The organism is Halomonas sp. CKK8 (assembly GCF_029625235.1).
Classification (GTDB): Bacteria; Pseudomonadota; Gammaproteobacteria; order Pseudomonadales; family Halomonadaceae; genus Halomonas; species Halomonas ventosae.
In genome coordinates this window covers 621,078-734,189 of sequence record NZ_CP121193.1, presented here as the reverse complement: position 1 = coordinate 734,189, position 113,112 = coordinate 621,078, and the positions used below count along the sequence as shown (strand labels likewise).

The 113,112-nt window shown below is 68.9% G+C and carries 104 protein-coding genes (1 of these 104 cut by a window edge); 38 read left to right on the top strand and 66 right to left on the bottom strand.

All coding sequences use genetic code 11. The annotated features are described in order from the left end of the window. The first annotated feature begins 94 nt into the window (after positions 1-94). On the top strand, positions 95-595 hold the full coding sequence (locus tag P8934_RS03495) for a hypothetical protein (RefSeq protein WP_278032955.1): 501 nt from the start codon (positions 95-97) through the stop codon (positions 593-595). Between the two features lie 76 nt (positions 596-671). Here P8934_RS03495 and pgi read toward each other — a convergent pair whose 3' ends face one another. The 4 genes from pgi to ptsP are packed head-to-tail and all read right to left on the bottom strand — an operon-like array spanning position 672 to position 8,065. Then, positions 672-2,366: a glucose-6-phosphate isomerase gene (gene pgi / locus P8934_RS03490; protein ID WP_278032954.1), complete on the bottom strand. Its 1,695-nt coding sequence runs from the start codon at positions 2,364-2,366 to the stop codon at positions 672-674. A 46-nt stretch (positions 2,367-2,412) separates the two neighbouring features. Next, positions 2,413-4,185 carry a PTS fructose-like transporter subunit IIB gene (locus P8934_RS03485; protein WP_278032953.1) on the bottom strand — a complete coding sequence of 591 codons (1,773 nt, stop codon included), beginning with the start codon at positions 4,183-4,185 and terminating at the stop codon, positions 2,413-2,415. After that, entirely contained in the window at positions 4,182-5,156 is a 975-nt protein-coding gene (pfkB, locus tag P8934_RS03480; protein ID WP_278032952.1) for a 1-phosphofructokinase, read from the bottom strand. Before pfkB ends, P8934_RS03485 begins: the two co-directional genes overlap by 4 nt. Next, positions 5,156-8,065 (bottom strand): phosphoenolpyruvate--protein phosphotransferase, encoded by a 2,910-nt coding sequence (gene ptsP / locus P8934_RS03475; RefSeq protein WP_278032951.1) that lies wholly within the window; start codon positions 8,063-8,065, stop codon positions 5,156-5,158. Before ptsP ends, pfkB begins: the two co-directional genes overlap by 1 nt. Before the next feature lie 218 nt (positions 8,066-8,283). On the opposite strand from ptsP, the gene cra reads away from it, so the two are divergent. Beyond that, positions 8,284-9,291, top strand: coding sequence for a catabolite repressor/activator (cra, locus tag P8934_RS03470; protein WP_278032950.1), 1,008 nt, complete (start codon positions 8,284-8,286; stop codon positions 9,289-9,291). 1 nt (position 9,292) lies between these two features. Here the strand turns inward: cra and P8934_RS03465 are convergent, their stop codons facing one another. From P8934_RS03465 to P8934_RS03430, 8 genes are all read right to left on the bottom strand, one after another. Continuing rightward, a complete protein-coding gene (locus P8934_RS03465) occupies positions 9,293-11,476 on the bottom strand; it encodes an ATP-binding protein (protein WP_278032949.1) in 2,184 nt (727 codons plus the stop codon). Positions 11,477-11,497: 21 nt separating this feature from the next. Then, positions 11,498-12,016 (bottom strand): molybdopterin-dependent oxidoreductase, encoded by a 519-nt coding sequence (locus tag P8934_RS03460; RefSeq protein ID WP_278032948.1) that lies wholly within the window; start codon positions 12,014-12,016, stop codon positions 11,498-11,500. Positions 12,017-12,153: 137 nt separating this feature from the next. After that, on the bottom strand, positions 12,154-12,897 hold the full coding sequence (locus P8934_RS03455; protein ID WP_243737344.1) for a DUF2189 domain-containing protein: 744 nt from the start codon (positions 12,895-12,897) through the stop codon (positions 12,154-12,156). 386 nt (positions 12,898-13,283) lie between these two features. Next, positions 13,284-13,712: a universal stress protein gene (locus P8934_RS03450; RefSeq protein ID WP_278032947.1), complete on the bottom strand. Its 429-nt coding sequence runs from the start codon at positions 13,710-13,712 to the stop codon at positions 13,284-13,286. A 13-nt stretch (positions 13,713-13,725) separates the two neighbouring features. Further along, a complete protein-coding gene (locus P8934_RS03445; RefSeq protein ID WP_278032946.1) occupies positions 13,726-16,320 on the bottom strand; it encodes a TRAP transporter permease in 2,595 nt (864 codons plus the stop codon). A gap of 135 nt (positions 16,321-16,455) precedes the next feature. Next, on the bottom strand, positions 16,456-17,436 hold the full coding sequence (locus tag P8934_RS03440; RefSeq protein ID WP_278032945.1) for a TAXI family TRAP transporter solute-binding subunit: 981 nt from the start codon (positions 17,434-17,436) through the stop codon (positions 16,456-16,458). Positions 17,437-17,670: 234 nt separating this feature from the next. After that, positions 17,671-19,059 (bottom strand): lysine 2,3-aminomutase, encoded by a 1,389-nt coding sequence (locus P8934_RS03435; RefSeq protein ID WP_278032944.1) that lies wholly within the window; start codon positions 19,057-19,059, stop codon positions 17,671-17,673. A 238-nt stretch (positions 19,060-19,297) separates the two neighbouring features. Then, complete coding sequence (locus P8934_RS03430; protein WP_278032943.1) at positions 19,298-19,540, bottom strand: DUF2798 domain-containing protein; 243 nt, start codon at positions 19,538-19,540, stop codon at positions 19,298-19,300. A 105-nt stretch (positions 19,541-19,645) separates the two neighbouring features. On the opposite strand from P8934_RS03430, the gene P8934_RS03425 reads away from it, so the two are divergent. Together P8934_RS03425 and P8934_RS03420 are read left to right on the top strand one after the other, a co-directional pair. Then, positions 19,646-20,470, top strand: a complete 825-nt coding sequence (locus P8934_RS03425; RefSeq protein ID WP_278032942.1) for a carbon-nitrogen hydrolase family protein — start codon at positions 19,646-19,648, stop codon at positions 20,468-20,470. A 29-nt stretch (positions 20,471-20,499) separates the two neighbouring features. Continuing rightward, complete coding sequence (locus P8934_RS03420; protein ID WP_278032941.1) at positions 20,500-21,024, top strand: macro domain-containing protein; 525 nt, start codon at positions 20,500-20,502, stop codon at positions 21,022-21,024. Between the two features lie 144 nt (positions 21,025-21,168). On the opposite strand, the gene P8934_RS03415 is transcribed toward P8934_RS03420, so the two are convergent. From P8934_RS03415 to P8934_RS03405, 3 genes are all read right to left on the bottom strand, one after another. Further along, complete coding sequence (locus P8934_RS03415; RefSeq protein WP_278032940.1) at positions 21,169-22,476, bottom strand: TRAP transporter large permease; 1,308 nt, start codon at positions 22,474-22,476, stop codon at positions 21,169-21,171. Beyond that, the gene (locus P8934_RS03410; protein WP_278032939.1) at positions 22,466-22,942 is read right to left on the bottom strand and encodes a TRAP transporter small permease; all 477 of its coding nucleotides are present in this window, start codon (positions 22,940-22,942) and stop codon (positions 22,466-22,468) included. The genes P8934_RS03415 and P8934_RS03410 overlap by 11 nt, the downstream gene beginning before the upstream one ends. A 74-nt stretch (positions 22,943-23,016) precedes the next feature. Beyond that, the gene (locus P8934_RS03405; protein WP_278032938.1) at positions 23,017-24,033 is read right to left on the bottom strand and encodes a DctP family TRAP transporter solute-binding subunit; all 1,017 of its coding nucleotides are present in this window, start codon (positions 24,031-24,033) and stop codon (positions 23,017-23,019) included. A 206-nt stretch (positions 24,034-24,239) separates the two neighbouring features. On the opposite strand from P8934_RS03405, the gene P8934_RS03400 reads away from it, so the two are divergent. Beyond that, positions 24,240-25,091, top strand: coding sequence for an EamA family transporter (locus tag P8934_RS03400; protein ID WP_278032937.1), 852 nt, complete (start codon positions 24,240-24,242; stop codon positions 25,089-25,091). Position 25,092: 1 nt separating this feature from the next. Here the strand turns inward: P8934_RS03400 and P8934_RS03395 are convergent, their stop codons facing one another. The 13 genes from P8934_RS03395 to puuE form a co-directional block, all read right to left on the bottom strand. Beyond that, the gene (locus tag P8934_RS03395) at positions 25,093-25,638 is read right to left on the bottom strand and encodes a DUF192 domain-containing protein (RefSeq protein WP_278032936.1); all 546 of its coding nucleotides are present in this window, start codon (positions 25,636-25,638) and stop codon (positions 25,093-25,095) included. Between the two features lie 10 nt (positions 25,639-25,648). Next, on the bottom strand, positions 25,649-26,791 hold the full coding sequence (locus P8934_RS03390) for an ABC transporter ATP-binding protein (RefSeq protein ID WP_278032935.1): 1,143 nt from the start codon (positions 26,789-26,791) through the stop codon (positions 25,649-25,651). Beyond that, on the bottom strand, positions 26,784-27,452 hold the full coding sequence (modB, locus tag P8934_RS03385; protein WP_278032934.1) for a molybdate ABC transporter permease subunit: 669 nt from the start codon (positions 27,450-27,452) through the stop codon (positions 26,784-26,786). The genes P8934_RS03390 and modB overlap by 8 nt, the downstream gene beginning before the upstream one ends. Continuing rightward, positions 27,452-28,252 carry a molybdate ABC transporter substrate-binding protein gene (modA, locus tag P8934_RS03380; protein ID WP_278032933.1) on the bottom strand — a complete coding sequence of 267 codons (801 nt, stop codon included), beginning with the start codon at positions 28,250-28,252 and terminating at the stop codon, positions 27,452-27,454. The genes modB and modA overlap by 1 nt, the downstream gene beginning before the upstream one ends. A 117-nt stretch (positions 28,253-28,369) precedes the next feature. Continuing rightward, on the bottom strand, positions 28,370-29,098 hold the full coding sequence (locus P8934_RS03375) for a GntR family transcriptional regulator (RefSeq protein ID WP_278032932.1): 729 nt from the start codon (positions 29,096-29,098) through the stop codon (positions 28,370-28,372). Positions 29,099-29,189: 91 nt separating this feature from the next. After that, positions 29,190-30,677 (bottom strand): pyruvate kinase, encoded by a 1,488-nt coding sequence (gene pyk / locus P8934_RS03370; RefSeq protein WP_278032931.1) that lies wholly within the window; start codon positions 30,675-30,677, stop codon positions 29,190-29,192. Continuing rightward, positions 30,674-32,014: a glycerate kinase gene (locus P8934_RS03365; RefSeq protein ID WP_278032930.1), complete on the bottom strand. Its 1,341-nt coding sequence runs from the start codon at positions 32,012-32,014 to the stop codon at positions 30,674-30,676. The genes pyk and P8934_RS03365 overlap by 4 nt, the downstream gene beginning before the upstream one ends. 197 nt (positions 32,015-32,211) lie before the next feature. Further along, the gene (locus P8934_RS03360) at positions 32,212-33,099 is read right to left on the bottom strand and encodes a 2-hydroxy-3-oxopropionate reductase (protein ID WP_278032929.1); all 888 of its coding nucleotides are present in this window, start codon (positions 33,097-33,099) and stop codon (positions 32,212-32,214) included. 39 nt (positions 33,100-33,138) lie between these two features. After that, on the bottom strand, positions 33,139-33,915 hold the full coding sequence (gene hyi / locus P8934_RS03355; protein WP_278032928.1) for a hydroxypyruvate isomerase: 777 nt from the start codon (positions 33,913-33,915) through the stop codon (positions 33,139-33,141). Positions 33,916-33,965: 50 nt separating this feature from the next. After that, positions 33,966-35,741, bottom strand: coding sequence for a glyoxylate carboligase (gene gcl / locus P8934_RS03350; protein WP_278032927.1), 1,776 nt, complete (start codon positions 35,739-35,741; stop codon positions 33,966-33,968). A gap of 191 nt (positions 35,742-35,932) precedes the next feature. Next, positions 35,933-36,418, bottom strand: a complete 486-nt coding sequence (locus P8934_RS03345) for an ureidoglycolate lyase (RefSeq protein WP_278032926.1) — start codon at positions 36,416-36,418, stop codon at positions 35,933-35,935. Positions 36,419-36,427: 9 nt separating this feature from the next. Then, entirely contained in the window at positions 36,428-37,261 is an 834-nt protein-coding gene (locus P8934_RS03340; protein WP_278032925.1) for a bifunctional allantoicase/(S)-ureidoglycine aminohydrolase, read from the bottom strand. A 222-nt stretch (positions 37,262-37,483) separates the two neighbouring features. Then, entirely contained in the window at positions 37,484-38,422 is a 939-nt protein-coding gene (gene puuE / locus P8934_RS03335; protein ID WP_278032924.1) for an allantoinase PuuE, read from the bottom strand. A gap of 405 nt (positions 38,423-38,827) precedes the next feature. Between puuE and P8934_RS03330 the strand changes: the two genes are divergently transcribed. The 9 genes from P8934_RS03330 (at position 38,828) to P8934_RS03290 (ending at position 48,000) form a co-directional block, all read left to right on the top strand. After that, a complete protein-coding gene (locus P8934_RS03330) occupies positions 38,828-39,574 on the top strand; it encodes an aspartate/glutamate racemase family protein (RefSeq protein ID WP_278032923.1) in 747 nt (248 codons plus the stop codon). A gap of 143 nt (positions 39,575-39,717) precedes the next feature. After that, on the top strand, positions 39,718-41,097 hold the full coding sequence (locus P8934_RS03325) for an NCS1 family transporter (RefSeq protein ID WP_278032922.1): 1,380 nt from the start codon (positions 39,718-39,720) through the stop codon (positions 41,095-41,097). 65 nt (positions 41,098-41,162) lie between these two features. Further along, positions 41,163-42,620, top strand: a complete 1,458-nt coding sequence (locus P8934_RS03320) for an NCS1 family nucleobase:cation symporter-1 (protein ID WP_278032921.1) — start codon at positions 41,163-41,165, stop codon at positions 42,618-42,620. Between the two features lie 159 nt (positions 42,621-42,779). Further along, positions 42,780-43,529 carry an FCD domain-containing protein gene (locus P8934_RS03315; protein WP_278032920.1) on the top strand — a complete coding sequence of 250 codons (750 nt, stop codon included), beginning with the start codon at positions 42,780-42,782 and terminating at the stop codon, positions 43,527-43,529. Further along, positions 43,526-44,674: a galactonate dehydratase gene (dgoD, locus tag P8934_RS03310; RefSeq protein ID WP_278032919.1), complete on the top strand. Its 1,149-nt coding sequence runs from the start codon at positions 43,526-43,528 to the stop codon at positions 44,672-44,674. Before P8934_RS03315 ends, dgoD begins: the two co-directional genes overlap by 4 nt. 46 nt (positions 44,675-44,720) lie before the next feature. Beyond that, a complete protein-coding gene (locus P8934_RS03305; RefSeq protein ID WP_278032918.1) occupies positions 44,721-45,491 on the top strand; it encodes an SDR family oxidoreductase in 771 nt (256 codons plus the stop codon). Next, entirely contained in the window at positions 45,488-46,507 is a 1,020-nt protein-coding gene (locus tag P8934_RS03300; protein WP_278032917.1) for a 2-dehydro-3-deoxygalactonokinase, read from the top strand. Before P8934_RS03305 ends, P8934_RS03300 begins: the two co-directional genes overlap by 4 nt. Before the next feature lie 3 nt (positions 46,508-46,510). After that, positions 46,511-47,125 carry a 2-dehydro-3-deoxy-6-phosphogalactonate aldolase gene (locus P8934_RS03295; RefSeq protein WP_278032916.1) on the top strand — a complete coding sequence of 205 codons (615 nt, stop codon included), beginning with the start codon at positions 46,511-46,513 and terminating at the stop codon, positions 47,123-47,125. Further along, the gene (locus tag P8934_RS03290; protein WP_278032915.1) at positions 47,122-48,000 is read left to right on the top strand and encodes an SMP-30/gluconolactonase/LRE family protein; all 879 of its coding nucleotides are present in this window, start codon (positions 47,122-47,124) and stop codon (positions 47,998-48,000) included. Before P8934_RS03295 ends, P8934_RS03290 begins: the two co-directional genes overlap by 4 nt. 7 nt (positions 48,001-48,007) lie before the next feature. Here P8934_RS03290 and P8934_RS03285 read toward each other — a convergent pair whose 3' ends face one another. The 3 genes from P8934_RS03285 to uraH all read right to left on the bottom strand — a co-directional run bounded on the left by P8934_RS03285 (position 48,008) and on the right by uraH (position 50,427). After that, the gene (locus P8934_RS03285) at positions 48,008-48,739 is read right to left on the bottom strand and encodes a GntR family transcriptional regulator (protein WP_278032914.1); all 732 of its coding nucleotides are present in this window, start codon (positions 48,737-48,739) and stop codon (positions 48,008-48,010) included. 80 nt (positions 48,740-48,819) lie between these two features. Continuing rightward, positions 48,820-50,022 (bottom strand): urate hydroxylase PuuD, encoded by a 1,203-nt coding sequence (locus tag P8934_RS03280; RefSeq protein WP_278032913.1) that lies wholly within the window; start codon positions 50,020-50,022, stop codon positions 48,820-48,822. 51 nt (positions 50,023-50,073) lie between these two features. Next, positions 50,074-50,427, bottom strand: a complete 354-nt coding sequence (gene uraH / locus P8934_RS03275; RefSeq protein WP_278032912.1) for a hydroxyisourate hydrolase — start codon at positions 50,425-50,427, stop codon at positions 50,074-50,076. 216 nt (positions 50,428-50,643) lie between these two features. Between uraH and uraD the strand changes: the two genes are divergently transcribed. Next, positions 50,644-51,168, top strand: a complete 525-nt coding sequence (gene uraD, locus P8934_RS03270) for a 2-oxo-4-hydroxy-4-carboxy-5-ureidoimidazoline decarboxylase (RefSeq protein ID WP_278032911.1) — start codon at positions 50,644-50,646, stop codon at positions 51,166-51,168. A 157-nt stretch (positions 51,169-51,325) separates the two neighbouring features. Here uraD and P8934_RS03265 read toward each other — a convergent pair whose 3' ends face one another. Continuing rightward, positions 51,326-52,789, bottom strand: coding sequence for a nucleobase:cation symporter-2 family protein (locus P8934_RS03265; RefSeq protein ID WP_278032910.1), 1,464 nt, complete (start codon positions 52,787-52,789; stop codon positions 51,326-51,328). Positions 52,790-52,951: 162 nt separating this feature from the next. Further along, positions 52,952-53,815 carry a hypothetical protein gene (locus tag P8934_RS03260; RefSeq protein ID WP_278032909.1) on the bottom strand — a complete coding sequence of 288 codons (864 nt, stop codon included), beginning with the start codon at positions 53,813-53,815 and terminating at the stop codon, positions 52,952-52,954. A gap of 261 nt (positions 53,816-54,076) precedes the next feature. Here P8934_RS03260 and P8934_RS03255 point away from each other — a divergent pair, with 261 nt between their 5' ends. Beyond that, positions 54,077-54,700, top strand: a complete 624-nt coding sequence (locus P8934_RS03255) for a phosphoribosyltransferase family protein (RefSeq protein ID WP_278032908.1) — start codon at positions 54,077-54,079, stop codon at positions 54,698-54,700. Positions 54,701-54,804: 104 nt separating this feature from the next. Here P8934_RS03255 and P8934_RS03250 read toward each other — a convergent pair whose 3' ends face one another. The 3 genes from P8934_RS03250 to P8934_RS03240 all read right to left on the bottom strand — a co-directional run bounded on the left by P8934_RS03250 (position 54,805) and on the right by P8934_RS03240 (position 56,775). Continuing rightward, complete coding sequence (locus P8934_RS03250; RefSeq protein ID WP_278032907.1) at positions 54,805-55,161, bottom strand: phasin family protein; 357 nt, start codon at positions 55,159-55,161, stop codon at positions 54,805-54,807. Positions 55,162-55,352: 191 nt separating this feature from the next. Next, positions 55,353-56,042, bottom strand: a complete 690-nt coding sequence (locus P8934_RS03245) for a glutathione binding-like protein (protein ID WP_278032906.1) — start codon at positions 56,040-56,042, stop codon at positions 55,353-55,355. A 25-nt stretch (positions 56,043-56,067) separates the two neighbouring features. Then, the gene (locus P8934_RS03240; RefSeq protein ID WP_278032905.1) at positions 56,068-56,775 is read right to left on the bottom strand and encodes a glutathione S-transferase family protein; all 708 of its coding nucleotides are present in this window, start codon (positions 56,773-56,775) and stop codon (positions 56,068-56,070) included. Between the two features lie 345 nt (positions 56,776-57,120). Between P8934_RS03240 and P8934_RS03235 the strand changes: the two genes are divergently transcribed. After that, positions 57,121-58,821 (top strand): L-lactate permease, encoded by a 1,701-nt coding sequence (locus P8934_RS03235; protein ID WP_278032904.1) that lies wholly within the window; start codon positions 57,121-57,123, stop codon positions 58,819-58,821. 84 nt (positions 58,822-58,905) lie between these two features. Here P8934_RS03235 and P8934_RS03230 read toward each other — a convergent pair whose 3' ends face one another. The 10 genes from P8934_RS03230 to P8934_RS03185 all read right to left on the bottom strand — a co-directional run bounded on the left by P8934_RS03230 (position 58,906) and on the right by P8934_RS03185 (position 70,416). Beyond that, complete coding sequence (locus P8934_RS03230) at positions 58,906-59,430, bottom strand: gamma carbonic anhydrase family protein (protein WP_278032903.1); 525 nt, start codon at positions 59,428-59,430, stop codon at positions 58,906-58,908. A gap of 34 nt (positions 59,431-59,464) precedes the next feature. Then, positions 59,465-60,478 (bottom strand): low-specificity L-threonine aldolase, encoded by a 1,014-nt coding sequence (gene ltaE / locus P8934_RS03225; protein WP_278032902.1) that lies wholly within the window; start codon positions 60,476-60,478, stop codon positions 59,465-59,467. Between the two features lie 75 nt (positions 60,479-60,553). Then, the gene (locus tag P8934_RS03220) at positions 60,554-63,559 is read right to left on the bottom strand and encodes an FAD-binding and (Fe-S)-binding domain-containing protein (RefSeq protein WP_278032901.1); all 3,006 of its coding nucleotides are present in this window, start codon (positions 63,557-63,559) and stop codon (positions 60,554-60,556) included. A 36-nt stretch (positions 63,560-63,595) separates the two neighbouring features. Continuing rightward, positions 63,596-64,804 (bottom strand): aminotransferase class V-fold PLP-dependent enzyme, encoded by a 1,209-nt coding sequence (locus P8934_RS03215; protein ID WP_278032900.1) that lies wholly within the window; start codon positions 64,802-64,804, stop codon positions 63,596-63,598. Positions 64,805-64,866: 62 nt separating this feature from the next. After that, positions 64,867-66,054 carry a CoA transferase gene (locus tag P8934_RS03210; RefSeq protein WP_278032899.1) on the bottom strand — a complete coding sequence of 396 codons (1,188 nt, stop codon included), beginning with the start codon at positions 66,052-66,054 and terminating at the stop codon, positions 64,867-64,869. Between the two features lie 31 nt (positions 66,055-66,085). Continuing rightward, entirely contained in the window at positions 66,086-66,871 is a 786-nt protein-coding gene (locus P8934_RS03205) for an enoyl-CoA hydratase/isomerase family protein (RefSeq protein WP_278032898.1), read from the bottom strand. A 29-nt stretch (positions 66,872-66,900) separates the two neighbouring features. After that, the gene (locus tag P8934_RS03200) at positions 66,901-68,181 is read right to left on the bottom strand and encodes a TRAP transporter large permease (protein ID WP_133636092.1); all 1,281 of its coding nucleotides are present in this window, start codon (positions 68,179-68,181) and stop codon (positions 66,901-66,903) included. Next, the gene (locus P8934_RS03195) at positions 68,178-68,696 is read right to left on the bottom strand and encodes a TRAP transporter small permease subunit (protein WP_278032897.1); all 519 of its coding nucleotides are present in this window, start codon (positions 68,694-68,696) and stop codon (positions 68,178-68,180) included. The genes P8934_RS03200 and P8934_RS03195 overlap by 4 nt, the downstream gene beginning before the upstream one ends. A 73-nt stretch (positions 68,697-68,769) precedes the next feature. Then, positions 68,770-69,756 carry a TRAP transporter substrate-binding protein gene (locus P8934_RS03190; RefSeq protein ID WP_278032896.1) on the bottom strand — a complete coding sequence of 329 codons (987 nt, stop codon included), beginning with the start codon at positions 69,754-69,756 and terminating at the stop codon, positions 68,770-68,772. Positions 69,757-69,954: 198 nt separating this feature from the next. After that, the gene (locus tag P8934_RS03185) at positions 69,955-70,416 is read right to left on the bottom strand and encodes a heme-binding protein (protein ID WP_278032895.1); all 462 of its coding nucleotides are present in this window, start codon (positions 70,414-70,416) and stop codon (positions 69,955-69,957) included. 175 nt (positions 70,417-70,591) lie between these two features. Between P8934_RS03185 and P8934_RS03180 the strand changes: the two genes are divergently transcribed. Next, on the top strand, positions 70,592-71,275 hold the full coding sequence (locus P8934_RS03180; RefSeq protein WP_278032894.1) for a GntR family transcriptional regulator: 684 nt from the start codon (positions 70,592-70,594) through the stop codon (positions 71,273-71,275). Between the two features lie 3 nt (positions 71,276-71,278). Here P8934_RS03180 and glcC read toward each other — a convergent pair whose 3' ends face one another. Continuing rightward, positions 71,279-72,058, bottom strand: a complete 780-nt coding sequence (glcC, locus tag P8934_RS03175) for a transcriptional regulator GlcC (protein ID WP_133636088.1) — start codon at positions 72,056-72,058, stop codon at positions 71,279-71,281. A 194-nt stretch (positions 72,059-72,252) separates the two neighbouring features. Here glcC and glcD point away from each other — a divergent pair, with 194 nt between their 5' ends. The 8 genes from glcD (at position 72,253) to P8934_RS03135 (ending at position 80,774) form a co-directional block, all read left to right on the top strand. After that, positions 72,253-73,752: a glycolate oxidase subunit GlcD gene (gene glcD / locus P8934_RS03170; RefSeq protein ID WP_133636087.1), complete on the top strand. Its 1,500-nt coding sequence runs from the start codon at positions 72,253-72,255 to the stop codon at positions 73,750-73,752. 9 nt (positions 73,753-73,761) lie between these two features. Beyond that, entirely contained in the window at positions 73,762-74,865 is a 1,104-nt protein-coding gene (gene glcE, locus P8934_RS03165) for a glycolate oxidase subunit GlcE (protein ID WP_278032893.1), read from the top strand. A 1-nt stretch (position 74,866) separates the two neighbouring features. Beyond that, complete coding sequence (glcF, locus tag P8934_RS03160; protein WP_278032892.1) at positions 74,867-76,111, top strand: glycolate oxidase subunit GlcF; 1,245 nt, start codon at positions 74,867-74,869, stop codon at positions 76,109-76,111. Positions 76,112-76,445: 334 nt separating this feature from the next. Further along, the gene (locus P8934_RS03155; protein ID WP_278032891.1) at positions 76,446-76,847 is read left to right on the top strand and encodes a heme-binding protein; all 402 of its coding nucleotides are present in this window, start codon (positions 76,446-76,448) and stop codon (positions 76,845-76,847) included. 158 nt (positions 76,848-77,005) lie between these two features. Further along, positions 77,006-77,272 (top strand): DksA/TraR family C4-type zinc finger protein, encoded by a 267-nt coding sequence (locus tag P8934_RS03150; RefSeq protein WP_278032890.1) that lies wholly within the window; start codon positions 77,006-77,008, stop codon positions 77,270-77,272. Positions 77,273-77,362: 90 nt separating this feature from the next. Further along, a complete protein-coding gene (locus tag P8934_RS03145) occupies positions 77,363-78,283 on the top strand; it encodes a DMT family transporter (protein WP_278032889.1) in 921 nt (306 codons plus the stop codon). Between the two features lie 51 nt (positions 78,284-78,334). Continuing rightward, positions 78,335-79,906, top strand: coding sequence for a bifunctional GNAT family N-acetyltransferase/carbon-nitrogen hydrolase family protein (locus P8934_RS03140; RefSeq protein ID WP_278032888.1), 1,572 nt, complete (start codon positions 78,335-78,337; stop codon positions 79,904-79,906). A 4-nt stretch (positions 79,907-79,910) separates the two neighbouring features. Further along, positions 79,911-80,774 carry a M90 family metallopeptidase gene (locus tag P8934_RS03135; protein WP_278032887.1) on the top strand — a complete coding sequence of 288 codons (864 nt, stop codon included), beginning with the start codon at positions 79,911-79,913 and terminating at the stop codon, positions 80,772-80,774. On the opposite strand, the gene P8934_RS03130 is transcribed toward P8934_RS03135, so the two are convergent. Beyond that, a complete protein-coding gene (locus tag P8934_RS03130; protein WP_278032886.1) occupies positions 80,711-81,589 on the bottom strand; it encodes a LysR family transcriptional regulator in 879 nt (292 codons plus the stop codon). The genes P8934_RS03135 and P8934_RS03130 overlap by 64 nt on opposite strands. A 117-nt stretch (positions 81,590-81,706) precedes the next feature. On the opposite strand from P8934_RS03130, the gene P8934_RS03125 reads away from it, so the two are divergent. Beyond that, positions 81,707-82,882 (top strand): TauD/TfdA family dioxygenase, encoded by a 1,176-nt coding sequence (locus P8934_RS03125; RefSeq protein WP_278032885.1) that lies wholly within the window; start codon positions 81,707-81,709, stop codon positions 82,880-82,882. 19 nt (positions 82,883-82,901) lie between these two features. Here the strand turns inward: P8934_RS03125 and P8934_RS03120 are convergent, their stop codons facing one another. Genes P8934_RS03120 through P8934_RS03105 form a run of 4 tightly spaced genes read right to left on the bottom strand, consistent with a single transcriptional unit; the run spans position 82,902 to position 87,343 of the window. Continuing rightward, positions 82,902-83,579 carry a nucleotidyltransferase family protein gene (locus P8934_RS03120; RefSeq protein WP_278032884.1) on the bottom strand — a complete coding sequence of 226 codons (678 nt, stop codon included), beginning with the start codon at positions 83,577-83,579 and terminating at the stop codon, positions 82,902-82,904. After that, entirely contained in the window at positions 83,566-84,546 is a 981-nt protein-coding gene (locus P8934_RS03115) for an XdhC family protein (RefSeq protein WP_278032883.1), read from the bottom strand. Before P8934_RS03115 ends, P8934_RS03120 begins: the two co-directional genes overlap by 14 nt. Before the next feature lie 2 nt (positions 84,547-84,548). Next, positions 84,549-86,882, bottom strand: coding sequence for a molybdopterin cofactor-binding domain-containing protein (locus P8934_RS03110; protein ID WP_278032882.1), 2,334 nt, complete (start codon positions 86,880-86,882; stop codon positions 84,549-84,551). Then, a complete protein-coding gene (locus tag P8934_RS03105) occupies positions 86,879-87,343 on the bottom strand; it encodes a (2Fe-2S)-binding protein (protein WP_278032881.1) in 465 nt (154 codons plus the stop codon). The genes P8934_RS03110 and P8934_RS03105 overlap by 4 nt, the downstream gene beginning before the upstream one ends. 335 nt (positions 87,344-87,678) lie before the next feature. On the opposite strand from P8934_RS03105, the gene P8934_RS03100 reads away from it, so the two are divergent. Then, complete coding sequence (locus tag P8934_RS03100) at positions 87,679-88,359, top strand: TVP38/TMEM64 family protein (RefSeq protein WP_278032880.1); 681 nt, start codon at positions 87,679-87,681, stop codon at positions 88,357-88,359. A 5-nt stretch (positions 88,360-88,364) separates the two neighbouring features. Here P8934_RS03100 and P8934_RS03095 read toward each other — a convergent pair whose 3' ends face one another. Together P8934_RS03095 and P8934_RS03090 are read right to left on the bottom strand one after the other, a co-directional pair. Next, complete coding sequence (locus P8934_RS03095; RefSeq protein ID WP_278032879.1) at positions 88,365-89,693, bottom strand: glycosyltransferase; 1,329 nt, start codon at positions 89,691-89,693, stop codon at positions 88,365-88,367. Beyond that, on the bottom strand, positions 89,690-90,640 hold the full coding sequence (locus tag P8934_RS03090) for a LysR family transcriptional regulator (RefSeq protein ID WP_278032878.1): 951 nt from the start codon (positions 90,638-90,640) through the stop codon (positions 89,690-89,692). Before P8934_RS03090 ends, P8934_RS03095 begins: the two co-directional genes overlap by 4 nt. 109 nt (positions 90,641-90,749) lie before the next feature. Here P8934_RS03090 and P8934_RS03085 point away from each other — a divergent pair, with 109 nt between their 5' ends. Continuing rightward, entirely contained in the window at positions 90,750-91,823 is a 1,074-nt protein-coding gene (locus P8934_RS03085) for a tartrate dehydrogenase (protein WP_278032877.1), read from the top strand. A gap of 83 nt (positions 91,824-91,906) precedes the next feature. Here the strand turns inward: P8934_RS03085 and P8934_RS03080 are convergent, their stop codons facing one another. Both P8934_RS03080 and P8934_RS03075 read right to left on the bottom strand, forming a co-directional pair. After that, on the bottom strand, positions 91,907-92,539 hold the full coding sequence (locus tag P8934_RS03080; protein WP_278032876.1) for a cytochrome b/b6 domain-containing protein: 633 nt from the start codon (positions 92,537-92,539) through the stop codon (positions 91,907-91,909). 1 nt (position 92,540) lies between these two features. After that, on the bottom strand, positions 92,541-94,136 hold the full coding sequence (locus P8934_RS03075; protein WP_278032875.1) for a tetrathionate reductase family octaheme c-type cytochrome: 1,596 nt from the start codon (positions 94,134-94,136) through the stop codon (positions 92,541-92,543). Positions 94,137-94,408: 272 nt separating this feature from the next. Here P8934_RS03075 and P8934_RS03070 point away from each other — a divergent pair, with 272 nt between their 5' ends. Together P8934_RS03070 and P8934_RS03065 are read left to right on the top strand one after the other, a co-directional pair. Beyond that, positions 94,409-95,800 (top strand): FAD/NAD(P)-binding oxidoreductase, encoded by a 1,392-nt coding sequence (locus P8934_RS03070; protein ID WP_278032874.1) that lies wholly within the window; start codon positions 94,409-94,411, stop codon positions 95,798-95,800. A gap of 11 nt (positions 95,801-95,811) precedes the next feature. Further along, complete coding sequence (locus P8934_RS03065) at positions 95,812-96,159, top strand: hypothetical protein (protein ID WP_278032873.1); 348 nt, start codon at positions 95,812-95,814, stop codon at positions 96,157-96,159. Positions 96,160-96,246: 87 nt separating this feature from the next. Here P8934_RS03065 and wrbA read toward each other — a convergent pair whose 3' ends face one another. Together wrbA and P8934_RS03055 are read right to left on the bottom strand one after the other, a co-directional pair. Beyond that, complete coding sequence (gene wrbA, locus P8934_RS03060) at positions 96,247-96,843, bottom strand: NAD(P)H:quinone oxidoreductase (RefSeq protein ID WP_278032872.1); 597 nt, start codon at positions 96,841-96,843, stop codon at positions 96,247-96,249. Positions 96,844-96,952: 109 nt separating this feature from the next. Beyond that, the gene (locus P8934_RS03055) at positions 96,953-97,813 is read right to left on the bottom strand and encodes a class I SAM-dependent methyltransferase (RefSeq protein ID WP_278032871.1); all 861 of its coding nucleotides are present in this window, start codon (positions 97,811-97,813) and stop codon (positions 96,953-96,955) included. Positions 97,814-98,063: 250 nt separating this feature from the next. On the opposite strand from P8934_RS03055, the gene P8934_RS03050 reads away from it, so the two are divergent. The 6 genes from P8934_RS03050 (at position 98,064) to P8934_RS03025 (ending at position 103,235) form a co-directional block, all read left to right on the top strand. Beyond that, on the top strand, positions 98,064-98,891 hold the full coding sequence (locus P8934_RS03050) for a DUF1338 domain-containing protein (RefSeq protein WP_278032870.1): 828 nt from the start codon (positions 98,064-98,066) through the stop codon (positions 98,889-98,891). Then, a complete protein-coding gene (locus P8934_RS03045; protein ID WP_278032869.1) occupies positions 98,881-99,867 on the top strand; it encodes a succinylglutamate desuccinylase in 987 nt (328 codons plus the stop codon). The genes P8934_RS03050 and P8934_RS03045 overlap by 11 nt, the downstream gene beginning before the upstream one ends. Positions 99,868-100,087: 220 nt before the next feature. Then, positions 100,088-100,858 carry an ATP-binding cassette domain-containing protein gene (locus tag P8934_RS03040; protein ID WP_278032868.1) on the top strand — a complete coding sequence of 257 codons (771 nt, stop codon included), beginning with the start codon at positions 100,088-100,090 and terminating at the stop codon, positions 100,856-100,858. A gap of 24 nt (positions 100,859-100,882) precedes the next feature. Then, on the top strand, positions 100,883-101,587 hold the full coding sequence (locus P8934_RS03035) for an ABC transporter permease (RefSeq protein ID WP_278032867.1): 705 nt from the start codon (positions 100,883-100,885) through the stop codon (positions 101,585-101,587). Beyond that, positions 101,587-102,318 carry an ABC transporter permease gene (locus P8934_RS03030; protein WP_133636064.1) on the top strand — a complete coding sequence of 244 codons (732 nt, stop codon included), beginning with the start codon at positions 101,587-101,589 and terminating at the stop codon, positions 102,316-102,318. Before P8934_RS03035 ends, P8934_RS03030 begins: the two co-directional genes overlap by 1 nt. A 146-nt stretch (positions 102,319-102,464) precedes the next feature. Continuing rightward, positions 102,465-103,235 (top strand): transporter substrate-binding domain-containing protein, encoded by a 771-nt coding sequence (locus P8934_RS03025; protein ID WP_133636063.1) that lies wholly within the window; start codon positions 102,465-102,467, stop codon positions 103,233-103,235. 70 nt (positions 103,236-103,305) lie between these two features. Here P8934_RS03025 and P8934_RS03020 read toward each other — a convergent pair whose 3' ends face one another. From P8934_RS03020 to P8934_RS02985, 8 genes are all read right to left on the bottom strand, one after another. Further along, positions 103,306-104,046, bottom strand: a complete 741-nt coding sequence (locus tag P8934_RS03020; RefSeq protein WP_278032866.1) for a GMP synthase — start codon at positions 104,044-104,046, stop codon at positions 103,306-103,308. A 64-nt stretch (positions 104,047-104,110) separates the two neighbouring features. Beyond that, positions 104,111-105,292, bottom strand: coding sequence for an iron-containing alcohol dehydrogenase (locus P8934_RS03015; RefSeq protein ID WP_278032865.1), 1,182 nt, complete (start codon positions 105,290-105,292; stop codon positions 104,111-104,113). A gap of 14 nt (positions 105,293-105,306) precedes the next feature. Then, positions 105,307-106,692 carry an aldehyde dehydrogenase family protein gene (locus tag P8934_RS03010; RefSeq protein ID WP_278032864.1) on the bottom strand — a complete coding sequence of 462 codons (1,386 nt, stop codon included), beginning with the start codon at positions 106,690-106,692 and terminating at the stop codon, positions 105,307-105,309. A gap of 191 nt (positions 106,693-106,883) precedes the next feature. Beyond that, positions 106,884-108,263: a glutamine synthetase gene (locus P8934_RS03005; RefSeq protein WP_278032863.1), complete on the bottom strand. Its 1,380-nt coding sequence runs from the start codon at positions 108,261-108,263 to the stop codon at positions 106,884-106,886. A gap of 93 nt (positions 108,264-108,356) precedes the next feature. Then, positions 108,357-109,412 carry a TRAP transporter substrate-binding protein gene (locus tag P8934_RS03000; protein ID WP_278032862.1) on the bottom strand — a complete coding sequence of 352 codons (1,056 nt, stop codon included), beginning with the start codon at positions 109,410-109,412 and terminating at the stop codon, positions 108,357-108,359. Positions 109,413-109,496: 84 nt separating this feature from the next. After that, positions 109,497-110,819, bottom strand: coding sequence for a TRAP transporter large permease subunit (locus P8934_RS02995; protein WP_278032861.1), 1,323 nt, complete (start codon positions 110,817-110,819; stop codon positions 109,497-109,499). After that, positions 110,816-111,328, bottom strand: coding sequence for a TRAP transporter small permease subunit (locus P8934_RS02990; RefSeq protein WP_278032860.1), 513 nt, complete (start codon positions 111,326-111,328; stop codon positions 110,816-110,818). Before P8934_RS02990 ends, P8934_RS02995 begins: the two co-directional genes overlap by 4 nt. Positions 111,329-111,497: 169 nt before the next feature. After that, positions 111,498-112,457: a LysR family transcriptional regulator gene (locus P8934_RS02985; protein WP_278032859.1), complete on the bottom strand. Its 960-nt coding sequence runs from the start codon at positions 112,455-112,457 to the stop codon at positions 111,498-111,500. Between the two features lie 101 nt (positions 112,458-112,558). On the opposite strand from P8934_RS02985, the gene P8934_RS02980 reads away from it, so the two are divergent. Next, positions 112,559-113,112, top strand: partial view of a TraX family protein gene (locus P8934_RS02980; protein WP_278032858.1) — the 5' portion only. The gene runs 271 nt beyond the window's last position; the window shows 554 of its 825 coding nt (coding positions 1-554); the start codon lies at positions 112,559-112,561; its stop codon lies beyond the right edge, outside the window.

Here is a 113,112-nt window from a genome sequence, read left to right as displayed (position 1 = left end):
AATTGATCGACGTCAGCGGTGGCACCGAATTGGGACGACTACCTTAATCTGACGGTGCCCGGAAGAGGCCCGGAAGACCATAAAGGAGAAATCCATGCCTGCCATCACCCTCGGGACACGAGCACGCCCATGCCCCTCGGACGAGCAGTTGCTGCTCGCCCACGAACACGAGTCACGCGAGATGGAGCGCTATCGCGGCCTAGCCCTGAGCTTCCTGCCCTCCCAGCCCCATGTCAGCCGCCTGATGGCAGCGCTGGGCATCGAGTGCGAGCAACGCACTGCTGCCCTGGAGGCGCTGGCCGAGCAGCTGGGCTTGCGTCAGTACCTGCCAACCGCCCCCTCCCGCCACCCGAGGCTAGCGGGAGCAGGCCAACTTCACCTGTTCATCACCGACGACGCCATGGCCTTCCTGACGCTGAGCCATGCCCTGGCTGTCGCCGACTACTCGCGGCGCTTCAGCGAGCTGATGGCCCGCTACAGCCAGCTGCCGGCGCTCGACGCCCTGCTCGCGCAATTCATCGAGCGCAAGCGCACCGCCTGCCACCTGCTCGAGGAGGCCCAGGCAAGCGCCTACGCCGCCCCTGCCCGGGCCTGATCCCCGGCATCCTGCGATGCCGGGGCTCGGGATAGCCCCGACACCTTGCCGCTCCGGCCATCCGCCGCTTAACCCTTCAACGACCGGTCGAGGCCTTGCGCGACCTGCGCCTAGGCCTTCCGGCCTTCTCCTCGCCGCCCGACGGATCGCCGTCCGACGGATCGCCGCCCGACGCGAAGTGCCCGCGCACCAGCGCCAGCAGGCCCTGGGTGGAGGCATCGAAGTCCTGGCTGTGGGCGTCGATGCGCTCGCTGATCTCGCCGGCGATGCGCTTGCCCAGCTGTACCCCCCACTGGTCGAAGGAGTTGATGTTCCAGATCACCCCCTGGACGAACACCTTGTGCTCGTAGAGCGCGATCAGCGCGCCGAGGTTTTTCGGCGTCAACGCGTCGAGCAGCAGCACGCTGGAGGGGCGGTTGCCCGGGCAGCTGTAGGGGTCGGGCCGGCTGCCGCTGCCCTCGCCCCCCTTGAGGCTACCCTCCATGAAGGCGTTGGCCTGGGCCAGCATGTTGGTGAGCAGCGCGAAGTGGTGCTCCTCCATGCCCGGCTCGGGCTTGAGCGAGGCGATGAAGTCGATGGGCACGTAGCGGGTGCCCTGGTGGAGCAGCTGGAAGAAGGCGTGCTGGCCGTTGGAGCCGGTCTGGCCCCAGACGATCGGCCCGGTCTTGTAGTCCACCGGGTGGCCGAAGATGTCCACCGACTTGCCGTTGGACTCCATGTCGAGCTGCTGCAGGAAGGCCGGCAGCTGATGCAGCGCCTGGTCGTAGGGCACGATGGCCTGGGTCTCGGCGCCCTGGAAGTTGATGTGCCAGATACCGATCAGTGCCATCAGCACCGGCATGTTCTCGGCGAAGGGCGCGGCGAGGAAGTGCCGGTCCATCTCGTAGGCCCCCTCGAGCAGCTCCATGAAGCCCTCGAAGCCGATGGAGAGCGCGATGGGCAGGCCGATGGAGGACCACATCGAGTAGCGCCCGCCGACCCAGGCCCAGAACTCGAAGACGTTCTCCTCGCGGATGCCGAAGGCCGTGGCCGCCGCCTTGTTGGTGGAGGCGGCGATGAAGTGCGCCCCCACGTCGGCCTCCGGGCCGGCGTTGTCCAGGAACCAGCGGCGCGCGGTATGGGCGTTGAGCAGGGTCTCCTGGGTGGAGAAGGTCTTGGTGGAGACGATGAACAGGGTGGTGGCCGGGTCGAGGCGGCTGAGCACCTTCTGGATATGGGCGCCGTCGACGTTGGAGACGAAGTGGAAGCCGAGCCCCGGATGGCGGTGCTTGAGCAGCGCCCGGCAGGCCATGTTGGGGCCGAGGTCCGAGCCGCCGATGCCGATGTTGACCACGTCGGTGATGCGCTGGCCATCGAAGCCCGTCCACTCGCCGCTGCGCACCGCCTCGGAGAAGGCGCGGATCTGCTCGCGGGTGCGCTGGATCTCCGGCATCACGTCCTGGCCGTCGACCTTGAGCGGCCCCTCGCCGAGATTGCGCAGGGCGGTATGGAGGACGGGCCGGTCCTCGGTGACGTTGATGATGTCGCCGGAGAACATCTGGGCGCGGCGCTGGACCAGCGCCGAGTGCTCGGCGAGCTCGATCAGCTTGGCCAGTACCTCATCGGAGACCGGCTGCTTGGAGTAGTCGAGGAAGAGCCCGCCGACGCGCAGGCTCATCTTCTCGAAGCGCATCGGGTCGGCGGCGAAGTAGTCGCGGATGCGGTCGTTGGCGGTCTGCTGCTGCAGGCCCTTGAGGGCCTGCCAGGTGACGCTGCGGGTGAGCTGGAACATGGGGAACCTCTGCGTGTTGTCGGGAGGCGCGCTTTCGCGGCGTGGCTCAGGCCCTGGCCTCGACGGCCACTGCCTGGCTGCCCCGCTTGATCGCCGCATAGCCCAGGCCAGTCACCAGCGAGCCGATGACGATGGCGGCGAGATACAGCAGGACCGGATTGATGGCATTGGGGATCAGCAGCACGAAGATGCCGCCATGGGGCGCCATCAGCTTGGCACCGACCAGCATGGAGAGCGCCCCGGTGATCGCCCCGCCCACCATGCACACCGGGATGACCCGCAGCGGGTCCTTGGCGGCGAAGGGAATGGCACCCTCGCTGATGAAGCAGAAGCCCAGCACGAAGGAGGCCTTGCCCGCCTCGCGCTCCGGTTCGGAGAACTTGTGGCGTGCCACGAAGCTGGCGATGCCCATGCCGATGGCCGGCACCATGCCCGCGGCCATGATCGCCGCCATGGGGCCATAGGTCTCGGAGGCCAGCAGCCCCACGCCGAAGGTGTAGGCGGCCTTGTTGACCGGCCCGCCCAGGTCGAAGCACATCATGGCGCCGAGCAGGATGCCGAGCAGCACGGCATTGGCCGAGCCCATGTTCTCGAGGAAGGTGGTGAGCGCGGAGAGGATGGCCGCCACCGGCTCGCCGACGACGTAGATCATGGTCAGGCCGGTGACCAGGCTGGCGATCAGCGGGATGATCAGGATCGGCTTGAGGGACTCGACGCTCGACGGCAGCTTGACGTGGCGGGTCACGGCCAGCGCCACGTAGCCGGCCAGGAAGCCCGCCAGGATGCCGCCGATGAAGCCGGCGCCGATCTCCGAGGCCAGCATGCCGCCGATCATCCCCGGGGCGATGCCCGGGCGGTCAGCAATGGAGTAGGCGATATAGCCGGCCAGTACCGGGACCATCAGCGCGAAGGCGGTGCCGCCGCCGATCTGCATCAGCGCCGCGGCGAGCGTGCCCTCCTCCTGGAAGGCTTCGATGCCGAACACGAAGGAGAGCGCGATCAGCAGGCCCCCGGCCACCACCATGGGCAGCATGAAGGAGACCCCGGTGAGCAGGTGCTGGTAGACGCCCTTCTCCCTGCTGCCCTTCTTCGCCTCGCCCTGGCCCGACGACGCGGCACCGCCCGCCTGTTCCACCTCGGCCTCCTCGAGGGCCGCCTCGATGGTCGGTTTCGGCTTCTTCAGGGCGTTGCCGGTGGAGGTGCGGTAGACGGGCTTGCCGGCGAAGCGGGCCGCATCGACCTCGATGTCACAGGCCAGGATCACCAGGTCGGCCGCGGCGATCTCCTCCTCGGTGAGCTGGTCCTGGGCGCCCACCGATCCCTGGGTCTCCACGCGGATCTCGTGGCCCAGCGACCTGCCCGCCTCGGCCAGCGCCTCGGCGGCCATGAAGGTGTGGGCCACGCCGGTGGGGCAGGCGGTAACCGCGACGATCCTGCGGGCGCCGTCGCGTCGGGCGTCGTCGCGTCGGGCGCCGGCTACCTGCGGGGCGGGCTCCTGCGCCGATGGCTGGAAGTCGCTGGCCTCGCGGCTGGCCCGCTCGAGGAAGGCACGCGGATCGGGCAGGGCCTGGTCGATGGCGGCACGGTACAGCCGCTTGCCGGCGAACCGCTCCGGGGCCGGCACGTGATCGGCGGCGACCACCACCAGGTCGGCCTCGGCGATCTGCTCGACGGTGACCGGCGTGAGCGGCTCGAGCTCGCCGTGCATCTCGACCCGGGCCTGCCAGCCGAGGCGGCTGGCCGCCTGCTCGAGGCGACGGGCGGCGAGGAAGGTGGTGGCCATGCCGCTGGGGCAGGCGGTGATGATGATGGCGTTCATGCGAGAGCTCCCCCTGCATCGACGTCGTTGAGACGGCGGACGCGGGTCTGTTGTTGGAGTTGCGGGAAATCCGGGGCACGGGCGTCGCCCACGCCCACATGACGGACGGATTCGGCGGACAGCGCCGTGGCCAGGCGCAGCACCTGCTCGGGCGGATGCCCCGAGAGCACGCCGTGCAGCATGGCGGCGACCAGGGTATCGCCGGCCCCTACGGTGCTGGCGACGTCGAGGCGCGGCGGCAGGGCCTGCCAGGCGCCGCGCCGGCTGACCCAGAGCACGCCCTCCGGGCCGGCGGAGATCAGCGCCTCCTCGACCCCGTGGGCGTAGAGCCTCAGCGCCGCCCTGAGCCGGGCGTCGGCGCTGGTCAGCGGCATGCCGGCCCAGGCGGCCAGCTCCTGCTCGTTGGGCTTGACCGCCGAGGGGCGTGCCTCGATGGCCGCCGCCAGGGCCTCGCCGCTGGTGTCGACCCACACCGGCAGGTCGGCCGCGCGCAGGCGGGCGACCAGGTCGGCGAGGCCCTCGGGGGACACCCCCGGCGGCAGGCTGCCGGCGATCACCACCGCCTCGGGACGCCGCCGGGGATCGGCGGCACGGGTGTCGAGCCAGGCGAGCAGTCGCTGCCAGGCCTCGCCATCGATGGCCGCCCCGGGCCCGTTGATGTCGGTGACCCGGCCGTCGGCCTCGGCGAGCTTGGCGTTGATGCGGGTCTCGCCCGGCACCCGGATGAAGGCGTCCTCCACCGCCAGGGCCTCGAAGGCGCGCAGGAAGGGGCCGTCGTTGTCGGCACCCAGGAAGCCCGAGACGCTGACCTCGTGGCCGAGCTCGATCAGTACCCGGGCCACGTTGACGCCCTTGCCGGCGGCGGCGAGATGCGTCTCGCGGGTGCGGTTGACCTCGCCCGGCACCAGGCGGGCGAGGCTCACCGAGAGGTCCAGGGCGGGGTTGAGGGTGAGGGTCAGGATTCGGGCCATCAGCGCACCTCCAGGGCGTCGCGGACCGCCTCGCTGGTGGCCTGGGCCAGGGCCAGCCCGGCCTGGCGGCGAGCCTCCTCGAGGTCGACCTCGGCGAGCCGCGCCTTGACCAGGGGCACCTGGCGGGCGCTGACCGACAGCTCGTCGACGCCGAGTCCCACCAGCACCGGCACGGCGACGGCGTCACTGGCGAGCTCCCCGCAGACCCCGACCCACTTACCCTGGGCATGGGCGGCCGAGACGGTCATCTCGATCAGCTTGAGCACCGCCGGGTGCAGGCCATCGGCCTGGGCGGAGAGCTCCGGGTGGCCGCGGTCGATGGCCAGGGTGTACTGGGTCAGGTCGTTGGTCCCCACCGAGAAGAAGTCCACCTCGGCGGCCAGGGTCGGCGCCAGCAGGGCACAGGAGGGCACCTCGATCATCACCCCGAGCTGGACGTCGGTGGTCCGCTCGGCCTCGGGGATCTCCTCGAGCAGGCGGTCGAGGATCGCCTTGGCGGCGCGGAACTCGCTGACGTCCTTGACCATCGGCAGCATGATGCGCAGCGGCCTGTCCCTGCCCGCGGCGCCCGCCGCAGGGTCGCCTGCCGCCGGAACGCCGGCCGCCGCCATCAGCATGGCGCGGAACTGGGTCTCGAGTACCTTGGGCCTGGTGAGTGCCAGGCGGATGCCGCGCAGGCCGAGGAAGGGGTTGTCCTCCTTCGGCACTGGCCAGTAGGGCAGCGGCTTGTCGCCGCCGACGTCCAGGGTGCGCGCCACCAGCGGGCGGCCATTCAGGGCGTCAAGGGCCTCGCGGTACTCGGCGATCTGGGTATCGAGGTCCGGCTCCTGGGCATGGGCCATGAACAGAAACTCGGTGCGCAGCAGGCCGACACCCTCGGCGCCGCGTTCCACGGCATCGGCCGCATGGGCGGTGTTGCCCAGGTTGGCGGCCACCTCGACGCGATGGCCGTCACGGGTGCGCGCCTCCTGGAAGCGCGCCTCCCAGGCCTCGGCCTCCCGGCGCCGACGCTCGGCAAGGCGCCGCTCGGCGGTCTCGCGGCGCTCCGGGGAGGGAGCGGGAATCACGCGGCCGCGCTCGCCATCGAGGATCAGCTCGCTGCCGTCCTCCAGGGTCAGCACCCGACTGCCGGCCCCCACCACGGCGGGAATGCCCAGCGCCCGGGCCAGGATCGCGCTGTGGGAGGTGGCCCCGCCGCGGGCGGTGAGCAGGCCGCGCACCCGGGAGGTGTCGAGGCGCGCCACGTCCGAGGGCCCGACATCTTCGGTGACCAGGATATAGGGGTGGGCCGGCGGCTCGGGGAGCTCGACCCGGCAGAGGACGCCCAGCACCCGCCGGCCCACGTCGCGCAGGTCGGCGGCGCGCTCGGCGAGCAGCCGGTCGGCGAGCATCTCCTGGGCGCGGGCGGCGGTCTCGATGGCCTCCCACCAGGCGGCCTCGGCGGAACTGCCCTCCTGGAGCTGTTCCCGGGCGGCCTCGAGCAGTTCGGGATCTCCCAGCATCTCCTCGTGCATGGAGAGGATCTGTGCCACTTCGCCGCCGCGGGCCTCGCGCACCAGGGCCTCGAGCTGCTCGCTGCCCTCGTGGATCGCCTGCTCCAGGCGACGGGCCTCGGCGGCGGGATCCTCGGCGCGCTGGGGGTAGTCGAAGTGCGGCGTGCGCAGCACGAAGACCGGCGCGATGGCAAGCCCCGGGGAGGCGGCCACGGCCGGGTGGGGGCGGTCGGCCGGCAGCGGCTCCGGGGCCGGCTCGTCCACCACCACCGCCGTCTGCTCGCGGCTCTCGTCGAAGGGCAGCACCTGCTCGCCGAGCCCCTCGGCCACGGCGTTGCAGATCGCCTCCAGGGCGGATTCGGCCCCCTCCCCCTCGGCGGAGAAGACGAGCCGCTGCCCGCGACGCGCGCCCAGATTGATCACCTTGGTCAGGCTGCTGGCCGAGACCGCATCGAAGCCGCCATCGGCCAGGCGCACGCGGATCGCCAGGCCCTGGGCGCGGGCCACCTGCACCAGCTGCTTGGCCGGCCGGGCGTGCAGGCCGTGGGCATTGAGCACCCGGGCCTGACGGGTGCGGGCCGCGGCGGATTCGCCGGCCAGCCGCGCCAGCAGCGTCTCGGCATCGAGGCCGTGCAACTCGCGTGCGCTGCCGGTGTCCAGCAGGGCCAGGATACGCTCCAGCAGCCCGCGATGCGCATCGCCCTGGGCGGCCAGGCAGAAGACGCCGGTGACCGGCTCACCCGCCTCCTCCAGCCGCGTATCGGCGGTGGCCAGCGACAGCGCCGGCACCTCGACGCCGCGCTCGCTGCTGACCAGCCAGAGCCCCTGGCCGAGCCCCAGGGGCGCACGTTCGGCGACGCTGGCCACGAAGTCGCTGCCCACGCAGCCGGCCTGGCGCAGTCGCGCCGCCCCGGCCAGCGCCAGCTCCTGGCGGTCACGGGCGGGAAAGCCCAGGCAGAGGGTATCGGCATCCAGGCGCACCTCGACCACCGCCCGGGAGAGCAGCCCGGCGATCTCGCCGCAGGAGTCGGCGGCGGCCAGGCGCTCGGCGACGCCCTCCCGGTCCAGCACATGAGTCAGCTGGCGCAGGATGTCCAGGTGCTCGTCGCTCTGGGCGGCGATGGTCACCAGCACGTGCACGCGGTTGCCGTCGTGCCACTCGACCCCTGCCGGGAACTGCAGCACGCGCACGCCGGTCCGGCGCACGTGCCGGCGGCTGTCGGGCGTGCCGTGGGGAATGGCGATGGCATTGCCCAGGAAGGTCGAGGACTGCGCCTCGCGGTCGAGCAGGCCGTCGCGGTAGCCGCGCTCGACCAGGCCCGCCTCGTGCAGGGCCTCGGCGGCCTGATCCAGCGCCATGCGCCAGTCGTCGGCCCGGCGATCGAGCAGGATATCGTCCTGGCGTAGGGTCAACATGGGTCTCTCCTGTTCGCTCGGGTGACGGACGGTGGTCGCCTCTCGCTCAGCCGCTCGGAGAATCGCTGTATTCGCTGGCTGAATCGTGTCACCTGTGATGTCATTCATGCTGAATCGATTCATACTGGTTGGCAAGGCCGACACGCTACAACTTTGGCAGGGGGTGCAGGCCGGCACCCGTGACGTAGCATCACCCCCACCGGTTACCGAGGACGCCCATGACACTCGCCGAAATCGCTCACCTGGCTGGGGTCTCCCGCACCACGGCCAGCTATGTCATCAACGGCAAGGCCCGGGAGCGGCGCATCAGCCAGGAGACCGTCGACCGGGTGATGGCCGTGGTGCAGCAGCACGGCTACCGGGTCGACGCCCAGGCCGCCGCGCTGCGACGGGGGGCGAGCCGCCTGCTGGGGCTGATCATCCCCGACCTGGAGAACGTCAGCTATGCGCGCCTGGCCAAGCGACTCGAGCGCGGTGCTCGGGAGGCGGGCTACCGGCTGCTGATCGTCGGCTCCGACGACGACCCCGAGAGCGAGCGCGAGCTGGCCCTGGCGCTGCGCGCCCAGCGCTGCGATGTGCTGATCACCGCCAGTTGCCTGCCCATGGAGGATCCCTTCTATGCCGAGCTGATGGCGGCCGGCCTGCCGGTGGTGGCCGTGGACCGCGGCCTCGACCCGCGCCACTTCGCCAGCGTGGTCAGCAATGACCGGGAGGCCGCCGAGCGGCTGACCCGCTCGGTGCTGGATGACGGGGTGACGCGCATCGCCTGGCTGGATGCGGTCCCGGCCCTGTCGATCAGCCGGGAGCGCCGCGCCGGCTTCCAGCAAGGCCTGGCCGACCATCCGCCGCGGGAAGTGATCACCTGCGGCGCCCGTCGCTACGACCGCGTCGAGGGGGCCCGGCTGATGCGCGAGCTGCTCGACGGCCACGGCATGCCCGACGCCCTGGTCACCGCCTCCTACACCCTGCTCGACGGGGTCTTCGACGTGCTGCTGGAGGATGGCGGCCTGCCACCGGCGCTGCGGCTGGCGACCTTCGGCGACAGCCGGCTGCTGGACTTCCTGCCCCTGCCGGTCAACTCGGCGGTCCAGGACCACGACCGAATCGCCACCCTGACCCTGACATGTGCCCTCGCCGCCTCGCGGGGCGACTACCGGCCGGGCCTGCAGGTGGTCGATCGCCACCTGCGCTGGCGTCTTCCCGGGCGCATCGCCACCCGGGCCTGAGTCAGGCGCCTGGCGTCCAGGCCTCCAGCGCCGTCAGGGTCAGGGCCAGGCAGCGATGCAGGGCTCCCAGAGCGAGGGCCGCCTCGTCCAGGCGCCCTTCCCTGGCCAGGCGCTCCAGCCGCGTGGCCAGCCCGGCGACCTTCACCGCGCCGAGGCTCGAGGCCTCCCCCTTGAGCTGATGGGCGAGGTACTCGACCCGGCGTGGCGTCCCCTCCGCCACGGCCTGCTCCAGGCCGGCGAGGTGCGCTGCCGACTGCTGCCGGAAGAGGGTGATCAGGGCGACCAGTCCCTGCCCGCCCAGGCTCTCGCCCAGTGCCGCGAGGGTGGCAGGCTCCAGCGGCTGGTCGGCGACCCCCTCCCCCGCCGTGGCGGCAGGACGCACGATGCCGAGGGAGGGCCCCGCCTGGTGCAGGTGCCGCTGCAGGGTCGCCATCAGGGCGTCCTGGAACAGCGGCTTGGTGAGATAGCCGTTCATGCCGGCTGCCAGGCAGCGGGCCTGGTCCCCGCCGGGCCCGCCGGCGGTCATGGCTACCACCGGCACCTCGGCCGACCAGCCGCCGCGGGCACGCAGGCGGCGCGTGGCCTCGAGCCCGTCCATGCCCGGCAGCTGCACGTCCATGAAGATCAGGTCGAAACGCTCCCGCCCCGCCAGGCGGAGCGCCGCGTCTGCCGAGTCGGCCACGCTGACCCGACAGCCCAGCCGCTCGAGCATGGCGCGGGCAACCTGCTGGTTGACCGGGTTGTCCTCGACCACCAGCAGCCTGGCATCGGCCACGCGCTGCTCGGGAACCGCCGCCACCGACGCCTGCGCTTCTGCGCCGCTGTCTGCCGCGCTCAGCGGCAGCAGGAACCAGAAGCGGCTGCCGTGGCCCACCTCGCTCTCGAGCCCGATGCGGCCGCCCTGGGCCTCCACCAGTCGCTTGCTGATGGCCAGCCCCAGGCCGGTACCGCCGAAGCGTCGAGCGGTGGAGGGGTCACCCTGCTGGAAGGGCTCGAACAGCTGGGCCTGGCGGCGAGGAGCGATGCCGCCGCCCGTGTCGTGGACCTCGAACAGCACCTGCCCCTCTCCCTCGTCACGTACCCGCAGGCGGACCTCCCCCTGCTCGGTGAACTTGATGGCGTTGGAGAGCAGGTTGAGCAGCACCTGGCGCAACCGACCGGCATCCCCCACGAGGTAGCGCGGCAGCCCGGGATCCAGTTCGCAGGCCAGGCGGATGTCCCGGGCCTCGGCCCGGGGCGCGAACAGCGAGATGGCGCCGTCGACCAGCTCGCCCAGGTCAAAGGGGCGCGCCTCGAGTTCCAGGCGCTGGGCCTCGATCTTGGAGAAGTCCAGGATGTCGTTGATCAGTTCGAGCAGCAGCCGGGCACTGTCATGGATGGTGTCGGCGTAGTGACGCGCCCGGTCGGGAAGCGGCTGGTCCTGCAGCAGGTCACTCATGCCGATGACGCCATTGAGCGGGGTGCGGATCTCGTGGCTGACCGTGGCCAGGAACTCCGACTTGGCCCGGTTGGCCGACTCGGCCTCTCGGGCGGTGCCCTCCAGTTCGCGGCTCAGCGCCTCCAGGTCCCGCCGGGCCGCGGCATTGTCGCGGGCCTCGCGAAACAGGAAGGCGACCACCAGTGACGCCGCCAGGCTCATGGCCAGGATCAGCAGCAGCAGCACGCCATAGAGGGTCTGCAGTCGCTGCCGTTCCCGGGTGGTGGTCTCGGCCAGGTGGCCATTGATGGCGATGATCAGCCGCTCGGTCACGCCGCTCAGGGTCTCGAGCCGCTGGGTCAGGCTGGCCCTGGCGTCATCGTCGAGGCGCTCGAGCCCACGGATCTGTTCATCCAGGGCCTGCAGGTGTCGCTCGATCTGCGGGACCAGCTCCTCGGCCACGCGGATGTTGCCGAGCAGCTGGGTAATGTCGCCATCCTGGAGCAGGGTGAGACGGCTGTAGAGCAGCTCGAAGCGCAGGCGCAGGGCCTGCAGCGACTCGCGGGAAAGGTCGGGCCGAGCGAGGAAGCTGTGCAGCTGCACCGTGTCCCGGTCGAGCTTGTAGGCGTGCCAGGCCGCATCCCCCCCCACGCTCTCGGCCAGGCTGTCCTGGCGCCAGGCCACCAGGCCCACCACCACCAGGGCGGCGGCGAAGAACACCAGGGCGGCGATGGCACCCAGCTTGAGACGCAGGGGATAGCGCAGCAATTCAGCTCTCCGCAGCCAGGCTCAGGGCACGATGATCCGCTCGACGTGCCACACCGAGCGAAAGCGGATCGCCTCGGTGAGCAGTTCGGGATGCTCGTCGAAGGGGTAGAGCACGAACAGCGGGCCGTACTCGCGGATGGTTAGCGGTTCGCCGTCGCGGGTCATGGCCAGGATCACGTCGTGGCGCCGGAAGTCCGCCATCGGCACTTCGGCCTCGTAGTGGTTGAGCGCCCGGATGCGCACCTGCTCGGCATCACCGGCACCGACCGCCTCCAGCAGGGCGCGGACCAGCGGCCCTTCGTAGCGTCCCCTGTCGCGATGCCAGGGCGTATGGGTTTCGATGACCCGCGCCGGCAGGGCTTCGAGCATGGCGCGGTCGAAGTGCGCCTCGTCACCCACGTTGGCGTGGGCGATGTCACCACTGAGGGTCAGCAGTACCCTCCCCGTGGGCGTCGGCAGCGGGGAAGCCAGGGCGATGGAGAACGGCACCAGGGCCAATAGCAGCAACAAGAGTGGACGAAGGGCGATACCGGTCAGCATCGGCAGGCTTCCTGCGAACGGGAAAGGTGCCCCAAGAGTACGCGATTCGGCATCTGAGGTCAGGAGAGAGCCTCACGCAAAAACCTCAGGGGGCGCCGAGCGCCTCCTGAGGTTTCCAGACTACTGAGGGGATCGCGTCAGCTCTTCAGCTCTTCCACCGGCTCGATGCGCACCAGGTCCTCGTAGGCGTGCCAGCTGGCATGGCCCAGTACCGGGAGGATCAGCGCCAGGCCGATGTAGAAGGTCATCACCCCGACCAGCACGCAGCCGGTGAGGATCACCGCCCACAGCAGCATCGGACGGAAGTTCTTCGACACCGAACGGATGCTGGCCTCGATGCCCTCCATGAAGGTCAGATCCTGGTCCATCAGGGTGGGAATGGCCACCACGCTGATGGTGAAGGCGCCGAACGCCAGGACGGCGCCGATCGCAGTGCCCACCGCCAGCATCATCAGGCCGTCGGGAGTGGTCAGCAGCGTGGCATAGAGCGTCTCGGGGCTCGGGGCCTCGAAGCCGAAGAAGAGCGCGAACAACAGGGTAGCCAGGCGAATCCAGGCGAGGAAGAAGATCATCATCATCACGCCCATCATCGCCAGCTGCCCAGCATGGCCCTTCCAGCCGCCGAAGGCATCGCCCAGGTTGGGGGCGCGGCCTGCCTCCAGGGCACGGCTGATGCCGTAGGAGCCCACCGCCACCAGGGGGCCGATGAACATGAACCCGGCGACCAGCGGCAGCAGCCAGTGCCAGAGGCCCAGCGTGAAGGCGCCGGCGGTGACGGCGACGCTCAGCCCCACCCAGAACATGCCGTAGGCCAGGCTGACCGACATGGCCTGGCGAAAATCCTCGAACCCTGCTGCCAGCCAGGCTCGCGGCTTGTCCATGCCCACCGACCGGATGCTGATCCTGACATTGGGCGCAGCACCCTTGCCACGTTCTCTTGTCGCTGCTGCATTCATGGTCACACCCCTGTTTGCCGCCTGTTGAGTCCCGGTGCTGCCGGGCCGGTTCAGGACCGCATCACGGCACCTGGCCATAATGCGTCCTTCATCTCTTAACACCTGATTAATGTAGACGACCACAGCCAATCCCGCAGGGTGTGTTGCATCGCGGCACTCAACGCAGAATGTCCTGGCGACAGGGCGATCTCGTCAGCGTCTTGCCCCGGATCATCCCTCTCGCTCCGCGTGTCGAGCAGCAGGGGCCAGAACCGCGAACGCCTCTCGTGAGGAGAGGCGTTCGCGGGGTTCTACCGTGGAAAGTGAAGCGCTCAGCGCACGATCATCACCGAGATCTTGGTGTGATGCACGACGTGCTCGGCATTGGGCCCAAGCACGTAGTCCGCGAACTTGCGCTTGTTGTGGGAGGCCATCACGATCAGGTCCACCTCGAGCTTCTTCGCCGCCTTGATGATGGCCTCCCAGGGGGAGCCATCGACGATGACACTCTGGGCCGTGATGTCCTCGGGCACGTGGTCACGAATGAACTCGTGCTGGGCCTCGGTGATCGCCTCATGGGCCTTCTTGGCGAAGTCCTTGGGGAAGTAGGAGCCGACCAGCGGCATGCGGTAGTCCGGCAGTACCGTCACCACATGCAGCGACGCGCCGAAGCTGCGGCACAGCGCCACCGCTGTCGGCAGCGCCTTGGTCCAGGAGGCCTCCTCGTTGAGATCCACCGGCAACATGATCTTCTGGTACATGACGCTCTCTCCTTCAGGCTGACGCCGCGGCGGCAGTGCGATCACGCCGCCGGCGCTGCATCACTACAATCAGGCCGAACACCAGGAAGGCCGGGATCCACATCAGCTCCTTGGTCCAGCGGTCCACCGGGGCCAGCACCTCGATGATCTCCTGGTCGAAGTCGAAGCCCAGGTCCGCGGCCTGGCTGCCGTAGGCCACCATGTCGACCACGGCCCGCTCGTCCTCGACGATCAGCTCCAGGCCCAGGTTCTCCAGGCGCTCCTCGCCGGTCTCGCCCTCCGGCACCGGCAGCTGCATGTAGGTGGTCATGGGATCGCCATAGGCATCCAGGCCGCTGACCTGCAGGCGAAGCGTGCTCTCCTCGTCGACGCTGCCCAGCGCCTCGGCGAACTGGGCCGGCGGCACCGACTGGTAGGGGTCGTGGATCCTGTCCATCCAGAAGCCCGGCCGGAACAGGGTGAAGGCCACCAGCAGCAGTACGATGGACTCGTACCAGCGGCTGCGGGTGATCATGAAGCCCTGGGTCGCCGCGGCGAAGATCAGCATGGCGATGGTCGACACCACGAAGATCAGAATACCCTGCAGGAAGGTCACATCAATCAGCAGCAGGTCGGTGTTGAAGATGAACAGGAACGGCAATGCCGCGGTGCGTAGGCTGTAGTAGAAGGCCTGGAAGCCGGTGCGGATCGGGTCACCGCCCGAGACCGCTGCCGCGGCGAAGGAGGCGAGCCCCACCGGTGGGGTGACGTCCGCCATGATCCCGAAGTAGAACACGAACAGGTGCACCGCGATCAGCGGTACCAGCAGGCCGTTCTCCGCCCCCAGGTTGACGATGACCGGCGCCAGCAGCGCCGACACCACGATGTAGTTGGCCGTGGTGGGCAGGCCCATGCCGAGGATCAGGCTGAGCACCGCGGTAAGCAGCAGGATCAGCATCAGGTTGCCCATGGCAAGGGTTTCCACCACCTCGGCGAGTACCAGGCCGACGCCGGTCTGGGAGACCGCGCCGACGATGATGCCGGCGGTGGCGGTGGCGATGCCGATGCCGATCATGTTGCGGGCACCGGTGACCAGGCCGTTCCACAGGTCCAGGGCCCCCTCGCGCAGGTCCGCCGCCATGTCGCTGCGACCGCGGAAGATCGAGGTAATCGGACGCTGGGTGAGGATGATGAAGATCATGAACACCGTCGCCCAGAAGGCCGACAGCCCCGGCGAGAGGCGCTCCACCATCAGGCACCAGACCAGCACGATCACCGGAAGGATGTATTGCAGGCCGACCAGCACCGTGGGCTTGGTCTGGGGCAACTTGTAGATGGGGGTGTCCGGGTCGTCGAGCTCGAGCTCGGGATACCCCGCGGCCAGCTTGAGCAGCGCGACATAGATCACCGTCAGGGCGACCGCGACCACCCAGGGCGTGGCATCGCCTAGCACCGGCTTGAGCCAGCCCAGGCCGTAGTAGACCGCGAGGGCCGTGATCATCAGCAGCAGCAGGCCGCCGAGGAAGCCGATCACCTTGCGCACCAGGGGCTTGGGCGGATTGCTGCTCTGCAGCCCCTGCATGTTGGCCTTCATGGCTTCCAGATGAACGATATAGACCAGGGCGATATAGGAGATCAGCGCCGGCAGGAAGGCGTGCTTGATCACCTCGACATAGGAGATGCCGACATACTCGACCATCAGGAAGGCCGCAGCGCCCATCACCGGCGGCATGATCTGGCCGTTGACCGAAGATGCCACCTCAACGGCACCGGCCTTCTCGGCGGAGAAGCCGACGCGCTTCATCATCGGCACGGTGAAGGTGCCGGTGGTCACCACGTTGGCGATGGAGGAGCCGGAGATCAGGCCAGTCATGGCCGAGGCCACCACGGCGGCCTTGGCCGGCCCGCCCTTGTAGTGGCCGAGCAGCGAGAAGGCAACCTTGATGAAGTAGTTGCCGGCCCCGGCCTTGTCGAGCAGGGCGCCGAACAGCACGAACAGGAAGACGAAGCTGGTCGAGACCCCGAGGGCGATGCCGAAGACCCCCTGAGTGGTCAGCCACTGGTGGTTGACCAGGCCGAAGAGGCTGACCCCACCGTGAGAGAGGATGCCCGGCATGTAAGGGCCGGCCAGGCTGTAGATAAGAAAGACCGATGCCACGATCATCAGCGGCGGACCGAGCGCCCGTCGCGTGGCCTCCAGCAGCAGCAGGATGCCGGCCACCCCGATGATCACGTCCTGCAGGATCGGCGCCCCTGGGCGCTGGGCGAGCTGTTCATAGAACATGAACATGTAGGCGCCACAGAACGCCGCCGCCGCCGCCAGCACCCAATCCTGGACGGGGATACGGTCACGCGGCGAGCGCTTGAGTGCCGGATAGGCCATGTAGGCCAGGAAGAGTGCGAAGGCCAGGTGGATGGAGCGGGACTCGGTGGCATTGAAGACGCCGAAGCCCAGTATGAAGGGGATCGGGGATGCGATCCAAAGCTGGAAGAGCGACCAGGCGGCGGCAATGCTGACCAGCAGCTTGCCCGGCGTCCCGGCCGGCTTGCGAGCCCCCGAATCGCTCGAGGCGACCATATCCTCCAGGTCGACCTCGTGCCCGGTGGTCCTCTTGTTGTCCTCAGTCATAAGCGTGCCCTGCTCTGTAACGTTTGCCCTGGGAACCCCTGCTGGTGATGCCCTTGAGCATCCCAAACAGAATGCGCGGCCCCCTCGGGTGACCGCGCATTCTTCACCGAGGTGGAATCACCTCAGGTCTTCGGATCACTCGATCCAGCCCTGCTCGCGATAGTAGCGGGCCGCCCCTTCGTGCAGCGGCGCAGAGAGACCGGAGCTGACCATCTCCTGCGGATCGAGGTTCTCGAAGGCCGGATGCAGGCGCTTGAAACGGTCGAAGTTGTCGAAGATCGCCTTGACGGTCTGGTAGACGACCTCCTCGTCGGCCTGAGCGGTGGAGACAAAAGTAGCCGCCACGCCGAAGGTCTCGACGTCCTCGTCGTTACCCTTGTAGAGGCCGCCGGGGATGACCGACTTGGAGTAGTAGGGATGCTCCTCGACGATACCGTCGATGGCCTCGCCAGTCAGCGGGATCAGGCGTGCATCCACGGTGGTGGTGGCCTCCTGGATGGAGCCGTTGGGGTGGCCGACCACGTAGACCATGGCGTCGACGTTGTTGTCGGCCAGGGCCGCGGCCTGCTCGGCGGCATCGAGCTGAGAGGCCAGGGCGAAGGTATCCTCCGTCCAGCCCTTGGCGTCCATCACCACTTCCATGGTGTTGCGCTGGCCTGAGCCCGGGTTGCCGATGTTGACACGCTTGCCTTCCAGGTCATCGAGGGTCTCGATGCCGGAGTCGGCGCGGGCCAGCAGGGTCAGCGGCTCGCCGTGAACACGGAAGACCGCGCGCAGGTCCTCGTAGGCGTCGCCTTCGAAGTTGCCGGTGCCGTTGTAGGCCTGATACTGGACGTCGGACTGCACCACGCCCATGTCCAGTTCGCCGGACTTGATGCCGTTGATGTTGGCCACCGAGCCGCCGGTGGAGGGCGCGTTGCACTTGATGTTGGCGTCTTCCAGACGGTTCACCAGGCGACAGACGGACTGGCCGACCACGTAGTAGACGCCGGTCTGGCCACCGGTACCGATGGTGATGAACTTCTCTTCATCCTGGGCCATGGCCGGCGACGCGAACATCGCGGCCCCCAGGATCGCACCGGTGAAGGCAGCAGCAGAGAATGCATGGCGTTTCATGAACACACCTCTTTATTTTCAGCAAAAGTGTTGTGCAAACGGGTTCCGATATGGCAGCCCCGTGACGCGACCGCCGGCGGCGTTGCCGCCCTCTCCTACTTTAGCGAAAAAAGCGGGCGTTTGATGAGGCCTTTTTCCATAGGTTGGAGTCTAGACCCCTGAACACGTTTAGTGAGCGTTAATTTTCCTCGCCTTTTATCACGCAGGGCGTAACGCTCAAGGCTATGGAACGCTTCACGACGCCTTCATGATCAGCGCCTGCTTCTCCTCCTTCATGGCCGCGAACTCGGCCTCATAGAAGAACTCGCTCTCCCCCAGCGCGGGCTCCAGGTGGTTGAGCCAGGTGGCAGCCTCGTCATACCTGGCGAAGAAGGGCCGCTGCACCCAGTCGCTGTCGCGGCCCTGGATAAAGCGCAAGACGAAGACCTTCTCGCCCTTGATCTCGGTGACGCCCTGGATCTCCACCTTGCCCGGATCGGCGGACATCGACGGCCCACGAGCCGTACGCGCCAGGCCCGGCACCTGCTTCATCGCCTCGCGATAGAGCTCCCAGGCCCGCACCAGCGGCACCTCGAAGTAGTGGCGGGCGCCGGTGTCGCGCTCCACGAACATGTAGTACGGGATCATCCCCAGGCGCACCTGGGTGGTCCACATCCTCGCCCACTGGTCGGCATCGTCGTTGATGTGCTTGAGCAGCGGCGCCTGGGTGCGGATCTCCGCCCCGGTGGCGCGGATGCAGCGGATCGCCTCGCGGCAGATGGGGGTGTCCATCTCCTTCCAGTGGTTGAAGTGCGCCATGAAGGCGACATGCTTGCCGGCCGCCGTCAGCTCGCGGAAGAGCGCGAGGATATCCTCGGCGTCCGGGTCGGTGACGAAGCGGTAGGGCCAGAAGGTCAGGCTCTTGGTGCCGATGCGGATGTCCTGGACGTGATCCAGCTCCGGCGCCATCAGCCCCTCCAGGTACTGGCGCAGGTGCTTGGCCTTCATCACCATGGGGTCGCCGCCGGTCATCAAGAGGTCGGTGACCTCGGTGTGCTCGGCGAGATAGCGGTGCAGCGAGTCTGCCTCGCTGGAGGCGAACTTCAGCTCCTTGTCGCCGACGAACTGCGCCCAGCGAAAGCAGAAGGTGCAGTAGCTGTGGCACACCTGCCCCTGGCTGGGGAAGAAGAGCACCGTCTCGCGGTACTTGTGCTGCATGCCGGGCAGCGGCTCGCCGTCGAGCAGCGGCAGGTTGAGGTCCATCTGCCCCGCCGGGTGGGGGTTGAGCTCGGCGCGGATGCGCTCGACCACCGGTTTCATCTCGGCGGCGGGGGCGTCGTGACGAACCAGCGCAGCCACTTCCTCGAAGTGCTCGGGGCGCAGCATGCCGCGCTGGGGGAAGGTGAGCTGGAAGACGGGGTCCTCGGGGACGTTGCTCCAGTCGATCAGCTCGTCGATCACGTACTCGTTGACCCGGAATGGCAACACCTGGCTGACCACCCGCATGTCGAAACGCAGGTCGTCAGGCAGATGCTGGATGGCCTCGATCCTGTCCAGCTGACGGTGGGTATAGACCTTGAACTGGCGGGCCTCGAAGGCCTCGGCCCGGGAATCTCCGAGATCGATGTTGACGCGCTGGTTCATGCCACCTCCTGATGTCGTTGTGCGGCAGCGGGGCGGCCATAGGCGCCCTGCACGGCAGACGCGATCGTCCACTGCGCCGGCAAGCAACCGGGGCACCGCGAGTGGTTCGGGGGGTGGCCATTGGTACAGGGTCGCCGTCGTCGCTGCAAGTTTCTGCGCCGAATTGTAACGAATGTCACGCCTTCGACAGACAAATGCAACGAATGTGCAACACCGCAGACGAGCCGGGACGTCCGGTTCAGCCCCGCTGCCGGGGGTGGCGGATCAGCAGCGCGGCCAGGCGCTGCAGGCGCGGCGCGCCAAGCAGGATGAGCATGAAGGCGATGGGCCAGGCGATGTAGAGGGCGCGCCACCAGCGGCCGGCAAACCCGTTGCCCAGGCCGGTATTGACCCAGGTGATGACGAAGGTCATCAGGGTGACCATGTAGATGGACATCAGCACGGCAAACACCAGGGGAGCGAAACGCGGGGGAAACAGCATCGGCGACTCCGGACAGGGGAAGGGACAGCGGGTAGACTGTGCATGGTACGCCAGCGCCCCGGTGGATGCCGCGCGGTGCGCCCATGGGTCGCAACAGGAGCCCGCATGCAGCTACTCGCCGGCCAGATCGCCATCCCTCGAACCCGCACCCGCGAGGAACAGCTCGGCCACCTGCGCCGCGTTGCCGAGCGCTTGCGACGCGCCTGTGCCCGGAACACCCCCGACCTGGTCGTGCTGCCGGAGCTGGCCGCCCAGGAGTACGGGGACGACGCCTTTGCCTGCCTGGAGGTGCTGGACGACGACCTGGCCGGTCCCGTCGTCACGACCTTCTCCGACCTGGCCCGGGAGCTCGGCACCACCATCGCCTTCGGCATGGCCCGGCGCGCCGATGGCCGGCGCCATATCAGCCAGGTACTGGTCGGCCCCGACGGTCGCCTGGCCGGCGTCTACGACAAGCTTCACTGCGCCCAGTTCGGGGCCTCGGGCGAGGCCGCCCACTTCTCGCCGGGCGAGCGGCTACTGGTTACCGAGGTCGCCGGCTGGCGGGTCGGGGTGGTGATCTGCTACGACCTGCGCTTCCCCGAACTGGCCAGGCGCCTGGCCGACGCGGGCGCCGAGCTGGTCCTGCACCCGGTGGCCTTCACCCGGGACTTCAGCTTCGCCAGCTGGCACGCCTTCGTCACCACGCGTGCCATGGAGAACCAGCTCTACTGGCTGAGCCTCAACCGTGCCGGGCACGACTGGGGCCAGTCGCTGTTCTGCCCGCCGCTGGTGGACGACGACCACCCGCCCCTCGCCTTCGGCAGCGACGAACAGTGGCACCGGCTGACCCTCGAGAAGCAGGCGATTGCCGCGGCCCGCGCGCGCCTGCCGCTGTCCCGGGACCGCCGCGACGACCTTGATGTCCTGCCGCTCTGGCGGCCAGACTGAACCGCATCAGCCGCCAGGAGGAGAGCGTGATGGGCACCATCGAATGCGTCCAGGGCGATATCGCCCGGCAGGCCGACATCGACGCCGTGGTCAATGCCGCCAACGCGCAGCTGCGCAGCGGCGGCGGTGTGGCCGGCGCCCTGCATCGCGCCGCGGGCCCCGGGCTCGCCGAGGAGTGCCGCCCGCTGGCGCCGATCCGCCCCGGCCAGGCGGTGATCACCGGCGCCCACGGGCTGCCCAACCGCTACGTCATCCACTGCCTGGGGCCGGTCTACGGTGTCGACGAGCCCGCCGACGAGCTGCTGGCCGCCTGCTACCGCAACGCCCTGGAACTGGCCGAGCGCGAGGGCCTTCGCTCCATCGCCTTCCCGGCCCTCTCCGCCGGGGCCTTCGGCTACCCGCCGGCAGAGGCCGCCCGCGTGGCGCTCGCCACGGTGCTGCAGACGCTGCCCGGGTGCCCGGGCATCGAGCGGGTGCGCTTCGTGCTCTTCGATGCCGACAGCACCGCGCTCCATCAGCGGACGCTGGCCGCCCTGGAGAGCGGGCAGCGCTAGGCATTAGCCGAAAACTGGCTGCGCTCGGCCATACTTCGTTAAAAATCGGCTCAAAGTACTCATTTACACCTTGTAAACTCCGTCTTTTCGCCGATTTTTGCCTTGTCTGGCCTTCGCTCGCCGACTTTTCAGCCAACGCCTAAGCTATCCCAGGTTGTAGCCCAGCACCCTCGGCAGCCAGAGGGCGATCTCGGGGAACAGCGCCACCAGGACGAGCGCGCTCGCCATGGCCGCCACGAACAGCAGGGCCCAGCCCACGGTCTGCTCCAGGCGCACCTTCGCGACCTCCGTGGTCACCATCAGGTTCACCGCCACCGGCGGGGTGAACTGGCCGATGGCGATGTTCATCGCAAGCAGGATGCCGAACCATACCGGGTTCCAGCCGAAGTGCTGCATCACCGGGATCAGGATCGGCATCATGATCAGGTAGATGGAGATGGCATCCAGGAGCATGCCGGCCACCAGCACCGCCAGCATGATCAGCACCAGCAGCAGCGGGCCGCTGTCGGAGAGCCCGACAATCCACTCCGCCAGGTGGCGGAAGGTGCCGAGCATGGTGCCTGCCCAGGCGAAGATGCCGGCCAGGGCGATGATCAGCATCACCACGCCCGAGATCACCGCGGCCTCGCCCAACAGCTCCCAGAGGTCCCGCCAGCGCATCTCGCGGGTCAGGAAGAGGCCCACCAGGGCGCCATAGGCGACCGCCACCACCGCGGCTTCGGTGGGGGTGAAGAGCCCGCTGCGCAGTCCGCCGAGGATCAGCACCGGGGCGAACAGCGCCGGCAGCGCCTGCTTGAAGGTCTCGCCCACCCGGGGGTGCTCCGCCCCCTCCACGGGCGTGCCCCCTTCCCAACCGTAGCGACGGGAGACCAGCAGCGCCGGCCCCAGCAGCGCCAGCCCGGCGAGGATGCCGGGGAAGAGCCCCGCGGCGAACAGCGCCCGAAGGTCGACCCCCGGCACCACGATGGAGTAGAGGATCAGCGCCACCGAGGGCGGGATCAGGATCGCCGTGGAGGCCGAGGCGGCGATCAGGGTCGCCGAGAAGGGACGGGGGTAGCCGGCCCGGGTCATGCTCGGCAGCATCACCATGGCCACCGCGGCGGCATCGGCAGGGCCCGAACCGCTCATCCCGCCCATGATCATGCAGACCAGCACCGCCACCAGGGCGAGGCCGCCGTGGCGCGGTCCGATCAGCGCCTGGGCGAAACGCACCAGCCGCGCCGCCACCCCGGCTCGCTCGAAGATCAGGCCGGTGAGGATGAACAGCGGGATGGCGATCAGCGGGTACTTGGCGATGCTGTTGTAGGTGTTGGTGCCCAGTGTCGCCAGCATGGACGGCGACAGTCCGGAAAGGATTCCCACGGCGCCGGCCAGGCCCAGCGAGAAGGCCACCGGCACCCCGGCGATCAGCAGCCCGGCGAAGGCCAGCAGCATCCAGAGATCAGGACTCATCCTCGAGCCTCCCGCGCAGGCGATCGCGGGTCTGCTGCAGCTGGCGCAGCAGCATCAACCCAGAGAGCAGCGGCAGCCAGGCGAGATACCACCACTGTGGCAGCCCCAGCCCCGGAGAGAGCGAGCCCCACTGAATCTCCTGCCAGGTCATCCTGGCGCCGAACCAGGTGATCAGCCCCAGCACGACGAGCCCGCAGCCCCCCTGGAAGAGGATCAGTGCCTGGCGCGCGGACCCGGGCAGGGCCCGCTCCAGCAGGCCAATGCGGATATGGCCGTTGCGGCGCAGCGCCACCGAGGCGCCGGCAAAGGTCAGCACCACCAGCAGGAACACCGAGAACTCCTCGGTGAAGGCGAAGGAGCCACCGGTGAGGTAGCGCACCAGCACGTTGGCCAGGCTGATCAGGCTGATGATCAGGATCGCCAGGGTCGCCAGCAGGCGCTCGAGTCTTGCGTCGGGATCTTTCATGGGTGTCGCGGCGTCATGGGGTGGGAAACGCCATCGGCCCCGCTAAGGGGGCCGATGGCACGCTTGCTCGGGGCTCACTCGCCCTGCATGTCGGCGCGGGCCGCCTCGACGATCTCACTGCCGATGCGCGGCACCCACTCGTCGTGGACGCTCTCGGTGGCCTCGACGAAGGCCTGGTGCTGCGCCTCGTCGAGCTCGGTGACCGTGACGCCGCGCTCCTTGATCGCCGCCAGGCGCTCGGGCTCCTCCTCGCGGCTCATCTCGATCTCCCAGGCGCCGGCCTCCTCGGCGGCTTCCCGCAGCAGGGTGCGCTCCTCCTCGGAGAGGGAGTCCCAGACCTGCTGGTTCACCGCGAAGACCAGGGGGTCATTCATGTAGTTCCACAGGGTCAGGTGCTCCTGGCCCACCTGGTCGATGCGCGCCACGTCGAAGACCGAGAGCGGATTCTCCTGACCGTCCACCGCGCCGGTGGTCAGCGCCGGCTTGGCGTCGGCCCAGCTCATCTGGGTGGGGTTGGCGCCCAGTGCCGTGAAGGTGTCCTGGAACAGCGGCGAGCCCACCACGCGAATCTTGAGGCCGTCGAGGTCGCCCGGCTCGTCGATGGGGCCGCGGGAGTTGGAGAGCTGACGGAAGCCGTTCTCGCCCCAGGCCAGGGGCACCACGCCACGGGACTCGATGGCGGAAAAGACCATCTCGCCGGCCGCACCGCCGGTCACCGCATCCACGGCGTCCAGGTCGGCCATGAAGAAGGGCAGCGAGAAGAGGTTGAGCTCCGGCACCTGGGGCGACCAGTTGATGGTCGAGCCCACGGCGGCGTCGATCAGCCCCGAGCGCATGGCGGAGAACTCCCGGGTCTGGTCGCCGTTGACGAGCTGGGAGTTGGGGTAGACCCGCAGGGTCAGCTCGCCGTCGGAGCGCTCGGCCACCAGCTCGGCCCACTTCTCGGCGGCCTGGCCCCAGGGGAAGGCATCGGAGAGCACGGTGGAGACGGAGAGTTCGCGGGCCTGGACGGCAGAGACGGAGAGCGAGAGGGAGACGGCGGCTACGCCGACCAGTGCGGCCAGCCGGGTGGGGTGACGAGACGAGTTCATGGCGTGTCCTTGCAGTATCGGGCTCTGGGCAGGTCCTTGCGGCCACCTGCCCGGCGTTGTTGTGTGGGGCGTCATCGACGCCGCGAACGTCAAGATGCCCTGTCATCCCATGTTCATGCAAGGCAGGTCGCCGCCCTGCCCTGTCCCCGGGTTCAACGCACTTGCTATGCTGTGCCGCTTTTCCCCTTTCCCCCCGAGGAGGCGCCGTGCCGCTCCGAGACCTGGCCCTGGGCCTCGCCGTCATCGTCATCTGGGCGCTGAACATCATCGTCATCAAGCTCGGGGTGGCCGAGCTGCCGCCACTGCTGCTGACCACGCTGCGCTTCGCCCTGGTGGCCGCACTGCTGGTGCCCTTCCACCCGGTGGCACGACACCAGCTGCCCTTCCTGCTGCTGCTCTCGGTGACCTTCGGCTCGCTGCATTTCGCCCTGCTGTTCATCGGCCTGGGCCAGGCCGAGGCCGGCACCGGCGCACTGCTGGTGCAGATGGGCACGCCCTTCGCCACCCTGCTCGCCGTGGTGTTCCTCCGCGAGCGCCTCGGTCCCCGACGGCTGGCCGGCCTCGTGCTCTCCTTCGCCGGTGTCGCGGTGCTCGCCGGCGGGCCCACCCTGCCCTCGCCCCTGCCGACGACCCTGCTGCTGGCCAGTGCCCTGGGCTGGGCCGTCTCGCAGCTGCTGATCAAGCGTGGCCCCGACGTCTCGCCCATGGCGCTGGCCGGCTGGGTGGCGCTGTTCGCCACGCCCCAGGTGGCGCTGGGCTCCTGGTGGTTCGAGCAGGGCCAGTGGCAGGCACTGGCCGGTGCCGGCTGGGGAGCGGTCTTCTACACCGCCGTGATGTCCTCCATCGTCGCCTACGGCCTCTGGTACGGCCTGCTGCGTCGCCACCCGGTCAACCGGGTGGTGCCGCTGACCCTGCTGATGCCGGTGCTGGCCGTGCTGCTGGGGGCGGCACTGATGGGCGACAGCCTGGGCCCCCACAAGCTCGCCGGGGGCGGGCTGGTCATCGCCGGCCTGGCACTGATCGTGCTGCGCCTCGGCCCCCGCCGCCCCGCGGGCTGATTCACTCCGCCGGCGCCCCGGCGCAGAGCCCGCCGCCCCCCGGCCAGCTGACGCAGTCGCCCGCCACCACGCCCATCGCCTCGAAGGCGCCGGCATTGACCTCAAGGGCCGCCCGATAGGGCACCGCGGGGCGCGTCACCGGGCACTCCCCCGGCCGGGAAGCGGTGCACGGCTCCATGCGGTGGATCTCGGCGATGCGCCCCGCCTCGTCGATGAAGGCGATGTCCAGCGGGATTCGCGTGCGATACATCCAGAAGCCGTTGCGCGAGGACTGGGGGCGGTCGTAGAGGAACAGCATGCCCGCCCGCTCTGCCAGCTGGTCGCGCTCCATCAGGCCTCGGCTGCGCTGGGGGATGGTGCGAGCCACCTCCACCTCGAGCCGCTGGGGGCCCTGCTCGCCGTGGATCACCAGGGGGACGGTCTCGAGTGTCTCAGGCTGAACATCGGGTCCCGACTCGGGCCCGGCGGCGGTCAGGGCACGCGGCAGCAGGGAGGCGGCGGGCAGCAGGGCCAGGCCCAGCAGCAGCTGGCGTCGGGTGGCGTTCATGGCGGTTTCCTCAGCGGTCGGGGATCTCGGAATGGGTGACAGGGGCGTCGGGCATCAGGTGGATGCCGGCGGCCAGCAGCGAGACCCCCACCGACTCGCCGCGGGCCAGGCCGTTGCGGCGCGCCGCATGGGTGGGGAGCTCGAAGCGCAGGGTATCGTCGCAGTGATCGAAGGCCAGCGCCACGGAGGTGATGCCACCCAGCACCGCCATCTCCACTACCCGCCCCTGGACGGGGTTCTCGCGCTCTCCCCGCGAGGGTCGGCCACGGCGGTGGAGGACCACGTCCGAGGGCGGCAGGTACCAGCTGACCCGCTTCCCGGGGGCCAGCGGCGCCAGGCCCTCCGCCGCCTCCAGCTGCCAGGGGCCCCATTGCAGGCGACGCCCCTCATCGCTCTGTACCACCCTGCCGGTAAAGACATTGTGGCGGTCGAGCAGCCGCGCCACCTCGGGGCTGGCCGGCCGGCGAAAGAGCTGCTCGGCCGGCGCCTGCTGCAGGCTGCGGCCGGCGTGCAGCACGCAGAGCCGGTCGGCCAGGGCGGCGGCCTCGTCGAGGTCGTGGGTGACCAGCACGATGGGAATGTGGATCTCCTCGCGCAACAGGGCGAGTTCGCGCTGCAGGCGGCGCCGGGTGACCTGGTCCACCGCCGAGAAGGGCTCGTCGAGCAGCAGTACTCGCGGGCGCCTGGCCAGGGCCCGGGCCAGCGCGACCCGCTGGCGCTGGCCGCCGGAGAGCTCGGACGGCAGCCGGCCGGCCAGGCCGTCGAGGCGCACCCGGGCCAGCCACCCCTCGGCGGCCCGAGCGCGTTCGGCGGCGGGCAGGTGATCCAGGGCCACCATGACGTTGGCGCGGGCATCCAGGTGCGGGAAGAGCGCATAGTCCTGGAACACCAGCCCCACGCGACGCTGCTGGGGGCGCAGCGAGCGCCCCGCCTCGGCATCGAACCAGGTCTCGCCGGCACAGCGGATCACGCCGCCCGCCGGCCGGTAGAGCCCGGCGATGGCCCGCAGCAGGGTGGTCTTGCCGCCCCCCGAGGGGCCCACCAGGGCGAGCAGCTCGCCGGGCTCGCAGTGGAAGTCGGCAGCCAGCGGGATCGGCCCGGCCTGCTGCAGCTGCACCGACAGGCGGGCCTGGCGCAGGTCTCGCTCAGCCACGACGCCACCTCCGGCGCCCTGCCAGGCCGTAGACCACCCCGATGGTCAGGAAGGAGACCAGCAGCAGCATCGCCGACATGATGGCCGCCCCGGACTCGTCGAAGGCCTGGACCCGGTCGTAGATGGCGATGGCCAGGGTGCGGGTCTCGCCGTCGATCGCCCCGCCGACCATCAGGATCACGCCGAACTCGCCGAGGGTATGGGCAAAGGTCAGCGCCAGCGCCGAGACCAGGCCCGGCCACACCAGCGGCAGCTCGATGCGCAGTAGCGTGCGGCCGGGCGAGAGGCCGCTGCACCAGGCGGCCTCGCGCAGGTTGGGGGGAATCGACTCGAAGGCACGCTGGATCGGCTGCACGGCGAAGGGCAGGTTGGCCAGCAGCGAGGCGAGCAGGATCCCGGTGAAGGTGAAGTTGAGCCCGCCGCCGGTCAGCGACTGCCAGAGGCCGCCCAGGGGCGACTCCACGCCGAAGGCCTGCATCAGGTAGAAGCCCAGCACCGTCGGCGGCATCACCAGCGGCAGCGCCACCAGCGCCTCGCAGAGCGGCTTGCCACGGAATCGCGAGAGCGCCAGGGTCCGCCCCAGCCAGAGCCCCAGCGGCAGCAGCAGCAGGCAGGTCAGCCCTGCCAGGCGCAGCGAGACCGAGAGTGCCGTCCACTCCATCAGTGGCCGTCCGCCGCGCCCGGCGGCTGGAAGCCGAAACGCGCGAGGATCCTGCCCGCCTCCTCGCCTTGCAGCCACGCGTAGAGTGCCCGGGCGGCATCCCCCGCACCGGGCATCAGGGCCATGCGCTGGCGCAGGGGAGCATGCCACGACTCGGGGACCAGCACGTGATCGGCCTGGTCGGCCAGGGCGGGAGCGAGCGCCAGCGAGTAGGCCACCAGGCCGCCGCGCGCCTCGTCGGCCAGGGCAAAGCGGGCGGCCTGGGAGACGTTCTCGCCCATCACGCGCAGCGGGGCCGAGTCCTCCCAGAGCCCGGCCCGCTGCAGTGCCTGCCGCGCGGCGATACCATAGGGGGCATGCTCCGGGTTGGCCAGGGCCACCCGCGGGCGCCCCTCGCCTGCCCGATGCGTCGCGATCGCCGCCTCGACGGCGGCGAGCGGTGCCTCCGCGTCGGGGAGCGGCCGGCGGCCGAGGCGCTGGATCCAGGCCAGCCGACCGACGGCGTAGATCGCCCCCGCATCCTCGGTGAAGCCCGCCTCATGCAGCGCCAGCACGCTCTGCTCGTCCGCCGACAGGAAGAGCTCGAAGGGGGCCCCCTGGGCGATCTGTCGACGGAAGTTGCCGGAGGCGCCGTAGTTGACCCGCACCGGCGGGCCACCCTGGGCCCGGAAGCGCTCGACCAGTTCGGGGAAGGCGAACTGCAGGGACGAGGCAACGGCCACGGTCGCCTCCCCGGCAATTGCCGGAGAGGCGAAAACCAGCAGCCAGCAGGCCAGGGCGAGGCGGAGCAGAGAGGTCATAGGCGGATCCCGAACCCGGTTCGACGAGCAGGCATTGTCGACCAGGCGTGCCCCGGGGGACAAGGCGAGGCCGGGAAACCCGCCCCGGCCTTGTTGCAGGTCAGGGGGTGGCGGTGATCAGGCCTGCTCCCGGGAGCGCCCGAGGATCGCCATCAGGTCGATGCTGGCCTCGCGGGGGCTCAGGTCGAGCAGCGCCTCGAGGCTCTCCAGGTGACGCTGGATGCCCTCCCGGGCCGCCTCGGCATCGCCCTGCTCGAGGGCCGCCAGCAGCGCCGCGTGATCGCCCTCCAGGAAGCAGGAGGCCAGGTTCGGCCGCTTGTAGAGGGCGATGACGATGGAGGTGCGCAGGATCAGGTCGGTGAGCATGGCCCCCAGCACACGGTTGGGCGAGTGCTCGGCGAGCAGGTGGTGGATGGCCAGGGAGTGCTCGATGCGGGCCGGCTCGTCGCCCCGCCCGTGGGCCTCGATCTCGCCCCGGGCCTCTGCCGCGAGCCGGGCTTGCGAGGCCGCGTCGAGACGTCCCGCCAGCAGCGCGGCGACTTCACCCTCCACCAGGCGGCGGGCCGCGAAGGTCTCGCGGGTCTCCTCGATGCTCGGCGCGCGGACCCGCGCCACCTGGTTGGGGCGTTGGTCCACCACATGCTCGGAGGCGAGCCGGGTCAGCGCCTTGCGTACCACCGAGCGGCTCACCCCGAAGACCTCGCCCAGGGTCACCTCCGGCAGCCGGGTGCCCGGGGGCAGACGCTGCATGAGCACCGCCCGGCGTACCTTGTCGACGATATCCCGGTCGCTGATGCGACTCCCGGCCCTGACCTCGGCCAGCACCTCCTCCTGCCACTCCTGCATGCGCTGTCCCCTGCCTGTTCCTGCCCCAGCGTCTCATCCCGCGAACGGAATGACCACATCAAACAGGTTCATTGTATACAGGATAAAGGTCTCAGGCACGGCGATGTGCCTCGGTGACGTCGAGGATCTTCAGGGTGTTGGTGCCGCCATGGGCGTTCATGTGGTCGCCCCGGGTGAGGATCACGTGGTCGCCGGGCTCGGCGATGCCCTGCTCCACCAGCCGCTCAAGCGCCCGGTCGTTGAGCTCGGCGGCCGACATCTCGCTGGTGTCGAAGGGCAGCGAGACCACCCCGCGATAGAGCGCCATGCGCCGCTGGGCCACCGGGTTGTGGGCCAGGCCGACGATCGGCAGCCCCGAGCTGATCCGCGAGGCGATCAGCGGCGTGTAGCCGGAGGCGGTCATGCAGGCGATGGCGGCCACCCCGGCGAGGTGGTTGGCGGCGTACATGGCGGAGAGCGCGATGGTCTCGTCGATCTGCGAGAAGCCCTCGTGGATGCGGTGGCCCGACTCCTGGATGCGCCGCTCGCGCTCGGCGCCCAGGCAGACCCGGTCCATGGCCTCGACGGTCTCCACCGGGAAGTCGCCGGCGGCGGTCTCGGCGGAGAGCATCACCGCATCGGTGCCGTCGAGCACCGCATTGGCCACGTCGAACACCTCGGCCCGGGTGGGCAGCGGCGACTCGATCATCGACTCCATCATCTGGGTGGCGGTGATCACCGCGCGGTTCAGCGTGCGGGCGTGCTTGATGATGCGCTTCTGGGTGCCGATCAGCGCGGCGTCGCCGATCTCCACGCCGAGATCCCCGCGCGCCACCATCACCGCCTCGCTGGCGCGGATGATGGCGTCCAGCGTCTCGTCGTCGGCCACCGCCTCGGCGCGCTCGAGCTTGGCCACCAGGCCGATCTCGCGGCCCGCCTCGCCGAGCCGCTCGCGGGCCTCGGCCATGTCGGCGGCGCTGCGCGGGAAGGAGATCGCCAGGTAGTCGACGCCGATCGCCACGGCGGTCTCCAGGTCGGCCTTGTCCTTGTCGGTCAGCGCCGGGGCCGAGAGGCCGCCGCCCTGCTTGTTGATGCCCTTGTTGTCGGAGAGGGTGCCGCCCACCACCACGCTGGTGTGGATCAGGTGGTCGGCGACCCGGTTGACGTCGAGCACCACCCGACCGTCGTCGAGCAGCAGGCGGTCGCCGGGGGCGACGTCGTCGGCCAGGGTCTTGTAGTCGCAGCCGACGCGGGTCTCGTCGCCCTGGTCGCTGCCCAGGCCCATGTCGAGGATGAAGGACTGCCCCTCCTCGAGTTCCACGCTGCCTGCCTTGAAGCGGGCGATGCGGATCTTGGGGCCCTGCAGGTCGCCCAGGGCGGCGACGCTCTTGCCCAGGCGCTCGGCGATGGCGCGGACCCGCTGGAGGCGGCGGCGGTGGTCATCGGGGCTGCCGTGGGAGAAGTTGAGGCGCACCACGTCGACGCCGGCCTCGAGCATCGCCTCGAGGACCCCCTCCCGGTCGCTGGCCGGGCCCAGGGTGGCGACGATCTTGGTGCGACGGATGGGGGTATGGGGCGGAACAGGGAGGGGTCGGGTCATGGGGTCCTCGGCAGTACCAGGATGGCACGGAAATCGTTGACGTTGGTGCGCGTCGGCCCGGTGACGATCAGGCCATCGAGGGACGCAAAGAAAGTATACGCATCATTGCGTGACAGATAGTCGACGGGGTCAAGGCCCCGGGCCAGGGCACGCGCCCAGTCCTCGGGCGAGAACAGTGCCCCGGCATTGTCCTCGGACCCGTCGATGCCGTCGGTATCGATGGCCAGGGCATGGATGCCCTCGGCACCGCGCAGGGTCTCGAACAGCCCCAGCAGGTACTCGACATTGCGCCCGCCCCGGCCGTCGCCCCGCACGGTGACGCTGGTCTCGCCCCCCGAGAGCAGCAGCAGGGGGGCACGGCGTCCGTCGCGGGCGGCCAGCGCCAGGCGTCCCTGGGCACGCCCCAGTTCCCGGGCCTCGCCCTCCAGGTCGTCGCCGAGCAGGCGCACCTCGATACCCGCGGCCTCGGCGGCGATGCGCGCCGCCTCGAGGGCATCCCGGGCCCGGGCGAGGACCTCGCTCGCGTCGCGGGCGAAGGCCGACTCTCCGGGGTGCGGGGCCGGGGCAGCGGCCGCCAGGTGACGGCGCACCCCCGCGGGCACCGCGATGTCGTGGCGCTCGAGGATCGCCAGGGCCTCGGCGGGCGTCGTGGCGTCCGTCAGGGTCGGCCCCGAGGCCACCAGCGAGGCCTCGTCGCCGGGCACGTCCGAGATCAGCCAGGTCAGCACCCGTGCCGGGTGGGCCGCCGCAGCCAGGCGACCACCCTTGATGGCGGAGAGGTGGCGGCGCACGGCATTGATCTCGCGGATCGGTGCACCGCAGCGCAGCAGGGCCTGGTTGATCGCCTGCTTCTCGGCCGGGGTGATGCCCGGCGCCGGCAGGCTCATCAGCGCCGAGCCGCCGCCGGAGATCAGCGCGATGACGAGGTCATCCTCGCCCAGGTCGGCCACCGCCTCGAGCATGCGACGAGCCGCCCGCTCGCTCAGGTCATCGGGCATGGGATGGGAGGCCTCGAGGACCTCGATGTGGCGACAGTCGCCACCCTGCCCTTGCGGGCCATGGCCTTGTACACCATGGCCATGACGGGTCACCACCAGGCCCTCGAGGGGCGCTTGGGGCTGGCGGGCCTGCCAGGCACGCTCAAGAGCCGCGGCCATGGCAGCGGCGGCCTTGCCGGCCCCCACCACCCGGGTGCGGCCTCGCGGAGGCGCGGGCAGCACGCCGGGCAGCAGGGCATCGGGATGGACGGCCGCCACCGCGTGCTCGGACAGATGCCGCAGCCAGGCTCGCGGCGTCTCGACCGGGTCGCGGGCGACCAGCGGCGTCAGGGTATTCATGGGGATCTCCTTCACGAAAAAGGCCCGGTGACGAGCAGGGTACTTCAGGGGGAACCCGCCACCGGGCAAGGATCGCCGTCGGCGATCCGGCAGGCGACGACCCGACGCCTGCCGTCAGGGAGCAGTCACCTCCCTGTCATCCGCCGGCTCGGGAGAGCCGGCGGACAGCGCTCACGACCTGTCCAGGGGCGAGCCCCTCACTCCTGGCCCACCTCGTGGTCGGCCAGCGCCTCCAGGGCCCGCAGGATGCCGGCATGGTCCCAGTCGGCGCCGCCGTGAGCGGCACAGGCCTGGAACAGCTGCTGGGCGTTGGCGGTGCCGGGCAGCGCCAGGTTGAGGCTGCGCGCCCCGTCCAGGGCCAGGTTGAGGTCCTTCTGGTGCAGCTTGATCTTGAAGCCCGGGTCGAAGGCGCGGTTGATCATCCGTTCGCCGTGAACGTCGAGGATCTTCGACTGGGCCAGGCCGCCGAGCAGCGACTCGCGCACCTTGGCCACGTCGGCCCCCGCCTTGGAGGCGAACAGTAGACCCTCGGCCACCGCCTCGATGGTCAGCGCCACCACGATCTGGTTGGCCACCTTGCAGGTCTGGCCGGCGCCATGGCCACCGATGTGGGTGATGGTCTTGCCCATCACCTCGAGGATCGGCCGCGCGCGCTCGAAGCCCTCCTGGGTGGCGCCCACCATGATCGTCAGCGCCGCGTTGATGGCGCCCCCCTCGCCGCCGGAGACCGGGGCATCAACGTATTCGCCGCCGGCCTCGTGGATGCAGCGGGCGAAGTTCTGGGTCGCCAGGGGGGCGATGGAACTCATGTCGATCACCAGGGTGCCGGGCCTGAGGCCCTCGGTGATGCCGCCCTCGCCGAACAGCACTTCCTCGACGTCGGGGGTGTCCGGCACCATGGTGATGATCACCTCGGCCTCGGCGGCCACGGCCGCGGGAGTCTCCACCTCGCGCATGCCCTTGTCGGCGAGGGTGGCATCGAGGGTGCCACGCTTGACCGTCACCAGCTCATGGCCGGCGTCCAGCAGGTGGCCCGCCATGGGACGACCCATGATGCCCAGTCCGATAAAGCCAATCTTGCTCATGGTCTCTCTCCTGTTGTCATTGGGGTGTCGATAGGGTGTTTACCGGGTCGCGTCCAGCCAGCCCAGCCCCTCTTGGGTGCCCGCCCTCGGCTTGTACTCGGCGCCAACCCAGCCCGTATAGCCCAGGCGATCGAGGTGCGCGAAGAGGAAGGGGTAGTGGATCTCACCGGTGCCCGGCTCGTGGCGCCCCGGGTTGTCGGCGACCTGGACATGGGCGATGCGGTCGAGGTGCCTCTCGATGGTCGGCGCCAGGTCCCCCTCCATGATCTGCATGTGGTAGATGTCGTACTGCAGCTTGAGGTTGTCGCTTCCCACCTCATCGAAGATCGCCAGCGCCTGCTCAGTGTGATTGAGGAAGAAGCCCGGGATGTCACGGGTGTTGATCGGCTCGGCGATCAGCAGGATCCCGGCGTCCGCGAGCTTCTCCGCGGCGAAGCGCAGGTTCCCGACCAGGGTCTGACGGGCCTCGTCATCGCTGACCCCCTCGGGCTTGATGCCGGCCAGGCAGTTGACCTGGGTGTTGCCCAGCACGCGGGCGTACTCGATCGCCTGGTCGACCCCGGCGCGGAACTCCTCCACCCGATCCGGGTGGCAGGCGATGCCACGCTCGCCGGTCCCCCAGTCGCCGGCCGGCAGGTTGAACAGCACCTGGGTCAGGCCATGGTCATCGAGGCGCTGCTTGATCGCGGCGGCCTCGAACGCGTAGGGAAAGAGATACTCCACCCCCCGGAAGCCGGCAGCGGCGGCGGCCGCGAAGCGGTCGAGGAACGCCTCCTCGGTGAACAGCATGCTGAGATTGGCGGCAAACTTGGGCATATCGAACTCCTTGTGTCTTGCCTTCTGGATAGTGTCTCGACAGTCCGCGGTCAGGCGGTGGCGGTGATGGCACTGGGGGCATCGGTAACGCCCTCGGCCAGCTCCTCGAACTCGTTGATGGCGTCGATCTCGGTGCCCATGGCGATGTTGGTCACCCGCTCGAGGATCACCTCGACCACCACCGGCACCCGGTGCTCGGCCATCAGCTCCCGGGCCTGGGCGAAGGCCGGGCCGATCTGCTCGGGCCGGGTCACTCGCAGTGCCTTGCAGCCCAGCCCCTCGGCCACGGCGAGGTGGTCGACGCCGTACTCGCCCAGCTCGGTGGCATTGACGTTCTCGAAGGAGAGCTGCACGCAGTAGTCCATGTCGAAGCCGCGCTGGGCCTGGCGGATCAGCCCCAGGTAGGCATTGTTCACCAGCACGTGGATGAAGGGCAGCTTGAACTGGGCGCCGACCGCCAGCTCCTCGACCATGAACTGGAAGTCATAGTCGCCGGAGAGCGCGACGATCTCGGCCTCCGGGTCGGCACGCCGCACGCCCAGCGCCGCCGGGATGGTCCAGCCCAGGGGGCCGGCCTGGCCGCAGTTGATCCAGTGGCGCGGCTTGTGAACATGCAGGAACTGGGCGCCGGCGATCTGTGACAGGCCGATGGTGCTGACATAGCGGGTGTTCGGGCCGAAGGCCTTGTTCATCTCCTCGTAGACCCGCTGGGGCTTGACCGGCACGTTGTCGAAGTGGGTCTTGCGCAGCAGGGTACGCTTGCGCTCCTGGCACTCCGCCGCCCAGGCCGTGCGGTCCTTGAGGCGGCCGGCGGCCTTCATCTCGCGGGCCACCTCGAGGAAGAGGTCGAGCGCCGCCCCGGCGTCGGAGACAATGCCGTAGTCGGGCCCGAACACCCGGCCGATCTGGGTCGGCTCGATGTCCACATGGACGAAGGTGCGCCCGCGGGTATAGGTCTCCACCGAGCCGGTATGCCGGTTGGCCCAGCGGTTGCCGATGCCCATCACGAAATCCGAGGCGAGCAGGGTCGCGTTGCCATAGCGGTGGGAGGTCTGCAGCCCCACCATGCCGGCCATCAGCTCATGGTCATCGGGGATCGCCCCCCAGCCCATCAGGGTGGGGATCACCGGCACCCCGGTGAGCTCGGCGAACTCGACCAGCCGGTCCGAGGCATCGGCGTTGATGATGCCGCCGCCGGCCACGATCAGCGGTCGCTCGGCCGCCTGGAGCATGGCGATGGCCTTCGCGGCCTGGGCCCGGGTCGCGGCGGGCCTGTAGGCCGGCAGCGGCTCGTAGGTGTCCGGGTCGAACTCGATCTCGCTCATCTGCACGTCGATGGGCAGGTCGATCAGCACCGGCCCCGGGCGCGAGGAGCGCATCAGCTGGAAGGCGTGCTGGAAGGCACGCGGCACCTGGGCCGGCTCGAGCACCGTGACCGCCCACTTGGTGACCGGCCCGGCGATCGCCTGGATGTCCACCGCCTGGAAGTCCTCCTTGTGCAGCCGGGCGCGGGGCGCCTGCCCGGTGATGCAGAGGATCGGGATGGAGTCGCCCGAGGCGGAGTAGAGTCCGGTGATCATGTCGGTGCCGGCGGGGCCGGAGGTGCCGATGCACACCCCGATGTTGCCGGCCCTGGTGCGGGTGTAGCCCTCGGCCATGTGCGAGGCCCCCTCGACATGGCGGGCCAGGACATGGTCGATGCCACCCAGCTTGCGCATCGCGGCATAGAAGGGGTTGATGGCGGCACCGGGTACCCCGAAGGCGACATCGATGCCTTCCTTGCGGAGCACGTGAACGGCGGCTTCAGCGGCTGTCATGCGGGTCATGACGCTTCCTCCTGTGAGGGGGTTGTTATTTTTGAAAAATATTTCTGTATACAGAGATTAGGCATCCCGCCGCGAGTCGTCAATATTTTATGGAAAGTATTTTCATATTTTTCCATTACAAAGAAATACCCAAGCCCACTCAGGGACTTGGGTATCAAAAAAGCAGCACACCTCCCCGCTCGGGCGGTGTGTCAGAGGGTCACGCGAACCGCCACCGGATGCTCGTCGCAGTTGTTACCTTCGCCGCCGCGGTCGACTACAAGGAACTCCCCTTCCCGCTCGAGCACCGACTGGATGGCGTGCCAGGTGCCGGCGTGGTAGTTGACCCCCTGGCGGCCGTCGGTGACGAAGGCGCGCACCTCGGCGGGATCGATCCGATCCCCCGGTGGTGCGACGACCACCACAAACCTTTCTTCATGGAGCGGCATGAAGGCCTGGCTGCCCAGCGGGTGGCGCTCCAGGAAGTCGAGCTCCAGCGGCATCGCCACCGGCTGGCTGACGAAGATGCTGATCAGCGTCCTCGCCTCCTCCCCCAGCGTCTCGACCCTCGCCAGGTCGTGGTAGCGACGGGTCCTCCCGGCGTTGATGGGAAACCAATCCGCACGACGCGTATCGATAACGTCGCCGAAAGGGGCGAAGGCGCCGGCGTTAAGCGGCTCGGCTTTCAGTTCCAGCATATCGACCTCCTAGCGGCCACCCAGGCGCAGCTTGGGGTGGCGATTGACGTCCTTGTAGAGCAGGTAGCGGAAGGGGCCCGGGCCGCCGGCATAGCAGGCCTGGGGGCAGAAGGCGCGCAGCCACATGAAGTCGCCGGCCTCGACCTCCACCCAGTCCTGGTTGAGGTGGTAGACCGCCTTGCCCTCCAGCACATAGAGGCCGTGCTCCATGACGTGGGTCTCGTCGAAGGGAATCACCGCCCCGGGCTGGAAGGTGACGATGTTGACGTGCATGTCATGGCGCACGTCGGCCGGGTCGACGAAGCGCGTGGTCGCCCAGCGCCCCTCGGTGTCCGGCATCTCGTTGGGCGCGATATCGTTCTCGTTGACCACGAAGGCCTCGGGCACCTCGATGCCCTCGACCCGCTCGTAGGCCTTGCGCACCCAGTGGAAGCGCACCGGGGCATCGGCCTCGTTCCTCACCTGCCAGTCGCTCCCCGGCGGGAGGAAGGCGTAGCCGCCGGGGACCAGGCGGTGGCGTTCGCCGGCCAGCGTCAGGGTCATCTCGCCCTCCACCACGAAGAGCACGCCCTCGGCCTCGGGATCGAGTTCGGGGCGCTCGCTGCCGCCCCCCGGGGAGACCTCCATGATGTACTGGGAGAAGGTCTCGGCGAAGCCGGAGAGCGGGCGCGCCAGCACCCAAAGACGGGTCTTTTCCCAGAACGGCAGGTTGCTGGTGACGATGTCGCCGAAGACGCCCTTGGGGATCACCGCATAGGCCTCGGTGAACACCGCCCGGTCGGAGAGCAGCTGGGTCTGGGGCGGATGGCCGCCGTGCGGGGCATAGTAGGTACGTTGTTTCATGGGGTGTCCTGAATTAGTGTGCGGCCGAAAGCCGTGCCCATGCCCGACAGCGCTCGAGGCTGTTCCGGCGACAGGTCTACGAGGGGGCGCTGTGAACCCCTCCCTGGGCGCTACCGATGCCATCCCTGGCATAGGACCCCCTCTACGACCTCCCCCCGGCGCCTCTCGCTTCGGGCAGCGGCAGTCCAAAAGACGTTAGCCGGGTTGTGCGCGCTATGTGACTCAGCGCGCCGGTGCCGGATGTTGCTCCGCCCAGTGGCGGGCGATATCCACGCGGCGCGCCACCCACACCCGGTCGTGGGCCTCGATATGGTCGAGGAAGCGCTGCAGGGCGCGGAAACGCCCGGGGCGGCCCAGCAGGCGACAGTGCATGCCCACCGAGAGCATCTTCGGCGACTCATCCCCCTCCGCATAGAGCACGTCGAAGGCGTCACGCAGGTAGGTGAAGAAGTGCTCGGCGGTATTGAAGCCCTGGGGGGCGGCGAAGCGCATGTCGTTGCTGTCCAGGGTATAGGGGACGATCAGGTGGTCGTGCTCCACGCCCTGGCTGTCCGCCTCGCGGGTCCAGAACGGCAGGTCGTCGCCGTAGTAGTCGCTGTCGTAGAGGAAGCCGCCCTCGTCGAGCACCAGCCGGCGGGTGTTGGGGCTGTCGCGACCGGTATACCAGCCCAGCGGCTTCTCGCCATAGAGGCGCTGGAAGATCGCCATCGCCTTCTTCAGGTGCTCACGCTCGACGTCTTCCGGCACCTCCTGGTAATGGATCCAGCGATAGCCATGGCAGGCGACCTCGTGGCCCAGCTCCTTGAAGGCATGGGCCACCTCCGGGTGGCGCTCCAGGGCCATGGCCACGCCGAACACGGTGAGCGGCAGACCGCGGCGCTCGAACTCGCGCAGGATGCGCCACACCCCGGCCCGGGAACCGTACTCGTAGATCGACTCCATGCTCAGGTGGCGATCGGGGAAGGCGGGGGCACCGATGATCTCGGAGAGGAACTGCTCGGAGCCCTCGTCGCCATGCAGCACGCAGTTCTCGCCACCCTCCTCGTAGTTGAGCACGAACTGCACGGCGATCCTCGCCCCGCCCGGCCAGTTGGCGTGGGGCGGGGTGCGGCCGTAGCCGATCAGGTCTCGGGGATAGTCGGATGAGCGGAGGTGTGTCATGGCGAAGCGTCCTGGTTGTTCTGGCACCCCTCTCCAACAAGAGCCGGAGCAAGGCGCATATCGTGTATACAATGCAAAGATAGAGTGTACCCATGTCATCCGCAACCCCTCGCCGATGGCCGGAACGATGATCCGCACCAGCCAGGCGTCGACTCTCGCATCTTGTATACTTAAACCTCTTATAAATGCCTTCACACGCACGCCGGCCGTGACCAGATACCGCGCCTGGATACCGGCGACATGTGAGGTCCTCACATGCCGATAAAATTAACCGCATGATTTTCAAGACTTAAATTTTCGATCGCGGCGCTACCCATCCAGACTTGCGGCCTGGGCTCGCGCAGGCTATTTTGTGTACAAAGACAGACAACCTTGTTCACGAAACAGCCCAGGAGAACCCGCGCCATGCACATCCGCGTCATCAACCCCAATACCAGCACCGAGATGACGGCGACGATCGGCGAGGCGGCGAGCCGCATCGCCTCACCCGATACCCGCGTCTCCGCGCGCCATCCCGACCATGGGCCAGTCTCCATCGAGAGCCACTTCGACGAGGCCGTCAGTGCGGTCGGCGTGCTCGAGGAGGTGCTGGCCGGGGAGCGCGAGGGCGCCGATGCTTACGTGATCGCCTGTTTCGGCGACCCGGGCCTGCTGGCCGCCCGCGAGCTGACCCGGGCGCCGGTGATCGGTATCGCCGAAGCCGCCTTCCACATGGCCACCCTGATCAGCACCCGCTTCTCCATCGTCACCACCCTGGGGCGCACCGGCATCATCGCCGAGCACCTGCTCGACCAGTACGGCTTCACCCACCACTGCCGGCGGGTGCGCGCCGCGGAGATCCCGGTGCTCGACCTGGAGGAGAACGGCGATGCCGCCCTGGTGAGGATCATCGACGAGTGCCGGCGGGCCCGCGACGAGGACAACATCGGTGCCATCGTGCTGGGCTGCGGCGGCATGGCCGACCTCACCGACACCATCAGCCGCGAGGTCGGCCTGCCGGTGGTCGAGGGGGTGACCGCCGCTGTCAAGCTGGCCGAGGCCTTGGTCGGCCTGGGGCTTTGTACCAGCAAGCATGGCGACCTGGCCTTCCCCCGGCCCAAGCCCTTCACGGGGCGCTTCGAAGGCTTCTCCCAGCTGACGCCGGAACGCTGACCGGCACGCTTCGTGCATCGATAGCCGTAACGAACAACCACAACGCATCGCGCCACAGGCGCACGCCACGCCGCAAGCCTTCCACGGCAGCGTCCTGCCGGAAGACAACCACAAGCACAGAAACGACTTGCGAGGACATCACCATGAGTCATCCCACTCCCGACAGCACGGCCGCGGGGATCACCGCCTCCCCCTCACCCGTCGCCGACCACGGCACCAAGGCCCCCGGCGAGGAGTCGCTGGCCCCGCAGCGAACCCGGATCATGGGGCGCGGCTCCTACTTCCTGGCCTGGTTCGGCGGCTGCGTCTCCATCGGCACCTTCACCATGGGCTCTAGCGTGGTGGGCACGCTGAACCTGATCCAGGCGACCCTGGCGATCGCCATCGGCTGCTTCGTCATCGGCATCGCCCTGGCCGTCAATGGCGCCGCCGGCTACAAGTACGGCATCCCCTTCATGGTGCAGGCGCGCAGCGCCTTCGGCTTCACCGGGACGCGGCTGCCGGGCCTGGTACGCGCCGTGCCGGCGGTGGTGTGGTACGGCTTCCAGAGCTGGATCGGCGCGGGCGCGCTGAACATGGTCTCGGCCACGCTGTTCGGCTTCGACAACCTGGTGTTCTTCTTCATCGCCTTCCAGTTCCTGCAGATCGGCCTGTCGGTGATGGGCTTCCAGGGCATCAAGTGGCTGGAGAACATCGGCAGCGCCTTCATCCTCGCCTCGCTGGTCTACATGTTCTACAGCACGGTGGTGCGCTACGGCGACGTGCTCTCCGCCAACCTGCTGACCATGGAAGGCTCCTGGGGCCTGCCCTTCTGGGGTGCGACCATGCTCTTCCTGGGCATCTACAGCACCATGATGCTCAACGTCGGGGACTATGCCCGCGAGCACAAGACCGGCACCGGCCAGGGCCTGCTGACCACCATCTACGCCATGTCGATCCTGCCCTGCACCCTGTTCATGGGCCTGATCGGTTTCATGGTCTCCGAGGCCACCGGCGTCGCCGACCCCATCCAGGTGTTCGCCAATGCCGTGGACAACACCCCGCTGCTGATGACCACCCTGCTGTTCATCGCCTTCGCCCAGGTCACCACCAACGTGCTCAACAACGTGGTACCGCCGACGTATGTGCTGATGGACATCTTCAAGATGAAGTTCCGCACCGCCACGGTGCTGGTCGGCCTGCTGGCCTTCGCCACCTTCCCCTGGAAGCTGGTGCAGCCCGACTCCGCCGCCGGCCTGCAGCTCTTCGTGCAGACCTACTCCGCCTTCCTCGGCCCGATCTTCGCCGTCCTGGTGGTCGACTACTACCTGATCCGCCGCCGCACCCTGGACCTGGGCAAGCTCTATGACGAGAACGGCCCCTACCGGGGCGTGAACCTGGCCGCCCTGATCGCCACCGCCGTGGGCATCGTCGCCGCCCTCACCTTCTCCTCCATCTCCTGGTACGCCAGCCTGATCCCGGCCGGCCTCACCTACTTCCTGCTGATGAAGCACTGGGCCCCCTGCCAGCGCTTCTGCCAGTAAGCAGGCACGACGGCTCGACCGCCTCCGGTCGAGCCGCCCGGGCAACAATGACAATGGTGACCGCGATGAAAGAGAGCGAACTGGACATCCAGACGATCGACCCGACGCTTTACAACGAGGACCTGGCGCCGCTGCCACATAGCAAGCGCAGCTGGGGTGCCTTCGAGATCTTCAATGTCTGGTCCAACGACATCCAGAGCCTGTTCGGCTACACCCTGGCGGCCTCGCTGTTCCTGACCTACGGGCTGAACGGCTGGGCGGTGATGGCCGCGATCATTCTGGCCGGCGTGATCGTGATGTACCTGGTCAACCTGACCGGCAAGCCCAGCGTGAAGTACGGCATCCCCTTCCCGGTGATGGTGCGCGCCAGCATGGGGGTGCGCGGTGCCAACCTGCCGGCGATGCTGCGGGCCATCATCGGCATCTTCTGGTACGGCGTGCAGACCTACTTCGCCTCCACTGCCGTGGCCCTGCTGATCACCGCCTTCGTCGGAACCGGCGACAGCAGCACCTTCCTGGGCCTCTCCGCCGTGGCCTGGATCTCCTTCGTGATCGTCTGGCTGTTCCAGATCGCGATCTTCTGGCAAGGCATCGAGCGCATCAAGCACTTCCTGAACTGGGCCGGCCCGCTGGTCTATGTGGTGATGGTGGTGCTGATGATCGTGGTGTGGTTCCAGGCCGGCAGCGACCTGCTGCCCGCGGTGAGCACCATCTTCAGCGCCGATACCGAACGCTCCGGCAGCGCCGTAGGCGCCTTCCTCGCCATCGTCGGCACCATGGTTGCCTACTTCGCCGCGGTAGTGATCAACTTCGGCGACTTCACGCGCTTCGTGAAGACCGAGCGCCAGATGAAGCTCGGCAACCTGCTCGGGCTGCCGCTCAACGTCGCCTTCTTCTCGTTCATTGCCCTGATCATCACCGCCGGCACCCTGGTGCTGTTCGGTGACGCCCTGACCAACCCGGCGGACATCGTCGAGCGGGTCGATTCCCTGCCACTGACCATCGTCGCGGCGCTGACCTTCTTCGCCGCCACCGTGGGCATCAACCTGGTGGCCAACTTCATCCCCCCGGCCTACGACCTGGCCAACCTCTTCCCGAGCAAGATCAGCTTCAAGGTGGGTGGCCTGATCACCGCCGTGCTGGCCTTCTTCGTCGGCGCCCTCTGGGTCTCGCTGATCAGCCAGATCGGCGTGCCCGGGTTCGTCAATGCCCTCGGCGCGGTCGTCGCCCCCTTCTATGGGATCATCGTGGTGGACTACTACCTGGTGAAGCGCCAGCACCTGGACATGCAGGAGCTGTTCTCCTCGGCTCCGGGCGGCGCCTACTACTACGTCAAGGGCTGGAACCGGCGCGCACTGCTGGCCTTTGGTGGCGCCGCCCTCTTCTCGATCTCCACCGTGCTGGTGCCGGCACTCTCCGGTCTCGACGGCTACGGCTGGATGATGGGGGCTGCCCTGGGCGGGCTCTTCTACTACGGCCTGATGCTGAGCCAGCGCCCGGTCGCCGTCACCAGCGGCACCTGAGACGAGCCCCCCTCCCTCACGACGCGCCCCGGGCCATGGTCCGGGGCGCGTCCTCTTGTACTCTTCCGTTCGACGCTGGATGCCTGTCCCGACAACCTGCCCCTTGCAAAATGTCTGACATTACTTACTATAAGGTCAGATATTCTGCCGGAACCGAAGATGCTCGACGATCTTGTCCTCCCCGCCGATGGTGGCGCCCCGGCGCTGGCGGCGGTCCTGGCCCGCGCCATCCTTTCGGGGCAGCTGCCGGCCGGGAGCGACTTCCCGCGGGAGAAGGACCTCTGCGAACGCTTTTCCGTGAGCCGCAACCGGGTGCGCAACGCCCTGGCCAGCCTGGTCGCCACCGGGCTGGTCGAGCGCACTGCGGGGCGCGGCAGCCGGGTCCGCGAGGTCACCGACTGGCACCTGCTCGATCCCCTGATGAGCGACTGGCTGGCCGGGCTGGCACATCCCGACCCGCGCCTGGTCCGCGAGATCCATGCCTTCCGCCTCTCCGCGGAGCCTCAGGTGGCCGAGCTAGCCGCCCTGTCGGCGGATGGCCGAGACCTGGCGCGCCTGGAGGCCGCCTTCGCGGGCATGCGCGACACCGCCGGCGCCGGCCTGCACCAGCAGCACGCCGAGCATGACGTGGCCTTCCATGCTGGCATCTACCAGGCCACCCACAACCTGGTGTGGCGCCAGATGGGGCACCTGCTGCGCCCCTCCATCATCGCGCTGATCCAGCACTCCCAGCACCAGGCCGACTCCCTGGAGGACAGCCTCGAGCGCCATCGCCGGGTGATGGAGGCAATCCGCCTGCGCCAGCCAGAGACCGCTCGCCGGGCGGCCCGGGCGGTGCTCGTGCGCACGGCGACAGACCTGGGACTGATCCCCGACTCCCCTCTCCCTTCCGAAGGACACCCCGCATGAAGATCACCCGACTCAAGACCTGGCAGGTGCCGCCGCGCTGGCTGTTCCTCAAGATCGAAACCGACGAGGGCTGCTATGGCTGGGGCGAACCGGTCATCGAGGGCCGCGCCGCCACCGTGGAGGCGGCCGTCCACGAGCTCGCCGACTACCTGGTCGGCCAGGACCCGCACCGCATCGAGCACCTGTGGAACACCCTCTATCGCGCCGGCTTCTATCGCGGCGGGCCGATCCTGATGAGTGCCATCGCCGGCATCGACCAGGCGCTCTGGGACCTCAAGGGACGCGACCTCGGCGTGCCGGTGCACCAGCTGCTGGGCGGCGCGGTGCGCGACCGGATGCGCATGTACGCCTGGACTGGCGGCGACCGCCCGGATGACGTGGGCGCCGGCGCCCGGGCCCTGGTCGAGCAGGGCTTCACCGCCTTCAAGATGAACGGCACCCCGGAGCTGCAGATCGTCGACAGCCACCGCAAGGTCGACGAGGCGGTGGCCCGGGTGGCGGAGGCCCGCGACGCCGTGGGGCCGGACGTGGGCATCGGCATCGACTTCCACGGACGGGTGCATCGCCCCATGGCCAAGGCGCTGCTGCGCGAGCTGGAGCCCTTCCACCCGATGTTCGTCGAGGAGCCGGTGGCCCCCGAGCACCTGCCCTGCCTCACGCAGATCGCTGGCGGCCTGGGCTATCCGCTGGCCACCGGCGAGCGGCTGCACACTCGCTTCGAGTTCCGCGACCTGCTCGCCGACGGCATGATCGACATCGTTCAGCCCGACCTCTCCCACTGCGGCGGCATCAGCGAGGGGCTGAAGATTGCCGCCCTGGCCTCGGCCCATGACGTGGCGCTGGCCCCGCACTGCCCGCTCGGCCCGCTGACGCTTGCCGCCTCCCTGCAGCTCGATGCGGTATGCCACAACGCCTTCATCCAGGAGCAGAGCATGGGTATCCACTACAACCGCGACAACGACGTGCTCGACTACCTGGTCGACAAGTCGGCACTGGCCATCGAGGAAGGCTTCTGCGCCATCCCCCGGGGACCGGGACTCGGCGTGGAGATCGACGAGGCCTTCGTCGAGGAACGCGCGCAGGTCGGCCACCGCTGGCGCAACCCGGTGTGGACACATGAGGACGGCTCCATCGCCGAGTGGTGAGAAACGCCGATCTGTTCAAGCGGTTCCGTGATTTCAGGAGAACAGCATGAGTTTCAGCTTCAATGATCTGACCTTCGGTGACCTGAAGGGCCAGAGCGTCTTCATCACCGGCGGTGGCTCGGGGATCGGCGCGGCGCTGACCGAGGGCTTCCTGGCCCAGGGCGCCAGGGTGGCCTTCGTCGGCCTCACTGACGCCAGCGAGTTCTGCGACGCCATGGAGGCGAAGTACGCCAACCGGCCGATGTTCATCGCGTGCGATATCCGCGACGTGGCGGCGCTCAAGGCCGCCGTCGCGCAGGCCCGCGAGGCCCATGGCCCGATCGGCGTGCTGGTCAACAACGCCGCACGGGACACCCGCCACTCGCTCGAGGAGTGGAGCGTCGAGGAGTGGGACGATTCCATCGCCACCAACCTGCGCCCGCAGTTCTTCACCGCGCAGGAGGTCGCGCCGGACATGCGCGAACTGGGCGGCGGTGCCATCATCAACCTGTCGTCCAACAGCGTTCACCTGGGCCTGTCCGGCTACCCGACCTATGTCACCGCCAAGGCCGGCATCCTGGGCCTGACCCGGGCGCTGGCCCGGGAGCTCGGCGGTGATGCCATCCGCGTCAACTGCCTGATCCCCGGCTGGGTGATGACCGAGCGCCAGAAGGCGCTGTGGGTCAACGACGCCGATCTCGAGGAGTGCCTGGCGCAGCAGTGTCTCAAGGAGGCGATCCCGGTGGAGGACATGATCAGCCCCTGCCTGTTCCTGGCATCACAGGCGTCGAGGATGATGACCGGCCAGGAGCTGATCGTCGACGGGGGCCGGGCATGAGCCAGGCCACGGGGATCGCCGAGCGCCTCGCCTGGATCGGCGTGGACTGGGGCTCCAGCAACCTGCGCGCCTGGGCCATGGCGGACGACGGGCAGGTGCTGGCCCGGGCCGGCTCAGAGCGCGGCATGCTGGCGCTGACGCCCGACGACTACGAGGCCACCCTGCTGGCGACGATCGGCGACTGGCTGCCCGACGACGGCCGCGTGCCGGTGCGGGTCTGCGGCATGGCGGGTGCTCGCCAGGGCTGGCGGGAGGCCGCCTACCTGCCGGTGCCGACACGGCTGGACGACCTGGCCCGGGGCGCGGTCAGGCCCGCCGTCGAGGACCCACGCCTGGACGTCGCGCTGCTGCCGGGACTCTGCCAGTACCCCGATGACGCCGGCCGCCGCTTCGATGTGATGCGCGGCGAGGAGACCCAGCTCGCCGGCCTGGCCGCCCGCGAAGGCGAGGTCTCGGGGCCCGTCTGCCTGCCCGGCACCCATGCCAAGTGGGCCCGCCTCGAGGCGGGCGCGGTCACGCGCTTTGCCACCTTCCTCACCGGCGAGCTCTATGGCCTGCTGGCCGGGCAGTCAGTCCTCCTGCACTCCCTGCATCACGGGCCGGGCGAGGACGACCTGGCCGAGCCCGGTTGCCGCGAGGCCTTCGTGGCGGCAGTGCAGGAGGTGGCGGCCGCCCCCGAGGCCTTCTCCACCCGACTGTTCGGCCTGCGCGCCCAGGACCTGCTGGACGGCGGCCTGCCGACGGGCCAGGCACGCGGCGCGCGGCTGGCGGCCCGCCTCTCGGGCCTGGTGATCGGCCTGGAGCTGGCCGGCGCCCGGGCGGTGCTGGCCGAGGGCGAGCGGGTCACCCTCGTCGGCGCCGAGACGCTCTGCTCCCGCTATGCCCTGGCCCTCGAGGCGCTGGGCATCGACTGCCGCCGCCTCGACGGCGAGGCCGCGGTACTGGCCGGCCTCGGGCTGGCCCACGCCGCCCTGGCCCATGACGCCCACACCCCTGACACGCGACCGGAGCCCTGATCCATGTCCCTTCCCCTGATCGGCATCCTGCGCGGCATCTCCCCCGACGAGGCCGTCGAGGTCGGTGAGGCGCTGCTCGCCGCCGGCATCGAGCGCATCGAGGTGCCCCTCAACTCCCCCGACCCGCTGGAGAGCATTCGTCGCCTCGCCGAGGCCCTGGGCGACCGGGCCCTGATCGGTGCCGGCACCGTGCTGACCCCGGGCCAGGTGCGCGACGTCTTCGCCGCCGGCGGACGCCTGGTCGTCTCCCCCAACTGCCGCACGGCGGTGATCGAGGAGAGCCGCCACCTGGTCATGGAATCCTGGCCCGGCGTGGTCACCCCGTCCGAGGCCTTCGATGCCCTGGACGCCGGCGCCACCGGGCTGAAGCTGTTCCCGGCGGTACAGGTCGGCATCGAGGGCATGCGGGCCATGCGCGCCGTGCTGCCGCCGGGCACCCGACTCTACGCGGTGGGAGGCATCGGCGTGGGCAACTTCGCCGACTGGCGGGCCGGCGGCATCGACGGCGCCGGCCTGGGCAGCGCACTCTACACCCCCGGCCTCACCCCCGCCGAGGTGGACGAACGGGCCAGGTCGCTGGTCGCCGCCTGGCGCGCGGCCGACGGGGACGCCTCATGAGCGGCATGACAGCCGAAGTGGCGATCGCCTGCGGCTGCGAACTGGGCGAGGGGCCCCAGTGGCACGCCGCCAGCGAGCGGCTTTACTGGTGCGACATCCTCGGCCCCCGGCTGCACTGGCTGGCGCCGGCCTCCGGCGCCACCGGGCATCATGAGCTCGACCGGATGGTCTCGCTGGCCGCCCCGCTCGAGGACGGCGGCCTGCTGCTGGTGGGCGAGGATCGTCTCGTTCGCTTCGACCCGCAAGGCGGACACGCCAGGACGTTCTGTGACTTCGAGGCCGACAATCCGTCCACACGCAGCAACGACGCCCGGGTCGACCGCCACGGCAGCCTCTGGCTCTCCAGCATGGGCAAGGGCGCCGAGCCCGGTGCCGGCAGCCTCTACCGCCTCCATCGCGGCGAGCTCACCCGACTGCGCACGGGCCTGACCATTCCCAACGCGATCTGCTTCTCCCCCGGGGGCGAGGCCGCCTGGTTCACCGATACCCCGAGCGGGGTGGTGATGCGCTGGGCGCTGGACCGCGAGGGCTGGCCCCTGGGCGAACCGGCCCCCTGGGCCGACGTCTCGGCGCAGCCGGGCAATCCCGACGGGGCGGTGGTCGATGCCGATGGGCACCTGTGGCTCGCCCTGTGGGGCGCCGGCCGGGTGGTACGACTGGACCCGAAGGGCCGCGAGGTGGACGCCATCGCGCTGCCGACCTCGCAGCCCTCCTGCCCGGCCTTCGGCGGGGAGCGCCTCGAGCGGCTCTACATCACCACCGCGCGGGAAGGCATGGACGAGGCCCGTCGCCGGGAGGAACCCGACGCCGGACACCTCTTCGTCGCCGACCCCGGGGTGCCGGGCCTCGCCGAGCCGGCGCTGCGCCTGGCCTGACGCGACCTCAGTCGGAGAAGATCCGGTGGAGGTCCGGCGCCTCCGCCTCCTCCTCAACGATGGAGAGGGAGGCCTCGATGGCCTTGAGGTGGCGCCCCATGAAGGCCTGGGCGCGTTCCCCGTTGCCGGCCTCCAGGTGGCCGATCAGGTCGTCGTGGTCGTGGGACTCGCAGCCCAGGTGGCCGGGGTTGCCATAGACGGCAAGGATCAGCGAGGAGCGCGAGCAGAGCCGCTCCACGAAGTCGGCCAGGGTAGCATTGCCGGAGATGCGCGCCAGCCGGGCGTGAAAGTCCGCCGAGAGCCGGATCGCCGTGCTCTGCTCGCCGGACTTCAGGGCCTGGCGCTCGCGCCGGGCCATGTCGCGGAGCGCGCGCAGGTCCTCCTCGGTGATGCGCCGGGCGACCTCCGGCATCAGGCCGCACTCGACCATCTGGCGGGCGTCGAACACGTCCTTGGCCTCGTCGGCCGTGGGCCGGGTCACGCTGGCCCCGCGGCGCGGCGTCAGCGTTACCAGCTGCTCCAGGGCCAGGCGCTGGAGGATCTTGCGGATGCCGGTGCGGCTGATGCCGAAGACCTCGGCCAGGGCGTCCTCCCGCAGGCGCGCCCCGGGCCGCAGGCGATGCTCGATGATGGCGTCGCTGATCGAGCGGTGGATCTCCTCGTGGCGCTCGGCGCCGTCCCCGTTCTTGCCCGGTCGGCCCGCGCCGCCGCGTTCGGCAACCGTCTGGCGCTGGTTCATCGAGTCCCCTCCTCCCCTGGTCATCTCCGGCATGCGCCATCATTGTATACATATCGCCGGCCTGCCGGCGACCGACCGGTTCACTCCTCCCAGGCGGCGATGACCGCACGCTCCTCGTCGGTCATCCCGGTCATGTTGCCCAGCGGCATGTAGCCGCTGGCCACCACTTCCTTGACCTTCGCCCGCTGGGCCCGCAGCTGTTCGGGGGTGTCATAGGCCATGCCGGCCGGCGGCGCGTTGAAGCCCGGCTGGCTCGGCTCGCGGGAATGGCAGGCCACGCAGCGCGCCTCGACGATCGCGTGCACCTCATCGAGGTCGGGCGCCACCGCGGCCGTGGCATTGGCCTGGCCGCCGCCGGCGGGTGCCGCGATCCAGAACGCCACCAGGAGCAGGGCCACCCCCGCCGCCGGATAGGCCGGGCGCTTGTGGCCGGCGTGCATCAGCACGAAGTACTGGCGGATCAGCGCGCCGGCGAAGATGAACAGCGACATGATCACCCAGGCCAGCTCATGGGAGTAGGCGAAGGAGTAGTGGTTGCTGATCATCAGCAGCACCACCGGCAGGGTGAAGTAGGTGTTGTGCACCGAGCGCTGCTTGCCGCGCTTGCCGTCCAGGGGGTTCGGCGTCTCGCCGGCCTTCATCGCCTTCACCATGCGGCGCTGGCCGGGGATGATCCAGAAGAAGACGTTGGCCGACATGGCAGTGGCCATCACCGCACCGGTGAGAAGGAAGGCGGCACGCCCCGAGAAGATCTGGCTGCTCAGGTAGGCCACCAGCACCATCATCACCGCCACGGCGATGCTCAGCAGGCCGTCGCGCTGCATGTCGGGGCTGATGCGCTTGCACAACTCGTTGTAGACCACCCAGCCGGCCAGCAGGAAGGCCAGCGCCACCACATTGGCCTGCCAGCCGCTCATGTTCGCCGCCCATGCCCAGTCACTGCCCGGGTTCACCAGGTAGAAGCTCGGGTTGACCATGTAGAGGATCACGAACAGGCCGAAGCCGGTGAGCCAGGTGGTATAGGCCTTCCAGAACGACCAGTGCAGGTCCTCGGGCAGCTTGTCGGGAGCGCTGGCGTACTTCTGGTTGTGGTAGAAGCCGCCGCCATGCACCGCCCACATCTCGCCGAAGACGCCCTTCTCCCGGTCCTCGGCGGCCTTGGGTTTGCGCAGGCTGTTGTCCAGCATCACGAAGTAGATCGACTCGCCGATCCAGGCAATGGCGGCGATGACGTGCAGCCAGCGCAGCATGAAGTTGGTGAAATCCAGCAGGTAGGCTTGCATGGGGGGCCTCGTCAAGCGTCTTGTTATGGGCGTATCGGGAGGGAAAGCCCCTCAGCTTCCGCGGTAGGTGGAGTAGCCATAGGGTGAGAGCAGCAGCGGCACATGGTAGTGCTGGCCGGCATCGGCCACGCCGAAGCGCAGCGGGATCACGTCGAGGAAGCGCGGCTCATCGGCCTCGACGCCCCGGGCGCGCAGGTAGTCGCCGGCATGGAAGAGCAGCTCGTACTCGCCGATGGCGAAGTCGTCGCCCTCCAGGAGGGGGGCATCGCAGCGCCCGTCATCGTTGGTGACGACCGCCTTGAGCCGGGTGCGGGTCTCGCCCTCGAGGCGGAAGACCTCGATGCGGATGCCCTGGCCGGGGCGGCCCTGGGCGGTGTCCAGCACATGTGTGGTCAGGTATCCCATGGGGTTCTCCTTTGCGTGTCGGATGGGTCGCTGCCTGGCGCTGCCCGCGGCGGGCAGGCCTCATCAGATTCGTAGTGAAGACAGTTTTAGCCTTTATCGGGGTACATTTCAAAATTTTTTTGTATACACTTTATGACAGAAGCCTCGAGATCCCTCGAGCGCCCCGCCACGGCCGGTGCGCCACCAGGCCGCCACACCAAGCAGAGGAGCCCCAGGATGACCGACAAGATCCTCACCCCGCCCCCCAGCCAGCTGGACCAGCAGGCCTTCGTGGCCCACTACGGGGATATCTACGAACACTCCCCCTGGGTCGCCGAACTCGCCTGGCAGCGCGGCCTCTCCCCCGCCGAGGACACGCCAGAGGGGCTGGCCGAGGTGATGGGAGCCGTGCTGCGCGAGGCGAGCCCCGAACGCCAGCTCGAGGTGATCCGTGCCCACCCGGACCTCGCCGGCAAGGCGGCGGTGGCCGGTGAGCTGACCGACGACTCCACCCGCGAGCAGGCCGGCGCCGGCCTTGACCAGTGCACGCCCGAGGAGCTGGCCCGCTTCGAGCGCCTCAACGCCGCCTACAAGGAAAAGTTCGGCTTCCCCTTCGTGATGGCCGTCAAGGGCAGCGACCGCCATGCCATCCTCGCCGCCTTCGAGGCGCGCCTGCCCAACGACCCGGCCGAGGAGCGCCGCACCGCGATCGAGCAGATCAACCGCATCGCCCGCTTCCGCCTGGACGCCCGTCTCGGCTGAGAGCGGCTATCCGGCACGACCGATCCCGGCGGCCCCGACGCGGGGCCGCCCACTGAGCCCCGAACGCAAGCGAGCAGCCAAGATGACGGCTGCTCGCTGGCTGGCATGCCGGGCGGGGCTTCCTCCCACCCGGCAGGGGGGACAAGGCGCGCCCGGGTCAGCCGCCCCGCGTGGCCCCCACGGCACGGCCCGTCCCGGCGCCTTCCCGCTCGGCAGCGCCGACCTTCCCGGCATGGGTGCCCCCATCGGCCTGGCCGGCGGCCTCGGCATCCGCCCTGGCGATCGCCTCGCGCTCCCGGGCCTCGTCGGCCAGCGAGGTGCGGGGCAGCAGGATATTGAGAACGAAGGCGGTGATGGCGGCCACCACGATGGGCGCCCCGCCGATCAGGTTCCTGAGTATCGGCGGGAACTGCTCGATCGCCGCCGGCACCTGGGCGATACCCAGGCTCAGCGCCAGCGCCAGCCCCACGATCGTCATGTTGCGGGCCGACAGCTCATCCTTGATGAGCAGCTGGATGCCGGTCATGGTGATCATCCCGAAGACGATGATGGTGGCCCCGCCCAGCACCGGGTAGGGAATGGTGGTCATGATGGCGCCGAACTTGGGGCTCAGGCCGGCCAGGATCATGAACAGGCCGGCAATGGCCAGCACGTAGCGGCTGATCACCTTGGTCATCGCCACGATCCCCACGTTCTGGCTGAAGGTGGAGGTCGGCAAGGCCCCGAAGAAGGCGCTCGCGGCCGTGGTCAGGCCGTTGCCCAGCAACCCGCCGGTCAGCTCCTTGGTCTTCAGTTCCCGGTTCATGCCGCCCACGGTGGTCGCGGATAGGTCGCCGATGGTCTGCACGGAGTTGATCACGCAGATCACCACCATGGACACGATGGCGGCGGCATGGAACTCCATCTCGAAGGGCATCACCTCCGGCACCGCGACCCACTTCGCTTCGACCACGGAGTCGAAGCTGACCATGCCCAGGGCCAGCGAGAGCAGGTAGCCCACCAGGATGCCGACCATGATGGCCGACAGCTTGACCACCCCCCTGCCGAACTGGGAGGCGACCAGTACCGTGAGCAACGTGACCAGGCCGACGGCCCAGTTGAGGGGCGCCCCGAATCCCGGCGCCTCGACGTTGCCGCTGCCGGCCATGTAGCGGATGGCGATGTCGTAGAGCGACAGGCCGATCACCAGCACCACGGTCCCCGCCACCACCGGCGGGAAGAGGTGTCGGATGTACTGGATGAAGTAGCCCACCACCATCATGGTGATGCCGCCGACCAGCTGGGCGCCGATGATGCCCTCGATGCCGAACTGCCCGCCCACGGCGATCAGCGTCGGCACATAGGCGAAGCCCACCCCGAAGATGGCAGGCAGGCGCGCGCCGAACTTCCAGACCCCGTAGAGGTGGAAGAGCGTGCAGACCCCGGAGGCCAGCACGGCGATCTGGATCAGCATCAGCTTCTCGGCGGGTGTGGCGCCCACCACGCCGGCGATGATGATGGGCGGCGTGATGACGCCGGCCACCATGGCGAGGACATGCTGGAGGGAGATCGGCAAGGCCTTGGCAAGCGGTGGCTTGCCGTGGAAATCGAAGATCGAGGTGTTGCGGGGGCTTGTCTGCATGGGTAGGACCACTGCTGTTATTGTCGTCAAGATTTGTATACAAGAAACCCTGGCATACTGTCGCACACTTTGGAATCCACTTGCTCACAAAGTCGTACGCAGGCATGGCCCGGGGCCCCCGCCCGCCGTCATTCGGACGGGGCCCCGTGATCGCCGCTCGTGCTAGAGGTGCCACTCCAGCTGGAACATCAGGGCATCGGTGTCCACGCCCGGCTTGCCGTGGTTGCCGAACTTGTTGAGCCAATACTCGTAGCCGGCGCCGACCCAGAGGGTGTTCTCGCCACCCCCGGCCAGCCGCCCCACGTCCAGCATCAGGCTGGACCGCATCAGCTGCTCGGCCTCGGTGGCCGCCCCGAAATAGTCGTCGCCCTTCTCACCGTTGAGGTTGAAGAAGCCCTGGAACTTCATCGGCAGCGCGCCCGCCTCGAACGGCAGCCCCCAGGCCAGGTTGAGCTGGTAGTAGGGGTCGAAGGCGAGGCTGTTGCGGTTGCCGGGCAGGCCACAGGCGTCGAGGCCACAGTGGTTCCACTCACGGCTGTAGAAGAGGCTGAGGTCGACGAAGCCGCGCGGCACGTCGAACTTGAGGGTCGGCCCCACCACCAGCTGGCGCTTGCGCGGTGCGAAGGCCGTGTTCTTGGTATTGAGATCGACCCCGGCCGTCAGGGCCAGGTCCCTGACAGGGCCGAAGGCGATCGGCGATGCGAGGAGCTTGCCGGCGTGGAGCTGGTGCCGGTAGACGAGGTAGGCCTCGGTGGCGCCGCTGCTGCTGCCGCTGGCCGGGTCGGCACTGTCCGACTGCAGCAGGTCGAGGTTGAGGAAGTGCTGGCCCAGTGAATAGCCGCTGGCATGGGTGACCTGCAGGACGTGCTTTGCCACCTGGTGGGGATTGCCGGGCTCGTGGAACTGGGTGCCGTAGCGGTAGCCGATGGCGGTATCGCTCCAGTCGGCCGCCTGGGCCGCCCCGGTCGCGAGGGTGGCCAGCAGCGCCAGGCCGGCGGCGGCCTGGCGGACGGGTCGATCGAGCATGGGAAGCATCTCCGGTTGTTGGTGTTGTCGCGAGACGATCCTGCCGGGCAGGCGTGGGCCGGCGGTGCCTGGTCGACACTATAGTCGACACTCTGCCCGACAGAATGTCCTACACTACACAAACATTTTGTATACCGGAAATATTTTCCAATAAGTACATTGCAGGTAGGGCAAGACCGACATAGGCACCGCACGAGCGTTTCGCACCGCGTGCAGGGCGACCTACACTGGAGACACGTCTTCCCAACGAGGAGCATCGTCATGTTCCGTGATCGACTCGATGCCGCCGAGCGCCTGGCTCGACGCCTCTCCCACCTGAAGGGGCACGACCCCCTGATCCTGGCCATTCCGCGGGGCGCGGTGCCCATGGGCCGGCTGATCGCCGATGCCCTGGAGGGCGACCTGGACGTGGTGCTGGTACGCAAGCTGGGGGCGCCTGGCAATCCCGAGTTTGCTATCGGCGCGGTCAGCGAGGATGGCAGCGTGGCGCTGGAGGAGACGGCGCGGCGCTACCGCGAGGAGGCGGTGACCCGCGAGACGGAGCGGCAGCGCGCCCTGCTCGAGGAGCGCCGCCGACGCTATACGCCGGTGCGTGCCCCCATCGACCCGAAGGGGCGCATCGTGGTGGTGGTGGATGACGGCAGCGCCACCGGGGCCACCATGGCGGCGGCGCTGAGCACCCTGAGATCACGGGGTCCCAAGACGCTGATCGCCGCCATGGGGGCGGCACCGCCGGATACCGTGGCACGGCTCGAGGCCCTGGCCGACGAGGTGGTCTGCCTGGAGACGCCCTGGAACTTTCAGGCCGTGGGGCAGTTCTTCGCCGACTTCGGGCAGGTGGAGGACGAGGAGGTCATCGCGCTGCTGGGCAGCGAGCACGGCTGAGGCGGCCAGCAGGCCCACAAGAAAGAACACGGGCGCCACCCGAGGGTGACGGCCCGTGAAAGCCGGCCGGGGCCGGCGCTTGCCATGCTCGATGGCCAGGCGTCTTACTTGGCTGCCGTGGTGGCGGCCTTGATGCCGTCCTCGGCGAGCTTCTGGCTCTTCTGGACGTACTCCTGGCTCAGGCTCATGACCTTCTCGGCGTCGCCGCGCAGACGCTCGCCCACGTCCTGGCTGGCCTTCTGCTGGGACTCAACGACCGCCTTCAGGCTGTCGGCATCACGCACGTCCAGCCAGCCGCGAGCCTGGGCCAGGCCCATGTCGGCCAGGGCGCGCACCGCGTCGAACTGGGCGGCGACCAGCTTCTCGGTGTAGTCGAGGTTGAGGGCGCCGAAGTTGCGTGCGGGTGCCACGAACATGGACTCGAACTGTTCGGTGGCCTGTTGGGTGGTTGCCTTGCTCATGAAACACCTCCATCTGTGGTGGGACCCCGGGGCCTACCGCCCCGTGCTGCATTGCAACATAGCAGGCCTTTTTGTGCAGCGCAACATGCAAGAATGGGAGGGGTATTACAGGTCTTTCGCCATGTCATCAGCCATGAACCACGACGCCCGGCCGGGGCCGGGCGTCGTGGGGAGGGACGACAGGGTGTCGTTCAGTGCTCGCCGAACAGGTGGCGGCGGGCCTCCTCGTCCATCTCCACCCCGTTGCTCGGGTTGACCCGCTCGACCAGCGCATAGGCCCGCTGCACCGCGGGGCGTGCCTCGATGGCCCGCATCCAGCGCGATACCTCGGGAAACGCCTCGATGTCCTGCCCCTGCTTCTCCCAGGACCTCACCCAGGGGTAGGTCGCCATGTCGGCAATGGAGTAGGCGTCGCCTCCCAGGAAGTCGTGGTCCTGCAGGCGCCGGTCCAGCACGCCGTAGAGACGGGCGGTCTCCCGGACATAGCGTTCGACGGCGTAGTCGATGGTCTGCGGCGCATAGTGGCGGAAATGATGGGCCTGACCGGCCATGGGCCCCAGCCCGCCCATCTGCCAGTAGAGCCACTGCAGTACCACATAGCGCTCGCGCCCGGCAGCGGGCAGGAAGCGGCCGGTCTTGTCGGCCAGGTACTCGAGGATCGCCCCCGACTCGAACAGCCCCAGGGGCTGGCCGCCGTCCGCCGGCGCCCGGTCGACGATGGCCGGGATGCGGTTGTTGGGGGCAATCGCGAGGAACTCCTCGGCAAACTGCTCGCCACGGCCGATATTGACCGGCTTGACGACATACTCGAGCCCCGCCTCCTCCAGGAAGATCGAGACCTTGTGCCCGTTGGGCGTCGTCCAGTAGTAGAGGTCGATCAACGTTCTGCTCCTCGGGCCCTTCGCCTCAGCGATAGGCCCCCTCGATGTCGGTGATGCGCAGGGCCTTGCGCCCCAGGCCACCGTGCTGGTCGAGCATGCGCTCGAGCCAGCCATGGACCGGGTCGGCGTTGGAGACCAGGTCGGCACTGGAGACGCAGCGTGCCCACATGAAGCTGCCGAAGACCAGGTAGTCGGCGCCGGCCGGGACCTCGCCGTCGAGGTAGTCGGCCTCCTTGAGCCGGCCGCGCAACGGCTCCAGGGCCGCATCCAGTTGAGCCAGGCCCTTGGCCGGGGAGTGGAACTCCTCGAGGGTTCGACCGAAGCGCTTCTCGCGGGTCTCGCGGAAGTAGGCCCGGTCGTCGGGGTGGATGGCATTGAGCAGGTCCATGATGATGGTGCGCATCATCGCCGGGGCCAGTGAACGTTCGGCATAGTGCTTGAAGAAGCGTCCCCGCGCCTCGGCCAGTCCCTCGCCCAGCAGCGGCGCCTCGGGATAGGTGCGGTCGAGGTAGCGCAGGATCTCGTAGCTGTCGGTGACCACCGCGTCGCCGTCGACCAGCACCGGCACCTTGTCATGGTCGGCGAAGGCCAGGGCCTGCTTCTCGGTAAACCGCCAGGGCCGCGTCTCGACCTCCAGCCCCTTGTGGGCCAGGGCGTAGCGTACGCGCCAGCAGAAGGGCGAGAAGCGTAGCCCCTCATCGATGCCGCAGAGATCGTAGAGCACCCGTGTCATGCCATCTCCTCGTATCCGGTCATGGGTAAGGCCCGATAGTGCCAGCCTTTGCCGGACACCGCCAATGCCGTCGCAGGCGTGTCGCCCGACGACGGCAACTTGTCCATTAGTCTAATATCCTGCACGGGTGCAAGAAGGTGCCGCCTGCCGGCATGCCACGGAAGCCCCTGAATCATCGGCTATTTCATGGAAATCTGGTGGACATGGACGCCCGCAAAGATTGGTCATACCAATTATCCAACAATGGCCAAGCCAGGCGCCTGCGCTTAAGGTGCGCCTTCTTCATGCCCCGCACGGTCGGGGAGGCTCCACGACCAACCGTTCCAACGCGAAAGGAACCCCTCCATGAACGAAACGACACTCGCGCTGCTCGCCTTCGTGCCCCTGGTGCTGGCAGGTGTGCTGCTGATCGGCTTTCGCATGGCCGCCAGGACCGCCATGCCGGTGGTCTTCGTGGTCACCGCGCTGATCGGGCTGCTCGCCTGGGAGATGACCTTCTCCCGGGTGCTGGCCTCGACCCTGCAGGGCCTGATCCTGACGGTGGCGATCCTGTGGATCATCTTCGGCGCCATCCTGCTGCTCAATACCCTGAAGCACTCGGGGGGGATCAAGGCCATCCGCAACGGCTTCTCGGGGATCAGCCCGGACCGTCGCGTCCAGGCGATCATCGTCGCCTGGCTGTTCGGCTGCTTCATCGAGGGCGCCTCCGGCTTCGGCACCCCTGCCGCCGTGGCCGCGCCGCTGATGGTGGCGCTGGGCTTCCCGGCGCTGGCCGCCGTGGTGGTGGGCATGATGATCCAGTCTACCCCGGTCTCCTTCGGCGCCGTGGGCACCCCGATCGTGGTGGGGGTCTCCGGCGGCCTGGACCGCATCGGCATCACCGAGACCCTGGAAGCCGGCGGCGCCGGATGGATGGAGTACTTCCGCCTGATCGCCGGTGAAGTCGCGGTGATCCACGGCATCGTCGGCATCCTGATGCCGCTGATCATGGTGGTGATCATGGTGCGCTTCTTCGGCGCCAACCGCTCCTGGAAGGAAGGCCTCTCCATCGCCCCCTTCGCGATCTTCGCCGGTATCAGTTTCGTGGTGCCCTACATGCTGGCCGGCGTGCTGCTGGGGCCGGAGTTCCCGTCGATGATCGGCGCCATGGTCGGCCTGGCCATCGTCGTGCCGGCCGCCCGCCGCGGCTTCCTGATCCCCCAGGACACCTGGGACTTCCCGGAGAGCACCTCCTGGCCCGATGCCTGGATCGGCAAGCTCGAGATCAAGCTGGATGACGTCACCGGCAAGGCCCCGATGTCCACCCTGATGGGCTGGGTGCCCTATGTGCTGCTGGCGGTGATCCTGGTCGCCTCGCGCACCATCGAGCCGTTCAAGAATGCCCTGACCTCATTCGCCTTGAGCTGGAACAACATCCTCGGCGAGGCGGGCGTCTCCGGCAGCATCCAGCCGCTCTACCTGCCCGGCGGGATCCTGCTGATGGTGGTGCTGCTCACCGCCCTGCTGCACCGCATGCGCCTCGGCGAGCTCAAGGCCGCCTTCGGCGAGTCCACCCGTACCATCTTCGGCGCCGGCTTCGTGCTGATCTTCACCATCCCCATGGTGCGGATCCTGATCAACTCCGGCGTCAACGCCGCCGACCTGGTCTCCATGCCGGTGGCCATGGCCCAGTTCGTGGCCGACAGCGTGGGCGGGGTCTATCCGTTCTTCGCCCCGGCCGTGGGCGCGCTTGGCGCCTTCATCGCCGGCTCCAACACCGTCTCCAACCTGATGCTCTCCGACTTCCAGTTCAACGTCGCCCAGCAGCTCGGCCTCTCCACCGCCTTCATGGTGTCGCTGCAAGCCGTGGGCGCCGCGGCGGGCAACATGATCGCCATCCATAACGTGGTGGCGGCCTCGGCCACGGTGGGCCTGCTGGGCCGCGAGGGCGAGACCATCCGCAAGACCATCCTGCCCACGATCTACTACCTGATCGCCGCCGGGATCATCGGGCTGGTGGCCTTCTATGGGCTGGGCATCAGCGACCCGCTGCTGCGCCTGGGCTGATCGCCACCCGACTCACCGACAACAGCCCCCACGGCTCGGCCGTGGGGGCTGTGTCGTTTCCGGCCGGCCATCAGGCCGCAGGCCTCAGTCGATTCGCTTGAGTTCCGTGGCATGACGCCGGCCGCGTTCCACATAGCCCTCGGCGTTCTTCCTCAGGCCCGCGATGGCCTCCTCGGAGAGCTCGCGCACCACCCTGGCCGGCGCCCCCACGATCAGCGAGTTGTCGGGGAAGCTGGCTCCCTCCTTGACCACGGCCCCGGCCGCCACCAGGCAGTTGTTGCCGATCACCGCCCCGTTGAGGATCACCGCCTGGATGCCCACCAGGCTGCCGTCGCCGATGGTGCAGCCATGCAGCATGGCCTGGTGGCCCACGGTCACGCCCGTGCCGACCGACAGCGGGTAGCCGGGGTCGGCATGCAGCACCGCCCCGTCCTGGATATTGCTGCCCTCGCCCACCTCGAGGTGGTCGGTGTCGCCCCGCAACACCGCCTGGTACCAGACGCTGGCATTGCGCTTGAGGGTGACCCGGCCGATCACGTCGGCCGTCTCGGCCACGTAGACGTCATCACCGATTGCGGGGCGGTCCTCGCCGTACTGATAGATCGCCATGGATAGGGTCTCCTGTGAATGATGAACGGCTCGCTCAGGCCCCCGAGCGGGCCGAAAAGCTCCTGAAGGCGGCCAGGATGCGGGGGATGTCGTCGTCGCCGACGTCCAGGTGCAGGACCAGGCGGGTGGTCGCGCCCACGGCCGCCAGGATCCCCCGGGGCGCCAGGTGTGCCTCCAGTGCCCGGCCATCGGCCTCGGGCACCGCCAGGAATACCATGTTGGTGTCGCAGGCCTGCACCGAGATCCCGTCGATATCGGCCAGCCCCTCGGCCAGCTGCCGGGCATGGGCGTGATCCTCGGCCAGCCGCTCGACGTGATGCTCCAGGGCATGGTGACACCCCGCCGCCAGGATGCCGACCTGGCGCATGCCGCCGCCCAGGGTCTTGCGCCAGCGACGCGCCCGGGCGATCAAGGCCGCATCGCCCACCAGCACCGAGCCGACCGGGGCCCCCAGCCCCTTGGAGAAGCACAGCGACACCGAGTCGAAGCCCTGGCACAGGTCCGCCAGGGGCCGGCCGCTTGCCACCGCCGCGTTGAACAGGCGGGCACCGTCCAGGTGGGTGGCCAGGCCATGGACGCGTGCCAGGGCAAGGGCCTCTGCCTGGTAGTCGGCGGGCAGCACCCGGCCGCGGAAGGTGTTCTCCAGGGCCAGCAGCCGCGTCCGGGCATGGTGGATGTCGGCCCCCTTGATCGCGGCCTGCACCTTGTCCAGGGGCAGGCTGCCATCGGGGGCATGCTCGATGGGCTGGGCCTGGATGCCGCCGAGGGCCGCGGCACCGCCGCCCTCGTCGCGGTAGAGATGCGCGAGCTGGCCGGCGATGAACTCGTCGCCGCGCTGGCAGTGCGTCAGCAGGGCCGCCAGGTTGCTCTGGGTGCCCGAGGGAAGGAAGAGCCCGGCGGCCTTGCCCGCCCGCTCGGCCACCGCAGCCTCGAGGACGGCGACCGTGGGGTCGTCGCCCCAGACGTCATCGCCGACCTCGGCCCGTGCCATGGCCTCGCGCATGGCCGGGGTGGGCCGCGTCACGGTGTCGCTGCGCAGGTCGATCATGCTCAACCGCCTCTTCGGGTGTCGTTAAAGGGTGGTGCCGACGGGCCCGGATGCAGGGCGCCGTCGGCCGCCGACTCAGGCCAGCGCCCGCTCGAGGAGCCGGGCCACATGGATGGCCTCCCGGCCGCTGCCGTCGCGGATCTGGTGGCGACAGCTGGTGCCGTCGGCGACCAGCACGGCATCGTCAGCGGCCTCGCGGATCGCCGGCAGCAGCGACAGCTCGGCCATCTTCATCGAGGCATCAAAGTGCTCCGCCTCGAAGCCGAAGCTGCCCGCCATGCCGCAGCAGGAGGACTCGATGGTCTCGACCTCGAGGCCGGGAATCCAGGAGAGCACCTGCTCGACCGGACGCACGGCATCGAAGGCCTTCTGGTGGCAGTGGCCATGCAGCATGGCCCGCGGGTGATCCACCGGCTTGAGGTCGAGCGGCAACTCGCCCGCGTCACGCGCCCGGACCAGGAACTCCTCGAACAGGAAGGCCGACTCGGAGAGGGCCTTGGCCTCCTTGCCGAAGCCATACTGCAGGAACTCGTCGCGCAGGGTCAGCAGGCAGGAGGGCTCGAGCCCGACGATCGCCACGCCCCGCCTGACATGGGGCATCAGGTGGTCCAGGGTGCGGCGCGCCTCCAGTCGCGCCTTGTCGAACTGCCCGGAGGAGAGGTAGGTGCGTCCGCAGCACAGCGGCCGCTCGCCTTTCTTGACGTTGAGGTGCACCCGGTAGCCGGCGGCCTCCAGTACCCGCTTGGCCGCCCGGGCATTCTCGCCCTCCAGGTAGTTGTTGAAGGTATCGACGAAGAGCAGCACCTCCCGCGGGGCCTGGACCACCTCACCCTGCGGTTCGGCGAGGAAGTTGCCGCGAAAGCGCGGGAAGTCGCGCTGCACCGCGAGCCCCAGGGCCGTCTTGACCCGTCGCGAGAGCAGCGGCATGCGCTCCACGGCCCCCAGCAGGCCGGAGAATCGGCTGGCCCAGGGGGCATAGCGTGGCATCTCGCCGACCATGCGATCTCGCCATGACAGCCCCCTGGCCTTCGCCCGGGCGGTACGCGCCTCGATCTTGAACTTGGCCATGTCGACCCCGGTGGGACAGTCGCGCTTGCAGCCCTTGCAGGAGACGCAGAGGTCGAGCGCCTCCTTGACGTCGTCGCTGGCCAGCCCCGCATCGCCGAGCTGGCCGGAGAGCACCAGGCGCAGGGTGTTGGCGCGCCCGCGGGTGAGATGCTGTTCGTCGCGGGTGATGCGATAGCTCGGGCACATGGTGCCGGCATCGAACTTGCGGCAGTGGCCGTTGTTGTTGCACATCTCCACCGCCATGGCCAGGCCATGGGTGGGATCGCCGGCGCTGCCGGGCTCGCCCTGTTCGCCGGAGAGCGGGTCGCGGGTGACGTCCCAGGGCGACCAGTCGAACACCGGCGTCATCGGGATCGTCCGGTAGGTGGAGGCAAAGCGGAAGTAGCGCTCGTCATCCATCCGCGGGGTGTCGACGATCTTGCCCGGGTTGAAACGATTCTCGGGGTCGAACAGCCGCTTCACCTCGCGGAAGGCATCGTTGACGGTCTCGCCGAACTGCCAGGCGACCCATTCTCCGCGGCACAGGCCATCGCCATGCTCGCCGGAGTAGGCGCCCTTGTACTCGCGCACCAGGGCGGAGGCCTGCTCGGCGATCTCGCGCATCTTCCCGGCGCCGTCGCGGCGCATGTCGAGGATCGGCCGCACGTGGAGGGTGCCGACACTGGCATGGGCGTACCAGGTGCCCTCGGTGCCATGGCGATGGAACACCTCGGTCAACCTGTCGGTGTACTCGGCCAGGTGCTCCAGCGGCACCGCGCAGTCCTCGATGAAGGAGACCGGCTTGCCGTCCCCCTTCATGCTCATCATGATGTTGAGACCCGCCTTGCGCACGTTCCACAGCGCCTTCTGCTCGGCGGGCTCGGGCATCTCCACCACGCTCTCCGGCAGGCCCAGGTCGGCCATCAGCTCGTTCAGGCGCCTGAGGGCGCGGAGCTGGGCCTCGCGGTCCTCACCGGCGAACTCCACCAGCAATACCGCCTCGGGCCTGCCGATCAGCGCCTTCTCGATCACCGGGCGAAAGGCCGGGTTCTCCAGCGAGAGATCGATCATGGTGCGATCGACCAGCTCCACCGCGGAGGGGTCGAGGGTGACGATGTGCTGGGTGAGGTCCATCGCCCGGTAGAAGGTGGGGAAGTTCACCACCCCGAGCACCTTGTGCTCGGGCAGCGGCGAGAGGCGCAGGGTGATCCGGCGGCTCACGGCAAGGGTGCCTTCGGAGCCCACCAGCAGGTGGGCGAGGTTGGCGCGCCCGTCCGGGTCATAGGGCTTGGGGTTCTGGCAGTCGAAGAGATCCAGGTTGTAGCCGCCGACGCGGCGCAGCACCTTGGGGAAGTGCTCGCGGATCTCGGGGGCCACGCCGTCGGCGATGGCCTTCACCCGCTCGGCCAGTTCGCGCACCCTCCCCGAGGCCGGCAACTGGTCGACGAAGCCGAAGTGGCCCTCGCTGCCGTCGGCCAGCAGCGCATCCACGCCCAGCACGTTGTGCACCATGTTGCCGTAGCGGATCGAGCGCGAGCCGCAGGAGTTGTTCCCGGCCATGCCGCCGAGGGTGCACTGGGCGCTGGTGGAGACATCCACCGGGTACCAGAGGCCATGGGGCTTGAGCCAGGCGTTGAGGTGGTCAAGCACGATCCCGGGCTCGACCACCACGGTGCGCGCCTCGGGGTCGAACTCGACGACCTCGTCGAGCCAGCGGGTGCTGTCGATCACCAGCGCCTCGCCCACCGTCTGGCCGCACTGGCTGGTGCCGGCGCCGCGCGCGAGCACCGGCACCCCGGCGTCCCGGGCGACCTCCAGCGCCAGCGCCAGGTCCCGCTGGTGGCGGGGAATCGCCACGCCCACCGGGGTGACCTGGTAGATCGAGGCATCCGTCGAGTAGCGGCCCCGCGAGGCGTCATCGAACAGCACCTCGCCCTCGAGCTCGCGAGACAGCCGGGCCGCCAGCTCGGTCACCGGCTTGATCCGGGCATCGGGGGCCCGGCCGGCCCGGGAATTGTCCTTCAGGGACGTCATGGGATCATCCTCCGCCATGCGTGGCACTGCCGATGGTCAGTGGGCGGCCTCGAGGGGCTGGCCAGCGAAGTAGTCCAGCGCGGCCGCCACGCCGCTGCCCTTCAATGGCACGCCCGCCAGCTTCATGCCCGCCTCGCAGCCACCCAGGGTGGCGATCAGGGTCAGGTCGTTGCAGTCGCCCAGGTGGCCGATGCGGAACATCTTGCCCTTGGCCTTGCCGAGCCCCGTGCCCAGCGACAGGTCGAAGCGCTCGTAGATGATCTTGCGCACCGCGTCGGCGTCGGTCCCCTCGGGCATCACCACCCCGGTGAGCACCGGCGAGTACACGGCCGGATCCTGGCACTGGACCTCCAGTCCCCAGGCCTCCACCGCCGTGCGCACGCCGGCGGCCCAGCGCTGGTGGCGCGCCAGCACGTGCTCCAGCCCCTCCTCGAGCAGCATGTCCAGCGACTCGTTGAGGCCGTAGAGCAGGTTGGTGCTGGGGGTATAGGGCCAGTAGCCGTTCCGGTTGGCCTCGAGGATCTCGTCCCACGCCCAGAAGCTCTTCGGCATGGCGTTGTGGCGGCTCGCTTCGATGGCCTTGTCGGAGACCGCGTTGAAGCTGATCCCCGGGGGCAGCATCAAGCCCTTCTGGGAGCCGGAGATGGTCACGTCCACCCCCCACTCGTCATGGCGGTAGTCGGCACTGGCCAGCCCCGAGATGGTGTCGACCAGCAGCAGCGCCGGGTGACCGGCGGCGTCGATCGCGCGACGCACCGCCGCGATGTCGCTGGTCACCCCGGTGGAGGTCTCGTTGTGCACCACGCAGACTGCCTTGAGCCTGTGCCCCGTGTCTTCCCTCAGGCGCGCCTCGATCATGTCGGCCTGCACGCCGTGGCGCCAGCCCTCGTAGCCCGGCAGGCCGATGAACTCGGGCGCCAGGCCCAGGCGGGTGGCCATCCTGTGCCAGAGGGTGGCGAAGTGGCCGGTCTCGAACATCAGCACCTCGTCGCCCGGCGAGAGGGTATTGGCAAGCGCCGCCTCCCAGGCGCCGGTGCCCGACGCCGGGTAGATGATCACCGGGTTGTCGGTCTTGAAGACCTTCTTGACCTTGCCGAGCAACTCGCGTCCCAGCGCCCCGAACTCCGGGCCCCGGTGGTCGATGGTCGGCAGGCTCATGGCGCGCAGGATGCGATCCGGCACCGGGGAGGGGCCGGGAATCTGGAGGAAGTGGCGACCAGAGGGGTGGAAGTCGAGGTTCAGCATGAGTCAATCTCCGTGCATCTTGTTCTTGGATAATGAATGCAATCCATGTCTCGAAAAGGCGCCTACTTGATGCAGCCCTCGGCCCTCAGGGTCTCGAGCTCCTCGGCAGACAACCCCATGCCACCGAGGACTTCATCGGTGTGCTGGGCGAACAGCGGTGCCGGCTGACGGATCTGCGACGGGGTACGCGAGAACTTGCTGGGGAAACCGATGGTCTTCATCCGACCGATCTTCGGGTGGTCCATTTCCTGCACCATGCCGCGCGCCAGGTAGTGCTCGTCGCTCATGGCCTGGGCGAAATCGTTGATCGGCCCGGCGGGCACCCCGGCCGTGTCGCAGCGCGCGAGCCAGTCGTCGACGTCACGCTCGGCCATGATCGATTCCAGCAGCGCCTCGAGTTCCTCGACATGCTGGCCTCGGTCGTGATTGGTCAGGAAGCGAGGGTCTTCCATCAGCTCGGGGCGTTCCAGGACATCGCCGGCGAAGCGCTCCCAGGTGCGCTGGTTGGCGCAGCCGAGCATCAGGTAGCCGTCTCGGGCCTTGATCGCCTGGTAGGGCGCCGAGACCCGATGCCGCCAGCCGGTCGGCTCGGGCACCCGGCCCTCGGCAAAGTAGGCGGCCGCCTCCCAGGTGTACCAGGGCAGGCCACACTCGGTGATGGCGATGTCGATATGCTGGCCCTCGCCGGTGTTCATCTTGTGGATGCAGGCGGCGAGGATCGAGTAGGTGGCGGTCAGGCCGGCGCCGATATCGTAGACGGCGATGCCGGTCTTCAGCGGCCGACGACCCGGCTCGCCGGTCATCGACATCAGCCCGGTCATCCCCTGGGCAACCAGGTCGAAGCCCCCCTTGTGCCGGTAGGGCCCGGTCTGGCCGTAGCCGGAGATCGAGCAGTAGACGATGCCCGGGTTGATCGCCTTGATGGTGTCGTAGTCGATCTTCAGCGACTGGGTCACCCCGGTGCGGTAGTTCTCGACGATGACGTCGGCGTCCCGGGCCAGGCGGTAGAAGATCTCCCGGGCCCGGTCGTCCTTGAGGTTGAGCGAGATGCTCTTCTTGTTGCGGTTGATCTGCGAGAAGCAGGTCGACTCGTCGTTGACATAGGGGCCCATCTGGCGACTGTCATCGCCGCCGTTGAGCTTCTCGACCTTGATCACCTCCGCGCCCATGTCGGCCAGCACCATGGTGCAGTAGGGACCGGCCATGATCTGGGAGATGTCGAGGACCTTGAGGTTCTGCAGTGGCAGCATCGCTGTGCTCCCTCCATTGCTGTCATTCATGCTAGCGGCCGCGCCACTCGAAGGGCGTCTTGTGGACGAACCGGTTCACCGCCGCCTTGAAGTCGTCGCTCATGTAGCAGGTGGTGACCCAGTCGTCCCCGGCCTCGGGGTCGGGACGACGCTCGGCGAGCACCCGCCCCACCAGCGCCTTGCTGGCCTGGACGGTGAGCGGGGCGCGCCGCGCGAATTCGGCGGCGATGGCCGCCACCTCCTCATGGATCACCTCGGCGTCGAACACCGCGTTGACCAGTCCCGCCTGGGCCGCCTCCTCGGCCCCGAACAGCCTGGCCATCATCAGCGCCTCCTTGGTGCGGGCCACGCCGATCATGTCGACCAGCCGAGAGACGTTGCTCATCGACAGGGTGTTGCCGAGCGTCCTGGCGATGGGCACACCGAACTTCATGCTGGGCGTGCAGTAGCGGAAGTCGCAGACCAGCGCCAGGGCGGCTCCGCCCCCCACGCAGGCCCCCTCGATCAGGGCAATGGTCGGCCTGGGCAGGGCCTCGAGCTTGCCCACCACCCGGTCGATGCGCCGCTCGTAGCCGATGGCATCCTCGGGGGCGGCGAAGTGCGTGAACTGGCCGATGTCGGTGCCGGCCACGAAGGCCTCGCCCCCCATCCCATGCAGCACGACGGCCACCACCTCATCGTCCTGGGCAAGCCAGTCACAGCAGGCTTCCAGGGCGTCGTACATCTCCCAGGTCATGGCATTGCGGCTCGCCGGGCGATTGAAGCCGATCCAGGCGATTCCGCCCTCGCGCCGCAGGATCACGGATTCGTCGCTCATCATGTTTCTCCCATCAGGGGTCAGCGGCATCACCGGTAGAAGAGGTCCACCAGGCCCATGGGCACGACCGGCACATAGGTGACCAGCATCAGCAGCACGAACAGCAGGATCATGAAGGGCACATTGGCCTTGGCCACGTCCCAGATGTCCGCCTTGGCCACCGAGCAGGCCGTCATCAGCACGCTGGCCACCGGGGGCGTCTGCTGGCCGATGGCCAGGTTCAGGGTGACGATCATGCCGAAGTGGACCGGATCGATGCCGACCATCATCACCAGCGGCATGACGATGGGCACGGTGAGGATGATTGCCGCCGCCGAGTGCAGGATCATGCCGATCGCCAGCAGGAAGACGTTTAGCAGCGCCAGCACCATGTACTTGTTGCTGGTGAAATCGCCGATCACCGCCGCCAGCGTCTGGGGCAGCTGGGCCCGGGTGAGGAAGTCCCCCAGCAGGGCGGAGCTTGCCACCAGCAGCATGACCACGGCGGTCTGGACGCCGCCCTCGACCATGGCGCCGCGCAGGGTACTCCAGCGCAGCTCGCCATAGCGGAAGCTGATCAGCAGCGCCGCGACCACCGCCAGGGCGGCGCCCTCGGTGGCGGTCATGAAGCCACCAAAGATGCCCCCGAGGATGATCAGCGGCAGCAGGAAGGCGAGTCCCGCTGCCTTGAAGGTGGCCCAGACTCGCTTGAGCTGGAAGGCTTCCTCGACCGGGTACTTGTAGCGGACGGCGAAGAACCAGGCGAGCGCCATCATCGACAACCCGCCGAGCAGCCCCGGCACGATGCCGGCCACGAACAGCTGCACCACCGAGGTGTCGGCCATGGCCGCATAGAGGATCATCGGGATGGACGGCGGGATGATGATCGCCAGCGACGCCGAGGAGGAGGTGATCGCGGCGGTAAAGTCCGCCGGATAGCCCTTCTTCTTCATCGCCGGCATCAGGATGGAGCCGAGGGCGGCGACGTCGGCCACCGCCGAGCCGGAGATCTCGGCGAAGAACAGCGAGGTGCCGATGTTGACCATCGCCAGCCCGCCGCGGATGAAACCGAGCAGCGCCGAGGCGAAGTCGATCAATCGCTTCGAGATACCGCCGGTATTCATGATCGCCCCGGCGAGGATGAACAGGGGGATGGCGATCAGGGGAAACTTGGTGGCGCCCTCGAACATCACGATCGGGAAACTGAGCAGGCTGTTCGGGCCCTGCAGCACCAGCATGGCCAGCAGGGACACCGCGCCCAGCGCCACGGCGATGGGGATATTGATGAAGATCATCGCCAGGCCGGCCAGGAGGATCAGGGCAGTCGTCATTGCGCGTCCTCCACGATGTCATGCTCCGCGGGCGGCGCCTTGCCTTGCCAGGCTTCGCGCAGGATGGTCGGCAGGTTGACCAGTTCGGCGATCACGTAGAGCGCGGCGCCGATGGGGATGGTCGACTGGGTGACGGCGATCGGGATCGGCACGCTGACCAGGGTCGATCCCCCGAGGATCTGGATGACATGCACGCCATAGGCGGCGAGCATCACGAAGAAGGCCAGGATGATGACCTCACCGATCACCACCAGCGTCACGCGCACGGCACGCGGCTGGGAATAGACGAGGCCGGGGACGCTGATATGGCCGCGCTTGAGCGCGGCCAGGGCGGCACCGTAGTAGGTGACCCAGGCCAGCATCACGGCAGCCACCTCGTCGTACCAGCCGAGGGAATTGCCGGCAAAGCGGAAGATGACGCCGAGCAGCACGACGACTGCCAGCGACACCACCAGAAACATGGTGATGACCTCGAGCAACCACTCGAAGCCGGATCGTAATCTCGCGAGAGACATGAAGACGCTACTCCGTCGAGTCAGGGAAGGACCGCCCCGAGGGGCGGTCAGGAAGGTCGGCCGGACGGGAGGATCACTCCTCCTTGCCGAGCTCCAGCACGCGATCGATCAGATCGCTGCCGCCTTCCACTTCCTCGCCGAAGAGCTCATAGACAGGGCCGCTGGCGTCGATGAAGGCCTGCTTGTCAGCCTCGTTGACCTCCATCCCGGCGGCTTCCATCTCGCCGAGCAGCTCCTCGTCCTGCCGGGCAGCCGTCTCGTAGACGAAGTCCTGCACCTCCTGGGCGGTCTCCTCCAGGACCTCACGCACCTCTTCCGGCAGGTCCTCCCAGTGGCTCCTGGAGACCACCACGTAGGCCGGCGTGTAGACGTGGCCGGTCAACGACAGATAGTCCTGGACCTCCTGGAACTTCTGGGAGTAGATCTGCACCAGGGGGTTCTCCTGGCCGTCCATGGTGCCGGTCTGCAGCGCCGTGAAGACTTCCGAGAGGGCCATGGGTGACGGGTTGGCGCCGTACTCCTCGAACATGCGCACCCGCCACTTCCCCTTGGGGGTGCGCAGCTTGAGGCCATCCAGGTCCTCCGGCGTGTTGATGGGGCGGACGTTGTTGGTGATCTGACGGAAGCCGTTCTCCCAGACGGCGAGGATCTTGTAGCCCTCCTCCTCCACCAGCGGATAGAGCTGCGGCTCCAGTACCTCATCGATGACCCGCTTCATGTGCTCCCGGTCCTTGATGAGGTAGGGCATCTCGAACAGGCCGAACTCGTCGACCACCGAGGACATCACGGTGGAGGGCAGCGTGAAGGTGAGCTGGCCGAGCTTGAGCTTCTGCATCATGGAGCTGTCGCCACCCAGCTGGCTCGAGCCGTAGACCTCCACCTCATAGTCATCGCCCAGCCGCTCGTTGGCGCGCTTGGCAAACTCCGTGGCGGAGGCGTCGAACAACGACCCGGGGTTGCCGACGTGGCCGAACTGCAGCTCGGTCTGCGCCATGCCCAGGCCAGGCGTCATGGCGGCCGCCAGGGTGGTGGCGGCGAAGGCTGTCTTGATCACTTTCATGGGATTCTCCGGTGCTGGCTTGTTGTTGTATGCGTCTTGCCGGTGAGCCGAGCTCTACCCGGCATCCTCCAGCAGTAGCGGGCACCCGGATTGTGGTGTTGTTGCCCTGCGGTGACCGCCATGCCTCACCGATTCAATTTGAATTCAAAATTCATAATCAGATATTAAACTTTAGTCGTCCGCGCTCCAGGGGCACCCTCATTCCGGCTCGCGCCCCCAGGCGAGACCGGCAGCCTCGATGCCGGCGATCACGGCCGCTTCATCCTCGCCGGAGCTTGCCCCGCTGGCCCCGACGGCGCCGATCACCTGCCCTTCATCGTCGAGTATCGGAACCCCGCCGGCCACCGGCACGAAGTGCCCTGCCGAGGCCGCGGCCACACTGGCGAGAAAGGCGGGACGCTCGCTGTTGCGTTCGCCCACCACGCCGCTGGCGATGCCGTTCCCCAGGGCGGCGAAGGCCTTGCCCTGGGCCACCGGGAAACGCAGCGGGGCACAGCCGTCCTCGCGTTCGGCGGCGACGACATGCCCGCCACCGTCGAGCACCACCACGGTGAGTGGCTGCATATTCTGCTGACGCGCCAGCGCGAACGCCCCATCCAGGATGCAACGCGCCTGGCCTCGGCCAAGCTGGAAATGACTGCGAAAGACCTTGCCGGCCATGGGCGACTCCTGATGATGGTCGAGGTGGATATTGGCTGCATTTTGAATTCATAATACCTCTCGTGACAGAATGCCAGCCTGGTCCATCACCCAAGGGTGCACCGCCCGGCCGGCGAAGCGGCCGTCACCCTTTGCTGCGACCATCAGGACGCCATTGCCTCGAGGGACCCATGCCATGAGCAAGATCCAGCAGCGCAGCCTCTACCTGGATGTCGCCGACCGCGTCCGGGAGCTCATCGAGCAGGGGGATCTCGCCCCCGGCGAGCGGATATCCGAGAAGCAGCTCTGCGAGCGGTTCGGGGTGTCCCGCACGCCGCTGCGGGAGGCGCTAAAGGTCCTCGCCTCCGAGGGCCTGGTCGAGCTGCTGCCGAACCGCGGTGCCAGGGTCGTGCGCCTGACCCTGAAGATGGTGAAGGACACCTACGACCTGATGGGCGCCCTGGAGGGGCTCTCCGGCGAGCTCGCCTGCCAGAACATCAGCGACGAGGGGATCCGGACCATCCGTGCGCTGCATGACGAGATGCTGCGGCACTATCGCGAACGCAACCTGCCGGACTACTTCCGGGTCAACCAGCGCATCCATGAGGGTATCCTGGCCGCCTCGGCAAACGAGGTGCTGCAGGAGACCTACAGCAACCTCAGCCAGCGGGTGAAGCGGGTCCGCTACTCCAAGAAGATGACCGACGACTTCTGGCGCAAGGCCGTCCAGGACCATGAGCACATGATCCTTGCCCTGGAGGCACGCGACGGCAGGCGACTGGGCCAGATCCTGCGCGACCATCTCTGCAACAAGCTCGAGGTGGCCTCCCTTGCCGGCGTGATCGAGGACGAGACCGCCCTCGACGCCGCCACCTCCTGACCCCTACCCCCAGCCCTCGAGGCGCATGGCCGAGCGCTCCAGCCGCTGGTCCTCCGCCTCGATCTCGCGAAGCTGCTCGCCCACCCCGGAGAGGTGCTCCAGGGCGACACGCCGGGCGAGGACCGGCTTGCCCTCGATCACCGCACGATAGAGCCGCGCATGCTGGCGATTGATCATCTCCCGGGAACTCGGGCGGTGATAGAGGTTCTTCACCGAGGCGAACACCGAGCTCAGCAGCAGGTCGGTCAGGCTCTGCAGGGTGTGCACCAGCACCGGGTTGTGGGAGGCCTGGCAGATGGCCAGATGGAAGCCGTGGTCGAGTCGCGCCAGGCGCTCGACGTCGACCGACTCGGCGCTCTCCACATAGTCGACCATCGCCTGATAGCGGCGGGTTATCAGCACCCGGTCGGAGGGCGTGCCCCGGCTGGCCGCCAGCCTGGCCGACTCGCCCTCGAGCAGGGCCCGCACCTCCAGCAGGTCGAACAGCGTCCGCGGATGGTCGCGGAAGAGATGCATCAGCGGCGTGTCCTGGGCCGCCGTGACCAGCTCGGCCACCACCGAGCCCCGCCCCTGCCGAGTGACGATCACCCCCTTGCTGCGCAGCGTCCTGAGTGCCTCCCTCAGGGAGGCACGGGAGACCTGCAGCCGCTCGCTCAGGCGCCGCTCGGAGGGCAGCAGCTGGCCCGGGCGGAACACGCCGTCGAGGATCAGCTCCTCGAGCCTGGCCGCGATGGCGTCGGGCGTGCGCGAGGTGGTGACCAGCTCATCATGGTAGCGGGGCATGACCGTCTCCTCGGGGGATGTCCCCACGCGGTGCGAGGGTGTACCTTGGAAATACTTTCCAGAATTATACTCACAACTGGTCTGACCAGCGAACCAGAGACTGGACACGCCCGTCAAGAAAGCACAGATTGAAGGCCATCACCGGTCACCTGCCCGGCCCGCGCGGGTCAAGGGCCATCCAGCGAGGAAGCCATATGAACATCCTCTATGACGAGCGGCTCGACGGCGAGCTGCCGGAAATCGACAAGGCCGACGTCCTGGCCGACCTGCAGCAGGCCGCGCCCGGGCTCACCCTGCTGCACCGCGAGGAGGACCTGCGCCCCTTCGAGTGTGACGGGCTCTCCGCCTACCGCGTGCTGCCCATGCTGGTCGCCCTGCCCGAGACCCTCGAGCAGGTCGAGACGCTGATGAAGCGCTGCCGCGCCCTGGGCGTGCCGGTGGTGACCCGCGGGGCCGGTACCGGCCTCTCCGGCGGTGCCCTGCCCCTCGAGAAGGGGGTGCTGCTGGTGATGTCGCGCTTCAACCGCATCCTCGACGTGGACCCGGACGCCCGCATCGCCCGGCTCCAGCCCGGCGTGCGCAACCTGGCGATCTCCGAGGCGGCGGCCCCCTACGGCCTCTACTATGCGCCGGACCCCTCCTCGCAGATCGCCTGCTCCATCGGCGGCAACGTGGCCGAGAATGCCGGTGGCGTGCATTGCCTGAAGTACGGGCTGACCGTGCACAACGTCATGAAGGTGGAGGTGATCACCATCGAGGGCGAGCGCATGACGCTCGGCAGCGAGGCGCTGGACGCCGCGGGCCTCGACCTGCTGGCCCTGTTCACCGGTTCCGAGGGCATGCTCGGCGTGGTCACCGAGATCACGGTCAAGCTGCTGCCCAAGCCCGAGACCGCCAAGGTGCTGATGGCCAGCTTCGACGACGTCGAGAAGGCCGGCCGGGCGGTCGGCGACATCATCGCCGCCGGCATCATCCCCGGCGGGCTCGAGATGATGGACAAGCTCGCCATCCGCGCCGCCGAGGACTTCGTCAAGGCCGGCTATCCGGTGGAGGCCGAGGCCATCCTGCTCTGCGAGCTGGACGGGGTGGAGGCCGACGTCGACGACGACTGCGCCACCGTGCGCGCGGTGCTCGAGAAGGCCGGGGCCACCGGCATCCAGCAGGCCCGCGACGAGGCCGAGCGCGCCACCTTCTGGGCCGGGCGCAAGAACGCCTTCCCGGCGGTGGGGCGCATGTCGCCGGACTACTACTGCATGGACGGCACCATCCCGCGCCGCGAGCTGCCGCGGGTGCTGAAGGGCATCGCCGACTTCTCCGAGGAGTATGGCCTGCGGGTCGCCAACGTCTTCCACGCCGGCGACGGCAACATGCACCCGCTGATCCTCTTCGATGCCAACCGCCCAGGCGAGCTGGAGCAGGCCGAGGAGCTCGGCGGCAAGATCCTCGAGCTGTGCGTCGAGGTCGGCGGCTCGATCACCGGCGAGCACGGCGTGGGCCGCGAGAAGATCAACCAGATGTGCGCCCAGTTCAACCCGGGCGAACTGGCCACCTTCCATGCGGTCAAGGCGGCCTTCGACCCCGACCGCCTGCTCAACCCGGGCAAGAACATCCCGACCCTCGCCCGCTGCGCCGAGTTCGGTGCCATGCACGTGCACAACAACGAACTCCCGCACCCCGAGCTGCCCCGATTCTGAGGATTCCCCATGGTGGAGACACGCCCCCAACCGACCGACCAGGACACCAGCGAGGCCCTCGCCGAACGCGTTCGCCGCGCCACGGCCGAGGGCAGCCCGCTGCGCATCGTCGGCGGTGATACCAAGGCCTTCTACGGCCGCCCCGTCGACGGCGAGACCCTGTCCACCCGCGAGCACCGCGGGATCACCTACTACGATCCGGTGGAACTGATCGTCTCGGTGCGCAGCGGCACGCCGCTGGCCGAGCTCGAGGCCACCCTGGCCGAGAACGGCCAGATGCTCGGCTGCGAGCCACCCCACTTCGGCGTGGATGCCACCGTGGGCGGCATGGTCGCCACCGGCCTCTCCGGCCCCCGCCGGCCCTGGGCCGGCAGCGTGCGCGACTTCGTGCTGGGCACCCGGGTGATCACCCACGAGGGCCACCAGCAGCGCTTCGGCGGCGAGGTGATGAAGAACGTCGCCGGGTACGACCTGTCGCGGCTGATGGTGGGCGCCCAGGGGACCCTGGGGCTGATCACCGAGGTCTCGCTCAAGGTGCTGCCCCGACCCGGCGCCAGCCACAGCCTGCGCCTCGAGATGCCGCTGGCCGACGCCCAGGCGAAGCTCGCCGAGTGGGGGCGCCACCCGCTGCCCATCACCGCCGCTGCCTGGCACGCCGGCGCCCTGCACCTGCGCCTGGAGGGCGGGCCCAGCTCGGTCGCCGCCACCCGCGAGCGCCTCGGCGGCGACGAGCTGGACGCGGAGTTCTGGACGGCGCTTCGCGAGCAGACGCTGGACTTCTTCTCCCGGGACGACGCCCGCGCCCTGTGGCGCCTCTCGCTGCCCCACAACACGCCCTCGCTGGCGCTTTCCGGCGTCCAGGAAGCGGACATGCTCCACGACTGGGCCGGCACCCAGCGCTGGCTGCGCAGCGACCTGCCCGCCGACACCATCCGCGAGGCCTGCGCCCGCGCCGGCGGCCACGCCACCTGCCTGGGGTCCCGTGAGGGACCGGGCCAGCCCGACCCCTTCATGCCGCTGGAACCGGTGGTGGCCAAGTACCATCGAAACCTGAAGGCCCAGCTGGACCCGAAGGGCATCTTCAACCCGGGCCGACTCTACGCGGAGCTCTGAGATGCAGACGCACTTTACCGAGGAAGACCTCAAGAAGCCCCATATCCGCGAGGCCGATCGCGTTCTGCGCAGCTGCGTGCACTGCGGCTTCTGCAATGCCACCTGCCCCACCTACCAGCTGCTGGGCGACGAGCGCGACGGTCCGCGCGGGCGCATCTACCTGATGAAGGAGATGCTCGAGAGCCCGGAAGACGACACCCAGGTCACCGAGGAGACGCGGCTGCACCTCGATCGCTGCCTCACCTGCCTCAATTGCGAGACCACTTGCCCCTCCGGGGTGGAATACCACAAGCTGGTCAATATCGGCCGTGCCGAGATCGAGCGGCGCGTACCCCGCTCGCTGCCCGAGCGCACGCTGCGCTTCGGGCTGCGCAAGGCCCTGGTGGAGCCCGCACGCTTCAAGGCGCTGCTCAAGCTGGGCCAGACCTTCCGACCGCTGGTGCCGGGCACCCTCAGGGACAAGATGCCCCCGGCTCCTGTGGATGCAGGCGCCCGCCCCGAGGGCAAGCGACACGCGCGCCAGATGCTCATTCTCGAAGGCTGCGTGCAGCCCGGGCTCTCGCCCAACACCAATGCCGCCACCGCCCGGGTACTGGACCGCCTCGGGATCGGCCTGACCCCGGCCCCGGAAGCCGGCTGCTGCGGTGCCATCGACTTCCACCTCAACGCTCAGGAAGCCGGCCGTGCCCGCATGCGCGCCAACATCGACGCCTGGTGGCCCCATATCGAGAAAGAGGGCGAGGCCGGGGTTGAAGCAATAGTGCAGACCGCCAGCGGCTGTGGCGCCTTCGTCAAGGAGTATGGCGAGATGCTCGCCGACGACCCCGACTATGCCCACAAGGCCGAGCGCATCAGCGCGCTCGCCAAGGACCTGGTGGAGGTGCTGCGCGACGAGGACCTCACTGGCCTCGAGGTGAAGGAGCGGCGCCGGCTCGCCTTCCACTGCCCCTGCACCCTGCAGCACGCCCAGAAGCTCGGCGGCGCCGTGGACCAGGTGCTCGGCCGGCTCGGCTTCGCCCTCACCCCGGTACAGGATGCCCACCTCTGCTGCGGCTCGGCGGGCACCTACTCCGTCACCCAGCCGGAACTCGCCACCCAGCTGCGCGACAACAAGCTCGACAACCTCGAGGCCGGCAACCCGGAGGTGATCGTCACGGCCAATATCGGCTGCCAGACCCACCTGGCCGGGGCCAACCGCACCCCGGTGAGGCACTGGATCGAGATCGTCGACGAGGCACTGGCATGAACGATCGTCACGGCGCTCAATCATTCAGCTGCCAGACCCACCTGGCCGGGGCCAACCGCACCCCGGTGAGGCACTGGATCGAGATCGTCGACGAGGCACTGGCATGAACGATCGTCACGGCGCTCAATCATTCAGCTGCCAGAACCGCCTGGCCGGGGCCAACCGCACCCCGGTCCGGCACTGGATCGAGATCCTCGACGAGGCACTGGCATGACGGATCGTCACCGCGCTCAATCATTCAGCTGCCAGACCCGCCTGGCCGGGGCCATACGCGCCCCGGTGAAGCACTGGATCGAGAACGTCGACAAGGCACTAGCCCCCTAAGGAGAACACCATGCAGACAAAGCCCGTACTGACCCTGGATGACGTCAACGCCATCCTCGACGCCGCCCAGCAGGAAGCCCAGACTAATGGCTGGGCCGTGACCGTGGCCGTGGCCGACGATGGCGGCCACCTCCTCGGCCTGCGTCGCCTCGACGGTGCCCCGCCCTTCAGCGCCGACGTCGCCACCGAGAAGGCGCGTAACGCCGCCATCGGGCGCAAGGAGACCCAGGTCTTCGAGGACATGATCAACAACGGCCGGACCGCCTTCGTGACGGCCCCCATGCAGGCCCTGCTGGCCGGCGGTGTCCCGGTGCTCGTCGATGGCCAGGTGGCCGGCAGCGTCGGCATCTCCGGCGTCAAGCCGGACCAGGACGTCCAGGTCGCCAAGGCCGGCGTCGCCGCCATCGGCTGAGCACCTCGCGTCCTGCCCGCGACCAGGCCCCGCCCTTGCGGGGCCTTTCTGATGGCACTGCCGCCCGAGACGCGTGGGCATGGAACTCATCCCGGGAGTGGTCCAGACTGGGACGATATCCGGTCGGGCCGACGCCTCAGGCGCGCGAGGAGGAGCTCATGGCGGGAGGATGGTCGAAGGATGGTGCCGTCCAGGAGCAGATCGACAGTACCGTCGAGGATGCCCTGGCACGCTCGCGCCGGCAGCTGCCGGACGGCGAGAGTGCCGAGCACTGCGCGGCGTGCGGAGAACCGATCCCGCAGGCGCGCCGCGAGGCGATCCGGGGGGTGCGCTTCTGTGTCACCTGCCAGGCCGAGCGCGACCAGCGCCCCTCGGGCCAAAGCGGCTACAATCGCCGCGGCAGCAAGGACAGCCAGCTGCGCTGACGGTCCTGGATGCCAAGGGCTTGTCCGCCCCTGAGATACCGGCAATCACGGCCCCGATATGCGGGGCCGCTTCATGTTCAGGGAACCTGCATGCCACTGCTCACCTTCCTGCCCCCGCTCGGCGCCGTGCTGATCTGGTCGGGCAACATGACCATCAACCAGCTCACCGTGGGCAGCATCGCCCCGAGCAGCATCGCCTTCCTGCGCTGGGTGCTGGCGCTGGCGGTGCTGACCCCCTTCGTGCTGCCCGTGGCCTGGCGCCATCGCGACGCCATCCGCCGCCACTGGCCGAAGCTCGCCCTGCTGGGGCTGCTGGGCATGGCCATGTGGCAGGGGCTGGCCTATGTGGCCGCCGAGACCACCTCGGCCACCAACATGGGCATCCTGGCGGCCATGGTGCCGCTGCTGACCGTGCTGCTCAGCGTGCTGATCCTGCGCGAGGCGCCGAGCCTCGGCGGCACCCTGGGTGGGATACTGGCGCTGGCCGGGGTGTCGGTCCTGCTGGGGCACGGCGACCCGCTGTCGCTGCTCGAGCTGGAGGTGGCCCTCGGCGACCTGCTGATGGTGGTGGCCGCCACCTGCTATGCCCTCTACGGGGTGATGCTCAAGCGCTGGCCCCTGGACATGCCGCCCTGGGTGGTCCTCTACCTCCAGGCGGCCTTTGCAACCCTCTTCCTGCTGCCCGGCTACCTGATCGGGCCCATGACGCCGGTGGATGGCCACAATGTCTGGCTGATCCTCTATGCGGGCATTCCCGCCTCGATCATCACCACCTTCCTGTGGATGCGGGCCATCCGCCAGATCGGCGCCAGCCAGGCCAGCATCTTCATCAACCTGATGCCGGTGTTCAGCGCCCTGATCGCCATGGCCTTCCTCGGCGAGCGGATCGCCGCCTACCACCTCACCGGCGGTGCCCTGGTGCTGGTGGGTGTGATCATGGCCCAGACCCTCACCCGGCCGCTGGGACGGCTCGCGCCGCGGACGACGCGCCTCAACCGGGGCCCGCGCTGAGCATGGTAGACTGCGGCGAGACTGCCCCCTGACCCGAAGGAAGGACGCGCCATGTCCCTCGACGACCTGCACCTCAACCTGCGCAACCTGACACCGGACGACTACCCGCAGCTCAAGACCCTGATGGACCGGGTCTATCACGACATCGGCGGTGCCTGGCCCAAGGCCACCATCGACAAGCTGATCACGGAATTCCCCGACGGGCAGATCGTCATTGAGGATGACGAGACCATCGTCGGCGTGGCCCTGACCGCGCTGGTGGACTACGACACCTTCTCCAACCCCCACCGCTACGACGACCTGATCGGCAAGCGCGAGACCATCCTCAACGACCCGGATGGCGACGCCATGTACGGGCTCGACGTGCTGATCCATCCGGACTATCGCGGCTACCGGCTGGGCCGGCGCCTCTACGAGGCGCGCAAGGAGCTGTGCCGCTCCATGAACCTGCGCTCGATCCTTGCCGGCGGGCGGATCCCCCAGTACCACGAGCATGCCCACGAGCTCTCCCCGGCCGAGTACCTCGACAAGGTGGCGCGCAAGGAGATCCACGACCCCATCCTCTCCTTCCAGCTGGCCAACGACTTCCAGGTCAAGCGCCTGCTGCGCAAGTACCTGCCGGAGGACGAGAAGTCCCAGGGCTATGCCACCCTGCTGGAGTGGAACAACATCCTCTTCGAGCCGGCGGAACGGGTGCTGGAGAACCGTCCCACCCAGGTCCGCGTCGGCGCCGTGCAGTGGCAGATGCGCGAGTTCGACTCGGTGGAGTCGGTGCTGCAGCAGGTGGAGTACTTCGTCGATGCCCTGGCCGACTACCAGAGCGACTTCGCGGTCTTCCCGGAGCTGTTCAACGCCCCGCTGATGGGGCTGCAGGACCGCGCCGCCCAGCAGGACCAGATGGCCGCCATCCGCTTCCTGGCCGGCTTCACCGACCAGTTCAAGACCGAGCTGTCGCGCATGGCGGTCTCCTACAACATCAACATCATCGCCGGCTCGATGATCGAGGTGGGCGAGGACGACCTCCTCTACAACATCGCCTACCTGTGCCATCGCGATGGCACCATCGAGCGCCAGGCCAAGCTGCACATCACCCCCCAGGAGCGCCGCGACTGGGTGATCGAGGGCGGCGACGAGCTGCTGGTGTTCCAGACCGATGCCGGCCGGGTGGGCATCCAGATCTGCTACGACGTGGAATTTCCCGAACTCTCACGGCTGCTCGCCGACCAGGAGATGGACATCCTCTTCGTGCCCTTCTGGACCGACACCAAGAACGGCTACCTTCGGGTGCGCCACTGCGCCCAGGCGCGGGCCATCGAGAACGAGTGCTACGTGGTGCTGTGCGGCAGCGTCGGCAACGTGCCCTCCGTCGAGAACATGGAGATCCAGTACGCCCAGTCGTCGGTCTTCTCGCCCTCGGACTTCGCCTTCCCCCACGATGCCGTGCTCTCGGAGACCACGCCCAACACCGAGATGATCATGTTCTCGGACCTCGACCTGACCCGGCTGACCGTGGTGCGGGCCGAGGGCTCGGTGACCAACCTCAAGGATCGCCGCAAGGACCTCTTCGACCTGCGTTGGCGGGACTGGTCCTGGAAGTCCGGGGCCAACCTGGAGGAGAGCTGACGCCATGCTCGGCCGGCTGCTGCGCCTGAGGGGGCGGCGCTTCGAGGAGCGCCATCCCTTTCCCGAGGAGACCTGGCGCGAGGCCCGGGAACGACTGCCACTGCTCGCCGCCCTGCCCGACGAGCTGGCCGAGCGGCTCGGCCATCGCGCCTGGCGGTTCGTGCATGACAAGCGCCTGAGCCTGCACCCCGAGCTCGCCGAGACCACCGACTTCGACCCACCCGCCCGGCTGGCCCTGGCGGCCCAGGCCTGCCTGCTGACCCTGGGCTGGGAGGAGGACGAACACCGCGAGGCCTTTGCCAACGTCCACGAGATCCTGATCCTGCCCGAGGCCTTCCGGCGTCGGGTGGAGGAGATGGACGAGGCAGGCGTGGTCCACGAGTACGTCGACGAGCGCGCCGGCGAGACCTCCTCCCAGGGGCCGGTGGTGGTCTCCTTTCCCGACCTGATGGAGAGCGGCGACTTCTCGGGCTTCAACGTGCTGATCCACGAGCTGGCCCACAAGCTCGACCTAGGCAACTCCCTGGACGTGGACGGCTTTCCGCCCCTCCCCCGGGAGATCGACCCGAGGGAGTGGCACCGGGTCTTCATGGGCGTCTGGGAGGACCTGCAGTCGCGCCTGGCGCACGGCGAGCCGACGCCGATCGACGACTATGCGGCGACCCACCCCGGCGAGTGCTTCGCGGTCTGCTGCGAACACTTCTTCACCGCCCCGGACGTGCTGCACGCCGCCTATCCCGAGCTCCATGCGCTGCTCGCGCGCTACTTCCGCCAGGACACCCTGGCGCGATGCCCCGCGGCGGCTCACCCCGGGCCGGCGTCTACCTCGCGACAGAGCCACGACCACAGCAGCGACGCCTCCTCCTGACGCTGGCCGCGGGTCGAACGCACCAGCCAGAAGCACTCGTCGGTAGAGACGGTCAGGTCGAATGGCGCGACGAGATCCTCGCACCCCTCGAACAGGCGACGATGGGCCAGTGCCACACCACCCCCCAGGCTGGCCATTGCCAGGGTCATGACCTGGTTGTCGCAGGTCAGCGCCGGAGAGCGCGACTCGAGGCCGGTCACCCCGGCCCGTTCCAGCCAGCTCGGCCAGCCCACGGCGAAGCCTGCCGCATGCAACAGGGTCACGCCCGCCAGGTCGGCGGGTGCCGCCAGGCCGCGTGCCACCGCCGGGGCACACACCGGCAGCAGGTGCTCGGCACCCAGCGACAGCGCCTCCACGCCCGACCAGCCGCCACGCCCGTAGCGGATCTCGATATCCGCCCCCTCGGGGCCGAACTCGTCGGTCCAGATGGCACTGACCAGCCGCACGGCGATCGCCGGGTGGGCACGATGGAAGGCCAGCAACCGGGGCGCCAGCCAGTTCTGCTGGATGACCGGCGTGGTGCGCAGGGTGACCGAACGTGCCGGTGCGCTGCCGAAGACCTCGCGGGTGCCCTCGCCGATGCGCGCAAACCCCTCGTGGATGCTGGGCAGCCAGGCCTGGCCCGCCGGCGTGAGCGTGAGGCTTCGGGGGTGACGCACGAAGAGCTTCTGCCCCAGGCGGTCCTCGAGCAGCCGGATGCGCTGGCTGATGGCCGCCTGGGTCACCCCCAGTTCGCGGCCGGCGGCCGTGAAGCTCAGGGTGCGCGCGGCTGCCTCGAAGGCCTGCAGCCAGGTCAGCGGAGGCAGGGCACTCATGAAAAAGCTGCCCATAAGCTTGGCTTGGTCATAGGGGCCAGATTAATCGTTTGTCAGCCGTCGAGCCAGGCGCCACCCTCGCCATCCGTCATGCCTGACATTCCCGAGGAGGACCGGATGGACGCCACTGCCCCACAGGCCACCACCGCCGCACCGGTGGAGATGCACGAGCTGGCCCCCTACGCCCAGGCCCCGCGGCTGCGCGATGGCCAGGCCGGCGAAACGGGGATCACACTGGCCTGGGAGGATGGTGAGCAGGCCCGCCTGCCCTGGCTCTGGCTGCGCGACCACTGTGCCTGCCACGCCTGCCGCCATGCCCAGACCCGCGAACGTCTCGTCCTGCCGCGGCCGGCCATCGTCCGCCCCCGGGAGGCACGCGTCGAGGCCGGCCACCTGTACCTGGCGTGGGAGGATGGTCATGAAAGCCGCTTCGACGGCGGCTGGCTCCACCAGCGTCGCCCCGGCGCGGAAGCGGCCACGGCGCTGCCCGTCCCGCGCCCCTGGCCCGAGGACTTTCGCCCCGAGCGGGTCGACCACGCGGCCTTCACCGGCTCGGTCGCGGGCGAGCGGGCCTGGCTCGAGGCGCTGCTGCGCGACGGCCTGGTGCTACTCGACCACGGCCCGCTGGCCGACGAGGAGGTAAGCCGCCTGGCCCGGCGCATCGGCCCGCTGCGTTCGACCAACTTCGGTGCCCGCTTCGATGTTCGCTCCAAGCCCAACCCCAACAACGCCGCCTATACCGCCATCGGCCTGGCACTGCACACCGACCTGCCCAACTGGCGCCAGCCGCCGGACATCCAGCTGCTCTACTGCCTGGAGAACGACGCCGAGGGCGGCGAGTCGCTGTTCGCCGACGGCTACCGGGTCGCCGAGGCCCTGCGCCGCGAGGCCCCGGAGGCCTTTCGCCTGCTCAGCGAGACGCCCATCGACTTCCGTTTCCAGGACGAGGAGCAGGACATCGCCGTGCGCGCGCCGATCCTGAGCTGCGACGCCGACGGGCACGTGGTGGAGGTACGTTTCAACAACTGGATCCGCGACACCCTGTGCCTGCCGGCGGACACCATCGAAGCCTGGTACGCCGCCTACCACCGCTTCTGGACGCTGCTGCACGAGCCTCGCCACCGGCTCGCGTTCAGCCTGGCCCCGGGCGAGATGGTCGCCTTCGACAATCGCCGCGTGCTGCACGGCCGCGACGCCTTCGACCCCGACAGCGGGCGGCGCCACCTGCAGGGCACCTACCTCGACCGCGACATGCTCGAGTCGCGCCTGCGGGTGCTCGCGCGCCACGCCTGAGCCACCGGGGCTGAGGTGATCAGGGCGTAACGCCTCGTTCGCCCCCTGGCCCGCTCCCGCCGGGTCGGATAGCCCCCTGCCGCGAGTCGAGATCAGCGAGCGTGTCCACATCACGGTGGATACCAGGATCCTCGACATGGATCAGGTGAAGCCGCGAGGCATGGCGGTGTACCACCTCGCGAGCCCCCCGGTCGCCCCGCAGCGCGGCAAGCTCGGGCCATAGCGCCCGGCCGAACAGCACCGGATGGCCAGGCCGTCCACCGTGGACCGGACAGAGAACCGTGTCCCGGCGTGCCGCCCGGCCCAGCGAGGCCAGGGTGGCCGGGGCGATGTCCGGCATGTCGCCCAGCAGCACCGCGACCGCCTCCGCGCCGGACAAGGCATCCAGCACGCCGACGGCCTCGGCGAGACTGCTGCCCAGCCCCCGGTCGGCATGCACGGCACGTATCAGGCGTGTGTCGGGCAAGAGGCCGAGTGCCTCGGGGTCGTCGTCCTCGCGCAGCACCACATAGCAGTCGTCGAAGGCCCCGGCGGCCCGCTCGACGGCACTCGCCAGCAGGGGGCGACTATCGGCCAGGCTCGCGCAGCGCTTGTCGGTGGCACCGAAACGGCGTGAGCGCCCGGCCGCCATGACCAGGGCCACGACCCGGACGGGCGGCATCTCGCCAATGGGGATCGCTGCCTCAGAGGGACTCACGGGAGCGCCCCCGCTGGACGCGGACGATATCGGCCATCACAGCCAGGGCGATCTCGGCCGGCGTCTTGCTGCCCAGCGCCAGGCCGATCGGCATGCGTATCCGCCCCAGCTCCTCCTCGCTCAGGCCGCCCGAGCGGCGCAGGCGCTCGGCACGCACTGTCGAGGTCCGTTGCGATCCCATCACGCCGATATAGAAGGCGGGGGTGCGAACCGCTTCGATCATCGCCAGGTCATCGATGCGCGGATCATGGGTCAACGCCACTACCGCGGTGGCGGCATGGCAGGCGCCCGAGGCGATAAAGGTCGAGGGCAGCACCGATTGCACCTCGACGCCCTCGACGTGGAATTGCGCCCGCGCCTCCTCGCGGGGATCGCAGGCGATCACCTCGAAGCCCAGGGGACGCGCGAATTCGGCGCAGGCATCGGCCACCGGCGAGATACCGGCAAGGATCAGCCGCGCCGCGGGACCGATGCGCAGGCTCACCTCCCCTGCCCCACGATCCTCTACGACACGAGGCCCCAGGCCGTCATCCTCGACGAACTGTAACCGGCCGCTGGCCAGGTCGACCCGGCGCACCAGAGGTCGCTGGCCGAGCAGGGTCGCCTGCATCACCTCCAGGTGAGTCAGGGTGGCAGCATCGGATTCCAGGGGCTCGATCAGCACATCGAGGATGCCGCCACAGGGCAGGCTGATGCGCGGACCGCCTGGACCCTCGGGATCACCGTAGCGCAGGGTCTGCAGCCCCCCATCGAACTCGCCGTCGCGGAGGCGGGCGAGGAAGTCCTCCTCGACACAGCCCCCGGAGAGCGACCCGACATGCCGGCCGTCCCCCCTGGCCACCAGCAGCGAACCCGGCTCGCGGGGCGAGGAGCCGAAGGTGGCAAGCACGGTGCAGAGCCAGATCCGTCGACCCTCGCGCAGCCAGGACAGTGCCTGGTCGACCACCTGCAGGTCGAGATGGCGCATCCTCAGCTCGCCAGCTGATCACCGACCGGCAGGCGCCGGATGCGCTTGCCGGTGGCGGCGAAGATGGCATTGCACAGGGCCGGCGCGACGGGCGGCAAGCCCGGCTCACCCACCCCACCCATGGCGTCGTTCGGGTTGTCGATCAGGTGGACGCGGACGACCCTGGGCGCGTTCGGCATCCGGGGGATCAGATAGCTGTCGAAGTTGTCCTGCTGGGCCACGCCATCCTCGAAGGTCACCTCGCTCTGCAGGGCAATACCGATGCCCATCACGCAGGAGCCCTCCATCTGCGACCGGATTCGCTCCGGATTGGCCTGAGGCCCGCAGTCGAAGGCAATGTCCGCGCGATGAATGGTCAGTTCACCCGCCTCACTCACCTCGACGTCAAAGACGATGGCGGTGTAGGAGACAAAGCTGTGATGGAAGGCCAGGCCCAGGCCTCGCCCCTTCCCGGTCTCGCGCCCCCAGCCGGCCTCTTCAGTGGCCCGCTCGATGACTCGGCGCATGCGGGCCACATCGATCGGATACAGGTCCGGATCCTCGCCGTAATTCCAGCCGTCACCCACGGTCAGGTTGTGCACTTCCCGGTCCGGCCCCAGCAGGTCCAGCACGAAGTCCCGATGGTCCTTCCCGGCCGCCACGGCCATCTCATGGGCAAAGCTCTGGATGGCCCAGGCATGGGGCAGGTTGTAGACCGAGCGGAACCAGCCGATGCGGACATGGGCCGGGGCAGGCGGATTCTCCAGGCGAATGGCGGGAATACTGAACGGCATGGTATTGAAGCCCATGCCCAGCTCGAATTCCCCCTTGTGCCTGGGGTCCGGGGCAAAGAGGGAGGCGATGCTGGGAGACAGGGTCCGGTGACGCCAGCTGGTCGCCTTGCCATCGGCGTCGAGGCCGGCTTCGAGATGATCGACGGAGACGGCGTGGAAGTAGGCATGCTGGATATCGTCTTCCCGGGACCACTGCAGCTTGATGGGCTGTCCCTCGAATGCCTTGGCCACTCGGGCCGCCTCCATCACGAAATCCGGCTTCGACTTGCGCCCGAAACCGCCGCCCAGCAGGGTCTGATGGACGGTGACATTCTCCAGGTCCATCTCCAGCAGCCCCGCGATGCCCTCACGGGTCGCCCTGGGGTTCTGGACCGGCGCCCAGGCCTCCGCCTTGCCATCCCGGATCCTCACCACCGCCACCGGCGGCTCCATGGGGGCCTGTGCCATGTGGGGCATGTAATAGGTAGCGGATACCCGCCTGTCGGCGGCTTCCAGGGCGGCCTCGACATCGCCGGACTGGCGGATGACCTTGCCGGGGGATTGCGCCGCCTTCTCCAGGGATTCCCGGTAGGCCTCGGACGTGTAGCCGGCATTGTCCCCGGCGGCCGCCGTGTCCCACTCGATCTTCAGGGCCCTGCGGCCCTCCATGGCGGCCCAGGTGTTGGACGCCACCACGGCAATGCCACCCAGCGGGTTGAAGGCGGCAGGCTGCCCCGTGCCTTCAATGTGGACCACCTTCCTGACACCGGTGACGTCGAGCGCGTCGCTGTCATCGACGCTTTTCACCTTGGCGCCGTAGACGGGTGGACGGGCCACGACCGCGTAGAGGGTGTCCTCCAGATCCACATCCGCGCCGAATATGGCCCTGCCGGTGACAATGTCTTCACCGTCTATGGCCTTGGGATAGGCGGATTTCAGCTCGCCATTGATCAGGCCGGACTCCTTGCCGATGAAGCGCAGTTCGCTGTCGGATTTCAGCACCAGGGCATCCCTGCCCGGCACATCCAGCTCCCTCGCCGACTCCGCCAGCTCTCCGAAACCAAGCTCCCGACCCGAGGCCGAGTGCACCACCTTGTGGATCCCGGCCCGCACCTCGTGAACGGGGACATCCCACCGGTTGGCCGCAGCCTGCTCGAGCATCAGCCTGGCAGCGGCGGCCGCACGTCGCATGGGCTGATACCAGTGGCGCATGCTGCGGGAGCCATCGGTATTCTGGTTGCCGTACTTGTCCTGGTCCGCATTCGCCTGCTCGGCCCGAACCTGGTCCCAGTCCGCGCCCAGCTCGTCGGCGGCCACCATCACCAGGCTCGTGCGGATTCCCTGGCCCATCTCGGCACGGTTGTTGATGATGGTGACCAGGCCATCGGGATCGATGTGAATGAACACGTTCGGGTTGTCCACCCAGCCACCGGGCATGGCGCCGGCCCCGAACTGGGCCTGTTCATTGGCCAGCCCCAGGTCCCAGCGGGCTGCCAGCAGGAGGGCCGAGCCCCCGGCCAGCCCCTTCAGGAGACCGCGGCGGCTGACGTTGGCGAGCAGGAGTGTATCGTCTGACCGGCTCATGAGCTGGCCTCCTCGTCTGCAGCCCGTTCAATGGCGGCCAGGATACGATTGTAGGTACCACAGCGGCACAGGTTACCGGCCATGGCGTCGACGATTTCCCGGGTGTCCGGTTGCGGCGTTCTCTTGAGCAGTGCCGTGGCGTTCATGATCTGGCCACCCTGGCAGTATCCGCACTGGGCCACGCCGAGATCCAGCCAGGCCTGCTGCACGCGCTGGCCCACGGCATCGTCGGCCATGGCCTCGATGGTGGTCACCTGACGGCCCTGAACAGCGGAGACCGGCGTCACGCAGGAGCGGGTAGCCTCGCCGTCCAGGTGCACGGTACAGGCACCACACTCGGCAATGCCGCAACCGAACTTGGTGCCCCTCAGACCCGCCACGTCACGCAGTGCCCAGAGCAGCGGCATGTTGTCGGGCACATCGAGCTCATGCTCGCTGCCGTTGATCGTCAAGATGACCATGGTGTCTCTCCTCGGTGAAGGGAACGGCGCAGGCGAACGCCATACATTGACCTTAACCGCTCAAGGGCATTTCGCAACCAGTGGACCCGGGCGCAGGAGAACCTGGCATGACAAGAGCAGGAAGGCAGCCCGAGGGGACTTGAGAGGCCTGCCTCTTGCGCTAGGCAACGGCTGGCTCAGGAAGTGCCGCGAGGCATGTTAGGCTGGGCGTTTAATGTTGAGCGGGCATCGACGCTTCATGCTCTCTCGATGACCGGCACCTCAACCTTGCCACCCGATCCCGGACGACTACCCACAGCGGTAGCCGTCCCCCAGCAGCCAAGGCGCTCGCTCGCATGCCCCGTCCGCTCTTGCTTCCGCTGATCGCCCTCATCTTGCTCGCCGGCCTGGCCGTCGGCTGGCAGTGGCTGGCCAGCGAGGAGCTGCTCACCGTCGCCACGCTGCAGCGCCTGGTCCAGGGCTCTCTGGCCTGGCGCGACGCCCCCTGGGCGGTCGCGGTGGTGATGGCCATCTACGCCGGGGCGTCGCTGGTGATGTTCCCGCTCAGCCTGCTGGTGGCGCTGACCGGGCTGCTGTTCGGCCCCTGGTGGGGCTTCGCCTACGCGCTGGCAGGCACCCTCGCGGCCTCGATGCTGACCTGGTGGGTGGGCCGCCGGCTGGGCCGCAAGGCGCTGATGCGCCATGGCGGCCGGCACCTGCGCGGCCTCTCGCGCTACCTCTCGGGGCGCGGCATCCGCACCATGACCCTGGTCAACCTGCTGCCGCTGGCACCCTTCACCCTGACCAACATGATGGCCGGGGCCTTCCGCCTGCGCTTTCGCGACTACATGATCGGCTCGTTGCTGGGCATCGTGCCGGGGCTGGCCGGGGTCACCCTGCTGGGCAGCCAGCTGGGCCAGCTGGCAACCGCGGAGAACCGCGGCGAGCTGCTCTGGGCCGCCGGCGGCCTGCTGGCGGGGATCGCCCTGCTGGCGGGTCTCAAGGCCTGGTCGGACCGGCGCCGCCGCGCCCGCTGAGGGGGCTACTTGCGCGGCAGCTCCGGCTCGTCCTCCTCGCGATGGCCGGGCCACCAGGCGGGCCGCTCCTGCTCCCACTCCTCCTGCACCAGGTGGCGCAACAGGCGGCCGCGATGGCGAAGCATCTGCCACTCGGCGCCCAGCCGGTGACGCACGCGCTCCCAGCCGCCCTCGTCGGCGTGGGTGAAGGGGCCGCCACGGGAGATGGCGCGGCGATAGACCGCCAGGCACCGCTCGGCGCAGCGTGGCTCGTCGTACCCGGCGGCGGTCTCCAGGGCGGCCTCGGCCAGCGACAGGCGGGCATCGGGATCCGCCAGGGTGACCAGCGCCTCGGCCATGGCGTCCACGTCATCCGCGGCAAGCAGCCGCCCGTTGCGGCCGTCTACCACCACCTCGCGCACCCCGGAGGCCTCGATGGCCACCACGGGCAGGCCGGCCGCCATGGCCTCGGCCACCACCATCCCCTGGGTCTCGCTGTGGGAGGCGAAGGCGAAGACGTCCATGGCATGGTAGGCATCGATCAGCGCCTGCCCATGCAGGCGACCAGTGAAATGCAGGCGCCCCGCCACGCCCCGGGCTTCGGCGATGGCCTGGATGTCGCCGCGGGCCTCGCCCTCGCCCACCACCAGGAAGTGGGCCCCGGATGCGCGGACCAGCGCCTCCGTCACCGCCCCGGCCAGGAACGCCAGGTTCTTCTCCAGCGCCAGGCGCCCCAGGTGGCCGATCACGTAGGCCCCGTCAGGGATGCCGAGTCGCGCACGCCAGTCCCGACCGTCGCCAAGGGCAAACCGCGCGGTATCCACGCCGCTCGGCACCACGCTGATGCGTGGATTGGCCTCGCGCCGGAGCAGCAGGTCCTGGATGCTCTCGCTGGGCGCGATCACCTCGTCGCACAGCCAGGTGTACTGGGTGGCGAGCGCCACCGCGAAGCGCTGCATGCGCGGCGAGTCGCCGGGCACGTAATGGGTGTAGTGCTCATAGAGGGTGTGATGGGTGAAGACCAGGGGCAGGCCATAGGTCTCCGCCGCCCGGGCGGCCGTGTCACCCAGCAGGAAGGGGTGGTGGGCATGGACGATATCGGGCTCGAAGGTCTCGATCGCCTCATGGAGCTGGCCGGGGATCGGCACGGGCAGCGAGAAGTCGCTGCCGTTGAAGTGCTGCACCGCCGCCACCCGCACCACGTCGCGCTCCTCCCGGGGTTGCCCCTCCAGGCGCGGTGCCACCACCAGCACCCGGTGGCCGGCGGCCTGCAGCTGGTGCTTGAGGCGCTGCACCGACTCGCTGACCCCGCCGACGATGGGCAGGTAGGTATTGGTGAACATCAGCACATTCACGGCAACAGGGCTCCTCGGCTGGCGGTGGCGCCATTCTGCCGGGTAGGCACCCGGCTGGCCATCTCCTGTTCAAGATAGGCGACGAAGGCGCGGATGCGCGCCGGCACGTGCCGGTGCTGGCGATAGACGGCGTGGAAGTCGGCGCGCACTCCCTGCCAGTCGGACAGCAGCTCGACCAGGCGACCGCGGGCCAGGTGGTCGTGCACGTCCCACCAGGAGCGCAGCGCGATGCCGTGCCCCTCCAGCGCCAGCCGCATGACCACCTCGCCGTCGTTGCTGGCCAGCGGGCCGGCCACCTTCACCGCCTGCTCCACCCCGGGATCGTCGCGGCGCTGGAAGCGCCACACCGCGAAGTCGCTGTCGTTCTCGCGCAGCAGCAGGCACGCCTGCCCCGAGAGGTCCGCCGGCGAGCGCAGCGTCGGCAGGGTCGCCACCCGGGCGGGGGCGGCGCAGAGCACGCGACGGTTGGCCAGGATCCGGCGGGCCACCAGCCGGGAGTCCGGTGGCTCGCCGACGCGGATGCCGATGTCGAAGGCCTGGTCGCCCAGGCTCAGCGGGAAGCCGGAGAGCTCGAGGCTCGCCTCGATGCCGGGATGGTCCCGGCAGAAGGCCGAGAGCAGCGGGGCCACGTGGCGGCGGCCGAAGCCGAAGGTGGCGTTGACCCGCAGCGGGCCGGAGAGCTCGGCACGATGCTCGCCGAGGGACTCCTCGAGCTCGCTGAGTTCCTCGAGGATCATCCCGCCCCGTGCCAGGTAGCGCTCGCCCTCGGCAGTCAGCGCCAGGCGCCGGGTGGTGCGGCTGGCCAGCTCGACGCCCAGCCGGGCCTCGAGCTGCTTGAGGCGCTTGCTCACCGCCGACAGCGACAAGCCCAGTTCGCGGGCGGTGGCGGTGAGGCTGCCGGCATGGGCCAGGCGGCGGAAGAAGGCCAGGTCATCGAGGGGCGTCATGCCATTCTCCACTCTCGTTCAACAATGAGTTGAATGGTACCCCGATTATCTTTCCCCCGTGCAGGGCTAGACTGCCAGGCACGACCCATGCACCCCCAGGAGGAGTTCCATGACCCATCGCATCGCCGTCATTCCCGGCGACGGCATCGGCAAGGAGGTGATGCCCGAGGGGCTGCGCGCCCTCGAGGCCGCCGCCAAGCGCTTCGGCATCGACCTGAGCCTCGAGCACTTCGACTTCGCCAGCTGCGACTACTACGCCGAGCACGGCCAGATGCTGCCCGACGACTGGTTCGAGCAGCTCAAGGACGCCGACGCCATCTTCTACGGGGCCGTGGGCTGGCCGGAGACCGTACCCGATCATATCTCCCTGTGGGGCTCGCTGCTGCAGTTCCGTCGTCGCTTCGACCAGTACGTCAACCTGCGCCCCTGCAAGCTGCTGCCCGGCGTGAAGAGCCCGCTGGCGGACCGCGAACCCGGCGATATCGACTTCTACGTGGTGCGCGAGAACACCGAGGGCGAGTACTCCAGCGTCGGTGGCAAGATGTTCGAGGGCACCGAGCGCGAGGTGGTGATCCAGGAGACCGTGATGACCCGCACCGGGGTCGACCGGGTGCTGAAGTACGCCTATGAGCTGGCCCAGTCACGCCCGCGCAAGAAGCTCACCTCGGCCACCAAGTCCAACGGCATCGCCATCACCATGCCCTGGTGGGACGAGCGCGTGAAGGCGATGGGCGCGCACTACCCCGAGATATCGGTGGACCAGTTCCATATCGACATTCTCACCGCCAACTTCGTGATGCATCCCGACTGGTTCGACGTGGTGGTGGCCAGCAACCTGTTCGGCGACATCCTCTCCGATCTGGGACCGGCCTGCACCGGTACCATCGGCGTGGCCCCGTCGGCCAACATCAACCCGGACGGCCTCTTCCCGAGCCTCTTCGAGCCGGTCCACGGCAGCGCCCCGGACATCGCCGGCAAGGGCATCGCCAATCCCATCGGCCAGATCTGGTCCGCCGCGATGATGCTCGAGCACCTGGGCCACCCGGCGGCCGGCCAGGCCATCGTCGATGCCTTCGAGGCGGTGCTCGCCGAGGGTGACAAGGCGGTGCTGACGCCGGACGTCGGCGGCCAGGGCACCACCGGGGCCATGGGCCGCGCCATCGCCGAGCGCATCGCAGGCTGAGCGCACCCCTCCTCCCGAGACGCGACGGCCACCGCCTTGGCGGTGGCCGTCGACGCTTCCGACCTTCATCCCCTGCCGGCGCCTCAGCCCTTGCGTGGCCGTGGTTCTATCACCTCGTCGTCGTGCAGCGTCTCCCAGCCGGTGATCATCGCCTTGATATGCGCCGTGGGCGTGTGGCCCACGGTGGCCAGGTAGACGTGGATGATCACGAAGGCGAGCATCAGGAAGGCCCCCAGCACGTGAAGCCCGGCCACCTGCTCCAGCCCCAGCCAGGCCGGGGCCAGCCCACGCAGCGGCTCCCAGAACAGGTAGGCCAGCCCCGAGACCCACACCAGCGGGTTGATCACGAGCTTCACTCCCAGGTAGGCCAGGCGCTGCAGCGGGTTATGCTTGCGCTGCGGGGTCTGCCTGTAGGGGTGGGGCTCGCCGACGAAGATGTCGTAGGCGTAGAAGCGCGCCACGGCGCCGATCCGCTCCAGGGTGGGGATGTACTGGCGCCACTGCCCGGTGGTGAAGTGCCAGAAGATGGCGAACACCCAGAGCCCGATCAGCAGCCAGGCCGCCGTCTCGTGAAGCTTCACCGCGGGGCCGAAGTGGAGCAGGTCGTGGTAGCCGCGGATGGCGAAGCCGCTGAACAGCAGCACCAGCACCAGCGCCGCCTGGGCCCAGTGCCAGAAGCGCTCGAAGCGGGTGAAGAGGTAGACGCGCTGGCTCATGTCAGTGCTCCTTGCGGCGGTTGCGGGTCGCGACGCGCAGGGCCCCGTGGCCGAGCACGCCCAGCAGCATCAGTCCGGCCAGGCCGAAGCCGAAACGGTCCAGCAGTTCGTGGCGATCACGACCCGGCAGCCAGACGCCCTCCACCCCCGCCAATCGCCCCTCCTCGGCGTGGCAGCTGCCGCATTTCAGGGCCTGCTCGCTCGGCGGGACCATGTGGGTGATGGGCCACAGCATGGTGGTCTCGACGAAGTCGTACTCGCCGCTGAAGGGCTGGCCGGCGGCCTCGGTGCCCGCCTCCAGCGCCTTGGCCCAGTCGAAGTTGAACCAGAAGGCGGTGTCGTCGGGTATCGCCACGTGGGGCACCAGCAGGGTCTCGTGCACGGTGTCGTAGGGCTGCTTGCCGTGGAACAGCTTCACCGGCCAGATGCGCGAATCCTCCCCGCCAGGCGTGCCGTGGTAGGTATTGATGGGCACCGGGGCGCTGTCGGGATCGATCCTGGTCTCGGTGGTGGTGAAGGTGACATCGCCGTTGAACCAGACATACTCGGGCACCACGTTCTCGCCGAGGGTGAAGTCCCCCTTCTTGCTGTCGTAGATCACGTGGCCGTCGTCATCCTTGCGCTGGAACGGCTTGCCCTCCTCGTCCAGCTGGCCGCCGGTGGACCAGTCCCAGGCCATCTTGGTGGGGACTCCGCCGCGGGCGAAGGCGGGAATATGGCAGGTCTGGCAGGCCAGTGCCCGGGTATGCTCGTTGAGGCGCGAGGCCATGGCGCCCTCCTCGTGGGGCGCATTGCCATGACAGGCCTGGCAGGTGGCCGGGTTGCGGTCGGTCTGCTCGCCGCGGCGTATCGCCCGGTTGTCGTCCACCGCCGAGACCTGGATGCGGCTGCCGGGCACCACATGGCTCTCGGTCTGGTGGCAGGTGCTGCAGCGGAAGTCACCGCCATCCAGCCCCATGTGCACGTCGAGCGCACGGCTCGCCTCCACCAGCGAGGAGTCGAGGTCGCCGTGCTTCACGCCGTCACCGCCGCCGCCGTAGAAATGGCAGCTGCCGCAGGTCTCCCGGGAGGTCTTGTCCACGTTGCGGGCGACCTCGGCCAGGTCGGTGGGGCCATGGAACTTGCCGGAGCCCGGCGGATACTCGGTGCGCTCCACCGCGGGCCGCCCGGCTAGCCCGGCCACCTTGGTGTAGTCGCCGGTGTTGTGGCAGGCCAGGCAGTCCACCTTGAAGGGGTTGGTGAAGTCGAAGGTCTCGTCCTTCCAGCCGTAGCCGATATGGCACGACTGGCAGAACGCCTCGTTGGAGCGGTCGGCGATGCAGAAGCCGTTGAGCATGCCCTTCTTGCCCAGCAACTCCCCGTCCACCGGGTTGTGGTACTCCCAGGTCCAGTGGCGCGTCTGCATCACCTCCTCGGCCGCCTCGGTATGGCAGCCCAGGCAGGCCTCGGTGACCTCCTCGCCGCTGGCGAAGGGCCCCTCGAGCGCCTCGAACTCACGGTGGTCAGCCGTGCTCGCCAGCGCCGGCAGCGCCAGAACGAGCAAAAGCAGCACTCCCACGATTCGCCAGTGCCTGGACGGGTGTCGCCCTGTGATCATGATGCCTTCCTCCCGGGACAGCCCGCCCGATGGCGCGGCCCTGGGGAAAGCATGGCAGGGACGTCCACGTTCGCCTTGACGGAGATCAAGATCGCTTCCGCCTCAGCGGAGAGCAGATGTCAGCGATTTCACCAAGGAAGCCGCCAGCGTCGTGACTTGCGTCAAGCTGCCGCATGCCAGGAGAGGATGCGCACGGTGATCAGAGCTATGCTTCCCATTAATAGTTATAAACATATAACAGAAGTGCCAACCCCGTGCGCAGGAGTCCTGACATGACACGCCACCTCGCTCCACCTCGGATGGACCGTCGCCAGATGCTCAAGCTGGGCCTCGGCGTCGGCGCGGCCGGCCTGGTGCCCCTGGCTGGCCTCGCGGCCAGCCCGGTCCCGACGCGGGCCCGCATCCTCATCCTCGGCGGCGGTGCCGCCGGCTTGGCCATGGCCAACCGGCTGGCCACGCGCCTCTCCGGCGCCCGCATCACGGTGGTGGAACCCCGCGAGACCCACCACTACCAGCCGGGCTGGACCCTGGTCGCCTGCGGCGTCTGGCAACCCGGCAGGACCCTGCGCCCCAATGCCGACTTCATGCCCCGCGGGGTCGACTGGATCCGCCAGCCCGCCGTCGGCGTCGATGCCGAACAGCGCCGGGTCTCCCTGGCCGACGGCAGTGTCGCCGAATACGACTACCTGGTGGTCGCCACCGGGCTGCAGCTCAACTACCACCTGATCGACGGCATGTCCCCCGAGCTGGTCGGCAGCCACGGCATCGGCAGCGTCTATGCCAGCCTCGCGGGTGCCACCCGCACCCGCGACGCCATCGACGAGTGGCTCGCCAGAGGCGGTGGCCAGGGGCTCTTCACGGCGGCGCCCACCCCGGTGAAGTGCGCCGGCGCGCCGCTCAAGATGGCCTTCACCACCCTGTCACGCATCAAGGCGACCGGGCGGCGCGATGCCTTCCGGCTCGACTACCTGACCCCCGGCACGGCCATGTTCAGCCAGCCCTGGATCGATGACTTCCTCAAGCGGCGCTTCGACGACGAGGGGATCCAGCGTCGCCACCATTACCGGCTCTCTGCCATCGACCCCGGGGCTCGCCAGGCAGAGTTCACCTTCGTGGGACCGGCCAGCGAATTCATGTCCCATCACGAGCTTCGCCAGGAGGAATTCGGTCGCGAGGGCGAGATGACCGAGGTGGTCGACTATGACTTCATCCATGTGGTGCCCCCCATGAGCGCCCCGGACTTCATCCGCGAGAGTGACCTCATCGCCCGGGAGGGTCCCTTCCGCGGCGAGTGGCTGGATACCGACATCCACACCCTGCAGCACAACCGCTATCCCGAGGTGTTCGGCATCGGCGACGTGATCGGTGCCCCCATCAACAAGACCGCAGCCAGCGTCAAGGCCCAGGCACCGGTGGTGGAGGCCAACCTGTTGGCCCAGCTCCAGGGCCAGGCGCTGCCCGCGCGTCACAACGGCTACACCTCCTGCCCGCTGATCACCGATATCGGCAAGGCCATGCTCGTGGAGTTCGGCTACGACAACGACATGGCCTTCCTGCCCTCCTTCTCGTTCATCGACCCGAAGGAGGAGTCCTGGGTGGCCTGGGTGCTCAAGGACTACCTGCTGCAGCCCGCCTACTACGCCATGCTGGAAGGCCGCGTCTGAGGAGACACGTCATGCAATTCTCGCTTGCCGGCATCCTCGCGGTGCTGTCCCACGCCATCCCGCCCTTCCTGCCGTTGATCCTGGCGATCCTTGCACTGCTGGTGGTCGCGCAACTGGTCGGACGGCTGCGCGGCTATCGGTTCACCGACTACCGTTGCTTGCCAGCCGCCATCGTCGCCCTGCTGGCGGGCGTCTCGACCCTGTGGTGGCTGCCGCGGTTGACCGGCTCGCGCCTCGCCTTCGTCGCCACGGCCACCGACTGGGCGGCGCTGGTGGCGGCGGCGCTCGGCGTCGCCCTGATCACCTGGCTGGTGCTGCACCCGTTGAGCTACCTGGTCCGCGGCCCCCGCCGGCACTGAGGCCCTAAAGTGACAAGACCCCGGCCCGCTCTCTGGCTGGGAGGGCGGGTCGGGGCCTGGTGTACGAGCAGATGGCGCGAACCGGCGTCAGCCGGCCAGCTTCGCGGCGATGCGCGCCACGTGCTCGCCCTGGAAGCGCGCGATCCTGAGCTCCCGCTCGTCGGGCTGGCGCGAGCCGTCGCCCCCGGCGATGGTGGAGGCGCCGTAGGGGTTGCCACCACCGGCCTGGTCGAAGACGTACTGCTCGTCGATGCCATAGCCCAGCGGCACGATCACCATGCCGTGGTGCGCCAAGGTGTGCCAGAAGGAGGTGATGGTGGTCTCCTGGCCGCCACCGGTACCGGTGGAGGTGAAGACGCTGGCCACCTTGCCGCGCAGCTTGCCACCCGCCCACAAGCCGCCGGTCTGGTCGAGGAAGGTGCGCATCTGGGCGGACATGTTGCCGAAGCGGGTCGGGCTGCCGAAGATCACGGCATCGAAGTCGGCCAGCTCATCGGGGCTCGCCTCGGGGGTGTCGAAGGACTGGCCGCCGGCCTTGGCGAAGGCCTCGGCGTCCATGGTCTCGGGCACCCGCTTGAGGGTGACCTCGACGCCCTCGACGTCGCGCGCCCCCTCGGCCACGGTGCGGGCCAGGGTGTCGATATGGCCATACATGGAGTGGTAGAGCACCAGTATCCGGGGCATTCGCTCGCCTCCTCTCGTCGTTCCATCGGTTGGGGACTCCCAGTGTAGGATCGACGGATGCGAACGGAAGCGAAGAAATTCGACGCTACCGGTCGACCGGAACGAAACATCACGCCCTGCGCCAAACGCCCTCGAGGATACGCACCCGGTCCGCGGCCAGGTTGTCGCGCAGGTTGCGCCCCATCTCGGCGAAGGCCTCGCCGAAGATCAGCCCCGGCCCGGGCAGCGCCGGCCCCGGCGGCGACCCGTCGCCCTCCCGGCGGCTGTGCTTGCGTCGCCAGGCGAGCGCCGACTCGGTGACGTCCTGCACCGCCAGCGGGGCGAAGCCCCCCTCGGCCAGCAACCCCTCCAGGGCGTGCCGGGAGCGCAGGTGGCTGGTCTCGACGCGGCGTGCCCAGGGGACCGGCAGGCGCAGCGGCGAGGGGTCGTCGCCGGCCACCACCTCGTGCAGCAGCAGCGTGCCGCCCGGCACCAGCAGCCGGCGCCACTCGGCGAGCACCGCGGCGATGTCGGGCATGTTCATCAGCGCATGCTGGCACCACACCGCGTCGAAGGCGCGATCCGCCAGCGGCGTGCGCGCCGCATCGGCGCACAGGAAGCGCGTCCGGCCGTCGAGGCCGGTGGCACGGCTCAGCCAGCCGGCCACCTCGACGAAGGCCGCGGTGATGTCCAAGCCCGTCACCTCGGCGCCGAACTCCGCCGCCAGCAGCCGGCTCGCCCCGCCGGTGCCGCAGCCCACGTCCAGCACCCGGCTCCCCGGGGCGAGGCGCCCCAGGGCCGCCAGGGAGCGGCTGGCCCGTCGCCCACCCAGGTGCAGCTGGTCGATGCCGGCGACCTCGTCCAGGGTGAGGCGATCCGGGTCGCACCCCGCCTCGCGGAAGGCCGCCCGCAGCCGCGCCGTCAGGCTTTGCCCGTCCCGTTCGGCAGGCGCATCATAGTGGGCATCGAGCTGGCGGGCATGGTCGGTCATGGCATTCTCCTGGGGCAGGCCCTTGGGACAGAGGTCACCGCCAGTCTAGCCGGGCAAGGCCCCGTTCCCCATCCTGCAAAGGTCACGGCCGGCCGCCGCCCGAGGGAAAGACGCGCGTCTTCCCCCGGCCAGGCGCGAATTTTCACCCTGGGCCCCGCCACTTTCATCCGACCGACCCTGGCCCTTGAGTCGGCCGGCGACGGACGGGATGGTGTTGCCAGCCGCCACAACATCGACAACAGGTGCCCACATGCCTTCCGACATGAGCCTCGATCACTTCTTCGCCCGCCTCTGGGACGACTACACCGCCATGACGCCCCAGGCGAGCCGCATCCATGACGCCCTGGTCGCCGACGGCGAGACCATCGTCAACGACCACGTGGCCTTCCGCACCTTCGACCGCGGCCCCATCCGCCTGGCCGACCTTGAGCCCCACCTGCTGGCGCTGGGCTACACCCGGCTGGAGCCCTACGACTTCGAGGCCAAGAAGCTGCGTGCCTGGGGCTACCTGCCACCGCGGGAAGACCAGCCCAGGGTCTTCCTCTCGGAGCTGAAGTGCCGCGAGCTCTCGGCCCCTGCCCAGGAGATCATCGACGAGCTGGTGGCCCAGGTCGACCCCGCCCGGATCGCCTCGCCCGAGGTGCTCTGGGCCGGCCGCCTCTGGGAGACACCGACCTGGGGAGAGTACCGGACCCTGGCGGAGGAGAGCGAATACGCCGCCTGGCTGTCGATCATCGGACTGCGGGCCAACCACTTCACGATCAGCGTCAACCACCTGCGCCGCCACGACACCCTGGAGAAGCTGCTGGCAAAGGTCGAGTCGCTGGGGCTCTCCATCAATGCGTCCGGCGGGCGCATCAAGGGCTCCCCCGAGGTGCTGCTCGAGCAGGCCTCGACGCTCGCCGACCGCATGCCCTTCACCTTCTCCGGCGGCCGGGTCGAGGAGATCCCCACCTGCTACTACGAGTTCGCCCGCCGCTATCCGGATGCCGAGGGGCGGCTCTACCAGGGGTTCGTCGCCGCCAGCGCCGACCGGATCTTCGAGTCCACCGACGCCCGTCCCGACCATGCTGGCTGAGTGGCTCGACCAGGGCCTGGAGGGACGCCCGCCCTCCCGCGCCGAGGGCGGGGTCGCCGGGGGGCATTTCCGGCTGCTCGCCCCGGGGGTGCTCGAGCTCGTGCCGGATGCCCCCTCAGCTGGAGCACGGGCCTGCGTGCTCTCGGCCGGGGTCCACGGCAACGAGACGGCCCCCATGGAGCTGCTGGGCGAGGTCCTGGCCCGGCTGGAGGCCGGGCTGCTTCGCCTGGGCGCCCCGCTGCTGGTGATCCTGGGCAACCCCGAGGCGATCCGGCGCGGCGAGCGCTATGTCGCCACCAACCTCAACCGGCTGTTCCGCCGCGACCTCGAGGAGGCGGGTGACGAGCCCGACCGGGCCCGGGCGCTGATGGCCGAGGTGGATGCCTTCTACGCCCGCCATCCCGGCCGGGAGCGCCTGCACTACGACCTGCACACGGCGATCCGCGACAGCCGCTTCCCGCGCTTCGTGGTCGAGCCCTTCGCCGAGACGCCGACGCCTCCCGAGCAGTGGCGCTGGCTGGCCGCCGCCGGCATCCAGGCGGTACTGCACCAGCACCGCCACAGCTGGACCTTCTCGCACTACGCCAGGCACTACCATGGCGCGGCGGCCTTCACCCTGGAACTGGGCCGCGCCCGGCCGTTCGGCCACAACGACCTCATCCCCCTGGCCCCCATGGCCCGGCTGCTCGAGGCTCTGGTGGAGGGCCGCGCGCCGGCCGAGGGCAACCCCGGTGCCATGACCTTCTTTCGCGCCGAGCACGAGCTGCTGCGCCAAAGCGAGGCCTTCCGGCTCTGCTTCCCGGACGATACGCCCAACTTCAGCGAGTTCCCGCCGGGCACCCGACTGGCGGAAGACGCCGTCGCCGGCGAGACCCGCGTCGGCGCGACGCCCCTGTCGGTGGTCTTTCCCAATGCCGAGGTCGAGATCGGTGCCCGGGCGGCGCTGCTGGTGGTGCCGAGCCCGCCCCCGGCCTGACGACACCCCCGGCAACCCACAACAACAATCGCCAGGAGAATCCCCATGCCCCATGCCATCCCCGCCCCGGACCGAGGTAGACTATCCGGCTGGTCGCGGTCTCCTTCCGGAAATCCTCCGGCCTGTTAGAATCGCCCTCTTTTCGATCCCCGGTCTTGACCCTGACCCGCGCCGGCCGACCCCTGATGCGGCGGACCGCCCACGATCTGGAGCCCGTTCCATGGCCGATACCCCGATTCCGCTGGAAGTGCGCAACATCACCAAGCGCTTCGGCGACACCGAGGTCCTCAAGGGCCTCTCACTGAAGGCCCACAAGGGCGACGTGATCACGCTGATCGGAGCCTCCGGTTCCGGCAAGAGCACCTTCCTGCGCTGCATGAACCTGCTCGAGCAGCCCGACGAGGGCGACCTGATCGTCCACGGCGAGGAGATCCGCTTCAAGCAGACCAGGCACGGCCGCGAGCCGGCCGACTGGAAGCAGGTCGTGCGCATGCGCGCCAAGCTCTCCATGGTCTTCCAGAGCTTCAACCTCTGGGCCCACATGACCCTGCTCGAGAACGTCATCGAGGCGCCGGTCCATGTGCTCGGCAAGCCGAAGAAGGAGGCCATCGCCCATGCCCGGCAGCTGCTCGAGCGAGTCGGCCTGGCCGAGCGCGCCGACTACTACCCGGCGCAGATGTCCGGCGGCCAGCAGCAGCGCGGGGCCATCGCCCGGGCCCTGGCCATGGACCCGGAGGTGATGCTCTTCGACGAGCCCACCTCGGCGCTGGACCCGGAGCTGGTGGGCGACGTGCTGAAGGTGATGCGCGACCTCGCCGAGGAGGGGCGCACCATGATCGTGGTCACCCACGAGATGGCCTTTGCCCGCGACGTCTCTTCCCAGGTGATCTATCTCCACCAGGGGCGAGTCGAGGAAGCCGGCCCGCCGGACGAGGTACTGGGCAACCCGCGCTCCGAACGGCTCAAGCAGTTCCTGGCGCCCAAGCACTGAGGCGACCCGGACGAGGAGACTCCCATGATCGACCTTCACGGCTACGGCCCGCGCCTCGCCGAAGGCGCGCTGATCACCATCGAGCTGGCGGTGCTTTCGCTGCTGCTGGCCATCGTGCTGGGCCTGCTCACCGCCAGCGCCAAGATGTCACGAAGCTGGCTGGCCCACCGCATCGGCACCCTCTATACCACCGTCATCCGCGGCGTCCCCGACCTGGTGCTGATGATGCTGCTCTTCTTCGGCGGCCAGATCGGCATCAACATGGTCACCGACCAGCTCTACGAGCGCTTCGGCTGGGACATCTTCATCAACGTCAACGAGTTCGTCGCCGGGGTGATCACCATCGGGCTGATCTTCGGCGCCTACATGGGCGAGACCTTCCGCGGCGCCTTCCTGGCGGTGGACAGCGGCCAGATCGAGGCCGGCCGCGCCTACGGCATGAACCACTGGCTGGTGTTCCGGCGCATCCGCTTCCCGCAGATGATGCGCCACGCCATCCCCGGCCTCTCCAACAACTGGATGGTGCTGCTCAAGACCACCGCCCTGGTCTCGGTGATCGGCCTCACCGACATGGTGCGAGTGGCCGCCGAGGCCTCCAAGGCCACCCGCGAGCCCTTCACCTTCATGATCATCGTCGCCGCCATCTACCTGCTGATCGCCACGGTCTCGGAGTGGGGCTTCGCGCGGTTGCAGAAACGCTATGACGTCGGCTACCGGGAGGCGGACTGATGGAAGCCCTGATGACCTGGCTGGAGGCCCAGCTCGCCGACAACAGCATCTTCACCCTGCAGACCCTCGGCTACTACGGCGAGGGGCTGGTCACCACCGTGCAACTGGTGTTCCTGTCGCTGATCATCGGCCTGGTGCTGGCGGTCCCCCTGGCCATCGGCCGCGGCTCGCGGCATCGCTGGATCAGCCTGCCGATCTTCCTCTACTGCTACGTGTTCCGCGGCACTCCGCTGCTGGTGCAGCTCTACCTGATCTACTACGGCGTGGTGTTCGTCGAGGGGATCCAGGAGACCTGGCTATGGGTTATCCTCGAGAAGCCCTTCGTGCCGGCGCTGATCGCCTTCACCCTCAATACCGCGGCCTACACCACCGAGATCTTCCGCGGCGCCATCAAGTCCACGGCACGAGGCGAGATCGAGGCCGCGCGGGCCTACGGCATGTCCCGGGGGCTGATGCTGCGGCGCATCGTGCTGCCCAGCGCCTTCCGGCGCGCCCTGCCGGCCTACGGCAACGAGGTGATCTTCATGCTCCACGCCAGCGCCATCGCCAGCGTGGTCACCATCATGGACCTCACCGGCGCGGCCCGTTTCGTCTATGCACGCTACTACGCGCCCTTCGACGCCTTCCTGTTCGTCGCGGCCATCTACCTCTGCCTGACGTTCGCCATCCTCTACCTGTTCCGCTACCTGGAACGGCGCCTGCTGGCGCACCTCAAGCCGGCGAGCGGCTGACAGGCGACGACGGGGAGCGTAAAACAAGCGTTGGGAACCGGCGTTTGAAAGCGACCGGCTCCCCCTTCCGACGGGCCCGGGCATCCGCTATCGTGGTCACGTCGTCACCCACGAGGTGAAACCACCAACAACACGGGAAGACACCCATGAAGCTACACAAGATCCTGAGCCTCGGCGTGTTCGGCGCCGCCCTGGTCGCCGGCAGCGCCAGTGCCGAGGTCCGCGACATCCGCATCGGCGTCGACGTGCCCTACGAGCCCATGGAGTACCGCACCCCCGATGGCGAGCTGACCGGCTTCGACATCGACCTGGGCAACGCCCTGTGCGCCGAGATCGGCATCCAGTGCGAGTGGGTCGTGCAGGGCTGGGACGGCATCATCCCCGGCCTCCAGGCGCGCAAGTACGACGCCATCATGTCCTCGATGACCATCAACGAGCAGCGCCGTGAGCAGGTGCTGTTCTCCGATCCCTACATCACCCCGCCGTCGGCCTGGTTCGCCCCCGGCGATGTCGAGATCGGTACCCCATCCGAGGAGACCCTCGATGGCCTGACCCTCGGCGTGCAGCGCGGCACCCTGCAGGACAACTACGTGACCGACCTGTATGGCGACGTGGCCGACGTCAACCGCTACGCCACCGCCGACGACATGGTGCTGGACATGGATTCCGGCCGCCTCGATGCGGTGTTCCTCGACTTCCCGATCGGCAAGTCCACCCTGCTCGACAGCGAGGCCGGCGACTACAAGGTGGTGGGCAAGAAGATCACCGAGCCCAAGGAGTACTTCGGCGAGGGCTTCGGCATCGCCTTCCGCCAGCGTGACAAGGAGCTGGCCGAGGCCTTCAACGCGGCCCTGGCGACGCTGAAGGAGAACGGCACCTACGACGAGATCCACGAGAGGTACTTCGGCGCGGACTGACCCAGCGGTCAACCAACAGCCGACACGACCGGGGCCCCAGCGGCCCCGGTCCTGCGTTCGGCCCCGGCCGTCAGGACGGGGCCCGGGAAGCGCTCCCGCGCCGCTCGATGGCCCGGCGCATGAAGGCCAGGATCCAGCGCACCATCAGGGTGTCGTCCACCGGCGCCGAGAGCGATGCCTCGCCCTCGCGCACCCGGTGGTGGCCGACCAGGTCGGCGCGCAGCGCCATCAAGTCCCGGGAGTAGGCCGGAGTGAACTCGGGATGGCCCTGCACGCCGAGGAAGTGCTCGCCGACCTGCATCAGGTAGGCCGGGCAGAAGTCGCTGCCGCCCAGCACCCGGGCGCCCTCCGGCAGCCGTTCCACCTGGTCCTGGTGGCTCACCAGCAGGTCGAGTCCCGGCTGCCAGGGCGTCATCCAGTCGGCCCGCTCGGTGACCCGGTTGAACGACAGGCCCACGCCCCAGCCCCTGGTGCTCTTCGCCACCTCGCCGCCCAGCGCCCTGGCCATCAGCTGGTGGCCGAAGCAGATCCCCACCAGCGGCTTGCCCCCCACCCAGAGGGCGCGCACGAAGGCCTCGAGCGCGGCGATCCAGGGCAGCTCGTCGTTGACCCCGAACTTCGATCCCGTGGTCAGCCAGGCATCCACCGCCTCGACGTCGTCGGGGATCTCGCCGTCCAGGCAGCGCCACACCCTGAACCTCAGGCTCGGGTCGACACGATGGAACAGCGCCTCGAACATCTCGGGATAGTTGCCGTGGCGGCCGCGCAGCTCCGGCGCCACGTCGTCACACTGCAGCAGTCCGATCACCATGCCCTGCCCTCCCCGTATCATCTCACCCCTCCCCCTGCCGAGCGCCCGGCACCGCCCGCTGCGCTCAGAGCCGGCCCTCCACGGCCGCCACGAAGAGGTCGCGATACTCGTCGGCCGTGAAGGCGACGGGGTTGGTCCCCGAGGAGGGGTCTTCCACCGCCATGCGTCCCACCCGGTCGGCACGCCCGGTGTCGATGCCCAGCTCGGCCAGGGTGTGCGGGATGCCGAGCAGCTCGCGCAGGTCCAGCACCCAGTCGATCACGCTGGCCGTCCCGGGCTGGGCCAGGGCGAGGTAGCGTCCCAGACGCACCATGGGCTCGCCGATGGCCCGCTCGTTGGCGCGCAGCACATAGGGCATCAGCACCGCATTGAGCGTGCCGTGGTGGGCGTCATGCAGCGCCCCGAGGGGGTGGGCCAGGGCATGCATGGCGCCCAGGCCGCGCTGGAAGGCGGTGGCGCCCATGCTCGAGGCCACCAGCATGTTCATGCGCGCCTCCAGGTCCCCGCCGTCGGCGAAGGCCCGAGGCAGGAAGTCACGCACCCGCCGCACTCCCTCCACGGCGATGCCCTCCGCCATGGGGTGGAACATCGGCGAGCACCAGGCCTCCAGGCAGTGGGAGAGCGCGTCCATGCCGGTGGCCGCGGTGATGGCCGCCGGCAGGCCGACGGTGAGCTCCGGGTCGAGGATGACCCGGTCCGGCACCATGCCGGGATGGAAGATGATCCGCTTGACGTGGGCCGCCTCGTCGGTGATCACCGAGGCGCGCCCCACCTCGGAGCCGGTGCCGGCGGTGGTGGGCACCGCCACACAGGGCACGATGGCCGCGCCGTCGGCATGGGTCCAGTTGTCACCCACGTCCTCCAGCGCCCACAGCGAGAGCCCCTCGCGCTGGCGGGCCATCAGCGCCACGGCCTTGGCGGCATCGAGCCCCGAGCCGCCGCCGAAGGCGATCACCCCGTCGTGGCCGCCGTCATTGAAGGCAGCCACCCCGGCCAGCACGTTGGCACCGGTGGGGTTGCCCTTGATCTCGCTGAACACCCCGATGGCCAGGCCCTCGGCCCGGCCCAGGTCAAGGAGGTCGCGCACCATGGGCAGGCCCGCCAGGCCCGGGTCGGTGACCAGCAGCGGCGCGGTCATGCCGAGCTCCCGGCACAGCCCGGGAAGCTCGCGGATGCGGCCGGGGCCGGTGAGGATGGGGGCCGGGTAGTTCCAGCCCATGCGGTAGTGGTCGGGATCGAAGCTCATGGGGACCTCCGCCGTCAGGCATGCTTGAGATGGAAGGACTTGGGCCGGGTCAGGGTCTCGTAGCCCAGCCGCGACAGCGAGCAGCCGCGACCGGAGCACTTGACGCCCGTCCAGGCCAGTTCCGGGTCCAGGTAGTCACAGCGGTTGGTGAAGACCGTGCCGGCCTCCAGCCGCCGGGCGATGGCCTCGCCGGCGACGAGGTCGCGGGTGAACACCGCCGCGGTCAGGCCGAAGGCACTGTCGTTCATCAGCGCGATGGCCGCCTCGTCGTCGGCCACCGGCATGACGCCCACCACCGGGCCGAAGCTCTCCTCGGTCATCACGCGCATGGTGTGGTCGACCCCGGTCAGCAGCTGGGGCGCCAGGTAGGCGCTGCCCGGCACCGAGAGCGGGTAGTCGCCGGGGTCGATCCAGGCCGTGGCGCCGGCCGCCACCGCCTCCTCCACCTGGCCGCGCACGAAGTCCGCCGCCGCCGGCCTGACCAGCGGGCCGAGGGTCGTCGCCGGGTCGGTGGGGTTGCCGAGCCGGAGCTGCCGCACCCAGGCCACCGCGCGCTCGACGAAGGCGTCGTGGATCGAGGCGTCCACGTAGAGGCGCTCGATCCCGCAGCAGCTCTGCCCCGAGTTGAAGAAGGCCCCGTCCATCACCCCCTCCACCGCGGCGTCGAGATCGGCATCGGCGCGCACGTAGGCCGGATCCTTTCCGCCCAGCTCCAGGCCGGTGGCGATGAAGCGCCCGGCAGCGTTGCGCTCGACCATGGCCCCGCCCGCCACCGAGCCGGTGAAGGCGACGTGGTCGAGCCGCGGGTCACGGATCAGCGCCTCGGTGTCGGCATGGGAAAGGTGCAGGTGCTGGAAGACGCCAGCCGGAAGCCCGGCCTCGTCGCAGGCCTGCTGGAGCCGCTCGGCGCACAGCGGCGTCTGGGCGGAATGCTTGAGGAGCACGCTATTGCCGGCCATGATCGCCGGCACCAGGGCGTTCACCGCGGTCATGTAAGGGTAGTTCCAGGGCGCCACCACCAGCGATACCCCCAGCGGCTCGCGGGTGATGTAGCGCGTGAAGCCGGGCTTTTCTGCCAGCTGGATCGGCGCCAGCGCCTCCTCGGCCAGGGCGATCATGGTCCGCGCCCGCTCCTCGAAGCCGCCCATCTCGCCGGCGGCCGCGGCGATGGGGCGTCCCATCTGCCAGGTCAGCTCCTCCGCCAGGGCGTCGCGGCGGGCCACGAAGGCATCCACCATGCGCGAGCAGAGGCGCGCGCGCTCCTCCAGCGGCACCTCGCGCCAGGCACGCTGTGCCGCCACCGCCCGGTCGAGGGCCGCCTCGATGGCCGCCGCAGAGGCCTGTTCCCGCTCCACGTAGACCGACCCGTCCACCGGCGAAATCGTGCGTTGTATGGCCATGCTCCCCTCCTCGGACAAATGACAGGTCAACCGGTGTCAGCACTCGCGGCTGATCCGTCGACAGGTCTTCGCGGGGGCGCTGTGAATCCCTCCCTGGACGCTACCGATGCCATCCCTGGCATAGGACCCCCGCTACGGCCTGTCCCCGGCGCCGCTCGGCCGCTCGGCGCTCGGCGCTCGGCGCTCGGCTCTCAGATGATTTCGAAATAGCGATCCAGCTCCCAGTCCGTGATATGGCGCCGGAACTGGCGCTCCTCCCACTCGCGGGTCGCCGCGAAGTGCTCGACGAAGTCGTCGCCGAAGAGGTCGCGGGCCGCCGCCGAGCCCCGCAGGCGCTGGGCGGCCTCCCACAGGGTACGGGGCAGCGCCTGGTGCGGCGGATGCTCGCGATCATAGGCGTTGCCCTCGACCGGCGGGTCGGGCTCGAGGCGCTGCTCGATCCCCCAGAGTCCCGAGGCGATGGCCGCGGCCATCGCCAGGTAGGGATTGGCATCGGCGCTGCCCAGGCGGTACTCGACCCGCTGGGAGGCCTCGCTGCCGGGAATCACCCGCAGCGCGGTGGTACGGTTCTCGACGCCCCAGGTGGCATCGGTGGGCGCCCAGAAGCCGGGGATCAGCCGGGTGTAGCTGTTGATGGTGGGGGCCAACATCGCCAGCAGCTCCGGCATCAGGGCCTGCTGACCGGCCACGAAGTGGCGCTGCAGGTCGCTCATCCGGTCCGGCGCCGCCGCATCGAAGAAGGCCGAGGCGTCACTGTCGGCGTGGCGCAGCGACAGGTGGATATGGCCACTCTGGCCAGGATAGTCCGGTGACCACTTGGCCATGAAGGTGGCCATCAGGCCTCGACGCTGGGCCCACACCTTGGTGAAGGTCTTGAACAACGCCCCCTTGTCGGCGGCGGCGAGCGCCTCGTCCACCCCGATGGCCGCCTCGAGCACCCCGGGGCCGGTCTCGGTGTGCAGCCCCTCGATGGGAAAGTCCATGGCCTCGGCCATGGCCAGCAGCTCGTGATAGAGCTCGCCGTGCACCGAGCTCCTGAGCATGGAGTAGCCCATCATGTCGGGGGTGAACGGCCTCAGGTTCCGGAAGCCCTTCTCGCGGACCGATTCCGGCGTCTCCTGGAAGAGGAAGAACTCGTACTCCAGGGCGGCACGGGCGGTGAAGCCCATCGCCTCGGTCCGCGCCAGCACCCGCCTGAGCAGGCCGCGCGGGCAGATCGCCTCGGCGGGCCCCTCGAACTCGGCGAGGAAGAGCAGCATGTCGCCCTCGGCGGGCACCTCGCGACAGCTCTCCGGCACGATCCGCAGCGGCGCATCAGGGTAGCCGGTGTGCCAGCCGGTGAAGCGCACGTTGTCGTAGAGCTCGTCCTTGCTGTCCCAGCCCAGCACCACATCGCAGAAGGCGAATCCCTTCTCCAGGGAGGCGAAGAACTTCTCGCGCCCCATGTACTTGCCGAGCATCACGCCGTCGATGTCAAACATCCCCACCTTGACGTGGCTGAGGCCACGGGCCTCGACGATGCGGCGCGCGTCCTCGGCACTGGCTACCGCTCTTGGCTGCAATCGGCTCATGGCGCCTCCTTATCCTGCCGGGTCCTGTCCCACCGTCGACCGACGGCGAGCCTGCGGGGCGGGCGACGGGCGCCGCACCACCCCGTCCGTTGCTCAGGAGTAGCGGTAAGGAGGACCGGCCTCCTGCATGGTCTGGCGATAGTCCTTGAGGATCTGCACCACTCGGGCGCTGCGCTCGCTCTCCTGGGCGATCTCGTCCCAGAACGCCAGCGCCTCGTCCTCGATGGTCTGCCACTCCGCCTCGGGGATCGAGGTCAGCTCCAGCTTGCCGCCGGTGGTGCGGTAGTGCGCCTCGCCCCACCAGTACCAGTGCTGGCGGTAGTAGTGGGAGCTGTCCATGCACAGCCGGAACAGCGTCTTGAGGTGCTCGGGCAGCTCCTCCCAGCGCTCGGTATTGGCGAAATACGACCCTGCCCAGGCGCCGGAGATGTTGTTGGTCAGGTAGTAGTTGCTGACGTCGGCCCAGCCCACGGTGTAGGCCTCGGTGATGCCGGCCCAGGCGATGCCGTCGAGCTCGCGGGTCTGCATGGCGACCTCGATGTCCTCCCAGGGCAGGGTCACCGGCACCACGCCGAAGCGGCTGAGGAAGCGTCCCGCCGTGGGGAAGGTGAAGACTCGCTTGCCCTCCAGATCCTTGATGCTGCGGATCGGCTCCCGGGTGACGAAGTTGCAGGGATCCCAGGAGCCGGACCCCAGCCAGGTCACGCCCTCCACCTCGCCGTAGGCCTCCTCCCAGATCTCCTTGAGGCCGTAGTGGTGGAACAGCGCCGGCACGTCGAGGCTGTAGCGCGAGGCGAAGGGGAAGTAGCCGCCGAACACCGAGACATCCACCGGGGCGTTGATGGAGTCGTCGTCGCTCTGCACCGCATCGATGGTGCCGCGCTGCATGGCGCGGAACAGCTCGCCGGTGGGCACCAGCTGGTCGGCGTAGTAGAGCTCGATCTCCATCTCGCCGTTGGCGGCCCGGTTGAAGGCATCGATGGAGGGCTTGATGACGTGCTCGGCCAGGGCCGGGCCGGCATAGGTCTGCAGGCGCCAGCGGATGGGGCTGGATTGCGCCTTCACGTAGGGGGCACCGACGGTGGCCGCCCCGACCGTGGCGGCGGTGGCCACCCCGGCCTTCTTGAGGAAATCGCGACGGTTGGTCATGGTTCTTCTCCTGCGATGGTGGTTGTTGTTCGGCAAGGTCATTGCAGTCGCGTGTCGGCACCTCCTTGGGCGCGCTCGCCCGGCTCAATAGCCGCGATAGAGCTGCGGCAGCCACAGCGCCAGCTGCGGGAAGGCGGTGATCAGCGCCAGCCCCAGCAGCATGATGCCCACGAAGGGCCAGACGCTGCGGTAGATGTCCCCCAGCGAGATCTCCGGCGGCGCCATGGCCCGCATCAGGAAGAGGTTGTAGCCGAAGGGTGGGGTCATGTAGGCGATCTGCACGGTGATGGTGTAGAGCACCCCGTACCAGATCGGGTCGAAGCCCAGGCTGATCACCAGCGGCACATAGAGCGGCGCGACGATCACCAGCATGGCGGTATCGTCGAGGAACATGCCGAGCAGGAGGTAGGAGAGCTGCATCATCACCAGTATCTGCCAGGGGCTCATGCCGATGCGGTCGAGGAAGAGCCCCTCGATGGCGCGCACTGCCCCCAGCCCGTCGAACACCGCCCCGAAGCAGAGCGCCGCGAGGATGATCCACATGAACATGCAGCTGATGCCCAGCGTCTTGTGCAGGGTCGCCTCCATCACCTTGCCGTTGAGCCGTCGCTTGGCCAGCGCCGCCAGGGTCGCCGCCAGGGCACCGACGGCCGAGCTCTCCACCAGGCTGGTCACCCCCATCAGGAACAGGCCGGTCATGAAGAAGAAGATCAGCAGGGGCAGGATGCCGGCGCGCAGCAGGCGCAGCTTCTCCGCCAGTGACAGGTTGCGCTCCTCGGCGGGCAGCGCCGGGCCCAGATGGGGCTGGAAGTGGCAGCGCACGACGATGTAGAGCACGAAGAGCCCGGCCAGGATCAGTCCAGGGATGGCCCCCGCCAGCCACAGCTGGCTGACCGGCTGGCGGGCGATCATGCCGTAGAGCACCAGCACCACGCTGGGCGGCACCAGGATGCCCAGGGAGCTGCCCGCCTGGATCACCCCGGTGACCATGGTCTTGTCGTAGCCGCGGCGCAAAAGTTCGGGCAGGGCGATGGTGGCGCCGATGGCCATCCCCGCCACGCTCAGGCCGTTCATCGCCGAGATCACCACCATCAGGCCGATGGTGCCGACCGCCAGCCCCCCCTTCAGCGAACCCATCCAGACGTGGAACATCTCGTAGAGCTCGCCGGCGATGCCCGATTCCGAGAGCATGTAGCCCATGAAGATGAACAGCGGCAGGGTCAGCAGCGGATACCAGTTCATCAGCTGGATCGCCGCCGTGAAGGGCATCTCGATCCCGCCGTCGCCCCACAGCAGCAGCGCCGAGGCGGCCCCGACGAAGCCGATGACGCCGAAGACCCGCTGCCCGGTGAGCAGCAGCAGCATCATGGTCGAGAACATCAGCGCGGCGATGGCCTGGTAGGTCATTCGATGACCTCCCCGCGGATCCGCGCGATGTCCTTGAAGAAGGTCGAGAGGCACTGCAGCAGCATCAGCAGGATGCCGAGGGTCATGATGATCTTGATCGGCGCCAGCGGCGGCGCCCAGGTGGTGTAGCTGGTCTCGCCGTAGCGCAGCGCATAGCCGGTGCTGGAGATGCCGCCGGCCAGCAGGGCCCCGAGGAAGACGAACAGCAGCAGCATGGTCAGGACATCGACCAGGGCCCGGGTGCGGTCCGACCAGCGCGAGTAGAAGAGGTCCATGCGCACGTGGGAGTCGAGCTGCATGGAGTAGGCCCCGCCCAGCAGGTAGTAGGCGGCCATCAGGAACTGGGAGACCTCGATGCCCCACACCAGCGGGCTGTTGAACAGGCTGCGCGAGATGGAGGCATAGAGCAGCAGGCCGATCATCACGAAGATCAGCAGCATGACCAGGCGCCCCACACGACGGTTGAAGGCATCCACCCAGCGCACGTAGAAGACGATGGCTCTCGGCATGATGTTGTCATTGTTCCCGGGCCGACGATGCCTGGAGTCTTGGCAGGCCCGGGAGGAACCGCAAGCAGCATCGGCTTCGACAACGGCTGCACTATCGACAGAACCGATAGTGCATGCCAGGGGTCAGCACCGAGCGCCCTGCGCCGTCAGGGGGCAGCGCCGCGGCGACTCAGCCGTCGAAGCGGATCCCCTCGGCCAGCCAGGGCAGCTCGCGGGTGATCTCGGCCAGGAAGTGGCGCTCGAGGAGGCGACGGCTATCGCTGGCCAGCAGGGCCGGCAGGGCGCCGAGCTCGTCGCGACGTGCGACCAGGGTCAGCTGGCGGGCGAAGGGGGCGGTGGGCAGGGGCGCGACCCTCACCCGCAATCCGGTCAGGCCCGCCTGGTAGAGGCAAAGCGGGGTGGTGATGGTCCAGCCGGCCCCGGCACTGACCAGGCTGAGCAGGGCGAAGGTGTTGTCCAGGTGCAGCCGTGCCGGCAGCTCCAGCTGGTTGAGGCGCAGGTGGCGCTCGATCGCCTGGCCGATCAGCGACTGGGGGGTGTAGCGCATGAAGTCGAGCTGGCGGGCCAGCCAGCGCAGGTTGTCCAGGGGGCCGGGCACCTCCTCGGGCACCACCAGCACGAAGGGCTCGCCGAGCACGGCGTGGCGCTCCAGGCCGTCGTAGTTCTCCAGCCGGTCATCGGAGATGATGATGTCCACATGCCGGGTGAGCAGCGCATGGCCGTGCATGTGCGAGAGCCCGGTGGTGAGGGTGTAGTCCCCCGTGTGGCGGCGGATCACCTCGATCAGCGGCTGGCCGACCGCGGTGGCCAGCGAGTCCACCAGCGCCATGCGCACCTGGTGCAGCCGTCCCGCCGTCCCCGAGAGCAGCTCGCGCCGGGTGGCCCGGGCCTCCTCGAGCATGCGCCGGGCCCGGTCGTGGAACAGCCGCCCGGCGCTGGTGGGCTCCAGCGGCCGGCTATGGCGCTTGAACAGGGCCACTCCCAGGGCATGCTCCAGGTTGGCCAGGCACTGCGACACCGAGGACTGCGTCAGCCCGAGGCGCCGGGCGGCGGCACTCTGGCTGCCCTGCTCCAGGGCCTCGACGAAGATCTCCATGCTGCGCAGGTCGAATCCGAATCCGTTTCGCATCCCGTGCCCTCCCGGCACCTGACTGTCGCCGAATGGCGACCGGGAACTCCTGCCGGCGACCCCGGTCAATCGGTCCGCATCGTCACGCCAGGGAGGTTCCGATGACACCACAAGGAAATGCCACTGCCGATGCCATGGCCCCCGCCACGCCGGGCAGCGCCCGTCCCTCGTCCACCTGGACCGGCTGGGGACAATGGCTGGCCCTGGTCACCATGACCGTCGACCACCTGTCCCGCTATATCGCGCCGGATGCCTGGGACCTGGGCTGGGCCGGCTCCTCCATCGGCCGCATCGCCTTCCCGCTGTTCGCCGCCATGGTCGCCTGGCACGGGCTCTTCAACACCCGCAACCCGCTGCGCTATGCCCGGCGCATCCTGGTGATCGGCCTGGTCGCCCAGTTGCCCTACATGCTGATGCCGCGCGCCTCCGACGCCCTGATCCTCAATATCTGCTTCACCCTCTCGCTGGGCCTGACGGGGGGCGTCTGGCTGCGCGCCCTGCCGTCACGCCTCGCCACTGGCACCCTCGGCCAGCCGAGGCTGGTCGCGGAGGCCGCCGTCGCGCTGGGCGTGTGGGGCGTCGCCGGGCTCTGGGTCGAGTACAGCCACCATGGCCTGCTGATGATCCCCCTCTACATGCTCGCCATGCAATACCT

Bases quoted from the DNA above. Each gene is read 5' to 3' on its own strand.
- P8934_RS03495 (WP_278032955.1), top strand. From the start codon at position 95: ATGCCTGCCATCACCCTCGGGACACGAGCACGCCCATGCCCCTCGGAC.
- pgi (WP_278032954.1), bottom strand. From the start codon at position 2,366: ATGTTCCAGCTCACCCGCAGCGTCACCTGGCAGGCCCTCAAGGGCCTG.
- P8934_RS03485 (WP_278032953.1), bottom strand. From the start codon at position 4,185: ATGAACGCCATCATCATCACCGCCTGCCCCAGCGGCATGGCCACCACC.
- pfkB (WP_278032952.1), bottom strand. From the start codon at position 5,156: ATGGCCCGAATCCTGACCCTCACCCTCAACCCCGCCCTGGACCTCTCG.
- ptsP (WP_278032951.1), bottom strand. From the start codon at position 8,065: ATGTTGACCCTACGCCAGGACGATATCCTGCTCGATCGCCGGGCCGAC.
- cra (WP_278032950.1), top strand. From the start codon at position 8,284: ATGACACTCGCCGAAATCGCTCACCTGGCTGGGGTCTCCCGCACCACG.
- P8934_RS03460 (WP_278032948.1), bottom strand. From the start codon at position 12,016: ATGCTGACCGGTATCGCCCTTCGTCCACTCTTGTTGCTGCTATTGGCC.
- P8934_RS03455 (WP_243737344.1), bottom strand. From the start codon at position 12,897: ATGGACAAGCCGCGAGCCTGGCTGGCAGCAGGGTTCGAGGATTTTCGC.
- P8934_RS03450 (WP_278032947.1), bottom strand. From the start codon at position 13,712: ATGTACCAGAAGATCATGTTGCCGGTGGATCTCAACGAGGAGGCCTCC.
- P8934_RS03445 (WP_278032946.1), bottom strand. From the start codon at position 16,320: ATGACTGAGGACAACAAGAGGACCACCGGGCACGAGGTCGACCTGGAG.
- P8934_RS03440 (WP_278032945.1), bottom strand. From the start codon at position 17,436: ATGAAACGCCATGCATTCTCTGCTGCTGCCTTCACCGGTGCGATCCTG.
- P8934_RS03435 (WP_278032944.1), bottom strand. From the start codon at position 19,059: ATGAACCAGCGCGTCAACATCGATCTCGGAGATTCCCGGGCCGAGGCC.
- P8934_RS03430 (WP_278032943.1), bottom strand. From the start codon at position 19,540: ATGCTGTTTCCCCCGCGTTTCGCTCCCCTGGTGTTTGCCGTGCTGATG.
- P8934_RS03425 (WP_278032942.1), top strand. From the start codon at position 19,646: ATGCAGCTACTCGCCGGCCAGATCGCCATCCCTCGAACCCGCACCCGC.
- P8934_RS03420 (WP_278032941.1), top strand. From the start codon at position 20,500: ATGGGCACCATCGAATGCGTCCAGGGCGATATCGCCCGGCAGGCCGAC.
- P8934_RS03415 (WP_278032940.1), bottom strand. From the start codon at position 22,476: ATGAGTCCTGATCTCTGGATGCTGCTGGCCTTCGCCGGGCTGCTGATC.
- P8934_RS03410 (WP_278032939.1), bottom strand. From the start codon at position 22,942: ATGAAAGATCCCGACGCAAGACTCGAGCGCCTGCTGGCGACCCTGGCG.
- P8934_RS03405 (WP_278032938.1), bottom strand. From the start codon at position 24,033: ATGAACTCGTCTCGTCACCCCACCCGGCTGGCCGCACTGGTCGGCGTA.
- P8934_RS03395 (WP_278032936.1), bottom strand. From the start codon at position 25,638: ATGAACGCCACCCGACGCCAGCTGCTGCTGGGCCTGGCCCTGCTGCCC.
- modB (WP_278032934.1), bottom strand. From the start codon at position 27,452: ATGGAGTGGACGGCACTCTCGGTCTCGCTGCGCCTGGCAGGGCTGACC.
- modA (WP_278032933.1), bottom strand. From the start codon at position 28,252: ATGACCTCTCTGCTCCGCCTCGCCCTGGCCTGCTGGCTGCTGGTTTTC.
- P8934_RS03375 (WP_278032932.1), bottom strand. From the start codon at position 29,098: ATGCAGGAGTGGCAGGAGGAGGTGCTGGCCGAGGTCAGGGCCGGGAGT.
- pyk (WP_278032931.1), bottom strand. From the start codon at position 30,677: ATGACCCGACCCCTCCCTGTTCCGCCCCATACCCCCATCCGTCGCACC.
- P8934_RS03365 (WP_278032930.1), bottom strand. From the start codon at position 32,014: ATGAATACCCTGACGCCGCTGGTCGCCCGCGACCCGGTCGAGACGCCG.
- P8934_RS03360 (WP_278032929.1), bottom strand. From the start codon at position 33,099: ATGAGCAAGATTGGCTTTATCGGACTGGGCATCATGGGTCGTCCCATG.
- hyi (WP_278032928.1), bottom strand. From the start codon at position 33,915: ATGCCCAAGTTTGCCGCCAATCTCAGCATGCTGTTCACCGAGGAGGCG.
- gcl (WP_278032927.1), bottom strand. From the start codon at position 35,741: ATGACCCGCATGACAGCCGCTGAAGCCGCCGTTCACGTGCTCCGCAAG.
- P8934_RS03345 (WP_278032926.1), bottom strand. From the start codon at position 36,418: ATGCTGGAACTGAAAGCCGAGCCGCTTAACGCCGGCGCCTTCGCCCCT.
- P8934_RS03340 (WP_278032925.1), bottom strand. From the start codon at position 37,261: ATGAAACAACGTACCTACTATGCCCCGCACGGCGGCCATCCGCCCCAG.
- puuE (WP_278032924.1), bottom strand. From the start codon at position 38,422: ATGACACACCTCCGCTCATCCGACTATCCCCGAGACCTGATCGGCTAC.
- P8934_RS03330 (WP_278032923.1), top strand. From the start codon at position 38,828: ATGCACATCCGCGTCATCAACCCCAATACCAGCACCGAGATGACGGCG.
- P8934_RS03325 (WP_278032922.1), top strand. From the start codon at position 39,718: ATGAGTCATCCCACTCCCGACAGCACGGCCGCGGGGATCACCGCCTCC.
- P8934_RS03320 (WP_278032921.1), top strand. From the start codon at position 41,163: ATGAAAGAGAGCGAACTGGACATCCAGACGATCGACCCGACGCTTTAC.
- P8934_RS03315 (WP_278032920.1), top strand. From the start codon at position 42,780: ATGCTCGACGATCTTGTCCTCCCCGCCGATGGTGGCGCCCCGGCGCTG.
- dgoD (WP_278032919.1), top strand. From the start codon at position 43,526: ATGAAGATCACCCGACTCAAGACCTGGCAGGTGCCGCCGCGCTGGCTG.
- P8934_RS03305 (WP_278032918.1), top strand. From the start codon at position 44,721: ATGAGTTTCAGCTTCAATGATCTGACCTTCGGTGACCTGAAGGGCCAG.
- P8934_RS03300 (WP_278032917.1), top strand. From the start codon at position 45,488: ATGAGCCAGGCCACGGGGATCGCCGAGCGCCTCGCCTGGATCGGCGTG.
- P8934_RS03295 (WP_278032916.1), top strand. From the start codon at position 46,511: ATGTCCCTTCCCCTGATCGGCATCCTGCGCGGCATCTCCCCCGACGAG.
- P8934_RS03290 (WP_278032915.1), top strand. From the start codon at position 47,122: ATGAGCGGCATGACAGCCGAAGTGGCGATCGCCTGCGGCTGCGAACTG.
- P8934_RS03285 (WP_278032914.1), bottom strand. From the start codon at position 48,739: ATGAACCAGCGCCAGACGGTTGCCGAACGCGGCGGCGCGGGCCGACCG.
- P8934_RS03280 (WP_278032913.1), bottom strand. From the start codon at position 50,022: ATGCAAGCCTACCTGCTGGATTTCACCAACTTCATGCTGCGCTGGCTG.
- uraH (WP_278032912.1), bottom strand. From the start codon at position 50,427: ATGGGATACCTGACCACACATGTGCTGGACACCGCCCAGGGCCGCCCC.
- uraD (WP_278032911.1), top strand. From the start codon at position 50,644: ATGACCGACAAGATCCTCACCCCGCCCCCCAGCCAGCTGGACCAGCAG.
- P8934_RS03265 (WP_278032910.1), bottom strand. From the start codon at position 52,789: ATGCAGACAAGCCCCCGCAACACCTCGATCTTCGATTTCCACGGCAAG.
- P8934_RS03260 (WP_278032909.1), bottom strand. From the start codon at position 53,815: ATGCTCGATCGACCCGTCCGCCAGGCCGCCGCCGGCCTGGCGCTGCTG.
- P8934_RS03255 (WP_278032908.1), top strand. From the start codon at position 54,077: ATGTTCCGTGATCGACTCGATGCCGCCGAGCGCCTGGCTCGACGCCTC.
- P8934_RS03250 (WP_278032907.1), bottom strand. From the start codon at position 55,161: ATGAGCAAGGCAACCACCCAACAGGCCACCGAACAGTTCGAGTCCATG.
- P8934_RS03240 (WP_278032905.1), bottom strand. From the start codon at position 56,775: ATGACACGGGTGCTCTACGATCTCTGCGGCATCGATGAGGGGCTACGC.
- P8934_RS03235 (WP_278032904.1), top strand. From the start codon at position 57,121: ATGAACGAAACGACACTCGCGCTGCTCGCCTTCGTGCCCCTGGTGCTG.
- P8934_RS03230 (WP_278032903.1), bottom strand. From the start codon at position 59,430: ATGGCGATCTATCAGTACGGCGAGGACCGCCCCGCAATCGGTGATGAC.
- ltaE (WP_278032902.1), bottom strand. From the start codon at position 60,478: ATGATCGACCTGCGCAGCGACACCGTGACGCGGCCCACCCCGGCCATG.
- P8934_RS03220 (WP_278032901.1), bottom strand. From the start codon at position 63,559: ATGACGTCCCTGAAGGACAATTCCCGGGCCGGCCGGGCCCCCGATGCC.
- P8934_RS03215 (WP_278032900.1), bottom strand. From the start codon at position 64,804: ATGCTGAACCTCGACTTCCACCCCTCTGGTCGCCACTTCCTCCAGATT.
- P8934_RS03210 (WP_278032899.1), bottom strand. From the start codon at position 66,054: ATGCTGCCACTGCAGAACCTCAAGGTCCTCGACATCTCCCAGATCATG.
- P8934_RS03205 (WP_278032898.1), bottom strand. From the start codon at position 66,871: ATGAGCGACGAATCCGTGATCCTGCGGCGCGAGGGCGGAATCGCCTGG.
- P8934_RS03200 (WP_133636092.1), bottom strand. From the start codon at position 68,181: ATGACGACTGCCCTGATCCTCCTGGCCGGCCTGGCGATGATCTTCATC.
- P8934_RS03195 (WP_278032897.1), bottom strand. From the start codon at position 68,696: ATGTCTCTCGCGAGATTACGATCCGGCTTCGAGTGGTTGCTCGAGGTC.
- P8934_RS03190 (WP_278032896.1), bottom strand. From the start codon at position 69,756: ATGAAAGTGATCAAGACAGCCTTCGCCGCCACCACCCTGGCGGCCGCC.
- P8934_RS03185 (WP_278032895.1), bottom strand. From the start codon at position 70,416: ATGGCCGGCAAGGTCTTTCGCAGTCATTTCCAGCTTGGCCGAGGCCAG.
- P8934_RS03180 (WP_278032894.1), top strand. From the start codon at position 70,592: ATGAGCAAGATCCAGCAGCGCAGCCTCTACCTGGATGTCGCCGACCGC.
- glcC (WP_133636088.1), bottom strand. From the start codon at position 72,058: ATGCCCCGCTACCATGATGAGCTGGTCACCACCTCGCGCACGCCCGAC.
- glcD (WP_133636087.1), top strand. From the start codon at position 72,253: ATGAACATCCTCTATGACGAGCGGCTCGACGGCGAGCTGCCGGAAATC.
- glcE (WP_278032893.1), top strand. From the start codon at position 73,762: ATGGTGGAGACACGCCCCCAACCGACCGACCAGGACACCAGCGAGGCC.
- glcF (WP_278032892.1), top strand. From the start codon at position 74,867: ATGCAGACGCACTTTACCGAGGAAGACCTCAAGAAGCCCCATATCCGC.
- P8934_RS03155 (WP_278032891.1), top strand. From the start codon at position 76,446: ATGCAGACAAAGCCCGTACTGACCCTGGATGACGTCAACGCCATCCTC.
- P8934_RS03150 (WP_278032890.1), top strand. From the start codon at position 77,006: ATGGCGGGAGGATGGTCGAAGGATGGTGCCGTCCAGGAGCAGATCGAC.
- P8934_RS03145 (WP_278032889.1), top strand. From the start codon at position 77,363: ATGCCACTGCTCACCTTCCTGCCCCCGCTCGGCGCCGTGCTGATCTGG.
- P8934_RS03140 (WP_278032888.1), top strand. From the start codon at position 78,335: ATGTCCCTCGACGACCTGCACCTCAACCTGCGCAACCTGACACCGGAC.
- P8934_RS03135 (WP_278032887.1), top strand. From the start codon at position 79,911: ATGCTCGGCCGGCTGCTGCGCCTGAGGGGGCGGCGCTTCGAGGAGCGC.
- P8934_RS03130 (WP_278032886.1), bottom strand. From the start codon at position 81,589: ATGAGTGCCCTGCCTCCGCTGACCTGGCTGCAGGCCTTCGAGGCAGCC.
- P8934_RS03125 (WP_278032885.1), top strand. From the start codon at position 81,707: ATGGACGCCACTGCCCCACAGGCCACCACCGCCGCACCGGTGGAGATG.
- P8934_RS03115 (WP_278032883.1), bottom strand. From the start codon at position 84,546: ATGCGCCATCTCGACCTGCAGGTGGTCGACCAGGCACTGTCCTGGCTG.
- P8934_RS03110 (WP_278032882.1), bottom strand. From the start codon at position 86,882: ATGAGCCGGTCAGACGATACACTCCTGCTCGCCAACGTCAGCCGCCGC.
- P8934_RS03105 (WP_278032881.1), bottom strand. From the start codon at position 87,343: ATGGTCATCTTGACGATCAACGGCAGCGAGCATGAGCTCGATGTGCCC.
- P8934_RS03100 (WP_278032880.1), top strand. From the start codon at position 87,679: ATGCCCCGTCCGCTCTTGCTTCCGCTGATCGCCCTCATCTTGCTCGCC.
- P8934_RS03090 (WP_278032878.1), bottom strand. From the start codon at position 90,640: ATGACGCCCCTCGATGACCTGGCCTTCTTCCGCCGCCTGGCCCATGCC.
- P8934_RS03085 (WP_278032877.1), top strand. From the start codon at position 90,750: ATGACCCATCGCATCGCCGTCATTCCCGGCGACGGCATCGGCAAGGAG.
- P8934_RS03080 (WP_278032876.1), bottom strand. From the start codon at position 92,539: ATGAGCCAGCGCGTCTACCTCTTCACCCGCTTCGAGCGCTTCTGGCAC.
- P8934_RS03075 (WP_278032875.1), bottom strand. From the start codon at position 94,136: ATGATCACAGGGCGACACCCGTCCAGGCACTGGCGAATCGTGGGAGTG.
- P8934_RS03070 (WP_278032874.1), top strand. From the start codon at position 94,409: ATGACACGCCACCTCGCTCCACCTCGGATGGACCGTCGCCAGATGCTC.
- P8934_RS03065 (WP_278032873.1), top strand. From the start codon at position 95,812: ATGCAATTCTCGCTTGCCGGCATCCTCGCGGTGCTGTCCCACGCCATC.
- wrbA (WP_278032872.1), bottom strand. From the start codon at position 96,843: ATGCCCCGGATACTGGTGCTCTACCACTCCATGTATGGCCATATCGAC.
- P8934_RS03055 (WP_278032871.1), bottom strand. From the start codon at position 97,813: ATGACCGACCATGCCCGCCAGCTCGATGCCCACTATGATGCGCCTGCC.
- P8934_RS03050 (WP_278032870.1), top strand. From the start codon at position 98,064: ATGCCTTCCGACATGAGCCTCGATCACTTCTTCGCCCGCCTCTGGGAC.
- P8934_RS03045 (WP_278032869.1), top strand. From the start codon at position 98,881: ATGCTGGCTGAGTGGCTCGACCAGGGCCTGGAGGGACGCCCGCCCTCC.
- P8934_RS03040 (WP_278032868.1), top strand. From the start codon at position 100,088: ATGGCCGATACCCCGATTCCGCTGGAAGTGCGCAACATCACCAAGCGC.
- P8934_RS03035 (WP_278032867.1), top strand. From the start codon at position 100,883: ATGATCGACCTTCACGGCTACGGCCCGCGCCTCGCCGAAGGCGCGCTG.
- P8934_RS03030 (WP_133636064.1), top strand. From the start codon at position 101,587: ATGGAAGCCCTGATGACCTGGCTGGAGGCCCAGCTCGCCGACAACAGC.
- P8934_RS03025 (WP_133636063.1), top strand. From the start codon at position 102,465: ATGAAGCTACACAAGATCCTGAGCCTCGGCGTGTTCGGCGCCGCCCTG.
- P8934_RS03020 (WP_278032866.1), bottom strand. From the start codon at position 104,046: ATGGTGATCGGACTGCTGCAGTGTGACGACGTGGCGCCGGAGCTGCGC.
- P8934_RS03015 (WP_278032865.1), bottom strand. From the start codon at position 105,292: ATGAGCTTCGATCCCGACCACTACCGCATGGGCTGGAACTACCCGGCC.
- P8934_RS03010 (WP_278032864.1), bottom strand. From the start codon at position 106,692: ATGGCCATACAACGCACGATTTCGCCGGTGGACGGGTCGGTCTACGTG.
- P8934_RS03005 (WP_278032863.1), bottom strand. From the start codon at position 108,263: ATGAGCCGATTGCAGCCAAGAGCGGTAGCCAGTGCCGAGGACGCGCGC.
- P8934_RS03000 (WP_278032862.1), bottom strand. From the start codon at position 109,412: ATGACCAACCGTCGCGATTTCCTCAAGAAGGCCGGGGTGGCCACCGCC.
- P8934_RS02995 (WP_278032861.1), bottom strand. From the start codon at position 110,819: ATGACCTACCAGGCCATCGCCGCGCTGATGTTCTCGACCATGATGCTG.
- P8934_RS02990 (WP_278032860.1), bottom strand. From the start codon at position 111,328: ATGCCGAGAGCCATCGTCTTCTACGTGCGCTGGGTGGATGCCTTCAAC.
- P8934_RS02985 (WP_278032859.1), bottom strand. From the start codon at position 112,457: ATGCGAAACGGATTCGGATTCGACCTGCGCAGCATGGAGATCTTCGTC.